The following is a 115343-nucleotide window of genomic DNA, read 5'->3' as shown; positions in this document are numbered from 1 at the left end:
CAAGGCGTTCAATCAGTTTGTAGCCGATGTTACCAACTTCAAGGTTAGGAACAACAAGTACGTTTGCCTTACCTGCGATGTTAGAACTTGGTGCCTTCTTAGCTGCAACGGCTGGAACCAATGCTGCATCAGCTTGCAACTCGCCATCAACCTTCAGTTCAGGGAACTTCTCCTTGGCAATCTTTGTAGCCTCAACTACCTTATCAATGATATAAACACTCTTACCAGTCTCACGGTCCTTAGCATCCTGTGCAGAGCCCTTTGTTGAGAAACTCAGCATAGCTACGTATGGATTCTGGAAGCCTGCAACACTCTTTGCTGTCTCTGCAGTGGTATATGCAATCTGTGCCAATTGGTCAGCAGTTGGGTTTGGAGTAACAGCAACGTCGCCCATAACGACAATACCGTTCTCACCATACTGCTCTTCATGTGTAAGAATCAGCATAGCACCACTCACACAGCTGATACCTGGTGCACACTTAATAATCTGCAAAGCAGGACGAAGCGTGTCACCAGTTGTAGAGAGGGCACCAGAAATCTGTCCGTCAGCACCTCCTGTCTTAATAATCATGCAACCAAGGTAAAGATTGTTCTTGGTAACCAGTTCGCGAGCTTGCTCTAAGGTCATACCTTTCTTCTGGCGTAATTCAGCCAATTTCGCGGCATATTCTTCGCTCTGTGGGTTATTCTCTGGGTCAACAATGGTAGCCTTGTCAATGTTCTTAAGCCCCCATTCTTCGGCAAGCTTATGGATGTTGGCTGGGTTTCCAATGAGGATCAGATTGGCGATGTCATCAGCTAACACTCTGTCAGCTGCCCTAAGGGTACGCTCCTCTTCTGCCTCGGGGAGCACGATACGCTGCTTATCGGCTTTAGCACGTGCAACGATTTGCTCTAATAAGTCCATATATGTCTTTTAAAATGTAATTATTATAAATTCTGTTTTTGCTATGCAAAGATAGCAAAAGAAAGTTGTAATTCCAAACATAATTATCGTTTTCTCCTATAAAACAGGTTTATATAGGTTGGTAATCATTTTCCATCTACTTTCGTCGTGAGTGTCTTCTATATATTATAGGGGAAAAGTTGCCTCTTTCTTCCTGTTTTTTAGCGATGTATTGACGTTCCACACATATGGTGCTGATGCTCCGCACATGTGGTGCTGAGGGTAAACACCAATCGTGCTGAGGACTTAATGGTTTGTAATATATCATTAGTTTGAGGGCAATTTGTTGTTAGGAAAGGCTTGTACTACCCAAATATGCAAATGAAGTGCTATTGGATAGCAACAAAAACAGCCTACTCTTTGGGAGTCTTGAGTTTTCTGTATATCTTTGTATTATAAACAAAGCAGATAATGTTATGATAAAATTTCATGATGTAAAGACAACCGACCGTAAATTAATACAAAGCTATACGCTATGTGGTGATCGCATGAATTGCGATTTAAGCTTTGCGAATATAATTTCATGGCGTTTCTTATATAATACGCAAATAGCTGAGGTTGACGGCTTTTTAGTGTTCCGTTTTTATACGGGACATCATCTTGCCTATATGGCTCCAGTGTGGAAATGTAAGTGGGATGAGGCTATGCGTGAGCGTTTTGCAGCTGTTATCAAACAGATGCGAGATGATGCAATCACCTTGGGTCATCCCTTCTTAATGTTGGGTGTTTGTTCTTATATGGTTAGTGTTTTGGAGGAAACTTTCCCAGACACTTTCTTTATAAAGCCCGATCGCGACCATTTTGATTACATCTACACCCGTGAAAAGTTGGCAACATTGTCTGGTAAGAAACTTCAAGGCAAACGAAATCATTGTAATAAGTTCCGTAAGAGCTATCCTAACTATGAGTATCGTCCGCTTACAAAGGAGATGATACCCGAGTGTATCGCTGTAGAAGAGAACTGGAGGGCTGTCACAAAGGAGGATAACGAAGATACGGAAGAACTCTCTGAAGAACTTCGTTCTATGACACGTGTCTTCGATTTGTGGGATGAGATTGGTGCTATTGGTGGTACGATATGGGTTGATGGGAAGTTGATAGCTTTTACTTTCGGCTGTCCTATCACGGATAAGGTGTTCGATGTTTGTGTGGAAAAGGCTGATACTGCCTATGAAGGGGCCTTTTCTATTATCAATCAGGAGTTTGCACAGCATCTTCCAGAGCAGTATGAATATATGAATCGTGAGGAAGATCTTGGAATAGAAGGACTCCGTTATGCGAAGCTTTCCTATAAACCAGACATTCTTTTAGAAAAGAGTGTTGTCATGGAGAAATATCCTTTGGCGCAGGAGGAAACACAAGAACAGATTAAAGAGGAGACTATTGCTTTGTGGCGTGATACCTTCCATGACGCAGAACCCTTTATTCAACTCTATTTCTCACGTGTCTTTAAACCTGAATATAATATTATCTGTCAGGTCGATCAACATACAGTAGCTGCCCTTCAGGCCCTCCCTTATACAATGAAATATTATAATGAAGAGGTGCATACGGCTTATATTAGTGGTGTGAGTGTACGAGAAGAATACCGTAAGCAGAATATGGGTAACAATCTCATGTCGCAGGCTCACTTCCGTCTTTACCATAAGGATGTTGTCTTTGCATCGTTGATACCTGCTGAGGAATGGCTTTACGATTGGTATAGTCGTTGTGGTTATACACGTAACATTACTTGTACACCGCCTCCTGCTGATGTTGAAAATATGGACTTCTCAACCTTCGATAACTGGCAACGTACAAAGGATTGTGTACTTTTACATGACGAAGAAGGTTTTGATATTATCAAGGAAGATTGTCGAATATCACAGTCTATTGAGCCAGATGCTTGCGTAGAAACGAAGGATATACCTGGAATGATTCGTATTATCAATGCTGAAAAGGCTTTGCAACTCTTTGCAAATCGCCATCCAGAGCATACGGAAAACATTCGTGTGTATAATGATTCGGATATCCCAATGAATAATATCTACTTCGAAATCAAGCATGGACACGTAGTCAGAACTAATCATCCTTTGCCTGATACCCATTCATTAACAATCACTGAATTAGCTGATTACATCTTTAAGAATGATAACCTTGAGATGAATTTAATGCTTAACTAAGGTGTTGGGTGTTAAGTGTTGGGTGTTGATGATATGTTAAAGTTTGGCGCATCTGGGGGAACATGTTGGTTAAATGGGTGTTGGGTGATGGTTGTTGGTTGTTAAGTGTTGGGTGTTGATGAATACTATATTAGGTGTTGGGTGTTAAGTGTTAGGTGTTGATGATGTGTTAAAGTTTGGCGCATCTGAGGGAACATGTTGGTAAATAAATTGGGTGTTAATGAATAGCAAGCTTATGACTATACATTAACACCCAAATTTTATACCCCTTAGTGGTATTCATCAACACTCAACACCTAACCCCCAACACTTATCACCCTTTATAGGTATTCATCAACATCTAACACCCAACACCCATCACCCCTTACGCTGTTACAATCTCTTTCGTCAAGATACTTTCCAATTGTTCGGCAGAAAGGCGGAGTTGGAACTCGCCACGTAGGGCAACGCTGATACGGCCTGTTTCCTCTGACACGATGATAGCCAATGCGTCAGAGTCTTGAGAGATACCCATTGCAGCACGGTGTCGCAAACCAAGTTCCTTTGGAATATCTTGCTTGTGGCTCACTGGAAGAATACAACCAGCAGCCTTGATACGACGTTTAGAGATAACCATCGCACCGTCATGGAGTGGAGAATTCTTAAAGAAGATGTTTTCAATGAGACGTTGATCAATACGAGCATCAATCAAGTCGCCTGTCTCCACAATGTCTTCTAACTTCACACCACGCTCAATAACAATCAGTGCACCTACCTTTCCACGACTCATGCTCATACAAGCCATAACGATAGGCATGATGGTTTCCTTGTCAACTTCTTCTTTACCCCCCCTCTTGGTGAACAACTTCATAAGGTTGTTTATCTTTCTGTGTGCACCAAGACTATAAAGGAAGTGGCGTATGTCTTCTTGGAAGAGGATAATCAGACCGATGACTCCCACCGAAACGAGTTTGTCCATGATACTACCTAAGAGGCGCATCTCCAACACTTGACTCACAATGAGCCACACGATAACGAATACCATAATACCGATAAAGATGTTCAGTGAGCGTGACTCCTTCATCAATCGGTAAATATAGTAGAGCATCAGTGCTACCAGCACGATGTCGATTACATCTTTTATTCCAAATGGGAAAAACATAATAGTAAAGCAACTCCCTGTTTCACAATCGCGACTTCTGATAGTATGTTGAGTCGGTATGCTAATATTGGGTGAAGTGTGGGTTATCTATTGGTTGATAAATAATGTGTTAAATAACGCTTATTGCTCAGCATTTTGGCGCATTGCTTCAACGATTTTCACCGCTTCAACAGCTGGACGAACGTCGTGAACACGGAGGATGTTGGCTCCTTTCATGAGGGCGATAGTGTTCAGGACCGTTGTACCATTAAGACTTTCATTTGCTGTTATGCCCAAAAGCTGATGAATCATACGCTTGCGGCTGATGCCAACGAGCAGGGGAAGTTCCATTACTTGCAGTCGTTCCATCACACTCAACAAAGTGTAATTTCCGTCTACTGCTCCTTTGCCAAAGCCAAAGCCTGGGTCGAGGATAATATCTTTCTGTCCTAAGGCACGCAACTCTTGTACTTCACGTGAGAAATTGATGAGCATATCGTGTAGATTGGCTGCCGTAGACATTAATATATAAGGTGTACCTAATTCGGCGACAGTAGGGAACATCTCTGGGTCTTTACCTTCTTCAACATCGTTAATGATGTCAGCTCCAAACTCTTCAACGGTGCGGCGAGCTATTGAAGCATGAAAGGTATCAATAGAGATGATGGCTTCTGGTTCTGCTTCTCGGATGATAGGGAGGGCAAAAGCTAATCGATTCATCTCCTCTTCGGCACTGACAGGGTCACTGTCGGGACGAGTAGAGCAAGCTCCAACGTCAATAATCTTTGCCCCTTCAGCCACAATCTCATGCGCACGTTGGCAAATAGCCTCCTCTGTCTGTACCCGACTGCTGGCAAAGAAAGAGTCTGGTGTCACGTTCATGATACCCATAACGAGCGGATGACTCAAGTCGAGGAGTTGTCCCCTTACGTTGATAGTATAGTTAACGGGCTTCACGTCTGCCCCAAGGTTCATATTTTCCATATCCGCAAAGGTAATGCAAAAGTAGCATATACGTGAATTTTGAATTAAGAAATTTGATATGGTGGGGGGAGACAGGGTAATCTTAAGACAGGGTAACAGGGGAGTAGGGGATGTGTTGAAACATAGTAACAGAAGAACAAAAGATTAGTAATAACATGGAATGGGACGTTATTTGTATAGAAAATTTAGCCTTATTGTGTTGCAGCTTAGTGGGTATTTCGATATGATTAACAGGTAAGATACGAATTATTTTCATGAAAAAAAATATTTCTTTTCATGAAGAAAAATATTTCTTGTCGTGAAAATAATTCTTTTTGTTCATGAAAATAATACGTGTTCGTTGCTCTCCTGTTATTGAGGAAACAGTTGTTAGGTAGTTAGGATACCATGTTAATAATGTGAATTAACCCTTGATAGAGATTTGCACAGTTCTTTGTTCAATTTGTAAAGATGTCTTGAATAAAAGAGAGTTGGTAAAAGAACTATTTTCTATACATTTTATTTGAAGGGTGTTTTGTTATATTCTCTCTGTTAAATCTTTATTTACCCATATGTCATAACCATTTGATTGGCTATAAAGTTCAAAATCTTTAGCTGCGGATTGTATAAATTCCTTGTTTTCTTTAAAGTTTATGCATTTGTGTGCATCATTATCTTCACAGTATTTTGGAGTATTATATTTTTTATATAGTACGCATAAAGCTTTTCCAAAAGTGTCTTCCTTTTGCCATTTGCAAATGTGGCAGTCTTTTTTTATTAAGCCTGCTTGGTATGCTTTCGTAATGCCAATATTATACAAACCTCCAGAATTTATAAAGTAGGGTACACAGTCGTTGTAGTTAATAGTTATTTCATATACCCCTTTTCTACTATCTTTGTAATTTTGACAATTGCAGTTATCTTTTTGTACATAACTTTTTCTTGATTTGAAAAGTATATATTTTTGAACGGGGACACTAAAGGTGCTTGAGTACTTGCTATCCGTTTTGAAGTTATATAATTTTATCCCATCCCCCTCTTTGAGTTTTGTGTTATTTATGATCTTTGTAATATCTTCTTCTTTCTCTATGGATATTTCTATTATCCGTATACCTGAGTTTATTTTTTCTTCTGTGCATTTATGTGAAACATAGATTTCTATAAATATAGGATTATCTTCTTTTTGATGGTTTCTTTTACAAAGAAGGTCTGCAATGAAATTCCCATACTTGCGTTCAAGAAGGCACTCTGAGTAATAGTCTTTGAGGTTTATTGCTGTACGTTTCTCTTTTTTACAATCATATTCGTTGTATAAAGGACATTCTTTGTTTTTTATACAAGTATCATATTGTATCATATCCAGGATGATTTCTTTCTCTTTATTGAACCATTCTGCTATTTGTATTTCAGCTATAGAATGTAGATATTTATCATAATCACATTCTTTCTTCTTGTGGGCAAAATGCCAACGTCTTTCTTTACCATATTTGCCAATGACCTCTTGTTTACAATGTGGACAGAGAAAAGTTTCGTCTTTTCTTTCTATGGTTTCTTCTATTCTTAGAAGTTTTCCATTGCAATCTAATGCAAGGTGTTGAATTTTGCTTATCTTATTCATTCTGCTGTTTTTGATTGGAGATTATCATTTATCCCTCATATTTTGTGTGCCTTGTTATGTAATAAGTTTAGTTTATCATGCTATATTTCAGAAGACCTCCTTTTGAAAAGTTCTTTGGTAAGATATTTTGCTAAATCTAATCTTGCTGTCACTGCTATCACATGAAATTATCATTTAACTCATTAGTTTACAGTAGGGTTGAGTGAAATGTTAAAAGTGACAGCAAATTAAAACAAAACTATTCTTGTAAGATACTTAATTGCTTTTCTCTCTTTAGAAAGTCTTTAGCACTCTATATATAGGAAGAATAAAAAATAGGATATGCCAGTCACCTGACACATCCTATATTATATAATGTTTAATGATAGTCTGTCTGTTGACAGGCAGGACTTAGGCGTTTACACGACCCAAGTAGCTACCATCGCGAGTGTCAATCTGGATAACCTCACCCTCATTGATGAAGAGAGGAACGCGAACAACAGCACCAGTCTCAAGCGTAGCAGGCTTTGTTGCGTTTGTTGCAGTGTTACCCTTCACACCTGGCTCGCTGTGTGTAATTGTCAAAGTAGTCTTAACAGGCATCTCAGCGAGGAGGATTGTACCGTCAGAAGTATCTGTAACAACTTCTACAACGTCACCTTCCTTCATGTAGTCAGAACCTGTGATTTGGTGCTTAGAGATAGGAATCTGCTCGAAAGTCTCCTGATTCATGAAGATGTAACCAGTTGAATCCTCATAAAGGTACTGATAAGGACGACGCTCAACACGAACATCCTCAAGCTTGAAACCAACCTGGAAGGTACGCTCAAGCACACGCCCGTCAGCAACATTCTTCAACTTTGTGATCATAACGGTGTTACCCTTGCCTGGCTTACGGTGCTGGAAGTCGATGCAAGTCCAAATTTTACCATCAAGACGAATACATGTTCCAATCTTGATTTCCTGTGAATTAATCATAATCTGTTAATATCTAATTTATTATTTTTATACGTTGATATCTCACTAATGCGGTGCAAAGTTACAGAAAATATGGAAAAAAACATAAATAAAGGGCGTAAAAATCATTGTTTTCTTGGTTAATTCAAAAAGATTAAGTAATTTTGCAGCCCATAATGGCAGGTTTTATCCTGTTGCTCTTATAATTTGCATAATAACAATAAAATAGGATAAGAAAATGAAAAGAACATTTCAGCCGCACAACCGTCGTCGTGTAAACAAGCACGGTTTCCGCGAGAGAATGGCAACAAAAAACGGCCGTCGTGTATTGGCTGCTCGTCGTGCCAAGGGTCGTAAGAAGTTAACTGTTTCTGACGAACATCACGGAAAGTAAAAAGTACGCTGTTTCCCTTAGAGGGAATTAGTGCGAAAACGGAAAGAAGTAGAGACTATTCTTTGCTTCTTTCCGTTTTTTTATCTACCTTTGCCAAGTATAATGTTTAGTTGACGAGTTGACTGGTTGACTGGTTGACAAGTTATATGCTAATATTAGGAGTTGACAGGTTAACAGGTTAACAAGTTGACAAGTTAGAAGAAAAGTAAACAAGTTGAATGACAGCAAGAGAATTCTTCCATAAATTTAATAGCACATATATCTGGGGTAATATCCTGGCTATTGTTATTCTTGTGTCGATGCTGTGTATAGGAGTTAGGTTTGGACTTGACTACTACACGCTCCATGGTGAGTCTATCGTTGTGCCAAATGTGATTCATAAGCAGTATGATGAGGCAGTGGATATTATGGGTAAGGTCGGACTGACGATTGAGGTGACGGATACAGGATATGTGAAGGAGCTTCCTCCAGATTGTATTCTTGAGCAGTCACCAGTTGGTGGTAAGCGTATTAAATCTACTCACGTGGTTTATGTAACCATCAATGCGGCAAGTGCTCCATCACTTGTAATCCCTGATATTATTGACAATAACTCACTTCGAGAGGCACAAGCACAGTTGCTCTCTATGGGATTCAAGGTGGGTGAGCCTGAATATATACCAGGAGAGAAAGACTGGATTTATGGTATCTTAGTCAAGGGTAAGCATGTTCAAGCAGGTGACCGTGTTCCATCAGATGCTGTGATTGTGTTGCAGGTGGGTGATGGTACGCGTCAGATTTCTGATACATCAGGTTTGAAGGAGCCTGAATATGAAGAAGTAGAAGTCGTAGAGAAGGTTCCTAAGTATGATGAGGTTGAGGAATATGTGGAAGTACCAGTTGACGAGAATGGCAACGAGATAAAAGATGGACATGGAAAGACGAATGCTGGTAGTTCGGGTTCTTCTTCACAGTCGGGTTTGCCTGCTGATCCATCTTCGGTTAGACCAAAAGAATAAAGTGCAATGATGACAGAAGAAGAGACGATATTTGACGATGACCTTAACGACGACTTCCTTCCCACTGCGTCTAACGAGGGGGGAGAGGGGGAGTTATATGAGCACTTCCGTGTCATTGTTGATAAAGGGCAGGAGCCTGCTCGTATTGATAAGTTCCTCTTTGAACGAATGCAGCACTCCAGTCGTAATCGTATTCAGAAGGCTGCCGATGCGGGCTATATCCATGTGAATAATGCGCCAGTGAAGAGTAATTATAAGGTGCGTCCAGAGGATGTTATTACCTTGATGCTCGACCGCCCGAAGCATGACAATACGATAGAAGCTGAGGATATACCTTTAGATGTTGTCTATGAAGACGACGTTCTGATGGTTGTCAATAAGCCCGCGGGTCTTGTTGTACATCCAGGAGCAGGTAATTTTCATGGTACACTGATTAATGCTATTGCTTGGCACTTGAAAGATATGCCTTCCTTTGACCCTAATGACCCAGAGGTTGGGTTGGTACATAGAATAGATAAGGATACGAGTGGGCTCTTGGTGATTGCAAAAACACCTGATGCTAAAACGGCATTGGGTAAGCAATTCTTCAATAAGACAACCCATCGCAGCTATAATGCTATCGTTTGGGGGAACATGACAGAAGATGAAGGGCGCATCGAAGGGAACATTGCACGTGATCCGAAAGACAGATTGCGCATGACGGTATTCCCTCCAGACTCAGAGGTTGGTAAGCCTGCAGTTACACACTATCGTGTCATTGAACGTTTCGGTTATACAACACTCATCGAATGTATCCTTGAGACAGGGCGTACTCATCAGATTCGTGCACACATGAAACACATTGGACACCCTTTGTTTGGTGATGAGCGTTATGGTGGAACAGAGATTCTGCGTGGTCAGCGGTCAAGTACTTACAAGGCTTTTATCCGTAATTGTCTTGCACTCTGCAACCGTCAAGCACTTCATGCACGAACCTTAGGCTTTGTTCATCCCGTTACAGGTGAGCAGATGGACTTTACCAGTGAACTGCCTGCCGATCTTTCTGCACTGATTGAAAAGTGGAGAGGTTTTGTAAATGGACGAGCTGATGAGGTTGTCAGCTAATAAGTTGGCAAGGGAATGAGCTGACAAGGCACTTGATTATTGGTGCTAAGGTTTGTTGGAAAAGTAGTACATTCAAATAAAAAGAAATAAATAATATCCCGCATAAGCCTCCGAAGACATTTAAAAGATAGCTCTTAGTGAGGGAAATGAGGGAATAAAACATAAAAAAGACACAATGAAAGATTCAAAGCGTACAATCGCTATCGTCTGTGGTGGCGATTCTTCAGAACATGATGTTTCTATGCGTTCAGGACAGGGATTATACTCTTTCTTTGACAAGGAGCGTTACAATATATATATAGTTGATGTAAAGGGTATCGATTGGAATGTAGAATTGCCTGATGGTAGTTTGGCACCAATTGATAAGAATGACTTCTCATTTGTCATGAACGGTGAGCGTGTAGAATTCGATTATGCTTATATTACAATCCATGGTCAGCCTGGTGAGAACGGCGTGATGCAAGGTTACTTTGATCTTATCCAAATACCATACTCAACAGGCGGCGTGTTGGTTGAGGCATTGACCTTTGATAAGTATGTTCTTAATAACTATCTGCGTGGCTTTGGAATCAAGGTTGCCGATAGTATTCTGCTTCGTCGTGGTGAAGAATATGATGAGGCTGAGATTGAGAAACGACTTGGCATGCCTTGCTTTGTGAAGCCAGCGGCTGATGGTAGTAGCTTTGGTGTATCAAAGGTGAAGAATATTGATCAGCTTGCACCAGCTCTTCGTGTTGCTTTTATGCAGAGCGATGAGGTTATGATTGAGGCTTTCATGGACGGTATGGAAATCTCTCAGGGTGTTTATAAGACAAAGGATAAGGCGGTTGTCTTCCCAGCTACCGAGGTTGTTACAAGCAATGAGTTCTTTGACTATAACGCTAAGTACAATGGTCAGGTAGAGGAGATTACACCTGCTCGTATGTCAGATGAGACCGCTAAGCGTGTTGCAGCTGAGACAAGTTGTATCTATGATATTCTGCATGCTAATGGTATCATTCGTATCGACTATATTATCTCAAAGGATAAGGATGGTAAGGATGTTATCAATATGCTTGAAATCAATACCACACCAGGTATGACCGTCACCAGCTTTATTCCACAGCAGGTACGTGCAGCAGGCTTAGATATTAAGAACGTTCTGAGTGATATTGTTGAGAATCAATTTAAGTAAACTGACAGAATAAGTCTTTCGGAAAAGTAAAAGAGGGTATCAGAATTGCCATTGTCTTTATGACAGGCTTCTGATACCCTCTCTTTTTATGTTTGTTCGCTGATTAGTTGCGAACTATTGTTATTATCTTCTGCGAGTAGTTGCTGGACGCTTACCAACTGGACGTTTGCCAACAGGCTTCTTACCAACATTCTTCTTTGCTGCTGGGCGACTACCAACTGTTCTCTTATTAGAAGACTGAGCGTTAGAGGTCTGCTTGGTTGTAACAGGCTCTTCGTGTACAATTCTTTCAGGCATCTTATTCTCTGGACGAGCAAAACCATCCTTCTCAGCACGCTTACTCATAGTCTTGATACGCTTGTCGAGGTCAGGGTGTGATGAGAACATACGCTGCCACTTGCTATCTTTTTGGACACCAGCATCCTCTTCTAACTTCTTGAGACGCTCGAATGCAAGTGCCATAGCCCAAGGGTTCTTACCATTCTTCTTGAGGAACTCATAACCATAGCCATCAGCCTTGCTCTCCTGCTTCTGTGAGTAGGTGGCGTTGAGGAGTGACTCTCCAAGGCTACCGAGCTGTGACTCGCTTAGTGCAGCAGCAGCTCCATTGGTTGATGCGATTCCATCTTTCAAAGCAGAGGTTAGCAATGCGGTACGGAAACCTTTCTTAGAGTCCTTATGTGCAACGTGTCCAAGTTCATGTCCGATAACACCTAATAGCTCTTCATCAGTCATTGCATCCATCAAAGAAGAGAACACACGTACGCTACCATCTGGGCAAGCGAAGGCGTTTACGTCAGTAACATAATATACTTTAAAGTTCAAAGGAATACCTTCAACCGATGTCAGTCCCTGGGTGAGTCTGTTCAGACGTTTTGTGTAAGGACTTTTTGCATCACAAACATGGTTGTGCTCATCCATCCACGCAATATACTCTTTTACGTATTTTGCCATGTCGGCATCTGTTAATGTGGCTGCTTTAAGAACTTTTGTGGCACCTCCTGCAGCTTTACCAATATTGAACTGAGCCTTCATTGGTAAGGTTCCTAAGAGGAGGAAGGCGCTCATACATACGCCGTAGATACTTTTTCTCATAAGAAATTGTTTTATTAATGATAACTTTCACTTGCAAATTTATATATAATTTTTTAAATTTTCAAGACTAATTACGCTTTTCTATTATTAGTAATTAGTATTTTAATGTCCCCTCTTACTATTAATAATAACGGCAATAAGTAATCTGATATACCATCTTTGGTTGTTGTGTTGAGGCTTAACACAGATTGTGTTGGCGCTTAGCACCAATGGTGCGAAGTACTCAATACTATGCTATAGATACTTAGAAAGGCTATTATTTGGGTTAAAAGCAATGTTAACTTCTATGAGGTAATACTATTCTCATAAATCTTACTCGGTAGAAATCTTCATCAATGAATGTAGAAATATTTATCAATAAAAAAGGACAACCCGATTGGATTGTCCTTGTATGTTTGAATCTTCCTTTATTAGTTTCGGTTGTTTCCGAGGAAACGGAGGAGATAAAGGAAGAGGTTGATAAAGTCAAGATAAAGACTCAATGAACCAAGAAGTGCAACCTTCTGTGCTCCCTCGCCGGCATCTGGTGCCATTCGCAAGTTTTGTTTAATCTTCTGTGCATCCCAAGCTGTAAGACCTGTGAAGACAAGCACACCGATACCACTAACGATCAAGTCGAACATTGTACTCTTTAAGAAGATGTTTACCAATCCTGCGATGATAAGACCAATCAGTGCCATAAAGAGTATACCGCCCATCTTGGTTAAATCCTTCTTTGTTGTAGAACCTATCAAAGCCATAGCTCCGAAAGTTCCTGCTGTAATAAAGAAGGTTTTAGCGATGGCTGCTGAAGAAAAGGCAGCGAAAATCCAACCTAATGTCAGTCCGTTGAGGGCAGCAAAGGCAATGAACCATACTGTTGCAGCAACGAGTGACAGTCTATCGATGCGTGAAGAAAGGTACCATACAATACCTACTTCAACCAAACCTGCCACAAGTAATGGACCGCGTCCCATATAGAGGAGTTGGATGAGGGCAGGAGAATTGCCAGCACCATAGGCAATAACGCCAGTGATAGCAAGTGCCATAGCCATCCATACATATACCTTACGCATGAGTGATGGAAATACACGTGACATTTCTAAGTCGCGCTCTTGGCTACTTGTCACGTTTGTGAAATTGTCAAAATTCATATTCATAATCTTTCTTTGTTTGTTATCTGTTCTCTATTGCCACCATACTTTTGGCGCTGTGGCATAACTGTTTTATATTTGTTTGTTATGCAAATGCTATGCCATTCAGTTGCAAATATAAAGGAAAAATTGGACACTGACAAATATGTAGTTGGTTTTTTGTAAGTGTGTCATAAATAAGTTTCTCCCGAAATATGAAATCATAACGTAAGCCTACGACATGTAAGGGACACAGAAAAATGGAATGAACGGAGATGAAACTATAACACGGAGGTTCCGATGGCACAATGAGCGACAGAGACGTAGCATGTAGGTTGCTAGAATAAACGCTATTCGTAGACCTTGCAAACAAAATCTGATAAACCTCGCAAATACTCTCCGTTGCTCCACGCACTGACAGTGCCTCCGTGTCTAACGATTTCTGGTATTTGAAAACCTCCGCTCCTCTGTGTGATAATTCTTCAAAGTTCTAAACTAAAAAGGTAAACCTTATCACTCCAAATTCCAAAAGAGCCTATTATTTTCTTAGCACTAAGATTAGGTGAAATTTCTGACATATCAAAGTGTTTCATAGTCGAATTACGATAAATTTTTCAACGTATAGTCTATTTTTCATTATTTAATCAAATACTTTGCCGAATTCATCTGCAAAAAAAAATATTTCTGTAACTTTGTCCACTGTGAATATTGCACTAATTTATTTGTAATCTTTCAGTATTAAATACATTAAGAGTTACAGTAGCACTCTATTCTTTAAACTTAGACAAATTTAATTTTATCGAATTCACGTTAAGTTAAAGTCACATGTGGTATGAAAATGGTAAACTTGAGAATAGTCAATCCTACACTAACGTATGAGGTAATATGACCGTTGTGACTAATTAGTTGATGTTGAGATATAAAATCATTAGGAAATTATTATTTTAAAAGCTGCATTATGAAAAATATAGATTTCAATAATATTCGACTTGTTAATGGATCATTAAACGATGGGTTTGAGGAATTTGTGTGCCAATTGGCACGCAAAGAGGACATTACAGACATAAAGAAATTTGTGCGGAATGGTAAGCCGGATGGAGGTGTAGAGTGTTATTGGATTCTAGAAGATGGTAGCCTAATAGCCTGGCAGGCTAAATATTTTTGTAATGCTTTTGATAATTCTCAGTATCAGCAGATAGATAATTCTGTGAAGGAGGCTTTAAGTGCGTATCCCAATCTGAAGAAATACATTATTGCTGTCCCTATAGATCCTTCTGATGCTCATATTTCTGGTAGGAAGAGTATGAAAGAGCGTATCAATGGTTATATTGATAGATGGCAGAAGGTAAATGCCAATGTTACTTTCGAGTTTTGGTGGTCATCAGATCTTATAGCAAGACTTCAAATCCCTTCCAATCAAGGACTACTTCGTTTTTGGTTTGGTAATAATGAATTCACAGATGACAATTTTTTATTATTTAACAAGGCGTCCATCCTAGACCTTGGCAATCGCTATACACCCAAGTTAAATATAGAGGTAAGTTCAGCCCAATATTTTGCAGTCCTCTCACGAGGTAAATCCTTTAAAGAATTCCTTAACACTGAACTGAAAAAAGCCGAATCAGCTTGTCAAAAGATAGAAAAGAATGAAAAATGTCAAGAAGCCACAGAGAGGGTTATAGACGTCAGGGAAAGTGTCGAGCGAATTAAAGAAGTTGATATTTTAGGAATTGAAAAAATTCCTATAGATGATTTTTTGTTATCGTTGATGTCCTTAGCGAATACCATACAGGACATTTATTATAATCTTATAGAAAAGGATATTAGCCAAAATATTAATAGGGAAATCCAAAAAATCTATGAATTAAGTGTAGATCTTTTGAATGTCTACAACGGTCTTCATCAAGAAGTCATGAAATTGGTTAATGATCCAGTACTGATTCTAGAAGGTGATGCAGGTGTTGGTAAATCTCATTTGCTAGCTGATATTGTAGAGAAGCGTAAGAATGATAAATTGGATAGTTTGTTATTGTTAGGACAAAAGTTTACAACAGACGAAGAACCTTTTACTCAGATAATGAGAATGCTTAATTTTGACGGATCTTCTGAAGAATTGTTAGAAACGCTTGAAGCTAAGGCAGAGATATCTGGGCATAGGTTAGTTGTATTCATAGATGCTATTAATGAGGGACATGGACTGAATATATGGCCAAACTGTATACGAAGTTTTATTGAGTCTTTCCGTGCGCATCCATGGTTAGGATTAGTCTTAAGTATACGTACATCATATGTACCAGCAATTATTCCTCGGGATGAATTCGGATATGATTATTGTGTAAGGGCAATTCATAGAGGTTTTGGTGCGAATACCCGAAAGGCTGTCTTGACATATTTTAAGGAGTACAATATTTTGTATCCGTCGGTTCCTCTACTAAACCCTGAGTTTCGGAATCCTTTGTTCTTGCATTTGTTTTGTGAAGGCATGCAGAAGAATGGTTACCATAAAATACCTGATGGTATAAGGGGTATCTCTTCAGTAATTAAATTATTTTTTGATGGTGTTGAGAAGTCTATCAGGTCTCATATCCGAAATTCATCATCTATAAGTGTGGTCGAGAAAGCTGTTCACAGGTATATTGAATACTTGACAGAGAATGGTTGTCATGAATTATCAGTAGATGAAGCAAGCGAAATATTATCGGAAATAAGTCCGCGAACTTTCAAAGAGGGGGAACTTGTCGATTTATTGATTTCAGAAGGTGTTTTTAGTAAGAACATCTTCTATGACGAAGATGGTGGAGACGTTGAAGGTATCTATCTTTCATACGAGCGTTTTGAGAATATATTGCAGGCAGAATATATTATTAATAATTTGAAGCTTGATTCGGTGAGCCTTATAAGTTATTTGAAAGATATCAAAAGATTAGATAAGGTTAATGGGTTGTTTGAAGCTCTAGCCATCTTACTGCCAGAACGTAGAGGACAAGAATTGTTCGATGTTCTACCACAATTTAAGGAAAAAGGATATGTATTTAATGCTGTGCTTTCAAGTTTGTTATGGCGGGACGAAAAGACAATAGATTCTCGTCTTGATAGCTACTTCAAACAGTTTTATGGTAATAGTCGATTTATGTACCGATTTGTTATAACAATTATAGAGATAAGCTTTAATCATGGGAATTACTTTAATGCCAACTATCTTCATCATATTCTTGCGCCAATGAAGTTAGCTGATAGAGATGCAGTGTGGATTCCCATACTGTATCAAATTTATAGTGGTCAAGATAATATTATGGAGGAGATCATAAACTGGGCATGGGATGAAAGTGATAAGATTCATATTTCCGATAAATCTGTTGAATTAGGTGTCACCTTACTTGCTTGGTTGTTAGCTAGTACAAATAGAAAGCTACGCGACACAGCTACCAAGGCTCTAATTCAGCTATTGCATAGCCGAATGAATATATTGATATCTCTATTTGAGAAATTCAAGACGGTTGATGATCCTTACATTCAAGAAAGGCTTTACTGCATCGCTTTCGGCTGTGCAGTTCGCACCACGTCAAAAGAAAGTCTTAAAGAAATAAGTCTATATGTATATAGCTCGATATTTGACGTAAAGGGCGAAATCTATCCACACATATTACTACGTGATTATGCCCGAGAGATTATAGAATATGCAATATCAATTGGAGTAGAATTAGATATTGCCCTTGACAAAATAAGACCTCCTTACAACAGTAAGTTTGAGTTCGATGTTGTTACAGAAGAAGATATTATGTCTATATTGGATAAATGTGGTAATTATAAAGATTCGCCCGGTATGTGCGGTATGGTAATGTCTATGCTTCCTGAGCATAGCAGTCTCTCTTATGGAGATTTCGGTAGATACACCTTCCAAAGTGCATTGAGCAATTGGAAGATAGATGCAGAAAGCTTAAACTATGTAGCCATTAAACTCATTATCAATAAATATGGATATAGTGAAGACAAACATGGTGTTTTTGATAAGGTAATTGGTTCAGGAAGAGGACGAACAACGACACCCAATGAGCGAATTGGCAAGAAGTATCAGTGGCTTGCGTTTCATGAATTGTTAGCACGTGTCTCGGATAATTTCCTCAAAATAGAAGGCGCATGGAGCAATAATGTGGTGAAATATGAAGGACCATGGGATCCATTTGTACGTGATATAGACCCAACAACATTAATCCATATTAACGAATTATCCCCAGAAGATGAGTTGAAAGATAACTTCTGGTGGAGTGATGAAAAATATGCCAACTGGGATATGGATATGGTAGACTGGCTTAATGCAGATAATGATCTACCATCGGTTGAGCCCATCATCGAAACTAAAGATTCAGATGGATGTGAATGGCTTGCTTTGGAATGCTACCCTTCATGGGAAGAACCACATTATGATAATGGTGTCTATAAGAGGCTATGGTATCAGGTAAGGAGCTGCATCGTTGACGAAACAGACTTCAATCGTATTTACGAATGGGCTAGCAAACAGGATTTTGGTGGAAGATGGATGCCAGAAAACAGCGAAAGGTATGAAATGTTTTATCGTGAATACTATTGGTCTCCAGCTTATCATATCTATGACTCTGAAGGTATAACTAAAAAGGAACTCTACGATAGAAACTCTGAAGAGTTTATGGGGAATATAGAGATCACAGCTATTTATTATCTATGGGAAGCAGAAGAAGATTATTCCAAGGAAACAGCTTTCTCATGCCTTTTACCTTCAAAACAATTATTCGATGGGGTGGATATGAAGTTTACAGATAAACAAGGCATATTCTCTGATGACAACGGTAAAGTGGTTTGTTTTGACACTAGTGAAGTTGAGCAATCAAAGAAGTATTTACTTATTCGTAAGGATACACTACTTTCCTATCTGAACAATAATCATAAGCATATCATGTGGTATGTGCTAGGTGAAAAAAACATAATTGGGTTTTATAACTTCCCTGCAAATTTCCCTTCGTGGCCAGTTATTAGTGGGGTTTATACATTGTCAGGAGACGGTGAGGTGATAGGGAGTCTTAAGACTCGCCATAAGTAGTCATTTCTTAATTCCGCAGCATTATTTCTTGTGAGAAACTTTATATATTGAGATGTCTTTTTGAAGCTTTATACATTGATATGAGGCTTTCTGGGGTCTTTTGGAGCTTTATCTAAGCATGAAATCTTCCACCCAAACCAGTGGTGAATATGAAAACCACAAAGAAATGCTATTATATTCAAGAAATATCTCAGAGTAGTATGCTTTTTTGTATATAGGTTCAGAACGTTCTGCCTTCCTATTCTCACCCATTTACGCTGCAGAATAAAGGTTATAATTGATATGGCACGATTTTTTATTGCTTTATGCAAATATTGAGGCATAATAATACTTTTTATTGCATTTTTATTTGCAGATTTACAAAAGGTTGCATAAATTTGCAGACAAACCAGGATAAATATACGATTATGAAGGTGAAAAATAGTAGACTTGAAGCATTGAAGATGTTAATTTCAAGTATGGAACTTAGTTCCCAGGAAGAAGTATTAAAGGAATTAGAGAAAGAAGGATTCAAACTGACTCAAGCAACATTGAGTCGTGATCTCAAGCAGTTGAAAGTGGCAAAGGCTGCTTCTATGAACGGAAAGTATGTATATGTTCTGCCAAATGAGACAATGTATCGTCGTGTGACGACTCCTCGTAAAGCAACGGAGATGATGCAGCGAAGTGGGTATATCTCGGTAAATATCTCGGGGCAGTTGGCTATTGTTAAGACACGTCCAGGTTATGCCAGTGCGCTTGCATACGACATTGATAACTCTGATTCACATTATATATTAGGTTCAATTGCGGGCGATGATACTATCTTCATTGCGCTTCGTGAGGGTGCTTCGCGTGGTCAAGTGTTAGAGGCATTGTCGTATGTAATTCCTGAGATTGGATAGGAATCGTGCGTACTTACATCAAGTATCGACTTTTGATATTAATATATAAGGTGTAAGTCTTTTAAAAACTCGTTTTATAAATTCTATAGAAATGGATTTATGAAACGAGTTTTTTGTGTGTTTTATTCCCAATGTTTCCTTTTCTTTGTAGGATAAGTTATTTGTAATTATTGCCATCTAAATTTGATATTTATATGCACAACTCACCTATAGGTGTGTATAATTTTGTTTATTTAATATGCAAATTACTGAAAAGTTATCACTTTTCGATGTGTATTTGATTTTATTTCTTACTTTTGCGAAGAATAAAGTTGTATATAGGATTATGGAAGAAGCGATAAAGTTAATAGGCGAAAGATTAAAAGGCTTACGTGAGTCTTTGGATATCTCAGTAGAAGAAATGGCAGAAACCTGTGGTGTCACGGATGAGAAATATCTAAAAATGGAAGCAGGAGAGAGTGACTTGTCGGTTAGTAGACTATATAAGTTGTCTCAAAAGTATGGTATTGCGTTGGATGCTTTGATGTTTGGTGAGGAGCCACACATGTGTTCTTATTTCCTTACACGTAGGGGGAAGGGTATGAGCGTAGAGCGTAAGTATGCCTATAAATATCAGAGTTTAGCAAGCGGATTCAGTGGTCGTAGGGCGGATCCCTTTCTTGTGACGGTAGAGCCAAAGCCTGAAGATGCCCCTGTAAATATGGATATACACCCTGGACAAGAGTTTAATATGGTTTGGGAAGGGCGTATGGATCTTAGGTTAGGGGATAAACGATTTGTTTTAGAACCAGGTGATTGCATTTATTTTGATGCTAATCAACCTCATTGTATGCGTGCTTTGGATAACGTACCAATGCGCTTTTTGGCTATTATATTTTAGGTTTAGTTTATTCATAACCTCTAAAGGAATAGAGACGATGGTATATCGTGTACTTTAGAGAGGGGTATAGTCTTTTAATATGTTTATTTTGTGTGATATAGGAAAACCTATAAAGCATAATGTTAATTCAAAAGAATAAAATGATAGAAAGATATTTAACACAAACACATTTTACTTCAGAGGAAGATTTTCGTGACAACCTACATTTCGTAGTTCCTGAAACGTTTAACTTTGCTTACGATGTTATGGATGAGTGGGCGAAGGTTGCACCAGATAAGTTAGCTTTGCTGTGGACCAGTGAACGTGGAGAGGAGTTGAGGGCAACGTATGCCGAGTTTAAAGAGCAAACCGACCAGGCAGCAGCTTACTTCCTTAGTCTTGGTATTCGACGTGGAGACAAGGTTATGCTGATATTGAAACGCCATTATCAATGGTGGATTTCGATGATGGCGCTGTGCAAGATAGGTGCTGTGGCAATTCCTGCAACCCATATGTTGACGGCAAGTGATATCGTTTATCGAAATCAGCGTGCGTCTGTAAAAGCTATAATATGTGTCAATGATGAATATGTGACTACGCAGGTTCGAGAGGCTATGTCTGAGAGTCCAACGGTAGAGGTACTTGTTGCTGTTAACTCATTGGCACAGAAAGGTTGCCCTGTAGCAGAGGGATTTCATGATTGGTTTGCTGAATGGGAGAAAGCGCCAGCCTTTGTACGTCCAGAGGAAGTGAATGTAAATGAAGATACGATGTTGATGTATTTCACAAGTGGTACCAGCGGTGAACCGAAGATGGTGGCGCATGATCATCTCTATGCGTTAGGACATTTAGTAACAGGTGTTTTCTGGCATAACCTTGATGAGGATAGTATCCATCTAACTGTGGCTGACACGGGATGGGGAAAGGCTGTGTGGGGTAAACTTTACGGACAATGGTTTGCGGGTGCAACGGTCTTCGTATATGATCATGAGAAATTTTCGGCAGAGAAGATTATGCGTATGATGGAGAAATATCGTATTACTTCGTTCTGCGCACCTCCAACTATCTACCGTTTTATGTTGCAAGAGGATTTCTCGCAGTATGATCTTTCTGCGCTGAAGTATTGCACTACGGCTGGAGAAGCTCTTGAACCAGTTGTCTTCCAGAAGTTTTATGAGCTTGTGGGAGTCAAGATGATGGAAGGTTTTGGACAAACGGAAACGACAATGACTTTGGGCACTTTCCCTTGGGTTAAACCTAAGCCAGGCAGTATGGGTAAACCGAATCCACAGTATGATGTTAAGTTATTGAAGTCGGACGGCTCTCCGTGTGAAGATGGTGAAAAGGGTGAAATCTGTATAGATACCAGTGCTGGGAAGGCGATAGGACTCTTTAAGGGATATTATCGTGACCCTGAATTGACTGAGAAAGTTTGGCATGATAATCTTTATCATACTGGTGATTTGGCATGGCGTGATGAAGAAGGATATTATTGGTTTGTAGGTCGTGCTGATGATGTTATAAAGAGTTCGGGTTATCGTATTGGGCCGTTTGAGGTAGAGAGTGCACTGATGACTCATCCTGCAGTTGTTGAGTGTGCAGTAACGGGTGTGCCAGATGAGATACGTGGTATGATTGTAAAGGCAACTGTTGTCCTTGCTAATGATTGGAAGGGTAAGGCTGATGATGCATTTGTGAAGGAATTGCAAAATCATGTGAAGCGTGTGACAGCTCCCTACAAGTATCCACGTATCATAGAATTTGTTGATGCGTTACCGAAAACAATCTCTGGAAAGATTCGACGTGTGGAAATTCGTGAACGTGATAAGCAGTAGATAGATTTGTTTTCTTTTTAAGCATGTCTTTATATTATATAATGTGTAGTGCATAATTTGGGGCTTTAAAATGTGGTATAAAGAAGAAAAATGCAATTTTTTGAAAGTTTTTTTTCAAAACATTTGGTGGGAACGGAAATTCTGTATACCTTTGCACTCGCTTTACAAAACAAGCCACCTGGCAAGTTGCTTAAAGCATATAAAGAAAGAGTTCTTTGAAAAGATTTACATAAACAGAGAAGTAGTACAAGAAGCGTCTGTTTGATTTTATATCAAATGGATGGGTAAAAGAAACGAACCGATCAATTCGTTGTTCCTACTTTTGAGGCACCGCCTCAAAACTAAAGGAACAAAAGAAAAGGTGCTTTTTACTTGATACTTTTAGGATAAGCGTTCTGAAACAGAGATTACTCGGTGAAGCGTTTGGGTTAACATGGTATCCATTATCATTTATCACCCATCACTTATCACCAAAACATATTTTACAATGGAGAGTTTGATCCTGGCTCAGGATGAACGCTAGCTACAGGCTTAACACATGCAAGTTGAGGGGAAACGGCATTGAGTGCTTGCACTCTTTGGACGTCGACCGGCGCACGGGTGAGTAACGCGTATCCAACCTTCCCATTACTGTGGGATAACCTGCCGAAAGGCAGACTAATACCGCATAGTCTTCGATGACGGCATCAGATTTGAAGTAAAGATTTATCGGTAATGGATGGGGATGCGTCTGATTAGCTTGTTGGCGGGGTAACGGCCCACCAAGGCAACGATCAGTAGGGGTTCTGAGAGGAAGGTCCCCCACATTGGAACTGAGACACGGTCCAAACTCCTACGGGAGGCAGCAGTGAGGAATATTGGTCAATGGACGGAAGTCTGAACCAGCCAAGTAGCGTGCAGGATGACGGCCCTATGGGTTGTAAACTGCTTTTGTATGGGGATAAAGTTAGGGACGTGTCCCTATTTGCAGGTACCATACGAATAAGGACCGGCTAATTCCGTGCCAGCAGCCGCGGTAATACGGAAGGTCCAGGCGTTATCCGGATTTATTGGGTTTAAAGGGAGCGTAGGCTGGAGATTAAGTGTGTTGTGAAATGTAGACGCTCAACGTCTGAATTGCAGCGCATACTGGTTTCCTTGAGTACGCACAACGTTGGCGGAATTCGTCGTGTAGCGGTGAAATGCTTAGATATGACGAAGAACTCCGATTGCGAAGGCAGCTGACGGGAGCGCAACTGACGCTTAAGCTCGAAGGTGCGGGTATCAAACAGGATTAGATACCCTGGTAGTCCGCACAGTAAACGATGGATGCCCGCTGTTGGTACCTGGTATCAGCGGCTAAGCGAAAGCATTAAGCATCCCACCTGGGGAGTACGCCGGCAACGGTGAAACTCAAAGGAATTGACGGGGGCCCGCACAAGCGGAGGAACATGTGGTTTAATTCGATGATACGCGAGGAACCTTACCCGGGCTTGAATTGCAGAGGAAGGATTTAGAGATAATGACGCCCTTCGGGGTCTCTGTGAAGGTGCTGCATGGTTGTCGTCAGCTCGTGCCGTGAGGTGTCGGCTTAAGTGCCATAACGAGCGCAACCCCTCTCTTCAGTTGCCATCAGGTTAAGCTGGGCACTCTGGAGACACTGCCACCGTAAGGTGTGAGGAAGGTGGGGATGACGTCAAATCAGCACGGCCCTTACGTCCGGGGCTACACACGTGTTACAATGGCCGGTACAGAGGGACGGTGTAATGCAAATTGCATCCAATCTTGAAAGCCGGTCCCAGTTCGGACTGGGGTCTGCAACCCGACCCCACGAAGCTGGATTCGCTAGTAATCGCGCATCAGCCATGGCGCGGTGAATACGTTCCCGGGCCTTGTACACACCGCCCGTCAAGCCATGAAAGCCGGGGGTGCCTGAAGTCCGTGACCGCAAGGATCGGCCTAGGGCAAAACTGGTGATTGGGGCTAAGTCGTAACAAGGTAGCCGTACCGGAAGGTGCGGCTGGAACACCTCCTTTCTGGAGAGGATGCTTATTAGTTGATTTAGTTGATAAGTATTTAAGTATACATGTCAAGAAGTTAACGGTAATCAAGGAAATAAAAGAACCTTTGGTTCGTTTTTCTTCTTGTACTCACTGCACTCTGTTTTAAGAATAAGAGAAAGGAAGTCTGGCATGAGAAGCCGCAGTGCTTTCTTCCAACTCAGTCCTATAGCTCAGTTGGTTAGAGCGCCACACTGATAATGTGGAGGTCGGCAGTTCAAGTCTGCCTGGGACTACACATCGGCGTTAAGCCAATGTGTATCAGGCACAAGTCTTTTGGGACTACACATTGGCGCTAAGCCATGTGTGACAGACTTAAAGTCCTTTGATACTTTCTCTATCCCTTGGGGGATTAGCTCAGTTGGCTAGAGCACCTGCTTTGCACGCAGGGGGTCAACGGTTCGAATCCGTTATTCTCCACTTTGCTGTTCTATGTTTCTGAGGCACTGCCTCAGAACACAGAGAGTAACAGCACAAGATCTTTGACATATTGACACAAGCAAGACTGTAATGTAGAACTATTCTTTCTATAATGGGAAGAATTAGAATTCTAATTATTGAAGAAAAAACTTCAAATTCTTTAGAATCACACAACAGCTGAAAGTATGAGCTACATTCTTTGTAAGCAATTACAAAGAAGGCGAAGAAAGTAAGAAAGGGCGCATGGCGGATGCCTTGGCTCACGGAGGCGATGAAGGACGTGATAAGCTGCGATAAGCCTTGGGTAGGTGCAAATAACCTTTGATCCAAGGATTTCCGAATGGGACAACCTAACAGGTTGAAGACCTGTTATCACTACAGTAGTAGTGAGGCGAACGAAGGGAACTGAAACATCTTAGTACCTTTAGGAAGAGAAAATAAATAATGATTCCCCTAGTAGTGGCGAGCGAACGGGGAATAGCCCAAACCTGCTTTGTGGCAACGCTTAGCAGGGGTTGTAGGACCACGCTGTCGTACTTAGATTGTGAGAAGAATGTTCTGGAAAGAACAATCATAGAGGGTGATAATCCCGTATTCGAAGCATGACGAGACGTAGTGGTATCCTGAGTAACGCGGAACACGTGAAATTCTGCGCGAATCTGCCGGGACCATCCGGTAAGGCTAAATACTCCCGTGAGACCGATAGTGAACGAGTACTGTGAAGGAAAGGTGAAAAGCACTCCGATGAGGAGAGTGAAATAGTTCCTGAAACCATGCGCCTACAAGCGGTCGGAGCCGCGTAAGCGGTGACGGCGTGCCTTTTGCATAATGAACCTACGAGTTACCATGTCTGGCAAGGATAAGCGTCATGAGACGCGCATCCGCAGTGAAAGCGAGCCTGAATAGGGCGTCGAGTCAGATGGGGTAGACGCGAAACCAAGTGATCTACACTTGCCCAGGTTGAAGTCCGGGTAACACCGGATGGAGGACCGCACGGATAAGCGTTGAAAAGCTTCCCGATGAGGTGAGTGTAGGAGTGAAAGGCCAATCAAACTTGGAGATAGCTCGTACTCCCCGAAAGGCATTTAGGTGCCGCGTGCGACGATTTCCATAAGAGGTAGAGCGACCGATAGGTCAAGAGGGCTTCACCGCCTATCGAGACCTGACGAACTCCGAATGCTTATGGACTGCAGTCGTGCAGTAAGGGGGCGGGTGCTAAGGTCCGTCCCCGAGAGGAGAAGAATCCAGACCGCCGTCTAAGGTCCCGAAATTCTGTCTAAGTTAGTCTAACGAAGTCTGGTCCCCGTGACAGCTAGGATGTTGGCTTGGAAGCAGCCATTCATTCAAAGAGTGCGTAACAGCTCACTAGTCGAGGGTCCGGGCATGGATAATAATCGGGTATAAGTCAGATACCGAAGGCGCGGGATAGTAATGTATATTAAAAGTATCGGTAGGGGAGCATTCCATCGGCGTTGAATGGTGAGGGTAACCGATCCTGGAGCTTATGGAAAAGCAAATGTAGGTATAAGTAACGATAAAAAGGGTGAGATTCCCTTTCGCCGAAAGACCGAGGTTTCCCGGGCGATGCCAATCAGCCCGGGGTTAGTCGGGTCCTAAGTCTCAGCCGAACGGCGAAGGCGATGGCAGATGCGGTTAATATTCCGCAACTCGCATATACAGTGATGTGGAGACGGAGCAGTGACACTGCTGCGCCCTGACGGAATAGGGCGTTTAAGTGCGTAGGCTATGAGGAAGGCAGGCAAATCCACCTTCCGAGCTGAACCATGAAAGTACAGGTAATCCTTCGGGATAACTTGAGTGCAGGTAATCATACTTCCGAGAAAATCCGCTAAACTTAATGTATATGCGACCCGTACCGCAAACGGACACACGTGGTCGGGTAGAATATACTAAGGCGTTGAGAGATTCATGGTTAAGGAACTAGGCAAATTGACCCCGTAACTTCGGGATAAGGGGTCCTCATAGCAATATGAGGCGCAGAGAATCGGTCCAGGCAACTGTTTAACAAAAACACAGGGCTGTGCAAACTCGAAAGATGAAGTATACAGCCTGACACCTGCCCGGTGCCGGAAGGTTAAGAGGAGATGTCACCAGTAATGGGAAGCATTGAATTGAAGCCCCGGTAAACGGCGGCCGTAACTATAACGGTCCTAAGGTAGCGAAATTCCTTGTCGGGTAAGTTCCGACCTGCACGAATGGTGTAATGATCTGGACGCTGTCTCAACCATGAGCTCAGTGAAATTGTAGTATCGGTGAAGATGCCGATTACCCGCGATGGGACGAAAAGACCCCGTGAACCTTTACTACAGCTTAGCATTGACCTTGGTCATCCGATGTGTAGGATAGGCCGGAGGCTTCGAAGCGGGTGCGCCAGCATTCGTGGAGCCATCCTTGAAATACGGCCCTTTGGCTGTCTGAGGTCTAACGCGCCTGTGGCGCGGACACTGCTTGGTGGGTAGTTTGACTGGGGTGGTCGCCTCCAAAAGCGTAACGGAGGCTTCCAAAGGTGCCCTCGGGCCGATTGGTAACCGGCCTTATAGAGTGCAATGGCATAAGGGCGCTTGACTGGGAGGCAGACATGCCGAGCAGGCAGGAAACTGGGGCATAGTGATCCGGCGGACGTGTATGGAAACTCCGTCGCTCAAAGGATAAAAGGTACTCCGGGGATAACAGGCTGATCCCCCCCAAGAGCTCATATCGACGGGGTGGTTTGGCACCTCGATGTCGGCTCGTCACATCCTGGGGCTGGAGAAGGTCCCAAGGGTTGGGCTGTTCGCCCATTAAAGTGGCACGCGAGCTGGGTTCAGAACGTCGTGAGACAGTTCGGTCTCTATCTATCGTGGGCGTTGGAGTTTTGAGTGGTGCTGACACTAGTACGAGAGGACCGTGTTGGACAGACCTCCGGTTTACCAGTTGTGCCGCCAGGTGCACCGCTGGGTATCTGAGTCTGGATTGGATAAGCGCTGAAAGCATCTAAGTGCGAAGCCAGCCGCAAGATGAGAACTCCTCATAAGGGTCGTCATAGACGATGACGTTGATAGGGTGTAGGTGTAAAGACGGTGACGTCAAAGCCGAGCACTACTAATTGCCCGAAACTTTCTTCGGGTCTCCCGCCTCCAAAGTTTGGAGTGCGGGGACCAGTGACTCAGACTTTGAGCTGTGTATTCTTCTAATGGAAGAAGAAAAGTTCTATATGTTTTGCTTGTGGAAATACGTCACCTTATACGGCTGACAACTATCAGTAGAGAATTTAAATATTGTCTACTTGAGATAAGAGAACTTAAGAGATATACACTAAGTATATGTAACATTAAGTAAAGTCATCCGAAAGAAATATCAGGTGGTTATTGCGGCGGGGTCCCACCTCTTCCCATTCCGAACAGAGAAGTTAAGCCCGTTTGCGCCGATGGTACTGCAATGCAATGCGGGAGAGTAGGTGGCCGCCTCCTTTTACGAGAGCCTTGAAGAGAAATCTTCAAGGCTCTTTTTTTTGTTGGGTGATGGGTGTTGGATGTTAGGTGTTGATGAAGTGTTGGTAGGACAGAAGCTGCAATATTATATTGGGCTAATAAGACTTATTGGGCGAATAGGGCTAATAACGCTCAAAGGCTAATAAGGCTAATAGTATTTTATTGGGCAAATAGGTTTTATTTGGCTAATTAAGTAATATGGGCTGATACTTTACAATATCTTTTTTATAGTTTCGTTATATCTTTATATGCAGTGGACTGATAGAATTCGTCAGGTAAAGATATTTTTAGTGGTTGCAGCAATTCTTATTGCTGTGGCTTCTTTACTTGTTTCTCGCTCTTTGACTCATGATTTGTCAGATCAGGAAAGGAGTAAGATGCAAGTTTGGGCGGAAGCAATGAAATCGCTTAGTGCTGCGGATGAGAACACGGATCTTAGTCTTGTGTTGAAGGTGTTAGATGAAAATCACACTATACCTGTTGTTGTTTTGGATAATGATGGGGTTGTAACAGAATACCGTAATATCGTTATTAAAGCACGTAATGCAAAGGATAGCGTTAATTACGTTACTTCTTTGGGTCAACAGCTGAAAGCCTCAGGTCAGGTTATACGTATCTCTTTGAGTAAGAATCATAATGATTATATAGATGTATGCTATGATGATTCATTGATGTTAAAGCGTATTGCGCTTTATCCCTATGTACAATTAGGTGTTGTTATGCTATTTGTTATTGTAGCTATTTTTGCCTTATTGACATCAAAGCGTGCAGAACAAAACAAAGTATGGGTTGGATTAAGTAAGGAAACGGCACACCAGTTAGGTACTCCTATCTCCTCGCTTATGGCATGGACAACAATTTTGAAGGAAACATATCCCGACGATGAACTTCTACCAGAAATGGATAAAGATGTGAAACGTTTACAGCTTATTGCTGATCGCTTCTCAAAGATTGGTTCCGTTCCAGAGCCAGTCCCATCCAGTCTTAATGATGTTCTCAATCATGTTGTCGATTATATGGACCGTCGTACATCAAAGAAGATAGAGATGAAGACGGAGTTGCCAACAGATGATATAATCATTAATATGAATGCCTCGCTCTTTGAGTGGGTGATTGAGAACCTCTGTAAGAATGCTGTTGATGCGATGGGAGGAAAGATAGGTAGTATTACACTTCGTATAGAAGAAACTGACAAGCGTGCTATTGTTGAGGTCAGCGATACAGGAAAGGGTATTAAGAAGAAAGACATAAGAAACGTATTTCGTCCAGGTTTTACTACTAAGGAGCGAGGCTGGGGATTAGGTTTGAGTCTTGCTAAGCGTATTGTTGAGGAATATCATCATGGTAAGATATATGTGAAAAGCTCGGAAGTAGGGAAGGGGACAACTTTTCGCATAGAACTTCGCAAAGCGTGAAGGATAATATGAAGAATTTCTTTTCATGATAATAATTATTTTTCTTCATGAAAATAAATATTTCCTTTCATGAAAAAAATATTTATTTACGTGCAAATAATTAGACTTTTACAATTACATATTTCTAATTTTATTACTAATAGAGCATTAGATGAGCTGAGAATACAAAGTTGTTTATATACTCGATATATTAAGAAAATGCCTTAATTTTCTAATGATAGTGCAATGTAAGACCCCATTTCATATTATGTAGAAGAAATAGAGCCTAAATCATCTAACAAAGGGTGTCCTTACTTTTTTTACTTATAATTTGCTTATAATCAGAAAAATATTCGTAACTTTGCAACCCAATTATGGACTTAGAAACCCTTAAAATAGATTTGAAGGGTCTGGAAGAAGGTGTAAATCACCTTGAGTTCGACCTGGATGACGCTTACTTTAAGGCAGTTGACGCTCCTGAAGTGAGTCAAGGACGTGTGCATGTATCTCTTGATATTGTGCGCACAGGAGATGATTTCTTTACCCTTGATTTCCATGAGGCAGGTACGGTAATGGTTCCGTGCGATATATGTCTCGACCCAGTAGAGCAGCCAATAGAGACAACACAACGTCTCGAAGTTAAGTTAGGAAAAGAAAACTCAGAAGAGGACGACCTTGTGACGGTGGCCGAGGACGAAGGAATACTCGATGTTGCATGGTACCTCTACGAATTCATAGCTCTCGCAATCCCTATCAAGCATGTGCATGCACCTGGAAAATGCAACCCTGCTATGGTACGAGCTCTTGAGGAGTATTCTGCCGCCCGAAGCGGTGAGGAAGACGAGCAGGCGATGGATCCGCGCTGGGAAGCTCTATTAAAATTGAAAAAATAAAATATTAAACGTTTAAAGAATTATGGCACATCCAAAAAGAAGACAGTCAAAGACTCGTACACTCAAGAGAAGAACTCATGATAAGGCAGTAGCTCCTACATTGGCTTTATGCCCTAACTGTGGTTCTTATTATGTTTATCACACAGTTTGCCCAACTTGTGGTAACTATCGTGGTAAGGTTGCTGTCGTAAAGGAAACAGCTGAGTAAGCATGAGTAAGATTAATGCGATTATAACAGGTGTCGCTGGTTACGTGCCAGACTATGTCCTCAACAATGAGGAATTGTCTCGCATGGTTGATACTAATGATGAGTGGATTACCACTCGTACAGGTATCAAGGAACGCCGAATCCTCACCGAAGAGGGACTCGGTACATCCTATATGGCCCGCAAGGCAGCAAAGCTCCTGATGACAAAGACAGGTGCTGATCCAGACAGTATTGATGCTGTTGTTGTTGCTACATCGACTCCTGACTATCCGCATCCTTCAACAGCTTCTATCGTATTAGGAAAGCTGGGGTTGAAGAATGCCTTCGCATTTGACTTAGCTGCTGCATGTTGTGGCTTCATGTATGCACTCGATGTTGCCTGCAATATGATCCAAAGTGGTCGTCACAAGCGTATCATTGTTATTGGTGCTGATAAGATGTCAGCTATTACTGATTATCGTGATCGCGCAACTTGTCCACTTTTCGGTGATGGTGCAGGTGCTGTGATGTTAGAGGGTACAACCGAGGAAGGCGTTGGTATGATTGATTCTTATCATCGCACAGACGGTAAGGGACTTCCATTCCTCCATATCAAGGCAGGTGGTTCTGTATGTCCTTCTTCAAGCTTTACAATTGATCATCGTTTGCATTACACTTACCAAGAGGGACGCACCGTCTTCCGTTACGCTGTTACAGCGATGGGTGACGACTGTGCTACACTTTTGGAGCGCAATGGCTTGACCCAAGATGATGTTGATTACGTAGTTTGTCATCAGGCAAATCTTCGTATCATCGAGGCTGTTGCAAAACGCATTGGAGTTCCAATGGAGAAGGTATTGGTTAACATTCAGCGTTATGGTAATACCAGTGCTGCTTGTATGCCACTTGTTCTTTGGGATTTTGAGTCACAGCTGAAGAAGGGTGATAATATCATTTTCACTGGCTTTGGTGCAGGTTTCGTTAATGGCGCATCTTACTTTAAGTGGGCTTATGACGGTGACGCTGCTGCGGTTAAGAAATAAAGACTTTAAGTTATCATATAAAAAAGCGCATCTTTCTTTTCTTATAAGATAGGTGCGTTTTTTCGTTAAGGGATTAGGAGAGTGGCATGGTAGGACTTTTCTACCTCCCCTTTCTCCTCTTATAATTATAACAGAACTTTTCAAACATTCCTTCCTGTGGAAGGAAATAGTGGGTGAATAGATTATATGCATAAAGCTGGATTTGTAAATATCGTTGGTAATCCGAATGTCGGAAAGAGTACGCTGATGAATCAACTCGTCGGTGAGAAGCTCAGTATTGCCACGTTTAAGGCACAGACAACGCGCCATCGTATTATGGGAATTGTCAACACAGAGGACACTCAGATAGTATTTTCAGACACACCAGGTGTGCTGAAACCAAACTATAAGATGCAGGAGATGATGCTCCAGTTCTCTGAGTCAGCTTTGGCAGATGCCGATATCTTACTTTATGTAACAGACGTTGTTGAAGATCCAGAGAAGAATATGGACTTCTTGGAGAAGGTTTCTAAGATGTCAATTCCTGTCATCCTTCTTATTAATAAGATTGATGAGAGCGACCAGAAGACACTTGGTAATCTCGTAACAAAGTGGCATGGATTGTTGCCTAATGCAGAGATACTCCCTATTTCTGCTAAGAATAAGTTTGGCGTAGATATTCTTTTGAAGCGTGTTCACGAACTGTTACCAGAGAGTCCGGCATTCTTTGATAAAGACCAGTTGACAGATAAGCCAGCTAAGTTCTTCGTATCAGAGATTATTCGTGAGAAGATTCTGCGCTATTATGATAAGGAAATCCCTTATTCTGTTGAGGTTGTTATTGAACGTTTCAAGGAAGATGACCGCCAGATTCACATCAGTGCTATCATTTATGTGGAACGTAGCAGCCAGAAAGGAATTATTATTGGCCATCAGGGTATGGCACTTAAGAAGGTGTCTACCGAAGCACGTAAGAGCTTGGAACGTTTCTTTGATAAGAAGATATTCCTTGAAACTTTCGTGAAAGTGGATAAGGACTGGCGCAACTCACAGAAAGAATTGAAACACTTTGGCTATAGTCCAGAGTAAGGGGGACCTCCCCCAGCCCCTCCGAAGGAGGGGAGAGCCTAACGGGATAGGCTGGGGAGAGATTTTATTAGCCTTATTGGGCTAATAAGGTTAATAAGGCTCATAGGGCTAATACAAAGCTAATAGCTTCCTTGATAATAAGAAAATAAATCGCCCTGACTGCTTAGTAGGGCACACTCTCGCACAATGCGAGGGCTGGGGAATGGTCATCCTCGGCAAATATTCATCGGATGCCTGACCACATCCGGCGCCTTTTCATAATCTTTCAACAGTGTTAGCACTGAATTATGAGGAGGGAAAAGACCAATATTAATGGCAAATTTAGTAGCTATTGTGGGACGCCCAAACGTAGGTAAGTCCACACTTTTCAATCGATTAACTCAGACACGTCATGCGATTGTGAGCGATACTGCTGGTACAACACGCGACCGTCAGTATGGTAAGTGTCAGTGGAACGGACGCGAATTTTCTATTGTTGACACTGGTGGATGGGTTGTTAAATCAGACGATATTTTTGAAGATGCAATCCGCAAGCAGGTGCTTGTGGCAACGGAAGAAGCTGACCTCGTTCTCTTTGTTGTTGATACTGAAACGGGTATTACCGACTGGGATGAGGATGTAGCATTGATTCTTCGTCGCACTAAGCTCCCTGTACTCCTTGTTGCGAATAAGGTTGACAACAGCGGTGAGTATTATCAGGCAGCAGAGTTCTATAAACTCGGTTTGGGAGAGCCTATCTGTATTAGTGCTGCCACTGGTGGTGGAACAGGTGACTTGCTTGATATTCTGCTTGAGAACTTAAAGGATGTACCAGAGGAAGCAGTTGATCAGGATATCCCTCGTTTTGCTGTCGTAGGTCGTCCTAATGCTGGTAAGTCAAGTATTATCAATGCCTTCATTGGTGAGGATCGTAATATTGTGACCGAGATTGCTGGTACAACGCGTGATAGTATCTATACACGCTATACGAAGTTTGGTTTTGATTTCTATCTTGTTGATACTGCTGGTATCCGTCGTAAGAACAAGGTGAGTGAAGACTTGGAGTTCTATAGCGTTATGCGTTCTATCCGAAGCATTGAGAACTCTGATGTTTGTATTCTGATGTTGGATGCAACACGTGGTATCGAGGCGCAGGATATGAATATCTTCCAGCTCATACAGCGTAATAATAAGAGTCTTGTTGTCGTTGTGAACAAGTGGGATTTGGTTGAAGATAAGAACCAAAAGGTTATTGATACCTTCGAGAATGCTATTCGTAAGCGTATGGCTCCGTTCGTTGACTTCCCAATCATCTTTGCTTCAGCACTAACGAAGCAGCGTATTTTTAAGGTTTTAGAAACAGCGAAAGAGGTATATCAGAACCGCACAATGCATATTGGTACAACGAAGTTAAATGAGGTTATGCTTCCTATTATAGAGGCAACGCCACCACAGTCAGTGAAGGGTAAGTATATCAAGATTAAGTATTGCTCACAACTTCCAAACACACAGATTCCTTCTTTCGTGTTCTATGCGAACCTGCCACAGTATGTTAAGGAGCAGTATCGTCGTTTCTTGGAGAACAAGATACGTGAGAACTGGAACCTGCATGGCTGTCCAATTAATATATTCATTCGTCAGAAGTAGTCGTAGGAGGTGTTGCCTATGAAGAGAATAATGTTTCCTTTTCTTTTTGCTTTGCCATTTTTATTGATGGCTTGCAGCAAGAAAAAAGAGGTAGACCAAGGAGAGTTGGCTGGTCGTGCAGCCAAACTCTACTACGAACAACTGTTGAAAGGTCAGTATGAAGCTTTTTTAGGAGGTGAGAATCGTTCTGAGAAGTTGCCTGATAGTTATCGAAAGCAACTCTTAACAAACCTCCGTCAGTTTATCGAGCAGCAGAAGAAAGAGCATGAAGGGATTGATTCTGTGTCATTGGCTTCATCTGTTTTCTCTGAAAAGGATAGTACAGCCAGTGCCTTTCTGTTGTTTCATTATGGCGACAAGACAATGGAGCAGGTTGTTGTACCAATGCTAAAGAAGCACGGAGTGTGGATGATGCGATAAGACATCGTTACCCATTATTTCTCTATTTACCCTCTTCAATTGTCGTGTTGTTGCTCCGCACGTGTGGTGCTGATGCTTAGCACCAATGGTGCTAAGTACTGATAACATTACAATATGCACTTGAAAAAAGTCCTCCCGCTTATTAGTTTTGTCTTAAAAAAAGGATAAAACCAATAAGCGGGAGGACTTTTCTATTAAGTAAGGTAGTGTTTGGGAAATCCTATTAGCGGCTTTTTCGCACAACTTATAGTGAGAGGTAGCTATTTACAGCGTACCCTTATTCTCTATATCCTTCACCTTCTTAAAGAGGTCAGAAGCAAAGACGAGGTCGTTAAGTTTCTGGTTCTGTGATTTGATGACAGTATCTTTGTCGCCTTGCCATTCTTTTCTACCATCTGCAATGAAAACGATATTCTCACCAATACCCAAGACGGAGTTCATATCATGAGTGTTGATGATGGTAGTCATGTTGAACTCACGCGTGATACTCGTCAAAAGTTCGTCTATGACCAGTGATGTCTTAGGGTCAAGACCAGAATTTGGCTCATCGCAGAAAAGATACTTCGGGTTCATAACGATGGCGCGAGCAATAGCTACACGCTTTTGCATACCACCCGAAATCTCACCAGGAAACTTCTGTTCAGCTCCTGTCAGGTTCACACGATCAAGACATTCCATAGCTCTTTTGTCACGTTCCTGAGCAGTCATGTCTGAAAACATGTCCAATGGGAAACGAACATTCTCCAGTACAGTGAGCGAGTCAAAGAGGGCAGCACCTTGGAAAATCATACCCATCTCACGACGCATGAGAATCTGGTCTTTCTTTGTCATGTTGACAAAGTTACGTCCGTCATAAAGTACTTCACCCTTGGTTGGGTCAAGCAGTCCGGTGAGCGAACGCATGAGAACGGTCTTACCTGCACCACTTTGTCCGATGATGAGGTTTGTTTTTCCGTCTTCAAAAACGATGTTTATATCCTTCAGCACTTCCTTGTCGCCGAAAGATTTGAATAGATGTTTTACTTCAATCATAGAGCCTCCCCCGACCCCTCCGAAGGGAGGGGAGCCCAATCTGCTTACTTGTGGGGGAAGATGGGCTTATTAATTAGTTAGTATTAACTTTCAGGAGTTGATTTGTTCTCTCTAATCTCCCCTCCTTTGGAGGGGTTGGGGGAGGTTTAACTCAACATCTGTGTGAGGAAAACGTCACTGAAGAGAATCAGTACGCTTGAGCAGACTACAGCATCTGTAGATGCCTTACCGACCTCAACACTTCCGCCCTTCACCGTGTAGCCCATATAAGACGATACACTTGAAATGATAAAGGCAAAGAAGAATCCCTTGATGATACTCATCCACATAAACCACGGATTGAAATCATGTTGCAAACCAGCAGTCAAATCTACTGGTGTGATGATATGTGCAAGGTAGGCTGTGGCGTATGCTCCAATGATACCTGTTGCTGCAGAGAAGATAACAAGGAATGGCATGATTGTGATGAGTCCCATAATCTTTGGTAAGATGAGGTAGCTGGCAGAGTTGATACCCATAATCTCTAAGGCATCTATCTGCTGCGTCACACGCATGGTTCCTAACTCTGAAGCAATGTTTGACCCAACCTTACCTGATAGGATCAGACACATGATACTGCTGGAGAACTCCAAAAGCATAATTTCTCTCGTCACATAACCCGACACCCAATGTGGCATCCAAGGGCTCTGCACGTTAAGTTTAATCTGTATACATATAACTGCTCCAATGAAGAAAGAGATGAGTAATACGATACCGATTGAGTCTACACCCAACTGGGACATCTCTTTAACATATCGCTTAAGGAACATTCTCATTCGTTCAGGACGACTGAATGAGCGTCCCATCAATATAAGATAATTACCGAATGTTGTCAGCCATTTGAATAAAAGCATGTTCTTTCTATTTGATGTTCAAAATGCAAATTTAACCAAAATATCACAGAAAGAGAAAAGAAAGACATTATTTAATAGTCATGAAGGCTACTTTCGCTTTTTGTATATAGTATCTTTGGCACTGTTGTGTAGTTCTTTTAGGATTATATTTGTATCTTTGTGCGTGACAAACTATGAGTTGAAAGCTATGAAAAGTAATCCTGCAATATATGTGGAAGGGGTAGGTTGGCGTCGTGAGCGTGTGGCGTCGCTGCTACGGAGGCTTAAAGGGCATGACTATCAAGGGCGGTGTATCTATATGATAACGCTCTGTACGGAAGGAAGGCAGCCATTGTTGGGGAGGCTTATGCGAAGGACAGCAGCTGTAGCATCTGCCTATGTTGAGCCAACAGAGCTGGGGAGTGAGGTTGAGCGTTGTTGGAGAGAGATTCCTAAGCATTATCCAGAGGTGAGTGTGCTTGCCTTTCAGGTTATGCCGGATCATATACACGGCATCCTCTTTGTAACGCATGAGATGGCTGTACACCTGGGGAAGGTTATTAATGGGTTCAAGGTAGGCTGTAATCGGGCGTATCGGCGGTTGGTGTTGGGGAGTTCTGAGGCAATGCCTCAGAAGCAGGAACAGGAGGACAGAATAGGAAGGCAGAGGCTGGCTGGCTGCGGAGAAGGGGCGAAACAGCGAGGCTGTAAGCACCCAGAGCATGGCATGCTCTTTGCGCCGGGCTATCATGACAGCGTGCTAAGGGGGAAGGGACAGCTGGAGAATATGTTCAGATATATTGCTGATAACCCACGACGGCTGGCGATGAAGCGGGATAATCCGCAACTCTTTCGTGTCGTGAATAGTTTGAAGGTGGGTGAAAGAACTTTCTCTGCTATAGGAAATCAGTGGTTACTGGAGCACCCAATAAGACTGCAGGTGCGTTGTCATAATAATAAGACACCAGAGAATCTGCGCCTTATAGCCTTGCAAAAGGAATACTTCTTTGCACGAGGACGAGAGGGAGGAGTACTTGTTAGCCCCTGTATATCGGCTGGAGAAAAAGAAATAGCACGTGCTGCATTGGAGGAGAAACTCCCGCTTATAGTCTTGCTGGAAAACGGTTTTCCGCCTCTCTATAAACCGCCAGGGAAGTACTTTGATGCTTGTTGTGAAGGGCGACTCCTTATGTTGGCTCCATGGGCATATCATCACGAACGCAGGACTATCTCGCGAGAGCAGTGTCAAGCCCTTAATTCAATATCGGCAGCACTTAGTAATGAAGTGTGGACGACGGCATTCGAGCAGGAACTGTTAAGATATACTTCTGGCGAAGAATAGGGAATAGCCACCAAGTAAACAGGGCAGAGAACCTTCGTGAGAATGTCTTTTAATAGAAGCGTACACACGTAGCTATACATTTATCTGTATTGTTCTTTTGTTTCTTTTCACGTCTTTATGATTGCTATCTGCTTTTTATTTCGTAATTTTGCAGCGATAGCTTAAAAGAGAAAACTATGTCAGAATCAGATAATATTGTTGTGCGCCCAGAAGGCGAGGGAAGTATTCTTCGTACAGATAAACTGGTGAAGCGATACGGAAAGCGTACTGTTGCCAATGGTGTGAGCATCAATGTGAAGCAGGGTGAGATTGTGGGATTGCTCGGACCAAATGGTGCGGGAAAAACTACGTCATTTTATATGACAACGGGATTGGTTGTTCCTAATGAGGGACATGTATATATTGACGATCAGGAAATTACCAACTTCCCTGTTTATAAGCGTGCTCGTGCAGGTATTGGCTATCTTCCACAGGAGGCGAGTGTCTTCCGTAAGATGAGTGTGGAAGATAATATTATGAGTGTCTTGGAGATGACAAAGCTGTCAAAGCAGGAGCGCATTGATAAGATGGAGAGTCTGATTCGTGAATTCCGATTGGAGAAGGTACGTAAGAATCTTGGAGACCGACTTTCTGGTGGTGAGCGTCGTCGTTGTGAGATTGCTCGTTGTTTGGCTATTGACCCAAAGTTTATCATGCTTGATGAGCCTTTTGCGGGCGTAGACCCTATTGCTGTAGAGGATATTCAGCACATTGTTTGGCGTTTGAAGTTCCGTAATATTGGTATTCTTATTACCGATCACAATGTACATGAGACGTTGAATATTACCGATCGCGCCTATCTTCTTTTTGAGGGACGCATCCTCTTCAAGGGTACTCCAGAAGAGTTGGCAGCCAATAAGATTGTGAAGGAGAAATATCTCGGTACAGATTTCGTTCTTCAGAAGAAAGACTTCCAGTTGCTCGATCAGCGTAAACGTGCGCAGGAAGAGGCGAATGGTTTATAAGAGGAATATATCCTCTCTTTTAGATAGGCTATATTAGCCGTCAGAAAGGCGCAAAGATAAAGTATTCTTTGCGCCTTTGTTTATGCAAGAGTAAGTAAGTTGCGAATTATTTTCATGAAGAAAAATATTTTTTTTCATGAAAAGAAATATTTTTCTTCACGACCATAAATATTTATTTTCATGAAAATAATTCGAGTAAGGAGCCTTTCAGATATAAAGGGTAAGTGCAAAATAAAAAGCTGCTTACGGTAAAACACTATAAAAGAGTTGGCTGTAAGCAGCTTTGTTGATTGAAAAATAACCCCAATTATAGCCTTCCTTAGCCAATTATCTTGGTTAAAAAAACAAATTTCCACTTATATATTATAAGGTTATGCGATTTTTTAAGTATCTTTGCACTTCAAAGTCTATAAGGGGTAATTGCGCCCTCTTGTGAACTTATACTTTTGATAAATAATAATAAACATAAATATATAACATCAAAGATGAAAATTTCATTTGAGAATCCCGACAAAGTGAATGGCTTGATGACCATCACTGTTGAGGAAGCTGATTACAAGGATGAGGTAGAGAAAACTCTCAAGGATTATCGCAAGCGTGCCAACGTTCCTGGTTTCCGTCAGGGTCAGGTGCCTGTAGGTCTGATTAAGCGTCAGTATGGTCCACAGGTAAAGATGGATGCTATTAATAAGATTCTTGGTGAGAGCCTCCAGAAATATATCGCTGATAACAAGATTCAGATGTTGGGTCAGCCAATGGGTTCTGAGTCTCAAGAGGCAGTAGACTTGGAGAAACCAGCTCCTTACGAGTTCAAGTTTGATATTGCTGTTGCTCCAGAATTCAAGATTGAACTGAATGGCAAGAACAAGATTGACTACTACGAGATTGCTGTTGATGATAAGTTGATTGATCAGCAGGTTGAGATGTTCCAGAGCCGTTCTGGTCACTATGAGCAGGCTGAAACATTCGATCCAGAGCAGCGTGACTTGTTGAAGGGTGACCTCCGTGAGTTGGATGAGAATGGAAATACACTCGAGGGTGGTATCACCGTTGAGGGTGCATCATTGATGCCACAGTATATCAAGGTTGAGGATCAGAAGAAGCTTTTCGATGGTGCTAAGCTTGGTGATATCATTACCTTTAATCCAACAGCAGCTTATCCTGATAATGATATCGAGGTTTCTTCACTCTTGAAGATTAAGAAGGAGGAGGTTGCTGAGCACAAGGGTGACTTCTCTTATCAGATTACAGAGATTTCACGCTTCGTTAAGGCTGAGAACAACGCTGAGCTTTGGAAGAGTGTTTATGGTGAGGATGCTGATATCAAGGATGAGGCAGCTTTCCGTAAGGCTATCGCTGACGGTTTGACAGAGCAGTTGAAGGGCGATTCTAACTACAAGTTCATTCAGGATCTCCGCGCTTACTGCGAGAAGAAGGTAGGCGATTTGACTTATCCAGACGCTATCTTAAAGCGCATCATGTTGGCAAACAACCAAGATAAGGGTGAGGAGTTCGTAGAGAAGAACTATGCACAGAGCATCAAGGAGTTGACATGGCACTTGATTAAGGAGCAGTTGGCTAAGGATCACAACATCAAAGTTGATGACAATGATGTTCGTGAGAGCGCTCGCCAGATGGCACGTGCACAGTTTGCTCAGTATGGTATGACCAACGTACCAGAGGATTACTTGAATGGTTATGCTGATGAGATGCTGAAGAAGCGTGAGAATGTAGATTCATTCGTTGAGGCAGCTCTCGATCGTAAGCTTGCTGAGGCTATCAAGGAGGTTGTTAAATTGAACGTTAAGACAGTAAGTCTTGAGGAATTCAACAAACTTGTAAGCGAGTAATATTTTTAGAAAAATCTTCCTTTATATATAGAGGTTATCGATTTTTTTGCTTATCTTTGCTTTAGATATGCAGGCAAGTGTCGCACTGAGTGGCATGGTGTTTGTATAGATGACAATGATAAGGGAGGTCGATAACCTCTATTTTTTGTCATATATAAATTATAAGAAAGGAAAATAATGAACGATTTTAGAAGGTATGCTACAGGGCATCTTGGGATGAATGGTATGGTGCTTGATGACGTGATGAGAGCACAGGCGCAGTATCTTAACCCATATATCCTTGAGGAGCGTCAGTTGAATGTGACTCAGATGGATGTCTTCTCACGTCTGATGATGGAGAGAATCATCTTCCTCGGGACTCAGGTAGATGACTATTCAGCCAATACAATTCAGGCACAGCTGCTTTACTTGGACTCTGTTGACCCAGGTAAGGATATATCTATTTATATTAACTCTCCTGGTGGAAGCGTTACTGCGGGTTTAGGTATTTATGATACCATGCAATTTATCTCCAGTGACGTTGCTACACTCTGTACAGGTATGGCTGCATCTATGGCTGCCGTATTGCTCGTTGCGGGTAAGGAGGGCAAGCGTTCTGCCTTGAAACATAGTCGTGTGATGATTCACCAGCCATTGGGTGGTGTACAAGGTCAGGCATCTGACATTGAGATTGAGGCACGCGAGATTCAGAAGTTCAAGAAAGAACTCTATAACATCATTAGCGAACATTCTCATCAACCATTCGATAAGGTTTGGAATGATAGTGACCGTAACTACTGGATGACTTCAGAAGAGGCTAAGGAGTACGGTATGATTGATGAGGTTTTGATGAGAAAACCAGTAAATAACGCTTCAGAAGAAGTAAAGTAAAGGATAATAATGCCCCAAAAGAAATGTAGTTTTTGTGGTCGGGGTGAGAAGGAAGTAAAACTCCTTATCACAGGCTTGAACGGCTATATCTGTGAGGAATGTGCACAGCAGGCTTATAATATCGTCATGCAAACTGGTGCATTGGCGCAGGATCAGAGTGGCGATGGTGAGGCTTTCAAACTCAAGAAGGTTCCTAAACCAAAGGAAATCAAACAGTATCTTGACGAATATATCATTGGTCAGGATGAGGCGAAACGCTATCTTGCTGTGGCTGTTTATAACCATTATAAGCGTTTACAACAGCCAAAGGATGATGATGGTGTAGAGATTGAGAAGAGCAATATCATCATGGTTGGTTCTACAGGTACGGGTAAGACATTGCTTGCTCGCACCATAGCAAAACTCCTTGATGTGCCTTTCACGATTGTTGATGCAACCGTATTCACAGAAGCTGGATACGTAGGAGAGGATGTGGAGAGTATTCTCTCACGTCTCTTGCAGGTGGCTAATTATGACGTTGCAGCAGCTGAGCGTGGTATTGTCTTTATCGACGAGATTGATAAGATTGCGCGTAAGAGTGATAATCCAAGCATTACTCGTGATGTAAGCGGTGAGGGTGTACAGCAGGGTTTACTGAAACTCTTGGAGGGAACAATGGTTAACGTACCGCCAAAGGGTGGTCGTAAGCATCCTGATCAAGATTACATTCACGTTGATACTCGTAATATCCTCTTCATTTGTGGTGGTGCATTCGATGGTATTGAGCGTAAGATAGCACAGCGAATGAATACGCACACGGTTGGTTACAACTCTGTGCAGAACGTTGCGAAGATAGATAAGAATGACTTGATGAAGTATGTCCTTCCTCAAGACTTGAAGTCATTTGGTCTTATTCCTGAGATTATTGGACGTTTGCCAGTGCTTACCTATCTTAATCCGCTTGACCGCGAGGCATTGCGTAAGATTCTTGTTGAGCCGAAGAACTCTATCGTGAAGCAGTATATAAAGTTGTTCAAGATGGATGGCATTGAGTTGACTTTCACCGAAGCAGCACTTGATTACATCGTAGACAAGGGTGTAGAGTATAAGCTTGGAGCCCGTGGATTGCGTTCAATCGTTGAGGCTGTGATGATGGATGCTATGTTCGATGTACCTTCACGACGGATAAAGTCATTTGAGGTGACGGAAGAATACGTTCGTCAACAACTTGACAAGGCTCATATTCAGGAATCGAATACAGTCTCATAAAACCTATATATACAGCCTACTGATGTGAGGAATCCTTCGCGTCAGTAGGCTGTGTAATTTCTACAGAAACCGTAAAGAATCGGAAAATACCCAGCTATTAACATGACACAAGAAGTCAATCTTACCGAAAAACTAAAACACTATTTTGGCTTTGATAAATTCAAAGGCGACCAGGAGGCTATTATCCGTAATCTTCTTGACGGACACGATACTTTCGTACTGATGCCTACCGGTGGTGGAAAGAGTCTTTGCTATCAACTTCCTTCATTGATTATGGAGGGAACGGCGATTGTTGTTTCTCCGCTCATTGCATTGATGAAGAACCAAGTGGACGTCATCAATGGAATCAGCGAGGAGGATGGTGTAGCACATTATCTCAACTCTTCTTTGAAGAAAGCTGAAATCGATCAGGTACGTGCAGACATCGTTTCTGGTCGTACAAAACTGCTCTATGTTGCTCCAGAGTCCTTGAACAAGGAAGAGAATATGGAGTTCTTGAAGTCAGTGAAGATTAGTTTCTATGCCATTGATGAGGCACATTGTATCTCGGAGTGGGGACATGATTTCCGACCAGAGTATCGTAAGATTCGTTGTGCTATCGAAACGATTGGCACTGCTCCTGTTATTGCACTCACAGCAACGGCTACCGATAAGGTGCGTACGGACATTGTACGTAGCTTAGGTATTGAGGATTGTGCCGAGTTCAAAAGCTCTTTCAATCGTCCGAACCTTTATTATGAGGTACGTCCAAAGAAGAGTGATGACGATACGAATAAGCAGATTATCAAGTTTATCAAACAGCATACCGGTAAGAGTGGTATTATCTATTGTCTTTCGCGTAAGAAGGTGGAGGAGTTGGCGGCTATCTTGCAAGCTAATGATATCAAGGCAGCTCCTTATCATGCAGGACTCGATTCTGAGACACGCTCTAAGACACAGGACGACTTCCTCATGGAAGAGTTGGATATTATTGTGGCAACCATAGCTTTTGGTATGGGTATTGACAAACCAGACGTACGTTTTGTAATACATTATGATATCCCGAAGAGTCTTGAAGGCTATTATCAAGAAACAGGACGAGCAGGGCGCGATGGCGAGGAAGGTATCTGTGTTGTGTTCTATTCTAAGAAAGACCTTAATAAACTGGAGAAGTTTATGGAGGGGAAGCCTGTTGCAGAACAAGATATCGGTCGTCAGTTGTTACAAGAGACAGAAGCTTACGCAGAGTCATCTGTCTGCCGTAGAAAGATGTTGCTACATTACTTTGGTGAGGATTATCCAAAGTGTAACTGTGCTATGTGCGATAACTGTCTTCATCCAAAGACGAAGATTGAAGCACAGAAGCAACTTCTTATTATTCTCCAAGCAGTGAAAACATTGAAGGAGAATTTCCGCCAAGAGTATGTTATCGACTTCGTACGTGGCAGAGCTACCGATGACCAGAAAGATCATAAGCATGATGAGTTAGACGATTTCGGAGAGGGTGAAGACGAGAATCCAAAGATTTGGAATCCAGTTGTGCGTCAGGCACTCTTGGCAGGTTATCTTAAGAAGGATGTAGAGAACTACGGTTTGTTAAAGCTGACCGCTGCTGGTAAGCGATTCTTGAAGTCGCCAGAGTCATTCATGATAGTCATGGATACCGAATTTAAGGAGGAGGACGAGGATGATGAGCCAATGATGGGTACAGCGGTCCTCGATCCAGAACTCTTCTCCATGCTGAAGAACCTTCGTAAGAAGATAGCACACAAGTTAGAGATTCCTCCTTATGTTATTTTCCAAGATGTTTCTTTGGAGCAGATGGCAATGATGTATCCTATCAATGAACAAGAATTACAAAATATCCAAGGCGTTGGTGCAGGTAAGGCAAAGCGTTATGGTAAAGAGTTTTGTGAGTTGATAAAGCAACATTGCGAAGAGAATAACATTGAGCGACCCGAAGAACTACGCGTTAGAACAGTTGCAAAGAAGTCTATGCAGAAGGTAAAGATAATTCAGAGTATCGATCGAAAGTTACCGCTTGATGATATTGCCACAGCAGAGGGACTTGATTTTGATGACCTACTGACAAAGATCGAAGAGATTGTCTATAGTGGAACAAAGCTTAATATAGACTACTTCCTTGAGGATGTGTATGATGAGGATCAGATAGATGATATCTACGACTACTTTATGGATAGCGAGACAGATAGTCTCGATGCCGCAATGGAAGAATTAGATAGCGACTATAGCGAAGAAGAAATTCGGCTTGTACGCATTAAGTTCTTGTCAGAGATGGCTAACTAATACAATACATCATTATTAATGGGTGTATAACTCTTTATCTGTAGGGATACACAGCTCGTGTGTCCCTATGGCATATAATAGAAATCTTCTTAATCTATGACCTGAATACAAACCTCTGAGCCTTAATCTACTTATTGTTAACCGTAATTCTGTTGTAAATCTTAATAATGTAATTAATTCGTTCCATTTATTTGGATATATGTAATCTATTTGTTACCTTTGCTTATGGAAGTTAATCGTGATATAAGGATGACGGAGACTTTTACTGAGTTTCTAAAAGCCTTAGAGCCGAAAGTTAGAAAAAAGTATCTATATGTGATACAGGTTCTTAAAACAGAATCTGTTGTTAGTGAAAAGTTTATCAAGCATTTAGAGAATACGAACTTATATGAGATGAGAGTTTCTCTTTCATCAAATGAGTATAGAACCATTGTATTTTCAATTGATGCAGTAAATATAATCTCTGCGACTAAGGTGCTTCTGTTGAATTCTTTTCTAAAGAAAGATACGAAGCAATATAGAAGTGAAATCAACAAAGCTGTAAAGCTGTTAGAAGAATGGAGAACTGAGTATGAAGAAGATTAATGAAGAAAAGTGGAAGCGTTTAAAATCATTCGAAGATATTCTTAATGAAGAAGTTGGATGTGAGGATTCTCCGGAGCGTACCGAGTTTGAGGCACGTGCCAAGGCTTACTATTATGCAGAACTGCTAAAGGAACAGCGCAAGCAGCAGAAGATGACCCAGCAACAGTTGGCGGATAAGATAGGTAAGAAGCGAGAGTATATCTCAAATATTGAGCGTGGAAACAGTGATATGCAGCTTTCTACTTTTATGCAGATTGCGAATGCTTTAGGACTTCGTTTTGCCTTGGTGATAGGGTAGTTACGCTGGTGAAAAGTAGCAAGTTGAGTTCGTTTCGGCAATATATTGCAAGGTGTTTAGCACTCAGCACTAATGGTGTTTACCAACAGCACGATGTGTGCGGGGCGTCAGCACGATATGTGCGGAGCAATAATATGTTATCTGAAGATGGGAATATAGAGTGCTAATGGTCAGTATAACGAATATTTTAAGACGATGATGGCAAACTAACATGGGAAGTGTTTACCAGAAAGTTTTTAAAATATCTTTTTGTTTTCCATGTAGCTAAATCAATAAAGAGGCTGAATCAGAAAGTGGTCAGTGGTTAATGAAGAGTGGTACGAGTTTAGTCAATTCTTCGATTAAGCCTTCTGACAAATGCCTATGGTGTGCATTTCTACTTCTGATTCAGCCTCTTGGCTATTTATTCAATGTTTTTGTATTATTCTGCGCAGTTCTGTGAGCTAACAGCAACGAGCATCCAAACAGTCTTTTCCTGCTCCTTGAGGAAGTCGCTTACCAATGAAACTGTTGTGTCATCGTGTGCCTCAGAAGCAACTTCGATAATTCTACGCTCACGAGCAATCAGTGTCTTGTAGTAATCGAGAAGCAAGTCGAGAGCCTCTTTGCTGCAACTAACAACGTCAGCCTCTTTGATTTCAGCAGTTTGCAGATATACACTGAAACGGCTCTCTGGGGTACTACCCAACTGAAGGATACGCTCTGCTACCTCATCAACCTTCTCTGTAGCATCGTTGTAAAGTTCCTCATACTTGCTATGCAATACAAAGAAACCATGTCCTTTTACGTTCCAGTGGAAATTACGGAGGTTGCTGTAGAACACCTGAAAATCTGCCAGCAAAACTGAAAGTTCATTTACTACGTTCTCTACTTTCTTTTCGTTTAACCCTAATACTTCTAATCTTTTCATCTTGAATATGTTTTTAAGTTGTTGTTTCTTGTTTACGAGTGCAAAGTTAGTGGGTTTTTCAATCTACCACAACAGATAAAATCTATGTACTAATTGATATAATCTATGTTTGCTTATTATTGATTGATAATGAGGATATTATTGTCGATGTATAGACTTTTGGCGAGTATGGATTTGTACTTGATGTTTTATAGTTACTGGCGAAAAGCAGGGAGTATGTTAAGGAATAAATATTAAATACTTTTAATAAGGTGTGAGAAAAACTGGAAAAAGCCTGTCTGTTTGATTTTAAATTGCTAAATTTGCATGCAATAAATTTCTAAAATACAATTATGTCATCATTTGTTGCAGACAAAATCACGATGGACGGCTTAACCTACGATGACGTCCTTTTAATTCCGGCTTATTCAGAAGTACTGCCTAAAGAGGTAGTCTTGAAAACCAAGTTTTCACGTAACATTGATCTTAATGTGCCTTTCGTTACGGCAGCTATGGACACCGTTACAGAGAGTTCTATGGCGATTGCGATTGCGCGTGAAGGTGGTATCGGTGTGATTCATAAGAACATGAGCATCGAAGACCAGGCACGTCAGGTGGCTATTGTGAAGCGAGCTGAGAATGGTATGATTTACGATCCTGTTACTATCCTTAAGGGGCGTACAGTGAAGGATGCACTTGAGATGATGGCAGACTACCATATCGGTGGTATTCCTGTAGTAGATGAGGAGAATCATCTCGTGGGTATTGTTACCAATCGTGACCTTCGTTTCGAGCGTCATTTGGATAAACTTATTGATGATGTGATGACCAAGGATAACCTTGTGACAACTCATCAGCAAACTGATCTTACTGCAGCTGCGCATATTTTGCAAGAGAATAAGATTGAGAAATTACCAGTAGTCGACCGTGAGAATCGTCTCGTTGGTTTGATTACTTATAAAGATATTACCAAAGCCAAGGATAAGCCTATGGCATGTAAGGACGAGAAGGGTCGTCTTCGTGTTGCTGCTGGTGTTGGTGTGACTGCTGATACAATGGAGCGCGCACAGGCACTTGTTGCTGCTGGTGTTGATGCTATCGTTATTGATACTGCTCACGGACACTCTGCCGGTGTGATTGGAAAGCTTCATGATGTGAAGACAGCCTTCCCTAACCTTGATGTTGTTGTGGGTAACATTGCAACTGGTGAGGCTGCTAAGTTCTTGGTCGACAATGGTGCTGATGCAGTTAAGGTTGGTATCGGTCCTGGTTCTATCTGTACAACACGTGTTGTTGCAGGTGTTGGCGTACCACAGTTGAGTGCTATCTATGATGTTTGCAAGGCATTGGAAGGTACTGGTGTGCCATTGATTGCTGATGGTGGTTTACGTTACTCAGGCGATGTTGTTAAGGCATTGGCAGCAGGTGGCAGCAGCGTGATGGTAGGCTCATTGGTTGCTGGTACAGAAGAGTCACCTGGTGACACAATTATCTTCAACGGACGTAAGTTCAAGAGCTATCGTGGTATGGGCTCATTGGAGGCTATGGAGCAGAAGAATGGTTCACGTGACCGTTACTTCCAGAATGATGTAGGCGATGTTAAGAAGCTTGTTCCAGAGGGTATCGCTGGTCGTGTTCCTTACAAGGGAACTGTTCAGGAAGTTATCTATCAGCTTGTTGGTGGTCTTCGCTCAGGTATGGGATATTGTGGTGCAGCTTCTATCGAAGACTTGCATAATGCTAAGTTTACTCGTATCACCAATGCTGGTGTATTGGAGAGTCATCCACATGATATTTCAATTACCAGTGAGGCACCAAACTATTCGCGTCCAGAATAATATAAAAGACGATAAATCATTCGCCCTCTTTCCTGTTTTTCAGGGGAGAGGGTCCCTGCGTTAAAAGAATAACAATGAAATTCAAAGTAATTCTGTCAGCCCTCTTGCTTTCAACGACAATGGCATATGGGCAGACTGACCCAACAATAATGACTATTAACGGACAGCCGGTGAGCCGTTCGGAATTTGAGTATTCGTATAATAAGAATAACGCTGAAGGTGTGATTGATAAGAAGAGTGTGGATGAGTATGTTGACCTCTTTATCAATTATAAACTGAAGGTACAGGCTGCACTTGATGCGCATCTTGATACGCTCAGCTCTTTCAAAAAGGAGTTTCTTAGTTATCGCAACCAGCAGGTGCGCCCAACTTTCATCACAGATGCTGACGTTGAGGCGGAAGGACGTAAACTTTATCGTGAAGCACAGCAACAGGTAGAGGCTAATGGTGGTATGTGGAACTGTGCACATATCCTCATCGGTTTGTATCAGAATGCTGATAAGGAAGCTGCAGAAGCAGCAAAGCAGTTGGCAGACTCTCTCTATAACGCTCTTCGTGGTGGTGCAGACTTTGCTGAACTTGCTAAGAAATATTCTACAGATGTTAACTCTGCCATGAATGGTGGGCAGTTGTTACATCTTCAGAAAGGACAGACAGTGCCTGAGTTTGAGAAGGCTCTGTTTGCTTTGAAGCCAGGCGAGATAAGTGCTCCTGTACTTTCTCCTTTTGGTTATCATATCATTAAGATGGGTGGCCGTGAGAGTTTCCCTACTTATGAAACTCTTCGTCCAGAGATTATGCAGTATATCGAGATGCAAGGGTTGCGTGAGCAGATTATTGATCAGAAACTCGATTCTATTGTAGAGAGTGAGGGCAAGACGGTCACACAGGATCAACTGCTCGACAGAAAACTCGCTTCTTTGGAGGAGAAAGATGCAAGCATGAAGAATCTTATCCGTGAGTATCATGATGGTTTGCTGATGATTGAAATGAGTAACCGTGAGGTCTGGGATAAGGCAGCTAAGGATGAAAAGGCACTTGAAGCCTATTTCCGTAAGCATAAAAAACAATATAAGTGGACTGAACCACGTTTTAAGGGTATTGCCTATCACGTGAAAACAAAGGAAGATGTTGAGGCTGTGAAGGCATGTGTGAGGCATGTTCCTTTCAATCAGTGGGCAGAGAAACTGCGTGATAAGTTCAATGCTGACAATACTATCCGTATTCGTGTGGAGAAAGGTATCTTCCGAAAGGGTGATAATGCGCTGGTAGACCGTGATGTTTTCGGTGCGAAGACGACTGTGAAACCAGTTAATGGATATCCTATTGATGCCGTATTCGGTAAGAAGATAAAGGCTCCTGAGGGGATGGAAGATGTACGCGACCTTGTTGTTTCCAACTATCAGGAGGAACTTGAGAAGGCATGGGTAGAAGCATTGCGCAAAAAGTATAAAGTAGTTGTTGATAAGAAGGTTCTTTCAACAGTCAATAAGCATTAAGATAATACAGCATTTCAATGAAAATAAATAAAGGAAAGACAATAGTCCTGCTTGCAGGAACAGTTCTTACAGCAATGGGTTTGCATGCTGGTGCATTCCGTGCAAGCGGTCCTGTTGCTCTGTCAGACTCTGTAAAGACTGAGATAGCTGCCGTAGATAAGCCAAATAGTGTTGTTGATGAGGTTATTTGGGTAGTTGGTGATGAACCTATCTTGAAGTCTGAAGTTGAGATAATGAGACTGCAAAGTGAGGCTGAAGGTATGAAATGGAATGGCGACCCTGAATGTATTCTACCTGAACAGATAGCTGTTCAAAAGCTTTTCCTCCATCAGGCAGCCCTCGACAGTGTTGAGGTGAGCGAGTCGGAGATAGCACGTGGTATAGATGATCAGATTAATTACTGGATTTCTCTTCCACAGATTGGCTCAAAGGAGAAGCTCGAGGCGTTCCAGAATAAGAGTATGACTCAGATTCGCCAAGACCTGCATGACGATTATAAGAATCGTTTGCTTGTACAGAAGGTACAGCAGAATCTGGTTAATGACGTGGCTGTTTCCCCTGCTGAGGTACGCGAATACTTTAAGAAGTTGCCAGTGGATAGTATTCCAATGATTCCAACAACGGTTGAAGTAGAGATACTTACGCAGACTCCAAAGATTGAGACAGAGGAGATAAATCGTATTAAGAACCAACTGCGTGACTATACTGACCGTGTGACGAAGGGCGAGACTTCTTTTGCTACATTGGCACGTCTCTACTCAGAAGACCCAGGTTCTGCTCGTCAAGGTGGCGAGTTAGGTTATATGGGACGTGGTGTACTCGACCCTGCATTTGCTGCTGCAGCCTTTAATCTTACTGACCCAAAGAAGATTTCAAAGGTTGTTGAGAGTGAGTTTGGCTACCATATTATCCAACTTATTGACCGTCGTGGTGATAAGGTTAATGTCCGTCATATCCTCTTGAAGCCAAATGTATCAATAGCTTCTATCGATGCAGCTAAGGAGCGTTTGGATTCTATTGGTAAGGATATCAAGAGTGGTAAGTTTACATTCGAGGATGCAACGGCTTATCTTTCTGATGATAAAGATACGAAGAACAACCATGGATTGATGGTTAACTCTGTAGAGAACACTCGCACTTCACGCTTTAAGATGAAGGAACTGCCAACAGAGGTGGCTCGTGTTGTTGATACGATGAAGGTTGACGAGGTCTCTATGCCATTCCAAATGGTTAATGCTCGTGGTAAGGTTGTTTGTGCTATCGTAAAGTTGAAGGCACGTGTACCAGAACACCGAGCAACGATAACAGAAGACTTCCAGACGATGCGCGATATTGTTACAGCTAAGCGCAGAAAGGAAGTACTGCATGATTGGGTTGTAAAGAAGGTAAAGGAGACCTATGTGAGAATTAATCCTCGTTATAGAAGTTGTAATTTCCAATACGAAGGTTGGCTTAAATGACAATAAACAACAAGTATAAAAACATATTTTGCGGGCATAGAATCTTGATTACTATGATTCTATGCCTGTTTGGGCTATGGCAATCCCAGTCGCTCCGAGCACAGAATGCAACGGAGAAGAAAGGAGATAAGTTCTATATTGACCATGCCGACAATCTACGTCATAATCAATTGGAAATGCCTGATGTGATGATTGCTAAAGGTGATGTTCGTTTCCGATATAAGGGTATGACACTTAAGTGCGATAGTGCTTATTTCAATGAGAAGTCTAATTGGTTCAAAGCTTTCAGCCGTGTGCATATCACTCGCCCTGGCGGAGTGAACCTTGACTGCCAACGCTTACATTATGATGGCTTTGGACAAATGGTTCATGCACGCGGTAAGGTGGTAGTAAGAGAACCTGGTCGCTCTCTCCGTTGTGATAGCTTGGACTATAACACAGCCTCTAAGGTGGCTAACTACTTCGGAGGACGTGGTACATTGGTTTACAATGGTAACACAGTTGTTGCCGATCAGGGTGATTACAATACGGAAACGCATGATGCCAACTTCTTTGGTAACGTTGTGATGTTTACGCCGAAGTATCGCATTACAACGCCAGAGGCGCATGGTAACACTGAAACGGGTCTTGTTCATGTTGTTGGTAAGTCGGTTATCAAGACTGCTAAGGGTGAAGTTGTACATACCAATGATGGTACTTATAATAGCAAGACCGACCAGATGGAGCTTAATGGACGCTCTACTATCACTTCCCCAAAGCAGGATGTTGAAGGCGATAATATTGTCTATAACAGTTCAACAGGAGAAGCAGAAGGTCATGGTAATGTGAAGATTGTCGATAAGGCAAACAACCGCACTATCATCGGTCAGGATGTGTTCTATAACGAGAAGACTGGTCATAGTAACGCACGTGGTAATGTTAAGATAGATGACCGTAAGGCACAGCGTGTTATTACAGGTGATGAAGTAACCTATAATGCTAAGAGTGGTTATAGTGCTGGACGTGGAAATGTGAAGATTGTCGACAAGTTAAAGCAGCGCACCATTACTGGTCGTGATCTCACTTACAACAGTAATACACACGAGGGAACTGGTGAAGGCAACGTTTACTACATTGATTATAAGGGTAAGCACGCTTTCTATGGCGATTATCTTCATTATACTGATTCCGCAGCGATAGCCTTTGGTGGTAATCCTGGTCCTGTGGCAAAGGATTTTTCACAAGGTGATACGCTCTTTGTTCATGCTGATACTATTAGTATGAAGGGATTTCATATGAATACTCCACAGATGTATCGTGAGATATATGGTGTAAATAATGTTCGTGCCTATCGTACAGACGTGCAGGCGGTATGTGGTTTTATGGTAGCTAACACCAAGGATTCTTGTCTAACGATGTATGATTATCCAATCGTATGGAGTGGTACGCGTCAGTTGGTGGGCGATTCTATTAAGGCATATATGAACGACTCAACCATCCGTCAGGCGTTTGTGTATGGCAATGCTTTCTCTATTGAAAAGCTTCCTGAACCCAAATACTACAACCAGATATCCTCTAATGACATGCGTGCTGACTTTGTCAATGGTGCTGTTCGTCGTGTTGATGCGTGGGGAAATGTGGAAGTAGTCTTCTATCATACCGATAAGGATAGTACGCTCATTGGGCATAATTATACAGAAACAGATACGCTTCGGATGTTTATCTCACCTGTTCGAAAGCTACAGAAGATATGGATGTCAAAGTCGAATGGCGTTATCAGTCCGATGACACAGATACCACCAGACAAGTTGACACTGCCTCGCTTTGAGCTTTTCGATGAGGTAAGACCTAAGGATAAGAATGATATATTCCGCCTTGCACCACGTAAGACGATTGCAACCGTACGTAATTCACGAGTGTCTTTACCACCTCGTCAGCAAATAGAATGACGTCTTTGGGTCTTATATACAGACCCATTTGACGTTTTATTAAGTAATACTCCACAATAAATAATGCTATTCTTCCAATCATCACGCCCCCGTCGTTTCCATCATGAATATATGTATGTGGACGAACGCAAGGAACTGCTCAATGATATAGAGCAGCGTGCTCGGCGTGAATTGAATGGTGAAGAGGTGCCTGAGGGTAAGTATCGGGAGGAACTACAGCGCAAAATCAGTGGTTCGCTGAAGCCTGAGGTGCTGCGCCATAGAGGTAATCGTTTTACGGCAATGTGGGTGTCGCTGATTCTTTCAGCAGGTGTCATAGCCCTTCTTACCTTATTTTTATTTTTTGCTTTATAGAATCATTCATGAGTGATATCATACAACTTTTACCAGATAGTGTAGCCAACCAGATTGCAGCTGGTGAGGTTATTCAACGTCCTGCCTCTGTTATTAAGGAGTTGGTGGAGAATGCCATTGATGCTGGAGCAACGCATATTGATGTGTTGGTGGTAGATGCCGGTCGCACTTCTATTCAGGTAATCGATGATGGAAAGGGTATGTCAGAGACGGATGCACGCCTTTCATTCGAACGTCATGCCACTTCTAAGATTCGTAAGGCTGACGACCTCTTCTCTCTTCGTACGATGGGTTTCCGTGGAGAGGCACTGGCTTCTATTGCTGCGGTGGCTCAGATAGAGTTAAAGACTCGTATGGAGAGCGAGGATTTGGGTACACACCTGTCTATTGCTGGCAGTCGTTTTACGGGTCAGGAGCCTTGCTCTTGTCCTGTGGGAAGTAATTTCTTGGTAGAGAATCTTTTCTTCAATGTACCTGCTCGCCGCAAGTTTTTAAAGTCGAATACTACCGAACTCAATAATATCATTACTGCTTTTGAGCGCATCGTGTTGGTCTATCCACAGATATCCTTCACACTGCACAGCAATGGTACAGAACTTTTCAATTTGCGTGCTTGTAGCTATCGTCAGCGAATTGTGGAGGTTTTTGGTAAGCGTCTCAATCAGGATCTTCTGCCGATAGATGTCGACACGAGTCTTTGTCATATCCATGGCTTTGTTGGTAAGCCAGAGTCTGCACGTAAGAAAGCACCTCATCAGTATTTCTTTGTCAACGATCGCTATATGAAACATCCTTATTTTCATAAGGCAGTCATCACGGCTTTTGACCGACTTATCCCACAAGGAGAGCAAGTTCCTTACTTTCTTTATTTCGATGTACCAGCAGAGAATATCGATGTGAATATTCATCCGACAAAGACTGAGATAAAGTTTGAGAACGAACAGGCTATTTGGCAGATTCTACTTGCAGCTGTAAAGGAGGCTGTAGGACGCTTTAATGATATTCCTGCTATTGACTTTGATACGGAGGGGAAACCTGATATTCCTGTGTTCAATCCCAATGTCGGAATGTCCGCACCAAAGGTAGACTTCAATCCTGCCTATAACCCTTTCAAACAGACATCTCAACCTGCTAAGTCTTCAGTTCCAGATGGATGGGAAGAACTCTATGCTGACTTAGGGTCTGGTGGTGAAATCCGTCAGTCAAAACTTTTTAAACAGCGTGAGGATGAGATGATAAGCAGTAGTTTGGGTACTGTAAGCGATACTGTTGAGGAAGGAACAATTATCCCTTCGGCAGCTACACAGTCCGCAGCAGAGTCGTTGATAGAAGACAAGGCACCCTCTCATTATCAGTATAAGGGCTGTTATATCATGACAGCTGTGAAGTCTGGACTTATGATTATTGACCAGCATCGTGCGCATATTCGTATTCTCTATGAGGAGTATTTGCACCAGTTGTCTGAACATAAAGTACATTCTCAGAAAGTACTCTTCCCAGAGATGGTTCAGTTCTCCGTCTCTGACCAAGTGGTTCTCGATCAGATTCTGCCTGAAATGGCTGAGATGGGTTTCCAACTTGATAGTCTTGGTGGTGGTAGTTATGCTGTTAATGGAGTTCCTGCAGGTATAGAAGGACTGAATGTCGTTGCGCTTATCAATGACATGGTAGCTTCGGCAATGGAGAGCGGAACGAGTGCGAAGGAAGAAATCGACCAAGCACTGGCATTGAGTCTTGCACGTAATGCAGCCATACCGCAAGGTCAGGTACTAAGTAGTATGGAGATGGATAATATTGTCAACGAACTCTTTGCTTGTAGTAATGTCAATTACACTCCTTCTGGCGAACCAGTAATTGCGATAATGAAGCAGCAGGATATTGAACATCTTTTTGATAGTTGATAGTCTTTTTTATGACTGTTTGTCTTATAAAGCCCTATTAGCCCAATCAGCTTAATAGGGCTTATTGTTTGTGTTAATAGCTAAACAATTTAGATATTAGTATTTTACTCTCTTCATCATGATGAGTATAATACCCCTTTCTTCCTATCTTTAGCCTGCTTGTTGATGCCCCGCACATGTCGTGCTGGTGCTTAGCACATGTCGTGTTGTTGGTAAACACCAATGGTGTTGTTGATAATTACTTTTCAAAATGTAGCTGAAAAGGAGTCAATTTGTTGGTAGTTTTTATAAGTCAATACGATATTCTTTCTTTTTAAAAAACGACTGAGTAAGAAGAATGTGCTACCTTATCTTTATAATGCAGCAGTAACTTACATTAATGTTCAACGTTAAATAAATAGTATTTTTTAGAAAAAACCGACCCTGATAGATTTTAATTACTATCTTTGTGAACAGACTTAGTATTGCTGGGAATCATTGTCAGCAATAAAGGAGCAGAATAGGTTAAGATCGTTAAATAATAAGATTATGAAAAAGTTATTGATAGTTTTGGCATTGGCTGGTGTGTCTATGACCGGTTTTGCCCAAGATGAGGTGCTCACTGAGAAGTATAGCGTTGCTACCAACTCGTTTTGGAGCAACTGGTTCGTACAACTTGGTGCAGACTGGAACGCATGGTATTCTAACCAAGAGCATGGGCGTGATGCAGCAATCAGTCCGTTGAAGGATTTCCGTTCAAAGCCGGGTGCAGCTTTCGCCATTGGTAAGTGGTTCACACCGGGTATCGGTCTTCGTACAAAGATACAAGGTATCTGGGGCAAGCGTGTCGGTGCTGACAGTAATCCTGCTTCTCAGCTTGATAACAGCAACAAGTATTGGATTGCGCAGGAGCAGGTAATGTTCAATCTGAGCAACCTCCTTTGCGGTTACAATGAGAACCGTGTTTGGAATCTGATTCCTTTTGCTGGTGCAGGTGTTGGTCGTTCTATGTCGGCTAACCGTTATGCAATGGGACTGAGCGCAGGTCTTCAATCTTCTTGGAGGGTGAGCAAGGGAATGCGTGTCTATCTTGAAGCTGGTTGGAACCGTTATGAAAGCGACCTTGATGGTGCTGCATATGCTAATAATGAGCGTCGTGGATGGGAGTCACATGACAATAACCTTTATGCAGAAATTGGTTTGAATTTCAATATTGGTAAGGGTACTTGGAAGAAGAGTCCAGATATGGAAGCTATCAATACACAGCATCAGGCAGCTCTCGATGCACTGAATGCACGCCTTCAGGATGCAGAGGAAGAGAATACACGTCTTCGTAATGAATTGGCAAATCAGAAGCCTGTTGAGACTGTTTCAGAGTCTGTGAAACAGTTGGTAACAACTCCTGTTTCAGTCTTCTTCGAAATCAACCAGTCTACGATTGCTTCTCAGAAAGATCTCGTAAACGTACAGGCATTGGCGAAGTATGCTAAGGATAATAATAACAATCTCCTTGTGACTGGTTATGCTGACAGCGCAACGGGTTCTGCTGATTACAACCAAAAACTGTCTGAGCGTCGTGCAACAGTAGTTGCCAACGAACTTGTTAAGATGGGTATTGAGAATAATAAGATTACGACTGTTGGTAAGGGTGGAGTAGAGACCTTGTCTCCTATCTCTTTCAACCGTCGTGCAACGGTTCAGATTACGGAATAAAATAAGTTCAATCAAGATATTTCTTAAATGCAAGTAGGGATACACGAGCGTGTATCCCTACTTTTTGTTATGATGATAGGAGTAATTGGGCTTATTAGGCTTATGGGACTAATAAGCCCAATACCAGTTCTTTTATCGATGTCCCTTTGTGTCCCTCATCGTGAAAGCAATGGCTTAAACCCCTTCTGCAGCGTGATAAGACGAACGAACAAGCGGACCACTAACCACGTGCTTAAAACCTTTCTCTAAGGCTATCCGTTTATATTCAGCAAACATTTCGGGTGTGATATAGGCTTTGACGGGCAGGTGTTCGGCAGTAGGCTGGAGATATTGTCCGAGTGTGAGGCGTTGACAACCTGTTGAAAGAATATCGTCCATTGTCTCTAAGATTTCGTCGTGGGTTTCACCTAAGCCGAGCATGAAGCCAGTCTTGGCAGTGATACCACAGTTGGCTATCTCTCTCAGCACTTCTAAACTGCGTTCATAGCGTGCCACTGAGCGTACGGATGGCGTGAGGCGACGCACTGTCTCCATGTTGTGTCCTGCTACGTGGGGGTGTGTTGCCATGACTTGTCGTATGAGGTCAGCCTTTCCCATGAAATCAGGAATGAGCAGTTCAATCTTTGTGTCAGGGTTTAATCGGCGTATCTCTTCGATGGTCTTTATCCAATGGGCTGCACCATAATCGGGTAGGTCGTCACGGTCAACAGAGGTGATAACGGCATAACGTAGCTTAAGAGCTTTCACTGACTCAGCCACACGACGTGGCTCGTCAGGGTTGAGCAGTCTGGGTCTGCCACTTAACGTGTTACAGAAACGGCACTTTCGTGTACAGATATCACCGCCAATCATCAAAGTTGCCGTACGTGCCATCCAACATTCCGAGCGATTTGGGCAGAGTCCACTCGTACAGATAGTGTTCATATGATGCTTGGCAAGGATACCAGCCGTCTCACCAGTCGACTTCTTCGATGTGAGGTCAATCTTAAGCCACTTTGGTTTCATCACGTGTGGCTCACGTCCAAAGAGCAGACGGAGGAACTGTCGCAGCTTCAAACCACGGATAATAGTGGATAGATCTATGTTTTCCAATCTCTCTTCTACCGCCTCTCTCGTGAACTCACAACCTTTAAGTAGGCTGAGGAAATCATGATCGATATCGCCAAGAAGGAAGTAATCACCCACCATATTGATACTTCCAATGATGTTATTCTTTAGTTCAATATGGGCTTCAAGTGTTCCGACACCTTCAAAACGATGCTTTCGAACGAGGGAGTATTTTGGATTTTTACCATAAACAAAGTCGTCAGAAGATAGTTCTTTCTCTATCTCTGCAACTCCTTTCATGTCTTCTTCCGTTAGTTCGAGGACCTCAGTACCGCACATTTCCTGTCGTACATAGTCCATAAAAGCCAAGATATCTAACTGTATATAGGTCGCAACATTCGTCACTCGTTGTCTGACAGACGCTACACCTTTGCTTTGTAGTTTCTCTTTTGCAGGTGTGAGTGCATTAGACAGATGGTCAAGTTGGGTGTCAAAGAGTAGGGAGTTGTGCAGAACACTACGGTTAGACAGTTGATAGAAAGCACATCCCGATACTTTTGTACCGTTAATGAGAATATCATTTCGACCCGATAACTGTGCGTCAATCTTCAGTCCTTTTAGTAAGTCTGCCATTCGTTGCATATAATCAGCAAAGGCTTCGTTGGCATTGACGGCACATGAAATATAAGAAAATTGTATGCAACCCTTGTCGGCATAGATACATCCGCCACCACTTTTCCGTCTGAAAATATCAATCTTGTGTTCTTTGCAGTAGTCGGTATTAACCTCATTGTCAATCAACTGATTGCGTCCTAACATAACTGTAGGGTTCACACGCCAGCCCATAAAGTAGTCGTCATCGGTATAATGCCGTGCTACATATTCTTCTACTGCAAAGTAGAAGGGGAGTTGATGAATAGTATCTGGTTTAGGTAGTAGTATATATTTCATCGTTGGTATTGATTGTTTATGGGAACAAATGTACAAATAAAATAATTAAAGAGAGAAGAAAGTTGGGAAAATAGTGAGGAGGGCACTATTAGTCTTATTAGCCTTATTGACCCAATAAGGCTAATAAGCAACTCTTAAAAAATGCAAAAAGCAATCATCGCTCTTATACTTTTTCGTACATTTGTAGTCGAATTTATCAGTTAAAATAAAGGTAATAGGTTATGTTAAAAAAACAATTCGTATCAGTAGCAGCCGTAGCAGTACTAACTACAGGAGTTGCTTTTGCTGCAGTGCAGCAGGATAAGGTAATGTATAAGCAGGCAGATGGCACCTACGTTGTCAATACGACCAGCCTCTGTTCAAATGTAAAGGGATTTAAGGGTGCAACACCAGTAGAGGTTTATATTAAGAATAATAAGGTTATCAAGGTTGAGGCTTTGCCTAATCGTGAAGGTCCTAAGTTTTATGATAAGGTGAAGCAGGGGTTATTTCCAAAGTTTAATGGCATGAAACTGTCAAAAGCAGCTAAGGCTGAGAGTCTTGATGGTGTGACCGGAGCTACCTATACATCACGTGCTGTGAAGGAGAATATAGCTGCTGCTGTAGCTTACTATAAGAAGAATAAGTAAGAGTTAGTTAACTATTAACATAGAAGATATGATTAGATTAAATGCTTTTTTCAAGGTAAAGGCTGGTGTAACAACTGCCCAAGTGAAAGCTCTTACAGATGAATTAGTAGAACTTTCACGTAAAGATGAAGGAAATAAGGGTTACGATTTGTTTGAGAGCACAACCCAACCAGGTGTCTTCCTTTTCTGTGAAACATGGGCGGACAAGGCTTGTTTGACTCGTCATGCTCGTTCAGAACATTTCACTCGTATTGTTCCTGAATTAGAAAAGTTGACAGATGGTGGCTTAAGCATTGAGCAGTTTGAGCGCTAATCACAAATAATCTTCTCTCTTCATTATTCTTTAGTCGTTGACTATTTAGTCGAAGAGTGGGGTAAAGAAACTAAATTAAAAGAGCGTATCAAGGAGTCTTTAATCTTCTTGATACGCTCTTTCTTTATGTTTAGCAAACCCTTATCCTTTTTCGGTAATCACTCCCCTCCCTATGGGGGAGGGGTTGGGGGAGGGGCCAGCCCTTACTTTACATCCCCAACCTTAATCAAATACTCCGCAATCTGTACTGCATTCAATGCAGCACCCTTACGGATTTGGTCGCCAGTGAGCCAGAGTGTATTACCATTGTCATCGGCAAGGTCCTTACGGATACGACCCACATAGATGTCATCGTGACCAGCACTCTCGAGTGGCATAGGGTAGACATAGTTCTGTGGATCATCAACAACCGTAACACCAGGAGCAGCCTTCAAAGCCTCACGAATCTCCTCAACAGAGAGTGGACGCTCGGTCTCGAACCATACTGCCTCTGAATGACTACGGAGAGAAGACACACGAACGCAGGTAGCAGAAGTGCGAACATCAGAGTGCATAATCTTACGTGTCTCGTTAAACATCTTCACCTCTTCCTTTGTATAGTCGTTCTCTGTCATCTTATCAATCTGTGGAATGACATTGTATGCCAACTGATGTGGGAACTTCTCGATGGTCTTCACTTCGCCAGTCTCAACAAGTTCCTTGTACTGTTGTTGCAACTCTGCCATAGCAGCAGCACCTGCACCAGAAGCACTCTGATAACTGCTGACATGTATTTTCTTGATATGGCTGAGCTTATCGATAGGATTTAATACGACAACCATCATAATGGTAGTACAGTTAGGGTTGGCAATGATGCCACGTGGACGGTTCAAAGCATCCTCAGCATTGATTTCTGGAACAACCAATGGCACGTCATTATCCTGACGGAACTGGCTTGAGTTGTCAATCATCACAGCACCATATTTTGTGATGGTCTCGGCAAACTCGGCTGATGTACCACCACCCGCACTTGTGAAGGCGATGTCTACATCCTTGAAATCATCGTTATGCTGGAGCAGTTTTACTTCGTATTCCTTACCCTTGAATGTGTATTTCTTACCCGCTGAACGCTCTGAACCAAAGAGAACGAGGTCGTCCATTGGGAAATTTCTCTCAGCTAAGATGCGCAGGAACTCCTGACCTACGGCACCACTGGCACCAACAATTGCTACTTTCATATCTTTTATCTTTAATTGTTTACGAACCTATTCGTAGTTGCAAATATACTATTTTTCCCTAAGACAAACAACGGTATGTTAGTCTTTTTTCTGTTTCGATAGATATAATCTGTTGTGTATCGTTGTTTTCTGTCATTTTGTGAGGATTATATAGGTTTATTAGGATTCTTCCATTAAAGGCATAGATAGGAATAGGATAAAGGTTTATACACTTTTTAAAGACAATACCACTTGTTTTCACATCTTTGGTGTTTGTAAACTATTTTCGCGTAACTTAAAACCAATACATGCTCTTTTGGCTTCTTAAAGACGCCTAATTGACTTGCAAGAGGTGCCCTTTAAGACCCTTACTAACGTCCTTTTGAAGTCCAATTAAGCACCTTTTACTTTGCTGCTTTATAACTATTTGATTCTCTGTTGGTTGTAAAGTCGCTTTCTATGTGGCTTTTTACTTGATTTTGAAGGAAGTCTAATTGAGTTAATGTAATGATTTTTCAGAGTCTTTTCTGTGTTTTTGACGGATTTAGATGAAAAGGTTTTCTGTGACGGAGGACGATAATATAGAAGGAAGTTGAGAGTCTTAGCTATGTTCTTGTTAAATGAGTAACCTCGGTTCTTTCGTTGAAACTATAGGAAAAGCATCTGTACATTTAACGGAAGAACCCTTATTAGAGAGGTATTATTAGTCGGTTGCCAAAGTTTTTTCGTAACTTTGCAGACAGTAATTTATAGATACGCATGCTGAATTTATCTCAATATTTCCCGATAACCGACCCGACATTGATTTTCTTTGTTGTTTTGCTGATGATATTGCTCTCGCCTATCATCATGGGACGACTGCGTATTCCACATATCATTGGTATGGTGTTGGCAGGTGTCCTTGTTGGAAAATATGGACTGAATATTCTTGGGCGTGATGCCTCGTTTGAACTTTTTGGACGTGTAGGACTGTACTATATCATGTTCCTTGCAGGTCTGGAAATGGATATGGAGGGACTGAAGAAAAACCGTAATAGGGTGATGATTTTCGGTATGTTGACCTTCCTTATCCCCTTTGCAATGACCTATTTTATGGGTGTCAGTCTTTTGGGCTATATCCCTCTGGCATCGCTTCTGCTTGCGGCAATCATGGCTTCTAATACGTTGATAGCCTATCCGATAGTGGGACGATACGGATTGACACGACATACGAGTTCGACGCTGAGCGTGGGTTCGTCTATGATGGCGCTCTTTATGGCTTTGATAGTCATGGCTTCCATCGTCAATTCGTTTCATGGCAATGGTGGTATACTCTTTTGGCTACTATTCATTCTGAAATTTGTGGCTTATTGTGTGGGCTTGATTATGGTGATACCACGTGTGACACGTTGGTTCCTTCGTCGATATTCAGACGCTGTGATGCAGTTTATCTTTATCCTTGCAGTGGTGTTTCTCTCGGCAGCATTGTCGGATGCAGTGGGGTTAGAAGGAATCTTTGGAGCGTTCATGTCAGGTTTGATATTGAACAGATTTGTGCCAAAGGTATCTCCATTGATGAACCGTATAGAGTTTACAGGTAATGCACTCTTCATTCCTTACTTCCTTATCGGAGTTGGTATGCTGATTAATGTACGCTTGCTTTTTGCAGGAAGTAAGATACTTTGGGTTGTATTCTGTATCGTCTTCTTCGGTACTTTGGGTAAGGCTGTAGCAGCTTATGTGGCAGCTCGTATCTTCCGTATGTCTTGGTTGGCTGGTCACATGATGTTTGGTTTGACCAGCGCCCATGCAGCTGGTGCTATTGCGATGGTGATGGTAGGGCGTAGATTAGAGGTGGCACCAGGTCAATATCTCTTTGGTGACGAGGTGCTGAATGGAATAGTAATCATGATACTCTTTACCTGTGTCATCTCAACTGTAATTACAGAACGTGCTGCACAACGCCTCCGTTTGCAGGAAAAGGAAGATCAGAATATGATGAAGAACCTCGATGATGAGAAGATTCTTATTCCAGTGAAGTATCCAGAGTATTCTGATAACCTCATAACCATGGCTACATTGATGCGTAATCCACGTTTGAAACGAGAGTTGGTGGCATTGAATGTGGTATATGATGATGTGAATATGCGCCATAATCAGGCGGAGGGACAGCGTTTGTTGGACCATCTTTGCCATTTGGCGAGTGCGTCAGATGTACCGATGGTGACGCAGGTACGTGTTGCAGCAAATATTGCCAATGGTATAAAACATGCTTTTAAAGAGTTTCAAGCGTCAGAGATTCTGATGGGATTACACTTCCATAAGGAGATTAATCGTAGCTTTTGGGGAGAATTTACGCGAAGTCTATACAATGGTTTGAGCCGTCAGATTATCGTGACACGTATCTTACAACCACTGAATACAATTCGCAGAATACAGGTGGCAATCCCTTCTCGGGCTGAGTTTGAACCGGGTTTTTATCGTTGGTTGGAACGATTGGCACGTATGGCAGGCAACTTGGAGTGTCGTATAGCATTCCATGGACGTAACGAAACGTTGCAACTTGTCAATGAATTTATTCGTAATCGCTTCCCAAGTGTTAGGGCTGAATATGAAGAGATGGCGCATTGGAAGGAATTGCCAACGCTTGGTTCGCAGGTTCGAGAGGACCACCTCTTTGTCATAGTGACAGCACGTAAGGGTACGATATCTTATAAGACGGCAATGGAAAGACTTCCTGAAGAACTGAATAAGTTTATTAAAGGTAAGACAATCATGATTATCTTCCCAGATCAGTATGGTAGTGAGATGGATGACATGACCTTTGCTCAGCCACAACACACGGAGGAACGCAGTGCTTATGAGGCTGTAAGAGAGTGGATTCATAATAAGGTGTAAGAGGATATTAGGCTAATTAGGCTAATTAGGCTAATTAGGCTAATTAGGGCAATAAGCCTAATAGCCCCAATAAAAGAATAGAATATGATAGATATTAAGAACATAACTAAAAGCTTTGGCTCGCTTCAAGTGTTGAAGGGTATTGACCTTCGTATTGAAAAGGGAGAGGTTGTCAGTATTGTTGGTCCATCTGGAGCTGGTAAAACCACCTTGTTACAGATACTTGGAACGCTGGACAAGCCAGATAGTGGCTCTGTTGTTGTGGATGGTATTGACGTGGGCAGCCTGTCAGCCGGTAAGTTGAGTGATTTCCGCAACCAGCACTTAGGCTTTGTCTTCCAATTTCATCAGCTTCTTCCTGAGTTTACAGCTCTTGAGAATATTATGATTCCTGCTTATATTGCTGGCAAGAAGAATAAGGATGCACGTCAGCGTGCCGAAGAACTGTTGGAATTTATGGGCTTGAGCGATCGTGCTAATCATAAGCCTAACGAACTTTCTGGTGGTGAGAAGCAGCGTGTGGCAGTAGCTCGTGCGTTGGTGAACAACCCTGCTGTCATCCTTGCTGATGAGCCTTCGGGTAGTTTGGATTCGAAAAACAAGCAGGAGTTACATCAGCTCTTCTTCGATCTCCGTGATAAGTTCGGTCAGACTTTCGTTATCGTTACACACGATGAGGGTCTTGCACAGATAACAGATAGAACGATACATCTTAAAGATGGCTTGATAGAAAGCCTCCCCCAGCCCCTCCGAAAGGAGGGGAGTGCTACTATCAAGATAGAGAATGAGTAGATTCTTAGAATGATAAGTCAGTTACTTAAAGAATGTTGTTCTTATGTTACTTTGTCTTATAAGAAATTATCTTGTCTTCAACTATAAAGGGTTATTATGTCTAAAATAAAGCTTGGAGCATACAATACGCTCACAGTACTGAAGATTGCCTTACGTGAAGGCAATGGTGATCCATTCGGAATCTACCTTGATGGTGGACCGGCTGGTGAGATACTCATGCCTCAAAAATATGTGCCAGAGGGAACTGAGATTGGGGATGAACTGGAAGTATTCGTTTATCTTGATCAGGATGAACGCCCGATTGCTACTACTGAAGAACCTTTGGCGCAGGTAGGCGACTTCGCTTACTTGGAGTGTTCATGGGTAAATGAGTATGGTGCATTCCTCTCTTGGGGTGTGATGAAAGACCTCTTCTGTCCTTTCCGTGAACAGAAGAAGCGTATGACTATTGGCAATAGCTATATTGTTTATATTCATCTTGATGAAGAGAGCTATCGCCTTGTGGCATCTGCAAAGGTTGAGCATTATCTTGATGAACAGCCGCGAGGTTATAAGCATGGACAGGAAGTTGACTTGTTGATATGGCAGAAGACCGACCTTGGCTTCAAAGTTATTGTCGATAATAAGTATCCAGGCCTTATCTATGAGGATCAGGTGTTCCAATATGTTCATACTGGTGATCGCTTAAAGGGTTATATCTCAACGGTTCGTCGTGATGGTAAGATTGATTGTACACTTCAACCAACAGGTCAACAGCATGCGGAAGGCTTTGCAGAGGTCCTGCTTCAATATCTGAAAGATAACGATGGAGTATGTGATCTTGGTGATAAGAGTGAAGCAGAGGATATTAAACGCCGTTTTCAGGTATCAAAGAAGGTGTATAAACGAGCTGTTGGAGACCTCTATAAACGCCATTTGATTACGGTTGACCCCCTGTCAATACGTTTAGTAAAGTAGAATTGACTCTTTTTCTCAATTTTTTTCGTACTTTTGTAGAAGATAGGCTGCACTCAACAAAATGAGAACAAGCTCTCTTTTGTTTTCATTTGCACTATCTTTGCATAAGATAGGCTGCACTCAACAAAGTGAATGTAAGCTTTCTTTTGTTCTCATTTGCACTATCTTTGCACTCTAAATAAAGGATAATAATAAAACAATGCAGAATCAATTTTCAAGAACCCAACTTCTTCTTGGTAAGCCCGCTATCGACACGCTTAATGGTAGTCGTGTCGCTGTCTTCGGTGTTGGAGGTGTTGGTGGATATGCAGTAGAAGTATTGGCACGTAGTGGCGTGGGAGCTATTGATGTTATTGATGACGACCGTGTCTGTCTAACGAATGTCAATCGACAACTCCTTGCTACCACTCGAACAGTGGGAAAGCATAAAGTAGATGTCGCTGAAGAGCGCATTCACTCAATCAATCCACGATGTATCGTGCGGAAATATCAGACATTCTATTTGCCTGATAATGCTGATCAGTTCGACTTCTCTCATTATGATTATGTCATTGATTGTATTGATACTGTAACAGCTAAGCTTGATCTTATCTATCGTTGTCATGAAATGAATATCCCATTGCTTTCTTGTATGGGTGCTGCTTATAAACTTGATGCCACACAGTTCCGTGTGACTGACATCTTCAAGACTATCAACGATCCATTGGCAAAGGTGATTCGTAAGAAACTTCGTAAGACGAAGATAAAGCATCTTAAGGTAGTATACAGTCCTGAAGAACCGCTTGAGAGTATCGAACAACCAGAAATATCTTGTCGTTTTCATTGTATCTGTCCCGATAAGGATATGCGTAAGTGTACTGACCGTCATACTATTCCAAGTTCTAATGCGTGGGTACCAGCTGCGGCTGGACTTATTGCAGGTGGAGAAGCTGTGAAAGATCTTGTTAATCTTGCCAACACTATGCGTATCCGTCCTGAAGATGAGGCTACAAGCGAGCCTGCTCGTATCGCCCATGAGCGTGCTGCAAAGATGCTGGAAGAGCATAAACGCCTTAAGGCTGAGAAGGCTGCAGCAGATAAGTAATGTTTTATGAAATTGGCGTAGAAAATAGCTCCATAAGTTAGAGTTTTTTTAATTTAGTTTGCTGTCATTTTTAACACTCTTGGTACTGTGTTTATTATCAGTACTTTATATCTAATAATAGAGTGATAGAAATGACAGCAAACTTTTATTTTATAATGTTGTCTTTTTAAAATCTAACTTCATTTATAATCATGCTATGTTAATGAACTCCTGAACACCTATGAGTGAGAGTTATCGTTATGTTTTATAAGTTTGCTATTTTAGTAGTTAAGAACTGATTTGAATTCAAGAACCTGTTTTGTAAACTCACAACTTTGTTTTACCACCTAAATTGATAATAGTGTTGTCTATAAAATTGTTATTTTATCAATCTTGTTGTTAAATAACATGAAAAAAGCAATGATAACTTGAAGATTATTACAATGTTACCGTTGGGTAACTTATCTTTGCGGTTACCAATTGGTAACATAAACAAATAATAGAATGAAGAATCGAGAACAAACAGAAAGTAGAATACTCGAAGCTGTCGCAAGTATCGTAGAAAGCGAAGGATTCGAGAAGCTTGGTATCAATACAATAGCTTCAAAAGCTAATGTTTCGAAGATGCTGATATATAGGTATTTTGGTGGACTTGAAGAGTTAATTGCACAGTTTATAATGCAGAAGGATTATTGGGCTAATACAGGTACTGTTATTATCAATCCTCAATCTGTAGGAGACAGTATAAAGAATATGTTCCGTAAGCAGATCGAGCAATTACGAAACGATGTAACTCTACGACGTTTGTGTAGGTGGGAACTGTCCTGTAACAACACAAGCATTGAGCAGCTTAGAGATAAACGTGAAGAAAATGGATGTAGTCTAATCAAACTGGTAAGTACATTAACAGGTTGTTCTAATACAGAGGTTGCCTCTTTAGCCAGTATACTCTCGGCTGCTATCAGCTATTTAGCTTTGATTGAAGACCAATGTTTGTCATATAACGGTATTTCTTTGCAAACTGATAAGGGCTGGAATGAGATAATGAAAGGGGTAGGAATGATAGTTGACTTATGGATAAAAAGTATTCAAGAATGAGAAAAGTAATTATTGTATTTGTTATTTTTATGGGATTTATGGATAATATAATGGCACAGAATCCAGACTATCTGTTTATGATTGAGAATGCTTGCAAGGCTCCTTCTGGGCATAACACACAGCCTTGGTTGTTTAAAATCAGAGAGTCAGAAATTGATATATACCCTGATTTGTCAAAAGAGTTACCTGTCGTCGACCCAAGTCATCGAGAGTTATTTGTTAGCTTAGGCTGCGCGACAGAGAATCTTTGTATTGCTGCTCAGGAAAAGGAATATCAGACCGAAGTTAAAGTTATTAAGGACTCCTTTATTCGAGTTCTACTTACAAAAGATAAGAAAAAGCAATTTGAATCTTCATTGTTCTCTCAAATCGCAGTAAGACAAACAAATAGAAGTGTTTATGATGGAAAAGAAATTCCTAAAGATAGCATTAATCTACTTAAAGCCACTTCTAATGACCCCTCTATTTCTATTTATTTTTACAAAAGGGGAACTGTTGATTATGAAAAGGTTGCTAATATGGTTTATGCTGGTAATAGCTTACAAATGAATAATGAAGCTTTTAAATCAGAGCTGACAAAGTGGATGCGTTATAATAAGAAATATCAGAATAATACAAGAGATGGATTGAGTTATGCTACTTTTGGTGCACCAAATGTTCCTCTATTCTTGGCAAAATTTATCATGTCAAAGGCTATCAACGCGAAAACGCAGAATAAAGGTGATCGGAAAAAGATAGCTTCAGCATCTCATTTTGTACTTTTTACAACAAAAGATAATACAGTTGAACAGTGGGTTGCACTTGGCAGAACCTTGGAACGGATATTACTGCGTTCAACGCAGATGGGTATTGCAAATGCTTATCTCAATCAGCCTAATGAGGAAAATGATATTACAAAAGAAATGGTAAAGCAACTTCAAATCTCTAACGAATACCCGACTATTCTTATAAGGTTAGGCTATGGAAAGAAAATGCCTTATTCGCTAAGACGCGATTATAGGTCATGTATTCTTCCTGCAGATTAAAGTCGAGAAGCATGAAGTAAGTTTTTGATATAGGTGAATCATCAAAATCTTTGGCGTGGTGGATATTTAGTAGGTTAGAATTGTCTGCCTAATATTTGTCCATCACGTTTGTATTTATAATTGAGCTAATCCCCAATTATCTTTTTGTTTTAGTTTGCTGTCATTTTTAACACTCTTGGTACTGTGTTTATTATCAGTACTTTATATCTAATAATAGAGTGATAGGAATGACAGCAAACTTTTATTTTATAATGTTGTCTTGTTAACCCCCACTTTCATATCTCTAATTTGTAGAACAGTACAATGTTAATAAAAACGCTGTATGCCAATGACAGAGAGCTATAATACGAAGTTATAAGTTACGTGTTAATGCTCAGCACTTGTGGTGTTAATGCTTAGCACATATTGTGCGGATGCTTAGCACCAATGGTGCGGAGGGTAAACTCCCTATGCACATGGCTCTTTGTGATAGGGAGTAACTTATAGAATAACCTGTGTTTTCAGTGAAACTGCAGGGAAGTTATAAGGGATATTATTACCAGTTAATTCCAAATCCTATACTTACAAAGACGACAGTTCGGTCTTTGTAGAGATTTGTTCGTGAGTTGTAATGGCGGATGCCCAATCCGAATCTTGGCTTGATTTTACAAGTTCCTAAGTCGGTGAATGCCATTGCCTCATAGTAGTCATATTTCCAATCACTATTTTTTCGTTTCATATTACTGCCATATCCGATTTGTGCACCAATATTACAATTCTCTGTGTGATAGACTATGTAGCCAAGATTTAAGCCAACAATATGACTATGAGCATAGTCTTTAACTCCATTTTCTTTAAAGAGAGCGATAGCGTTCTCATATCTAAGGTCTGCATATAGGTTATCGGTAATATTGTAACCTAAGTCGCAACAGAGTTCGTAAGGCTTAAATTCTTTAGAAAGTCCTGTTCCTTGAATCTGCATTAAGGTCCTAAATGTCCCTTTCTGTGAGAATGCTGCTATTGGAATTAGTAATAGGAAAAGAAGGACAAGTCTTTGTTTCGCTTTCGAAACAAGGAAGTCTACGTAAGATAGTTTTCTCATTGTAACTGGATTTAATTAAATATTTAATATTCGTTACAAATATAGAAATTGTAGTGTCTCATGTCAAGTCTTTTAGGTGACATTACTTGAAAGTTTATTAATTTTAACTAAGTTCGAAAGTCACAAGTTGATCGTTCTGTGATAGTGGCTTTTTATTCATTGATTTTCTTTAAATCTGCTGATATCGGAATCCACCATGCTGTACCATCATTAAGTCTAATTCTATCTGCTGACACAGTGCGCTTTATTACCTTCCCTTGTTCGCCTGCGGGAATTTGTCTACCTTTTCCTGTTATTATTAATTGGTCTACTCCTGTTGCGTCACCAGCAACAGCAGCATTTCCAAACTCATCCACACTTGCTTCATCAATGAGACCTATGGTTGTTTTTATTACTTCTACATTATCACCAATGCTAATAGAACTTTCATATTGGTTGTCTACGCTGTTTTTTGAACTCCTAGGTTGGCTGTCTATACAGGCTTTTACCCCCCATAAAGTTAGGAAAATAGCAAAAGTAATTAAAAACTTATCAACTTTTGACTGCTGTTTTTTCTTTTTAATCATGTAGTTATTAAAAATCTCGCCACAATGGCTACATTGCAATTGTTTGTCTTTCCGATATTCATCTGGGATAGATAACATTGATTTACAGTGGGGGCATCTTATATGATTCATATGCTTAATTTAATTTACTGAACTAAGATCGCTAAAAAGCTCATAATAGCGATTATCGATGTCATTTGAATATATCTTGGCAGATCCGTCTTGTGTTGGGACAAGAATGGCATCTGAATTATTGTCGAAGCCTGAAATATAGTAGATTGTAGTTCCTTTTCTCATGCTAAATAATCCATTATTTCCACTGACGTTAGGGTCATGAAAAATATAACTATTATTGCCTTTAATTCTTCTTTTTGTACAGTTGTATGATTGTATAATGTCACCAAGTCTTGAAGTTAACAAGAGTCTACCTGTACTAGCCTCTTTTTCTAAAAGCCATGTTGCTCCATTATTACCATAACTTGTTTCTATCCATTTCCCTATAACTTGGTTTTGTTCAGGTTCTGAAGCAGTTTCTTGAGTCGAAATAGAAGTTTCGCTATTAGAACTTACTACTCCAAATGGGGCTGTGCTTGCAGAATCTACGTATAGGGTTGTATCTTGTGTTGCCGCTCTAATGTCATCTGTTGTTGGGGTTTCTTTCTGAGTCATGTTTACAATGAATACTATAAGAATCAAGATAATTATAGAAATTGCACCAAATAAAAGTCTATTATAAGTCTTATCACTTATTTCTGGAAGAGGTGTTTCATTGCTGAGAGTATCCTCTTTTTGTTCTTTCACTCTTGTAGCAATACCCGTGATTTTGTATGGAACGGTTAAAGACTCTTTACAGATTTTAGCACTTTCTATATTATTAAAATCACTTGTTTCTATTGTAATTGTACTTCCCTCGGATACATTATAAACTTTTTCAAGAATTATATTAACGTAGGTGGCAGCCTTGTTATAGTCTTTCCCACAGTCAATAGCATATGCTCTTATTCCAAAGTCTTTTATTTCTTTGAAATATTTTCTTATATCTAGCTCTTGAAATAGTTGAAGTTCTTTCTTATCTGCTTTCATCGAGAATGTGAAATAGATTGCAATTGCTTCTTCAAACTCTTTGTCTATATCCCATTCTCGGTCGGGGAAAATTAGGTCTTCGGTTCTTAAGTCTAAAACTTGAGAAGGATGCATGAGTTGTATCACATTTGCATTTGCATTATATCCTATTCTTATCTCGGTGACAATAGATTTGTAATAGTCTTGAGCTTCTATATTCTTTCTAAGCTGTTTGGTTAGTTCATCAAAGACGTTTTGTATCATAGGAAAGTTGTTTTTTTCTCCCAGTTTCGCTGGAAACATATTTATAAATAAAGGTAGAAGCGCAGAACTGAGTATGTTAATATCTCCCCATCCATAGTCCTGAAAAAGACAAATCGAACAGATATATACAAAATAACTCATGCTATACGTGAGAACTATCATACAAGTTTTCGTCCGTTGTCGGAATTTCTCAGATTTTGGACTGAAGAGATATAAGCATAACGCCTCTTTTCTGCAACGTGTTTAGAATTTTTATCCCACCCAATTGCAAAAATAACAAAAAAAAACGAAATAAATACTTTTTAACGGTAAAATCTCTATTTTATTTTTCTAATTTGTAATTAACCTTTACGGCTTTGTCACGAGACAGTTGTCCTGGGTTGGTTCCGGGTTCTCCTTCTGGTACTTCATGATGATAGAAGGCATAGAATTGAGTCCACGCATCTAAGATTTTTCCGTTGTTATCGTGGAAAGACATTGGGATTGTTGAAAAAATAGGAAGACCATGGTGGTCGACAAATGATTTCTGAATCAATTCGCTACAATAGATTTCTTTGTCATCAGGCATGTAGAAACGATCGTATGGTCGACCGAGGTAGCTTAATGCTCGCTTCATAGAAGTATTCATGTCACAGTCGACGATGACTCTACCTACTGCAATGAGTGGCTTTCCTTCTTTTCCTTTGGTACGATTGAGGAAGTTGGTAAGAGGCGTAAGTGACACCGCTTTGCCGTAAGCTTCTAAAGCATAATCGGCACTATCTGTATGATGGAAGATTGCCACGTGGTCAATCTTTAGTCCATTAATACCTTGCGTCGCATCTGTGATAGGGTTGCTTGTCTCCTTCACAACGAACATGAGGTCGCCTTCGTGCAAGTTACGTAACGATATGTCCTCATCTTGGAAGGAGTCTGTAGAGCAGCTGACTAAGAGAATAAGGAGTAATAAGATGAGGTTTGATAGGATTTTATTAAGTTTCATGATAATTTACTTTTATGTATGTGTTATGTTTTAAGTTTCGTCGAGAGTGTTCTTATTGGTAAATAAAAAAGCGACTATCTTTTGGGGGATAGTCGCCTTTTGTGTTTTATGTTAGAACTCTGCGTTCTTAGGAGTACGTGCGAATGGGATTACGTCACGGATGTTTTGCATACCAGTAACGAAGAGGATGAGACGCTCGAAACCGAGACCGAAACCACCATGTGGGCAGGTTCCGTACTTACGGGTATCAAGGTACCAGTCGTAAATGTCACGCTTCATACCGCGGCTTTCAATCTCTTCAACCAGCTTCTCGTAGCTTTCCTCACGAACTGAACCACCGATAATCTCACCGATACGTGGGAAGAGTACGTCAGTTCCCTGCATTGTCTTGCCGTCCTCATTCTTCTTCATATAGAATGACTTGATTTCACTTGGATAATCGGTCATGATTACAGGACGCTTGAAGTGTTCCTCAACGAGGTAACGCTCGTGCTCACTGCTGAGGTCCATACCCCAGTGAGTGATAGGGAACTCAAACTTCACACCGTCAGCAGCAGCTTTCTGAAGAATCTCGAAACCTTCTGTGTAAGTAAGACGAGCGAAGTCTTCCTTCAATACACCCTCCAAGCGAGCGATAAGCTCCTTATCAATCATCTTATTGAGGAACTCAAGGTCGTCCTTACAGTTCTCCAAAGCCCAACGAACACAGTACTTGATGAAGTCTTCCTCAAGATCCATCAGTTCGTCCTTGTCGATGAAGGCAACTTCAGGCTCAACCATCCAGAACTCAGCCAAGTGGCGTGGAGTATTTGAATTCTCAGCACGGAAGGTAGGACCGAAGGTGTAGATAGCACCGAGTGCAGTAGCACCTAACTCACCTTCTAACTGTCCTGACACAGTAAGGTTAGTACGCTTACCGAAGAAGTCAGCACTATAATCAACCTCGCCACCCTTTGCAACGCGGTCAAGGTCGAGTGTAGTCACCTGGAACATATTACCAGCACCCTCAGCATCACTACCTGTAATCAGTGGAGTATGGAAATAATAGAAACCATGCTCATGGAAATACTGATGGATAGCGATTGCCATGTTGTGACGAATACGGAACACAGCACCGAAGGTGTTGGTACGAAGACGCATGTGACCATACTTGCGCATGTACTCAAAACTCTGTCCCTTCTTCTGCATAGGGTAGTCGCTTGGGCAGAGACCGTAGATTTCAATCTCCTTGCACTGAATCTCTGAGGTCTGACCAGCACCCTGACTCTCTACGAGCGTACCAATAACGCTGATACAAGCACCCGTTGTGATGCTCTTCAGCTTGTCTTCGTCGATAGTCGAAGGGTCAACTACAACCTGGATGTTCTTAATCGTAGAACCATCATTCAAGGCGATGAAGTCAACAGCCTTGCTGCTTCTATGAGAACGAACCCAACCCTTTACGTTGATATCCTTACCAAAATCGGTGCAAGCAAGTGCATCGACGATTTTTGTTCTTTTCATTTGCTATATTATAATTAGGTACTCCCCAAGTCTCTCAAAAGGAGAGGAATGTTGTTTACCAATCAGTTTAATGCCTCAATAATAGCATTGCTTGGGCTCTCACATCCACTTCTTTTGAGAGGTTTGGGGAGATTTCTATTTTATTCAAAAGCACCCATACGCAGCATGTCAACTTCCTTCTCAGTGAGGAAGCGCCAATCACCACGACGTACGTTCTTCTTTGTCAAACCAGCAAACTGTACACGGTCGAGTTTTACGACGCGATAGCCGAGGCTCTCGAAGATACGACGTACGATACGGTTCTTACCGCTATGAATCTCAATACCAACCTGAGTCTGATCCTGTGGGTCAGCATATTCGATTGCGTCAGCCTTGATCTCGCCATCTTCCAACTCAATACCGTCAGAAATCTTCTGCAAGTCATTAGCTGTAATAGCCTTGTCGAGGAATACGTGATATACCTTCTTCTTCAAGAACTTAGGGTGAGTAAGCTTTGAAGCAAGGTCGCCATCGTTAGTAAGGAGCAGTACACCAGTTGTGTTACGGTCAAGACGACCAACTGGATAGATACGCTCTGGACAAGCACCCTTCACGAGGTCCATAACAGTCTTACGCTGCTGTGGGTCGTCGCTTGTAGTAACATAATCCTTTGGTTTGTTCAAAAGAACGTAAACCTTCTTCTCCAATGAAACCAACTTGTCCTGGAAGTACACCTCATCAGTACGCATAACCTTGCTACCGAGCTCTTTTACAACCTCGCCATTTACGGTTACTGCACCTGAAAGGATGAATTCATCAGCCTCACGACGTGAGCAAACACCAGCATTAGCAAGGTACTTGTTCAAGCGGATTGGCTCATTTGGATCGTAGTTCTCCTCCTTGTATTCAATACGCTTCTTGAGTGAATACTTTGCATTTGGATCATAATCAGTACTATGCTGACGGTAACCACCCTGGTTGTATCCGCCACGGTTGTTATAACCACCGCGGTTATTGTTGTATCCACCACGGCTCTGGTATCCACCACGATTGTTGTTATAACCACCACGGTTATTGTTGTATCCGCCACGACTCTGATAACCACCCTGCTGACGAGGCTGGTATCCACCCTGACGTGGCTGGTAACCGCCCTGATTTGCCTGATAGTTGTTGTTCTCCTCGCCCTCAGCACCATTGTTGGCGTTGTAACGTGGACGATAAGCCTGTGGCTGATAGCCATTCTCATCATTGTTGTAACGTGGACGATAGCCACCCTGCTGTGGACGACTTTGGTATCCACCACGGTTGTATCCACCCTGCTGGCGTGGCTGGTAACCGCCTTCCTCACCATTACTGTTGTAACGTGGACGATAGCCACCCTGCTGTGGACGGCTCTGATAACCACCACGGTTGTTGTTATATCCGCCACCATAGCTGTTCTGACGTGGACGATAGCCACCCTGCTGTGGACGACCTGCACTCTGTAAGCCAGAGCCGAAGCCCTCTGGACGGAATCCGCCTTCGTCATTACTGCTATTAGCCTTGTCGCTGCTGTAAGCGCGTTGGCTGTGAATACGTGGACGTTGTGTACGTCCTGTGCCACGGTACTCTCTTTGATAGCCGCCTTGTTCGGCTGCTGAATAGCCGTCGCGGCTGTTCTCATTCTGCTCAGACTGAACTTCTTTGTTCTCGAATTCTTCTGCCATAATTGTTTTACTTTTAATTTGATACTACTGGCCTCACGGCCAATTTGTTATTACTTTTTTGTTGTTTTATTAAAATATCGAACTCCGTTTAAAGGAGATACTCAGTTTAATTTCTTCTTCTTTGACTCTATAGGAATTGTTAAATTCCTGTATAGTTATATGGAGTGATTGCCATTAGTTCGGCTTTCACGCTGTCGCTGACGTTGAGTGTCTGCACGAATGCGTGTATTGTCTCCTCTGTCATCTTCTCGTTTGTGCGAGTGAGTGCCTTCAATGCCTCGTAAGGATGTGGATAGGCTTCACGGCGTAAGATGGTCTGAATGGCTTCTGCCACAACTGCCCATGTGTTTTCAAGGTCCTCTCTCAACTTCTCTTCGTTGAGGATGAGTTTGCGAAGACCCTTCAATGTGCTCTGTATTGCAATAACGCTATGTCCAACAGGAACGCCAACATTACGCAAGACTGTTGAGTCTGTAAGGTCACGCTGCAGACGACTTACTGGCAACTTCTGTGCCAAGAACTGTAAGATTGCATTTGCTACACCGAGGTTACCCTCACTATTCTCGAAGTCGATTGGGTTTACCTTGTGTGGCATTGCACTTGAACCAACTTCTCCTGCCTTAATCTTCTGCTTGAAATACTCCATTGAGATGTACATCCAGAAGTCGCGGTCAAGGTCGATGATGATGGTATTGATTCGACGAATGGCATCAAACACGCTACCTAAGTGGTCGTAGTTGCTAATCTGTGTAGTCCACTGCTCACGTTCTAATCCTAATTTCTCACTGACAAAGCGATTGCCAAAGGCACGCCAATCATGCTGTGGATAAGCTACGTGATGCGCATTAAAGTTACCTGTAGCACCACCAAACTTAGCTGTCATCTTGCAGTTGCGTAAGGTTGCGAGCTGTTCACTGAGACGATAAACATAAACCTCAACTTCCTTGCCCAATCGAGTAGGAGAGGCTGGCTGACCATGTGTCTTTGCCAACATTGGTACGTCTTCCCATGCTTCAGCGTATTCCTTCAGTTGCGCAATCAGCTCCTCAACCTGTGGATAGAATACTTCTTCGAGAGCTTCCTTTACAGACAATGGCACACTTGTATTGTTGATGTCCTGTGAAGTCAGTCCGAAGTGGATGAACTCCTTGTAGTCATCGAGTCCGCCAATCTTGTCAAACTCCTCTTTGATGAAATATTCAACCGCCTTTACATCGTGATTGGTGATGCTCTCAATTTCCTTTACACGTGCTGCCGAAGCCTCATCAAAGTTGCGATAGATGTCGCGCAACTGTTCAAAGAGGGCGCTGTTAAAGCTTTCCAATTGTGGTAATGGTAACTCGCAAAGCGTGATGAAATACTCAATTTCTACGCGAACACGATAACGGATAAGTGCGTACTCTGAGAAATAGTCAGCAAGACTTTCCGTTTTACTTCTATAGCGTCCGTCAATAGGCGATACGGCTGTTAATGCGTCAAGGGTCATAATTTTATTTATTAATATGGTGCAAATTTAACAATAAATTCAGTAATAGCGCAAATAATAATAATAATAATATCAAAAAGGTGGCAGATTAAAGCTGAATAAAACAAAAAAGACTTTACAACAATGTTGCAAAGTCATCAATTTTAAGTTTTAAAGGTGGGCGTTGACGGATTCGAACCGCCGACCCTCTGCTTGTAAGGCAGATGCTCTAAACCAGCTGAGCTAAACGCCCTTTAAAATACCCTGCAACCCCAAGAGATTACAGGGATACACCCCTTGGTGGGCGTTGACGGATTCGAACCGCCGACCCTCTGCTTGTAAGGCAGATGCTCTAAACCAGCTGAGCTAAACGCCCCTTACTTTTGTAAGGCGGGTGCAAAGGTAAGGAAAGTTTTTTATTCTCGCAAACAAATGGCAAATAATTTAGTTGAAAATCTCATTTTAGCTTGCTGTTAAGAGACTTTCTTCTTCAATTCATTTATATCTAATGAATTATTTTCTCGAAAATAATATGAGGGTGATGGCTTGTTGTGTCGGTAATGTACTTTATAAATTGGTAGATTCTCTTATGAATGGGTAGACTCTTGATTGCTTTTTCGGTTCTTCCTTTAAATATATAGCTAGCGTGTTAGGTGGATAAAGACTTATACACTTGTATGGTATTACTATACCAAATTATACAGGCTTTCAAAGGAGGATAAAGTTGGCGATAAATACAAATTGATACTATTTTATTCGTCTTCTACGAACAGCTTATTCCCTTATTGTTTGCTATTTGTAAACTCTTTTCATACAATTCAAAATCTATACATGCTCTTTTGGCTTCTTAAAGACGCCTATTAGACTTGCAAAAGGTGCCCTTTTGAAGTCTTACTAACGCCCTTTTGAAGTCCAATTGAGCATCTTTAGCTTTGTTGCTTTATAACTAATTGATTTCCTTTTGGTTGCAGACTTGCTTTTTATATGCGTTTTTATCCTTATTTATAGATGTTTTATTTGATGTTATGTAATGATTTTTCAAAGTCATGTCTACGTAATTGAGGTGTTAAATAGAAAGGGTTTTCTATGTCAGAAGGCGATTAATAAAATAAGTAATTTGATAGTCTTAGCTATGACTTTTATTAATGAGTAACTCCGATTTTTTTGTTAAGAAACCACGAAAGTCATCCACACATTTAACGGAAGAACCTATTTCTACTTATAATATAATTGTTTGCTTTGTTGGTAGAAGGCATGGATAGTTTTCGTAAAATAGTTTATTTTGTTTTGCGTGAATTGTTTATTTTGATTATATTTGCATTGTGTTATATAATAAGGAATGAAAAGTAGAAGATTATGTCAGTAGAAATAAGACTGGAACAGAGTAAGTTCAAGGATAAGAAAGGAGCTGGTAAATGGTATGCTCGTACTGTTAGCACTGGAGTTGTAACGACCGATGACCTTGCTGATTCTATTCAGGAGAATACCTCGTTCTCACGTGGTGACGTGCGAGGACTTGTTATAGCTTTGATTGACGAAATCTCTTATCGTCTTCGTCAGGGCGAAACGGTAGCACTTGAGGGGTTAGGGAGGTTTCATCTGACAGTAGAGAGTGACCCCGTTGACAATCCTGACGACTTCGATATCAAGAAACATATTAAGAATGTAAAGTGTCGCTTCGTTCCTACCAGTACACGAAATGCTCGTACAGGAAAGAAAAATCAGACCCTTGCTTATGGTGCACGTGTGGAGTGGGCAGAGCCTGAGTATGATGATGAAGACGATGATTAATCCCCTTCTATAAAATGTGTTGGGGTTAACTCGCATTTTTATAAGATTACTCTTGGCTTTATGTATAAAGTCAAGAGTTTTTGTTTTCTCCAGTGATAAAGGAATTAGGCAGAAGCTTGTTATACTTTTGGATATTCGTCTTTCGTTTATGTAGATAATAAGCAAACTGAAAGATGATATCTATCATTTAGTCTCCAAAATATTTAACATTTCCTCTTTATTGTTCTTGTTTTCGTAAGATTTGTGCTATTTTTCTTTGGTGTTAAAAGTATTTTGTATATATTTGCACTCGGAAATAAAGTACTTCCTCTATATATACAGATTGAATAGATTGTGTATGAGGTTAGAATTCGTTTATCGCGGATATAATAAGAAATTTAAAACTATTAGGGATAATACTCTAAAAATCGTTTTATAAAAGGACATTTTTTCAATTTTAGTTATTCTGTTAATCAGAAATAATAAGCTGATAGGTTTTTATAACCATTCTTTTTGTAAGATGTCCTCACTCTAAATAAACTTATTTTTTTAACATAACAATAATTAGAAATGAAAAAACTTTTACTTTTAGTATGTGCTGCAGTTATGAGTCTTTCAGCTTCAGCGCAGGCAGGCGATAAGGCAGTAGGTGCACAGCTCGTATTTGGTTCAAAGACAAACAGCATCGGTCTTGGTGTTAAGGGTCAGTACTACTTCACAGATCAGATTAGAGGTGAGGCTTCTTTTGACTACTTCTTCAAGAATCAGGGTATCTCAATGTGGGATATCAATGCAAATGTTCACTACCTCTTTGATGTAGCAGACAAATTTAAGGTATATCCAGTTGCTGGTCTTGGCTATACAAACTGGTCATACAAGTATGAAATTCCAAATGTTGCTGTAAGTGAGGGTTCAGATGGTCGTATCGCTGTAAACCTCGGTGGTGGTGCAGAGTATGAGCTTACTAAGGACTTGAGCGTAAACGCTGAGTTGAAGTATCAGATTATTAGCAACTACAACCAGTTGCTACTTGGTGTAGGTGTAGCTTACAAGTTCTAAAGATATAAGGCAGGTCCTAAAAGCTCCGTGTTAGGCTATAGCCTCTTGGCTAAGGTCAACGGATGGGCTTTTAGGACCTGTTTGTTTTGTTTAAGATAAACTACGGTGGTGGTTTTTCTTACTCATAGAGGGGTAAGTTTTTATGCTTTTGGTTCTTCTATCGCAATATAGACATTTGAAAGATACAGTCCTTTTTCTTTATATTGCCAATAGAATACTTTTCTTTGTAGACTTTTGCTGAGTATGTCGGAGGTAGTATAGCTTTCTTCATTTTCCATTCTCGTCTTGGAAAGGATGATGAAAGGAGGTGTCCATTTGTCCATTGTTCCTAAACTTAATGTGTCTGGAATAAAAGGCTTACGTCTGTTTTTCAGATCAAAACCAATGTAAACGAATATGCGATAGTCCGTATTCTTGATATATTCAATACAGCTTTCTGCTATAAGAAAGCTCTTCTTTATCCATTCTTTCTTGGATATCTCCTGTTTTGAGAAGTCTGTAATGTGGCGGTCGGTAGTGTGAACATCAGCTGTCTGAAAACTGTCTATCCACTCCTGAAGGCTTTGCTTATATACCATCTCGGGTTGAATAAGGTTTTATAAAAGAAAAAACCGGATAATTGATTACTAATTATCCGGTTCTTATTTCAGTGCGCCTAACAGGACTCGAACCTGCACAACGTAAGTTACTAGATCCTAAGTCTAGCGCGTCTACCAATTCCGCCACAGGCGCATAACGACTGCAAAGATACGCAATGTTTTGGATATAGCCAAATGTTTGGGAATTTCTTTTCTCTTATACACCTTTTCTGCCTATATGATTTTTGTTAGTAAATAATCTTATACTATTTGTTTATGAGTGAAAATAAATATATATCTTTGCGAAGAAGGTTTGGTTGCTGAGTAAAATATCTCCTTGAGTTCTAATGTTATCACGATACCTTATGAGCATGAAAGGGCTGGTTTTGCGAATAACCGACTATGCGTTTAACAATATTATTTCTTTAACTAACTAACGATTGACAATGAGAAAGACATTATTAACTGTTTTATGCCTGGGAACTTTGTATGCGTCAGCTTCTATGGTTTACAATGGTACTGGTGAGACTGGCGTAATGATGAATCAGAATGCAGTCTCTGTTAAGGCTACTCCTACCAAGAATGCTTTGAGTAAAGATGAGCGTGCAGCTATCTCACTTATTACGTCTATGTATAACACAAAAGGCTTTGATAATACTGCATACCTGAAGAGGCACTGTACAAAGAAGTTACTGAAGGTGTTGAAGGCTGCGTATGATTATGAATATGATCCACAACCAAATGCTTATGCAGGCTGGTTGTTCCGCTCTGGTGCTCAAGATGGACCATCTAATGCACATAAGGTTCTGCGTGTTGTGAGCCTTGGTAACAACTGGTATCAGTATACTTTCTTGGATATGGGCATAAAATGTACCAATAAGGTAAAGGTTATCAAGGTTGGTAACAAACTGTTATTTGACGAGATTAAACAAGGTAAAATATAAAACTTAGAGTTTCTTCAGAACTTCCCAGTCCCTCCTTTTAGAGGGATTGGGGCTTGGGAAAGGTCTTTATCAACTTCCTTGCAAACTCAATAATAGTATCTTTGCCTCGTGCGAAGTCGTCGGAAGTGAGGGAAACTTTATAGTCTGGGTCAATACCGAACTCCGTCATTTGTTTGTCACGGTCGTACATTGGGCAAGCAGAGAAGCGGACTGACCATCCATTAGGTAGCTCGGAAGAGAAGGGCATACCAGCTCCGCCACCCGTACGGTCGCCTACTACAATAACATTTGGGCAGCACTTCATATATTTAACAAACTCATTTGCTGCCGAGAAGACGCTACGATTGGTCAATACGATAACTGGTTTCTGCCATCGGATACCCTTTCCAGGCTTGAGATATTCAGTTTGTAACGCAGAGAAGTCGTTATGACCTTTTCCCGTTTTATGCTGTATGTAGCCAACGAGTAGTTCCTTGTTTGTGAAGCGTGCAGCAAATGCTTCGGCATTTGTTAGATTACCACCTCCGTTGTTGCGCACGTCGATAATCAATCCGTTACAAGGTTGAAGATGAATGAATATATCGTCAAGGTTACCAGCACCAATCGCATTTTGGAAGGTTTCACAGCGTACATAGCCGATGTTATCATCAAGGACAGTATAGTCTAAGCCGCTTGCAATGAGGTAATCAGTCTTGAGATAAAGACGTTGAAGCGAATCAGAGTAGTTCTTGGGATAGTCTTCATGCCATGACCAATAGCGACCTACGTTGAAAGAGGTATATAAATTGACGTGTCCGTCCTTTAGTTCTGAGAGCATATTGGTCATTACTTCGAACTGTTGTTTGGCCGTCATAGAGTTGTCAAACTGGCGTGCATAACGGCTGTGTACCTCCTGCCAGTCTATCCCTTTCTGTGAGAAGAAACAGTAATGCTCGTCGATAATTCGCCACAAAGCTTCAAAGTTGCCTTGAGGACTATCTGATTGCTGGTCGTTGGTGACGCAACTTGTCACAGTACTGAGTAGGGTCAGTGCCGGAATAAGTAAGTATAGGAAGAAGTGATATAGCTTTCTCATGGGATGAACTTATTGATAGAAAACTTACGAACAATACCTAATACAAGGAGATTACTCCATACATGCTGGCGCAGTTGGTTAATCTTTGCCTGCTGATAATCGCCAAGATAGCCAACACGGAAGGTTGTATGACGAACCGTGAAATCAAGAGTAAGCTGCTGGCGGAGCGATGGAGCAGATATAGGAGATGTGACAACAAGGTTATGATCATAGTTGTCACGAGTGAAAATCTCGTAATAACTCTGTCCGTAATTGGGCGAGAAGGCCAGTCCAAGAAGCGGTACTTGCACTTCATATCGCAGTTGGAAAGGAAGATTTCGAAGACGGAAATGGTAGGCAGCAACAGCATTCGGAGCGATATTCACTTGTCCGTAAGCCTGTGCAGGATTGTTAGAATTACGCATATTGTAAAGGAAACCGAGTCGTGTATCAACTCCTCCACCCACTTTTAAGCGTAGTTCTCCCTCTCCAACGTTCCATTGTCCTAAGGCATATTGCCAGTTGTATTGGAAGTTGTAGAAGCCACCCAACTCGTTGTTATTCTCCCTTCGATTACGTACTGATAGTATTTGTGCCTGATGTACGAGTTCTCTTGATAGCTTGGTTCCGTTCTCACGCACAGAATGAGAGATATAACGAAACTCTGTTCCTGTATATTCTTCGGGTGAAAGATAGGTGTCGAGAGTGTTTACAGCACCTATTCCCAACATCTGTGTATTGGTAATTACCTTGTTACTACGCAGTGTGTCCTGTGCAAGTGTTGGTGATGATAAAGCGAAAAGAATTATTGCTGAAAGGGAGAAACAGCGAAATAAGGACTTTTTTAGGTTCATAGGCGTAATGGAAAAGTGTCAATAAAAGTGTAAGTCAAATAGATGTTTGGTGTTAACTTTTGGGTGATAAGGTCCCAAGCGTTTATAAATAGTCTTTGAAGGAGGGGACATACGGGAGGTATGTCCCCTTTTTCAATTCGTTATTTATCGTGTTGTTTATTCATTGTCGAAGAGGTTTAGCTGACCAGTAATCTCATCGATGACCTGCTGTTGAGACTTACCTGCATCCGGATCGAGGTTCTCTTCCTTTTCAGTAGCTGCAGAATTCTCTTCTTGTACATCATCTTCATTGCTCTCGTCATCAGTTTTTTCCTCTTCAGGTAAGCGTGTTGGCTCCAGCTCTTCAATCTTGTCAACTGTCCAAGTTGTCAATCGTTTACCCTTTGCCTTGAATCCCTTCACGCCAACAAACTGCTCTGCATCAATCTCCTCAGTGCCACGTGCCGCATCAGCACCACCATAAGTAATCTGTATGCGAGGGAAGGCAACATCAGTCAGCAGTACCATCTGCGAATCAGGATTGTCACCAATAAAGTTCTGATGACGCTTACTTGCTTCCATCTGGAATCGCTTCAGGTATGGATAGCCCTGATTGTCGGCATCGAAGATGACAGCAGTCCAAGGCTTATCAGCATCAAACTTCTCTATACGGAGAATGTTATCTTCGTAGTGGTTGGATGCGTCAAAGTTGGTAATATAGAACTCTCCGTTCTTAAGTATCACAAGGATGCTGTCTTGATCAGAGAACTCTCCAAGGTAACGACCATGGTCTTCGTAGTTGATACGGTTGACATCTGGGTCGAACCACACCTTTCGTCCACCCAATGTAGAGTGTCCGTGGCTCTTGAGTGAGATGCGATGAATACTCTCTTTGGTCAGCAGATTACCCTTTGCAGCACGTCCCTTAATGAGAATACTTGCAAAGTCACGCTCCATGAAGATGTTTTGCTTCTTCTTATCTGGGTTCGGATCGAGTGTAATCTTTATCAACTCAGCCTCACCATTAGGGTTGGCTGTGAAGTAGTTAATCTTTGAACCAGGCGTACCGAGGGTTACGTCGTATTCCTTATCACGTGTGATAGAAGTCACGTTGAAGCGTTTGATATAGTAAGGTCCTGTCTTTCCGTCACGATAAACAACGTTATAAATCGTACGCTTGTCGTTCTTCTTAAACACTTGTACGTGAAGAACTCCCTTACCCACAAACACTTTGTCGGCAATTCGGATAACCTTATACTTACCATCACGGTAGAAGATAATCACGTCATCGAGGTCAGAGCAGTTCTGAACGAACTCTGCCTTCTTAAGACCTGTACCAATGAAACCTTCCTGACGATCAATATATAATTTCTCGTTGGCATCTACCACCTTAGCAGCAACAATCGTATCGAAACTCTTAATCTCTGTACGACGTGGATGGTCGCTTCCGTACTTCTCTTTCAAGTGTGTGAACCACTCGATAGTGACGCGAACCATCTCACTAAGGTCCTTGTCAATCTCGGCAATCTCTGCCTTAATCTTCTGAATCAGTTCGTCAGCCTTATCCTTATTGAACTTCAGAATACGTTGCATCTTGATTTCCAAAAGGCGGATGATGTCGTCACGTGTCACCTCACGGATAAACGTCTTCTTATATGGCTCGAGTTTTGAGTCAACGAAGCTCACAACTTCATCAATATCCTTAGCTGTTTCGAACTTACGCTCCTTATAGATACGGTCCTCGATGAAGATACGTTCAAGCGAGTTGTAGAACAACTGTTCTTCTAATTCATGCTTGCGAATCTCTAACTCTAACTTCAATAAAGCCTTCGTATGTTCGGCAGAATTGCGCAATACATCAGACACCGTGAGGAACTCTGGCTTGTTATCTCGGATGACACAGCAGTTTGGTGAAATGTTTATCTCGCAATCAGTGAAAGCATAGAGGGCATCAATAGTCTTGTCGCTTGACGTACCCGGTGTAAGATGAAGTTGAATCTCCACTTCCGAAGCAGTCATGTCCTCTACTCTTCGAATCTTTAGTTTGCCTTTCTCAACAGCCTTCGTAATAGACTCTTGAAGCGTGTTAGCGGTCTTTGTAAAAGGAACCTCACGGATGACGAGGGTTTTATTATCGAGCTTCTCAACCTTTGCGCGCACCTTCAGAACACCACCCCGCTGACCATCATTATACTTCGATACATCAATGCTACCACCTGTTGGGAAGTCTGGATAGAGGTTAAACTCCTCACCACGCAGATAGCTGATAGCTGCATCGCAGATGTCGTTGAGGTTATGTGGAAGAATCTTGGATGACAAGCCTACAGCGATACCTTCAGCACCCTGTGCTAAAAGCAGTGGGAACTTTACAGGAAGCGTAATCGGCTCTTTGTTTCTTCCGTCATAAGAAAGTTGCCATTCGGTTGTCTTCGGATTGAATACAGTCTCTAAGGCAAACTTTGATAGGCGCGCCTCAATGTATCGTGGCGCAGCAGCACGGTCACCAGTGAGAATGTTTCCCCAGTTACCCTGCATGTCGATGAGTAGGTCTTTCTGTCCTAACTGCACCAAGGCGTCACCAATAGAGGCATCACCATGTGGGTGAAACTGCATCGTATGACCTACGATGTTTGCTACCTTATTGTATCGTCCATCATCCATTCGTTTCATAGAATGGAGAATACGGCGTTGTACAGGCTTCAAGCCGTCCTCGATATGAGGTACGGCACGTTCCAAGATTACGTAGCTGGCGTAATCTAAGAACCAGTTTTTGTACATGCCAGAGAGATGATGTACGGCAGAGGCATCAAACCTATCGGCAGGTTTATAATCGGAATGGGAATCCTGTTCCTGAGTCTCTTCCTCAGGAGTCTGTCCATCCAAGTCTTTTATTTCGTCATCCATATAGTTCTTGTTTTATCACTTAAAGAAGCAAGCTTCATAAGACTGCAAATGTACGAAAAAAAAAGTAAATAGGCAAATTATAGCTTATTCAAGTGTTGGATTTGGTTTTCTGTTTGTAGCCTGCTCTTGTTTCACTCGTCTTATAGCCCTTTTTCAAGCCAAATGGGTTGTTAACATACGGATAGAGAACCCCTCTCAATGATTGGACTGAGCCTCCGCACCAATGGTGCGGGGCGTCAACACAAGTGGTGCGGAGGCTTAACACTATTCGTTTTGAGCATCAATATGCCTGTTAAAAATGTAAGAAAAGTTCATGATTGTCGGCACATTACTATATCGTGAAGTGTTATTTACGAGATAGCATAACCTCAAGTAAATCAAAGGACAGACTCATGAATAATCGATTTAGGATAAAGTTTCGTGGTAAACCTGTTCTTATTCGGCTAAAAAAGCGTAACTTTGCGGTAAAAATTAAGGTATAAATAGATAATTATGGCACAAGAGGATGTTTTCAAGAAGATTGTAAGCCACTGTAAAGAGTATGGTTTCGTCTTCCCAAGTAGTGATATTTATGATGGTTTAGCAGCTGTTTATGACTACGGTCAGAATGGTGTTGAGCTGAAAAATAATATCAAGCAATATTGGTGGCAGTCAATGGTATTGCTACATAGCAATATTGTTGGTATCGATGCCTCTATCTTTATGCACCCTACAGTATGGAAAGCAAGTGGCCACGTTGATGCTTTCAACGATCCATTGATTGACAACCGCGATTCAAAGAAGCGTTATCGTGCTGATAACCTTATCGAGGATCAGATTGGTAAATACGAGGAGAAGATAGAGAAGGAAGTAGCTAAGGCTGCAAGGAAGTTCGGTGAGTCTTTCGATGAGGCTAAGTTCCGTGAGACTAACCCACGCGTTCTTGAAAATCAGAAGAAGCGTGACGACCTTCATGCACGCTATACCGAGGCTATGCAAGGACCAGACTTGGAGGCTTTGAAGCAGATTATTCTTGACGAGGGTATAGTAGACCCAATCAGTGGTACAACTAACTGGACAGACGTTCGTCAGTTCAACCTTATGTTCTCTACTGAGATGGGTGCATCTGCCGATGCTACTAACAAGATTTATCTGCGTCCAGAGACAGCACAGGGTATCTTCGTAAACTTCCTCAACGTACAGAAGACTGGTCGTATGAAGTTGCCTTTCGGTATCTGTCAGATTGGTAAGGCCTTCCGTAACGAGATTGTTGCACGTCAGTTTGTCTTCCGTATGCGTGAGTTCGAACAGATGGAGATGCAGTTCTTCTGCCAGCCAGGAACCGAGATGAAGTGGTTTGAATATTGGAAGAAGCATCGTTTGGCATGGCATGAGGGTCTTGGTATGGGTGATGACAACTATCGTTTCCACGATCACGAGAAGTTGGCTCACTATGCTAATGCAGCAACAGATATTGAGTTCCATATGCCATTCGGCTTCAAGGAGGTTGAGGGTATTCACTCACGTACTAACTTTGACCTCTCTCAGCATGAGAAGTACTCTGGCCGTCAGGTAAAGTACTTCGACCCAGAACGCAATGAGAACTACACTCCATACGTAGTAGAAACATCTATTGGTGTTGACCGTATGTTCCTTTCTGTTATGTGTCACAGCTATACAGAGGAGGCATTGGAGAACGGTTCAAGTCGTGTTGTCTTGAAGTTGCCAGAGCCATTGGCACCTGTTAAGTGTGCAGTTCTTCCTTTGGTTAACAAGGATGGTCTGCCAGAGAAGGCGCAGGAGATTGTGAACAGTCTGAAGTTCCATTTTAATACACACATGGAGGCTAAGGATTCTATTGGTAAGCGTTACCGTCGTCAGGATGCTATCGGTACTCCTTTCTGTGTGACAGTAGATGGCGATACTTTGACAGATAATACTGTTACATTGCGTTATCGTGACTCTATGAAGCAGGAGCGTGTACCAGTTGAGAAATTGCGTGAGATTATTGAAGACCGCGTATCTATCACTTCTCTGCTGAAGAAGATTGATATTGACTAATTAAAAGAAGGATAGCAGAGTCGGCTTTTTAGAATCTAATAGAGTATCAAGGTTCTCTATCGTTTCTAATAATCCTACTCCGCTATCCCTTTCTGATTTAAATAAAAGACTATGACAAAGAATATAAAGATGCTTATTCGTCGTGCTGCAAGTGCCTTCTGCTTGGGCGGGATGATGCTTTCTGCAGGTCTCTTTACCTCTTGTACAGAGAACGATAACACTGTAGAGGAATTTGCTAATTGGCAGTCGAAGAACGAAACTTATTGGAATAAGCTTTATACTGCAACACAGCAGAAAATTAAGAGTGGGGACACTTCTTGGAAGATAATACTTAATTATACTTTCCAAAATCAGAAACAGACTTCTGGTTCTGCACTGACTTATAGTCCTGAGGATTATATCATTGCACATGTAGAGCAGGCTGGAGCAGGCACAGCAAGTCCGTTGTATTCTGATTCTGTGTCTATGCACTATATGGGTCGTCTGATTCCATCTACGACTTATACGTCAGGGCTTATCTTTGATAAGTCATGGTCGAATAATACTTTCAATGCAACAACATCACGTCCAGCACATAGCAACCTTGGTCTGACCTATAATTCAGAGGGTAAGGCGGTAAGTCTTGTCGATGGATTTACAACAGCTTTGATGTCAATGCATCGTGGTGATCATTGGACAGTGTATATCCCTTATCAGTTGGGTTATGGTGCGAGTGCTTCGGGTATGGTGCCAGCTTACTCAACGCTTATCTTTGACTTGCGATTGGTTGACTTCTCTCACCCTGGTACAAAGTTGAAGGATTCATAATATAAGGTGTATAGTCATAGCCTTTTTGAAAGGTCTGAATGACCTTTAGTCTTATAGGTAGGGACACAAGTTCCCGTGTGTTCGACTCAATAATAGCAGTGAACAGACGGGAGCAAGGTCCCTATTTTACTTTTAATAATTCGATATTCTTAGCGAGGGGCTTTTGTTTACTATCTCTCTTTAAGCTCTCATTATTTATTATTCAGTTTCTCATTTATTCCAAATTATAGTTTCCCGTGCGTATATCCTTTAGTAAGTCTGTTACTGAAAGTCTTCTTGCCAAGATTCGTAGTGGTGAGATGATGAGCAGGAATGAGAAGTTTAATCTCATTATCCAACTCAGTATCCCATCTATCTTAGCGCAGGTGACGACAGTTCTAATGTTCTATATTGATGCGGGAATGGTGGGGTCGTTGGGTGCTGAACCATCAGCAGCTATTGGACTTGTCGAACCGGCGACATGGCTTTTCTTCTCTTTAGTGAGTGCAGTGACAATGGGTTTTTCAGTTCAGGTAGCTCACTTTATTGGCGCTAACGACTTTGCAAAGGCGCGTGCAGTGATGCGTCATGGTTATATTTTCGGACTATGCTTTGCGTTGTTTTTATTGCTGATAACTTTTCTTATCGGTTATCGCCTTCCTGTATGGTTGGGTGGTGGTGCTGATATCCAGCATGATGCAACTGTTTACTTCCTTATCTTCTCTCTAATTATTCCCTTCCACCTTATTGAATATATGTCAGCAGCTATGCTGAAGGTGTCGGGTGATATGCGTCGTCCGAGTTTTATGGCGATATTAATGTGTGCGTTGGATGTGATTTTCAATTACTTCTTTATTTTTCCTACACGCACAGTTTCTCTTTTTGGAGTAGAGGTGACGATGCCAGGTTTGGGTGAAGGTGTGGCTGGTGCAGCTCTTGGAAGTCTTTTATCCTTCATTTGTGTAGCACTTCCATTGGCTTATTATGCAATCTTTCGCAGTCCTATCTTAGCTTGGAAACAGGATGTCGAACGTTTTGTTTGGCGTTGGCAATATATATGGAATGCAATGAAGATTGGTGCACCGATGGCGTTACAATATCTTCTGATGAATGGTGCGCAACTTGTTTCGACAATGATTGTAGCTCCTTTGGGTAATATCGCTATTGCTGCTCATTCGTTTGCGATTACCGCAGAGAGTCTCTGCTATATGCCAGGATATGGTATTAGCGAGGCTGCCACAACATTGGTGGGGCAGAGTGTTGGGGCAGATAGGCGTGACCTTCATCGTAGTTTTGCGTGGATGACTGTGTCGCTTGGTATGGTAGTCATGGCATTTATGGGTATTGTGATGTATATCTTTGCTCCAGAAATGATTGGCTTATTGTCTCCTGTGGCTGACATCCAGATTTTGGGAACTTCTGTTCTTCGTATTGAAGCCTTTGCCGAACCATTCTTTGCTGCAGCTATTGTTGCTTATAGTGTCTGTATAGGAGCAGGCGATACGCTGAAGCCATCCTTAATAAACTTGGGTAGTATGTGGCTTATCCGTCTGACCTTGGCTTATGCACTGGCAACACAGTACGGTCTTCGTGGTGTCTGGTTTGCTATGGCTGTTGAACTCTCTCTCCGTGGAATGATGTTTATCTTCTATCTTTTCAAGCGTCTTCGACGAGCATAACTATCATAGGGTGAGGGATAAAAATGGGTAGTAGTCTTTCTTATAAAGCCTTTTTCTTTTTAGAAAAATGAAGCTTTGCGATTCTTCCTCATGACTGTAATTTACTTCTCATGGTAAAAATAAAGGTTGCATACCCCATACTTCATAGAAACTCTTGGTAAAAACCTACAGATTTTACCCCTAATTTGTGTGGAATATGCGGATTGTTGTATGTTAGTTTCTCCTATATATATAATAAGGTGAAGTAATCCAGCTATGACCGACATTTCAAAATAGCAATAAAATATGGTGTAGAATATGTGTTTTTAATGCTATTTTTAAAGGGAAGTGTTAAAACGCAAATTTACCTCTTTAGGGATATTTTATTGCCCAAAACAGTTAAAAAGATGTTGAAAAACCACTTTTTTGCCTAAAAATTAGTTTTTTTTCTATGAAATAATGTAGTCTATTCAAAAAAAGTGCTATCTTTGCAAACCGAATATAATTAAGTCGCTAAAATTAACAGAATTAATATTAAGCATTTATGAAAAAGTTTTTGATTGCACTTTCGATGCTCGCTATGGGTATCACAAGTACACAGGCTCAGGTAGCTTACGAGAAGGCTAAGGCATTTGACAACGTTTACCTCGGTGTAGAGGGTGGTGTTACTGGTCCTCTTAATTTCAAACATTTTGCTCCAGTTAACCCTGCAGCAGGTCTTAAGCTCGGTAAGCAGTTCAGCCCAGTTTATGGTGCAAACCTCGAGGGTCTCGCATTCTTCGGTGATAACCGTTGGCAGACAGGTTCTTTAGGTTTCTCTAACAGTCACACAATTGTTCGTGCCATCAACCTCGGTTTGAACGGTACTATCAACTTCACAAACCTTTTCTGCGAGTACAACCCAGATCGTCGTTTCGAGGTAGGTGCTGAGGCAGGTATCGGTTACTGGATCACTTATGGTGATAAGCACATCATTCAGACTAATAATGTTGGTGATGATACAGAGTTGACAGCTAAGACTGGTCTTACTTTCGCTTACAACCTCGGTGAGAAGAGAGCATGGCAGCTTTATGTAGAGCCAGCTGTTCTCTGGAACCTTACACATGGTCCTGGCGATGCTGTACAGTTCGGTAAGCAGGCTGCTCAGCTTGGTCTCTTCGTAGGTCTTAACTACAAGTTCAAGACTTCTAACGGTACACACAACTTCAAGGTTTGGAATGTTGGTCAGTTGAACGATGAGATTAACTCTCTCCGTGATCAGCTTAACGCTAAGCCAAAGGAGGTTGTTAAGGAGGTTGAGGTTGTTAAGGAAGTTATTAAGGAGGTTCCTGCACAGACAACTCAGACTCTCTGCATTGACAACTTGGTATTCGTAACATTCGCTCAGGGTAAGTACTTCCTCACAAACGAGGCTAAGAAGGCTCTTGATGATGTTAAGGCAGGCCGTCACGTACAGATCGTAGGTACAGCTTCTCCAGAGGGTCCAAAGGCACTCAACGATCGCCTCTCTCAGAACCGTGCAGACGTTGTTGCTAAGTATCTCCAGAACCGTGGTGTCATCGTTGACGAGGCTAAGGGTCAGGGCGTACAGGGCGTAACTTCTAACCGTTTGGCTGTTGTTTACGTTAAGTAATTAAGCTATCAATTAGCTAACCTTAATAAGGTTGGTTGACTGAAATAATAAACAGGGATGAATCTTTAAGGTTTGTCCCTGTTTTTTTATGTCTTGTTTATTCGTTTATTACCTGTAATGCTTTATTTATCTGTGTAAGAAAAAATATATCGAGCTGTGAAACTGGGTGTCATTTGTAAATTAGACCATAAATAATAGAATACCTCTCTGTTTTATTTTGCCCTTTAATCAATTTAGCGTACCTTTGCATTGATTTCATGTTATTTGATAATGTCAAAGGAAAATAGATTCGACCTTTTAAATAAAATACAATCGCCTGCAGACTTGCGTAAGCTTTCTTTGGATGATTTGCCAAAGTTATGTCAGCAGTTGCGGAAGGATATCATAGAAGAGGTTGCCGTTAATCCAGGTCATCTTGGCTCCAGCTTAGGTGCAACTGAAATAACGGTGGCGTGCCACTATGTTTTTAATACTCCAGAAGATCGTATCGTATGGGATGTCGGTCATCAAGCATACGGCCATAAGATTTTGACGGGTCGTCGTGAGAACTTCTGTAATAACCGTAAGTTAAATGGTTTGATGCCATTCCCTTCTCCTTTTGAGAGCGAGTATGATACCTTTACTTGTGGACATGCCTCTAACTCTATTTCGGCTGCCTTGGGCATGGCTGTTGCTTCTAACCTTACGAAGCAGCATCGTCATGTCGTTGCTATTATTGGCGATGGAGCCATGAGTGGTGGTTTGGCTTTCGAGGGTCTGAACAATGTTTCCAGCCAACCTAATGACTTACTTATCATTCTAAATGACAATGATATGTCTATTGATAGGGCAGTGGGTGGTATGGAACAGTACTTGTTGAAGCTTGACACCAACGAGACATACAATCGTTTACGCTTCAAGGCGTCACAATGGCTGCATGATAAAGGCTTATTGAATGATGAACGTCGAAAGGGTTTACTGCGTTTTAATAATGCTCTTAAGTCAGCCTTAGCACATCAGCAGAATATGTTCGAAGGTATGAATATTCGTTACTTCGGACCTTTTGATGGGAATAATGTTGAAGAGTTGGTTCGTATTCTTCGTCAGTTGAAAGATATGAAGGGACCAAAACTACTCCATTTACACACCAAGAAGGGTAAGGGATATGAACCTGCTGAGAAGAGTGCGACGGTATGGCATGCTCCTGGTAAGTTTGACCCAGAGACAGGTGAGCGTATTGTGCAAGACTGTAGCAATGAACCACCTAAGTTTCAAGATGTATTTGGAAAGACGCTATTAGAACTTGCAAAGAAGAATCCTCGTATTGTTGGTGTTACACCTGCTATGCCGACGGGTTGTTCTATGAACATAATGATGAAGGCTATGCCTGACCGTGCCTTCGATGTGGGTATTGCGGAGGCACATGCAGTCACTTTCTCAGCTGGTATGGCAAAGGATGGTTTACAGCCTTTCTGTAATATCTATAGTGCCTTCTCACAGCGTGCATATGATAGTATTATCCACGATGCAGCTATACTTAACCTTCCTGTAGTCCTTTGTTTGGACCGTGCTGGATTGGTAGGTGAAGATGGTGCGACGCATCATGGTGCTTTTGATATGGCTTTCTTGCGTCCAATTCCTAATCTTACCATCGCCTCTCCGATGGACGAACGTGAACTTCGTAGATTGATGTACACGGCACAGTTGCCTGATAAGGGAACTTTTGTGATTCGTTATCCACGTGGTAATGGTGTTTTAACTGATTGGGAGTGTCCGCTGAAAGAGATAGAGGTAGGAACAGGACGTCGTCTTCATGATGGCTGGGATGTTGCTGTATTGAGTATCGGACCTATTGGTAATGATGTTGAAAAGGCTATAAAACTGATAGAGAGTGCTGAATCTCCAAAAACAGAAGGTCATTGTCCATCAATCGCACACTATGATATGCGTTTCTTGAAACCATTAGACGATAAACTTCTTGAAGAGGTTGCAAGTCGTTTCTCACGCATCATAACGATAGAAGATGGTGTACGCAATGGTGGATTGGGTTCTGCTGTTACAGAGTGGATGAGCGATCATGGCTATACACCACAGATAACTCGTATGGGTATGCCTGACCATTTTGTAGAGCAGGGAACGGTACAACAGCTACGTGAAATCTGTGGAATAGATCTTGAAAGTATCAAGAAAGAGTTAATTAAGGCTAACTGATAATTTATCACTTACGCCTCATCATCGTTTAAACGAAAAAGAAAAAGAAATGAAAATCATCATAGCAGGAGCATACGCCATAGGAACTTACTTGGCAAAACTGCTTTCTCGTAATATGCAGGATATCGTACTCATGGATGAGAACCCAGAGAATCTGGAGAAAATCAGTAGTGAGTATGACTTGCTAACTATGGAATGTTCACCTACGAATATCAAGGGATTGAAAGAGGCTGGTGTTGAACATGCTGACCTCTTTATCGCTGTTACTCCAAGTGAATCGGGTAATATCGCAGCTTGTGTTATGGCGCATCAGTTGGGTGCAAAGAAGACTGTTGCACGTGTGGACAATCCAGAGTATGTTGAAGAACAGAATAAGGAGTTGTTCCGTCAGATGGGTGTCAGTGATATTATCTATCCAGAAATCCTTGCAGCAAGGGATATTATCAATGGCTTGAAGATGTCATGGGTTCGTCAACGATGGGATGTACATGATGGAGCATTGGTAATGTTGGGTATCAAATTGCGTGAAACTTGTGAGATACTCAACCGTCCTTTGAAAGATATTAGTGGTCCTGATGATCCTTATCATGTAGTCGCTATAAAGCGCAATGACGAAACGATTATTCCTGGAGGTAATGATACTTTGCAGTTATATGACTTGGTTTATTTCATGACCACAAAGCAGTATATTCCGTATGTTCGTAAGATTGTTGGTAAGGAACATTATGTCGATGTACAGAATGTTATCTTTATGGGCGGTGGTAAGACTGCTGCACGTGCCGTAAAGATGCTGCCTGAATATATGAATGCGAAGATTATCGAACAGAATCCTACTCGTTGCGAGATTCTTAATGATATCTTCAGTGAAGACAGACTGGTTATCAATGGCGATGGTCGTGATATTGGTTTGTTGCAGGAGGAGGGAATTCGTCATACACAAGCTTTCGTGGCATTGACTTCAAATGCAGAAACGAATATTCTTGCCTGTCTTACGGCTAAACGACTTGGTGTTCGCAAAACTGTTGCATCAGTAGAGAACTTTGATTACGTGAATACAGCTGATGGACTTGACATTGGTACGATTATCAATAAGAAAGCACTTGCAGCCAGTCATATCTATCAGATGATGCTTGATGCAAATGTAGCAAATGTGAAGTTCCTTATGTCTATCAATGCTGATGTGGCAGAGTTTGTGCCAAGCCCTGAGTCAAAAATCACTCGAAAGGCAGTAAGAGAATTAAATCTTCCGAAGGGGGTAACGATCGGTGGACTCGTAAGAAGCGGAGAGGGAATGCTTGTTTCTGGTAATACACAGATTGAAGCAGGCGACTCTGTTGTGGTCTTCTGTTATAATGTTGATATGAAAAAGGTGGAGAAATTATTTATTTAACCATGCTTAATCTGAAACTTATTTCCAAAATTCTTGGATCCTTGTTATGGATAGAAGGCGTACTGATGCCCAGTTGTCTATTCGTGTCCTTGTTTTATAATGGCAGTGACGTTATACCATTCGTGTGGAGTATTCTCATAACAGTAGGTGCTGGTTTTATCTTCCGACTGTTAGGTCGTCATGCTGACAATCTTCTTGGACGTCGTGATGCTTATTTTGTTGTAACGATATCTTGGATTTTTTTTACTATATTCGGTACACTCCCCTTTATGATTAGCGGAGGTATTGGGAGTTTCACAGATGCTTTCTTTGAGGCTATGTCAGGCTTCACAACAACTGGTGCAACGATTATAGACTATCCTGAATATCTACCAAAAGGACTCCTTTTCTGGCGTTCATTGACACAATGGATTGGTGGATTGGGAATAGTATTCTTTACTATAGCCATTCTCCCTTCTATGGTGGGCGGTTCAGTAAAGGTGTTTGCGGCTGAAGCGACTGGTCCTATTAAAAGTAAACTACACCCACGTCTGAGCACAAGTGCTAAGTGGATATGGGTAGTTTATTTGGTTCTGACTACTGCCTGCATTCTATCATATAAGGTATGTGGTATGGGATGGTTTGATGCTTTCAACTATTCAATGACCAGTACTGCGACGGGTGGATTCTCTCCGGAGAGCGGTTCTATCACAACCTTTCATTCTCCAGCAGAGGAGTATGTCTCTGCATTATTCTGTTTCCTATCTGGTGTCAACTTCACATTGCTATATGCCTCGGCAGCAGGATTAGATATTAAGAAGCTCATAAAGAATAGCGAGTTCCGTTTCTATACCACCATGGTACTCTCGTTTGCTATCTTTATTGCTTTTGAGCTTGTTTATCGTAATCATTATGATATAGAGCATGCCTTCCGTAGTGCGCTCTTCCAAGTTGTTTCCTTTATAACAACGACAGGACTTTTCAGTGATGATGCTGCTAAATGGCCTCATGTCACATGGGTTGTCTTGGCTGCTTGTATGTTCTTTGGCGGCTGTTCTGGTTCTACCAGTGGTGGTATCAAGAGTATTCGTGGTGTGATGTTATTAAAGGTGGTGCGCAATGAGTTCCGTCAGATACTACACCCTAATGCTGTCTTACCAATGAAGGTTGATGGAGTGAATATACCACAGTCAAAGCGTGTAACACTTTTAGGTTTCATCGGACTTTATCTTATTCTGACGCTCTTCTGTGCTTTTACGATGATTGCCTTTGGTATTGATAACACGAATGCTATCACAATTACATTGAGTTGTTTGGGTAATGTTGGACCTACATTGGGTATGGAAATCGGTCCTACAATGTCGTGGGCACAGTTGCCAGACTTTGCAAAGTGGATTTGTTCATTCCTCATGCTTGTAGGTCGTTTGGAACTATTTACTGTCTTGGTACTTTTCTCTCCTGCTTTCTGGAAGGAAAACTAAAGGTAAACAAAGGCTATCTTCCTGTCTGACTCGTACGGGAATCACAACTTTTATGGGCTTTTATTACTCCTGTCTTACCAACGATAGTGAATTATTTTCATGAAAAGAAATATTTATTTTCACGAGAGAAAATATTTCTTTTCATGAAGAAAAAGATTTATGATCGTGAAAGTAAATTGTTGATAACTGTAAATGCTTTCTCTATTTACTCTCCTTTGGATGTTATATAGTGTGTTATACGATGTCAAGAGTGCCTTGTTTTTATTTGCTAAAAGGAAACAAAACGATAATAAGAACTATAAGAATTAGGTTATAATACCACGATTTGGGTATAATGTGGACTCTAAAAACTATCATACAAACTTCTTATCAGTATTTTAACAGTAATTGTGTTGGGAATAAGTTGATAATGTGTAAATTTGTAACCGATAAACTTAAATATCATAACCAAAACGCACTATAATGAAAAAGAACAAATTATTGATTTTAGTTGTTGCACTTATGGCAACACTATCACTTACTGCTTGTCTGAATGATGATTATGAAGAGCAGGCAAAACGAAACCTCCCAACTGCGGCTGAACTGAAGGCTGCAAGCCATACTATTCAAGGTCTTTATCATGGTAAACTTTCCAGATATGGTCTAAACGAACGGGAACAGATAGAAAAGCAGGATTCTGTCAGTACCACTTGGGAAATCAAGGATGATACAACACTCATCATCAAAAATATCCCAACTAAGATGTTGACAGCAAGTATCATTGATACTAACTTAAAGCAGGCGGTTGAGGCTTTGCCAAATCAGGAAATCAAATGTGCTATTAGCGTGTTCAGCGTGAAACCAATCCTCTTTTATATTGCTCCTTATCGTTTGGATTTAGGTAAGGTTACTTATGGGGGTAAAACTCATGATGTAGCTATAGCTTTCCTTTTCAAGGCTGATTATACCTATGGCGGTTATGATGCAGATCGTAAGGTGCTTGGTGCTCGCCTTTTAGAGGCAGGAATGGTTGTTGATGGTGTCTTCGACAAGTCTGTTAGTAAGGGTGCAGATAGCTTCTATCTTGCTTCTGAACCAAGAGTATAAGTTTTTAAAAACAGTATAAGCAAAAGTCCGGGATTTTCTTTTCAGAGATTCTCGGACTTTTGTTTTCTATAATGGTTTAATCTTTAATGTTAAATAATGATAATTTATAGGGTTTGTAACTTTGTTGTACAATTTTATTTTATATTTTTGAAAAATAAATCTGATTTTTAACTAAAAACAAAACTTTTATGAAGAAGAAAACTATTTTTACTATTTTGTTTGCGTTGTTAAGTATGACAACTTCTTTTGCACAGAAGGTCTCTATCCCAGAACCTGAGTTTGCTGACCAAACATTTTTGCTTACTTCTAACACAGAGTATGTGAAATTGCCACGCGAATCTGGTGTTGTCAAGACAAAAGCGGGTGCTTCGTTGTATCTTGTTGGTATTGGAAAGATAAAGACACGTATTACTTTGAGTGGTCCTACTTCATCTGTAACAGTACCTGCTGGTAAGGATGTTCGCCTTATTATTAAGGCTGCGAATAATTCAACCGACCCAGAGTCTTTTATCAATATCTTCCCATTTGAGGTAAAGGGAAAGGAGCGTAGAGCGCAGTTGGCTGAAGCTGGAACGTTGTCTGCAACTAAAACAAACTCTCTTGGACAAATATCTTTTCAGGCTAAGAAGTATGGACAGAGTTCTTATTATATTGTTATTGAAAATCTTAAACCAGGTGAGTATGGTATCTCTTTAGGCGACCCTGACAAACGAAATGAAAAAAATGATATGAAAATAACGACTTTCAGTGTAAAATAAGGTTGTTTTTTTAGATGTAATGTAGCTGTGCCATCATTCTTAATAATGAGTGTTGGTGCAGTTTTTTATTAAGTAGGATTTATCATACTATAAGGATATAGTTTTGAACGAATAGTTATATATGTTGTTTATGATTCTGCCATTTTGTCAGTCTTCCTCTATTGGCATATCATTTGTCTAATTATAGGCGAACGACGCTGAAAGCGATAGCGACAGATAGTTATATCTGATAAAGCTACAGCGATAAGCGTCAATAACTGAATACGAATAATAATAAAATAAAGATATACAATTATGGGAAAGATTATTGGAATTGACTTAGGAACAACAAACTCTTGTGTTGCTGTATTTGAAGGTAACGAGCCAGTGGTTATTGCTAACAGCGAAGGTAAGCGTACAACTCCTTCTGTTGTAGGTTTCGTTGAAGGCGGCGAGCGTAAGGTGGGTGACCCTGCTAAGCGTCAGGCTATCACAAACCCAGAGAAGACCGTTTACTCTATTAAGCGTTTCATGGGTGAGACTTACGAGCAGTGTCAGAAAGAGGCTGAGCGTGTTCCATTCAAGGTTGTTAACGATGGTGGTTATCCACGTGTACAGATTGACGACCGTAAATATACTCCACAGGAGATTTCTGCAATGATATTGCAGAAGATGAAGAAGACCGCTGAGGACTATCTCGGTCAGGAGGTGACTGATGCAGTTATCACCGTACCAGCATACTTCTCTGACTCACAGCGTCAAGCAACTAAGGAGGCTGGTCAGATTGCTGGTCTTAACGTACAGCGTATCGTGAATGAGCCTACTGCCGCAGCACTTGCTTATGGTGTTGATAAGGCTAATAAGGATATGAAGATTGCCGTATTTGACCTTGGTGGTGGTACGTTCGATATCTCTATCCTTGAGTTCGGTGGCGGTGTGTTCGAGGTACTTTCTACTAATGGTGATACTCACCTTGGTGGTGACGACTTTGATCAGGTAATTATCGATTGGCTCGCTGACGGCTTTAAGTCTGAGGAGGGTATCGACTTGAGAAAGGACCCAATGGCAATGCAGCGTTTGAAGGAGGCTGCTGAGAAGGCTAAGATTGAGTTATCAAGCTCTTCTTCTACAGAGATTAACTTGCCATACATCACAGCTGAGGGTGGCGTTCCAAAGCACTTGGTTAAGACCTTAACTCGTTCACAGTTCGAGCAGTTGGCACACAGCCTTATTCAGGCTTGTCTCGTTCCTTGCCAGAATGCTATCCGTGACGCTAAGTTGCAGACATCAGATATCGATGAGGTTATCCTCGTAGGTGGTTCAAGCCGTATTCCTGCAGTGCAGACATTGGTTAAGAACTACTTCGGCAAGGAGCCTTCAAAGGGTGTTAACCCTGATGAGGTGGTTGCTGTTGGTGCAGCTATCCAGGGTGCTATCCTTAATAAGGAGAGCGGTGTGGGCGACATCGTATTGCTCGACGTAACTCCTCTTACCCTCGGTATTGAGACAATGGGTGGTGTAATGACAAAGCTCATCGATGCTAACTCTACTATCCCTTGCAAGAAGAGCGAGGTGTTCTCAACCGCAGCTGATAACCAGACAGAGGTTACTATCCACGTTCTGCAGGGTGAGCGTCCAATGGCAGCACAGAACAAGTCTATCGGTCAGTTCAACTTGACAGGTATTGCTCCAGCTCGTCGTGGTGTTCCACAGATTGAGGTAACATTCGATATCGATGCCAACGGTATCCTTAACGTATCAGCTAAGGACAAGGCAACAGGTAAGGAGCAGAGCATCCGCATCGAGGCTTCAAGTGGTTTGAGTGAGGAGGAAATCAACCGTATGAAGGCTGAGGCTGAGCAAAACGCTGCAGCCGACAAGGCAGAGCGTGAGAAGATTGACAAGCTGAACCAAGCTGACTCAATGATCTTCACCACCGAAAACTTCTTGAAGGACAACGGTGATAAGATTCCAGCCGACCAGAAGTCAGGTATCGAGTCTGCTCTCCAGCAGCTCCGTGACGCTCACAAGTCAGCTGACGTTGCAGCAATCGACACTGCTATCAACAACCTCAACACCGTTATGCAGGCAGCATCACAGCAGATGTATAGTCAGGCAGGTGCACAGGGTGGTCCTCAGCCAGGCGCAGACGCTGGTCAGCAGGAACAGCCAAAGCAGGATGACACCATCCAAGATGCAGACTTTGAGGAAGTGAAGTAAAAGTGCTAATAAACGCTAATCAAAAATAAGTAAATCCCAGTAACATAATAAGTTGCTGGGATTTTTATTTCTTAATAATAATTAAATCTTATCGTTTTTAATCGTTTTTGTGCTTATATTTGTACCATATTTGTGCCGCGACTTAATGGGAGATAACGTGCGACTTAATTTAAAAGATAAATTGATAATCAAATAGATACAAATAGTATGGCGAGTGCAAAATTTCAAATAGAGCGGAAATGCGAAATTTGTGGTAAATCTTTTATTGCAAAGACGCTAACCTCCAAATACTGTTCTAAGAACTGTTCTCAAGCAGCATATAAGCAAAGGAAAAAGGAAGAACAGTTGGATGCTTTGAAAAGAGAAAAGGCAGCGAGAGTTCCGAAGAACCAGCTTTATCTCTCAATAGCTGATGCAACTGCATTATTTGATATTGGACGAGATTCCCTTTATCGCTTAATCAGGAATAAACAAGTCCGTTATTATAACCTCGGACTAAGGATGATACGTATTTGCAAAGCTGATTTACAAGAACGCTTCAATCTACGTCCTTACGATGAAAGAAGAAAAGAAAAACAATCGGAAGTAAAGACTTATCGGCTTGAGCCTGAAGATTGTTATACAATTGGAGAAATAGCTAAGAAGTTTGGTATCCATGATAGTACTGTATATCTGCATATTCGCAAATATTCTATTCCAACAAGACAGATTGGTAATTACGTCTATGCGCCAAAATCAGAGATAGACAATTTGTATAAACACTAACCCACGACATACAATGAGAAAGGAACTTGATAATACAAAAGCAACAGTACGATTGCGAAAGAGTGCCTATCGAAAAGAATGGTACCTGTATATAGAAAGCTATCCTGTGAGGGTAGCTGGCAAAGATTCTCCACAAAGAGTTCGAGAGTATCTAAACCGCACTATTACAACTCCTATTTGGGATAAAAGCAGAACTGCTCGTACAACCGAAGCAACTCAAACTTTCAAACCTAAACGAGATTTGAATGGAATTATCTTGTGCAAAAGTGAGATAGATCAAGAGGCCTGTATTTATGCAGATAGTGTTAGAAAACTAAGGCAGCGTGAATATGATAATGCAAGTTTGTATAGTGACACAGAAACAGCACAAGCAGAACAGAAAGAACGATTGCAACAAAATTTCATCAAATACTTTGATAAAGTGGCAGACAAGCGACACCGTAATAGTTCCCTTTCAATTCAAACAAACTGGGAACGAGTACATGTTTTGTTGAAAATGTTTGCTGGAGACACGCTACTCTTTTCACAGATAGATAATAGATTGGCAGAAGATTTCAAGTTTTTCTTGTTATCCGCTCCTTGTGGTGGAAGTAAAAAAGGGACAATATCACGAAATACAGCTTCCACGTATTTTTCTATTTTTAAGGCTGCACTCAAACAAGCATTCATAGACGGATATTTGACTATAGATTTATCTGCAAAAATCAAAGGCATACAGGAACAAGAATCCCGAAGGGAATACTTAACTCTTGATGAACTGAATAAGTTAGCTAATACCCCTTGTGAACGTGATGTACTTAAACGTGCAGCACTATTCTCAGCTCTGACAGGACTAAGACATTGCGATATTCAAAAACTAAAATGGGATGAAATAGCCATAGAAGGAAACCAAGCTAAACTTCTCTTTACTCAGAAAAAGACAAAAGGGGTAGAGTATATGCCTATCTCGGAACAGGCGTTTAAGCTTTGCGGAGAGCCAAGACAACCAGAACAACTTGTTTTTGAAGGGTTACCAAATCCTTCTTGGATTTCTCGTCCATTAAGGGCATGGATTGAAAAAGCTGGTATTCAGAAACACCTCAGCTTTCATTGCTTTAGGCACACATTTGCTACCCTTCAACTTGCAAACGGAACAGACATTTATACTGTAAGCAAGATGCTTGGGCATACAAATGTCAAAACAACTCAAGTATATGCAAAGGTTGTCGATGAAAAGAAAAATAAAGCAGCCAATGCTATTCAAATAGATATTGAAAATGATAAAACTTAATTCGACAACATAATATGAATACCAAATATTTTGAACATATTGTAGTATATCTGTCCGTTCTTGTTGTTTGTGTCATCATTGCGTTGTTTGCAAGAGTGGTTGCCTTACGTTTAGGGGTTGATGAATTTACTGCACAAATAGTCTTTTGGAGTGTTGTTGCCATAGGCATCATCATTTATTCTATATTGTCTATTTTGGTAGAGGGACTATTTACAGCATTAGTCAAGTTTTTCTTTCCAAAGAAACAAGAAGATAAAACAAATGATAATGCATCCGACATTGAGGCAGAACAAGTAGTAGATAGTGTTGGCGGTCCATCTTCCGAACAACACCAACAATCAATGAACTTTGACTCAATTCGGCAACAGCAACAAAGGTTAATGGACCAGAAAGTACAAGATAAACGTGCTATAGCTATTAAATATACTCAACAGCAATTCGCACCTTATGTTTCAGATAAAGATTTGCTCAAGCTTTGTGAATATATAGAGTTGTACTCCGCTAAGCTTCCCTTATCACACGTTGAACCAATTAATATTAAAGGTTTAGTTGCCTTAGACCTGTTTCATTTTGGTTGGAATATATGGAACCATTTTAGAGTTGGCAAACAAGATGAAATTTCGCAGTTCCTTAAGCAGGTTTTTGCCATCACATTCAAAGATGTGGAAGTTGGAAGTATAAAAAGCCATCTCCGTGATGATGAGAAGAAAGGCACTATACCTATTGTACAAAGCCTTTCAGACCACCAAATAACAGAATAACACACAAACCTATTGTGTTTTTATAGTGTTTCCTCTGTGTCTTAGGACACAGAGGAAACACTTTTTTCATTTGCACCGTAAAAACTAATAACAAGTATTATGGTACAAAATGAAATCACTTTTGAGAACTTGCCAAAGGCAGTTGCTCACTTAGTCAGCGAAGTTGCTGAAATCAAGAATTTAGTATGTAAAGGACAAAAACCTATTGTCCCTCCCAAACGTATTCCTATTGGAATAGATGATGCGTGTAAACTAATAGGGAAAGCCAAGCCAACAGTTTACACCTTAGTACGAAAACGCTTACTACCTTGTTATAAGAATGGTAAGCATCTCTATTTTTTTGAAGATGAGTTGTTGGCATGGATTGAAGGAGGTAAGAAAAAGACTGTTGCCGAAATCAACGAGGAGGCAAAAACTTTTATCTCTGAGAAACATTCTGATTCTTCCCTTTTATAAATTAAATATATGTATTATGGAAAAGGAAAGAGCTGAAGGGCGAGCCAAGCAATCTAAGAATGAACGCATAGAGCAATTCTTGAAAGAGCATTATGCTTTTCGTTTTAATACTGTTAAAAGTAGAACAGAGTTTCGAGAACAAGATTCTAATACTTCATTCCGTCCTCTTACTAAGTATGATATTAATTCTATGCGTCGGCTGGTAGATGGGACTTTGGGAATATATACTCCAGCAGATAATATTCGAGCAATATTGGAGAGCGACTTTTGCAATAAAGTTAACCCAATTCGTGAGTATTTGTTGAATCTTCCCAAGCCTAAAGGTGAAGATGAATCTGAAATCATAAGGTTGGCAAATTGTGTTGTGGTGAGAAATCCTGATAAATGGAAACACTACTTTGTAAAATGGCTTGTTGCTGTTGTTGCCAATGCTATGGATGATTTACAGTGTCGTAATCATACATGTTTAGTTCTTACAGGTGAACAAGGAAAATTCAAAACAACTTTCCTTGATTTACTCTGTCCAGAAGAACTGAAGAGTTATCTTTTCACAGGAAAGATTGACCCACAAGGAAAAGATGTACAAACACTGATCGCAGAATATCTTTTTATCAATATTGACGACCAGCTAAAGGCACTCAATAAGAGAGATGAAAATGAATTGAAGAATCTGATAACGACACCAAGAGTAAAATATCGTAGACCATACGACACTTACATAGAAGAGTATCCTCACTTAGCAAGCTTTATGGCATCTGTTAATGGTAATGATTTTCTGACGGATCCGACAGGCAGTCGTCGCTTTCTACCTTTTGAGGTTGAGCACATTGATATTGATGCTGCTAAAGAGGTTAATATCAATAAGGTGTACTCCGAAGCAGTTGAATTGTGGAGAGTTGATTATCATTACTGGTTCAATGAAGAGGAAATAGCCGAACTACATCAAGAGAGCGAAGGGTTTCAAGTGCAGACTGTTGAGTATGAAATGCTTCTTAAAGGCATGGAAAAGCCTGCAGCAACTGAAGAGAGTTATATGACCACTTCTGAAATCTTAAACTATTTGCGTGGATATACGACGCTTAACCTAAGTGAAAGGAGAATGGGAGAAGCCTTGAAAAAGGCTGGTTTCTTGCGGAAATCCAAAAGGATAGGCGGCAATCCAATGTATGTCTATCATATACGCAAGATTGTTCCCAATCCCTTTATTCAAAGTTACAATACTAATTATTAATACTACTTTACTACAAAGAGATATAAAGCATTGAAAGAAAAAAGGTTAGACCGTAGTAAATAATGATATAAGGTATTACTACCTCATTACTACCAACCTACCATATACATTTGCAATGATTACTACAAAGATAGTTAGTACTACATATTTTTCTTTCATTGCCAATGACTTACAAGAATATCACATTGTAGTAAGTACTAAACTTAAAAGTTACAAGTATGACAATAGATGAAATTAAAGCAATATCTATTAAAGATTACTTAGGTAGTATGTCTATATACCCTAAAAAAAATTATGGCTATTACGGAATGTATAAAAGTCCATTCCGAAATGAACATACTCCAAGTTTCAAAGTTGATTATAACCAAAATCTATGGTATGACTTTGCACTTGATGAAGGTGGGAGTCTTATAGATTTAGTTATGAAATTACATAATTTCAGTTTAATACAAGCTATAGAGTTGTTTAATGGCAAACAAAATATCCTGCCAAAATTATCCATAGCTAATAGCGAAACAAATTCTCCAAGCCAATCACGTATAGAGATTATCGGCTCTATCTTCTTATGTCATCCGAATCTCATAGAATATTTCACACATAGAGGAATCAATCTGAACATTGCGAAAAAATATTGCAAGGAAATTCATTATAGAGTTGGTGATAAGAAGTATTACGCAATTGGCTTTTCAAACAATTCTTATGGGTATGTGTTGCGCAATCCATACTTCAAAGGGTGTTTGCCACCTTCCGATGTGTCGTATGTTCCCAATCCTTCAGAACAAATCAATCTATTTGAAGGTTTTATGGATTATCTTAGTCTGCTTACGATGAGTCCAGATGAAGAGAAGAAAGCTGCACTGATACTTAACTCGATTAATAATATCAAAAAGTCAAGATTTTTCCTTTCAAAGCACAAGCTCATCTGTTCATATTTAGATAATGATGAAGGAGGAAAGCGAACTTTAGAACAACTTAAAAGAGATGGTTTTACTGTCCAAGACTGCTCTTCTGTCTTCCAGAATTATAAAGACCTAAATGAGTATTTATGTGCTGAATTCAAGCATTCAGAGAAAGCAGAAAACAAAAAAATCAAAGGGATTAAGCTATGATTACAGGAATATGCTCCGCATGATCTGTTTTCGTGGAGCAAGTTTATGTTTTGGGCATACCAAAACCACTTGCTCCACCTCCTGACAGTCGTTGCAGAGGATTATCCCGCTGGTCTCCATCAAATCAAATTAAAGAAACAAGTATGATAAAAACAGAATATAAAAAAGGTGGTCGTCCAACCAAGGGCGTAACCGAAAAGAAGAAATACCGTATCACGGTGAAACTGAATACGCAGGATTACTATACGCTCAAAGGCAAAGCCAAAAGCGCAGGAGTAACCATGAGTGAGTTTGTAAGGAAAGTTCTTGAGAAAGGAAATGTCATTGAACGGCTGACCATAGAACAAGCAGACTTCATCCGTAAGCTATGTGGCATGGCAAACAATCTCAACCAGTTGGCACATTGTGCCAACGCGGAAGGGTTTCATGCCGTTGCTCCTTTTTACAAAATCATCATAGGAAAGATTGACGAAATCCTAAATCTGATACGAAGATGATAGCCAAGATAATGAAAGGTTCGGGCTTCAAGAGTGTCATCAATTACATCCTTGACCCGAAGAAAGGAACGGAGCTTATAGACAGTTTAGGTGTGCGAACAGATGGTATCAACCATATTGTCCAAAGTTTCATCGACCAGACGGAATTGAATCCACGAGTAAGTAAGGTTGTCGGACATATCTCCCTGAGTTTCTCCGTACAGGACTCTCCCAAACTCAACAATGAGTGGATGGCACAGATAGCTCGTGAATACATGGAGAAGATGGGAATAAAAGATACTCAGTACATCATCGGTCGTCATTTCGACAAGGAACATCCGCATATCCATATCGCCTTCAATCGGATAGACAATAACGGTAAAACCATTTCTGACCGTAACGACAGATTCAGAAGCGAGAAGATTTGTAAGGAACTGACCGTGAAACACGGTTTGTACTTCGCTGATGGCAAGGAGAAAGTCAAGGAGCATCGCCTGAAAGAACCTGATAAAACCAAATATGAAATCTATCAGGCGTTGAAAGTAGAGATTGCTCAGTGCAGGAATTGGAAAGACCTTCTTGCTCACTTGAAAAAGCAAGATATTGATGTCCGTTTCAAGTACAAAGGCAACTCACAAGCAGTGCAGGGTATCATCTTTGAAAAGAACGGTTATCTTTTCAACGGTTCAAAGGTGGACAGGAGTTTCAGCTATTCCAAGATAGACTTTGCCCTGCAACAGAATAACAGAGAACACGGACAGCAGATGCAAGGAACGATAAATCTTATATCTAATGTTGCAGATGTTACAAGCGAAATAGCCAACGACCTCATCGAAGGAGGATTGGGATTGTTCCAGACTCATGGCACTGTCCCAGCGGAAGTTTACAACACACTCGATAAAAAGAAGAAAAAGAAAAAACGTAAAATACATTTATAACTATGGCAGATAATAATACATTTATTCTCTTTGAGGAAATCAAAAACAAGCTGGAGACAATTTACAGGGAACTAAAAGAGTTGAAAGAAAAGGAGAACGGTTCTGTTTCCCTCCCTGTTCAATCTACACTAGCACAAAGTGATGAGCAGAAAGAACAGGAAATGCTCAATCAGTATGAACAGCGAACAAAAGAAGTGATTAACAAGTATATTGGTGTGCAAGTGCGCATCAAGGACGAGGAGGCTAAATCCATAGACAAATTGGTAGCAAGCGTCTTAACCATGTTGCACGAATGGCAGGAGAAGAAAGAACATCCAATACCGCAGGAACATATTCACAGGCACAGTTTTGACCTCAAGTCCTCGAAAGTCTTTACTTATATGGTAGCAGTATCTGTCCTTTATTTTGTTTCTTTGGTCGGCAATTACTTCTTGTGGCAAAGTAAACAGCAATACAAAGACGATGCCTTGAAATTTCGTATCATTAGAGTATGGAGAGGTTGTAGTCCTAAGGAAATCCTATGGCTTAACGATGTATTTGACATTCATCGCAATGAAAAGATTATCAACCTAATCAAGGAAAAAGCAGATGATTACGACATGGAATTGAAGCAAAAGGCAGATAGTTTGATGCAGAATAACCTGCAAAATAAGAAAAACAAATAGTGTTGAACACATAAACTTTAATAAGAGGGGAAATTTCCCCTCTTATTAAGTATTTTATACAAGAAAATTTACTATATTTGCAAACAATCATATAATATTTATGAAAAGTCCAACTAATAGAATTAAAGAGGTGCTTATCGAGAAAGGGATTAAGCAAACATGGCTTGCAGAGAAACTCGGTAAGAGTTTCACTATAGTCAACTCATATGTTTGCAATCGTCGACAGCCAAGCCTAGAATTGCTATTTCAGATAGCAGAGATTTTGCAAGTTAATCCAAAGGAATTGATTAACACCCCAGATGACTAATAAGAAGTTTTTCGATTTACATCAAGAATAAAGTTCAGACATAATAGAAAAGGATCATGGCAAAACAAAATACAGCTGATATTGGATTTGAAAAGGAAATATGGAAAGCAGCAGATTTGCTTCGTGGCAATCTTGATGCTTCCGAATACAAATCGGTAGTATTGGGATTGATTTTTCTAAAATACATCTCCGATAAGTTTGAGACCAAATATCAAGAATTAGTCAATAATGGTGAAGGATTCGAGGAAGACCGCGATGAATATATGGCGGATAATATTTTCTTTGTCCCACAAGAAGCACGGTGGAGTGTGGTAGCAAAAGCAGCCCATACACCAGAAATCGGTACGATAATCGACAATGCCATGCGTCTTATTGAAAAGGAGAATCTCCGTTTGAAAGGCATTCTGCCCAAAAATTTCGCCCGACCAGAATTAGACAAAAGGCGTTTGGGCGATGTGGTAGATTTATTTACCAATATTCAAATGAAAGAACATGGAGATTCCAAAGATATATTGGGACGTACATATGAATATTGTCTTTCTAAATTTGCAGAAGCAGAAGGGAAATTAGCAGGAGAATTTTATACACCTGCTTGTATTGTTCAAACACTTGTCGAAGTTCTGAAACCTTATCACGGACGAGTATATGACCCTGCTTGCGGATCTGGTGGAATGTTCGTACAGTCTGCCAAATTCATAGAAAGGCATCAAGGCAATATCAAAGATATTTCTGTCTATGGTCAAGACAGCAATCCTACGACATGGAAGATGGCTCAGATGAATCTTGCCATTCGAGGTATTGAGGCTGATCTGGGTAAGTTTAATGCAGATACATTCTTTGATGATCAACACCCCACATTAAAAGCAGATTTCATCATGGCTAATCCGCCTTTCAATCTCAGTGATTGGGGAGCAGACAAGTTGCAAGATGATGTGCGTTGGAAATTTGGCATTCCACCATCTGGCAATGCCAACTTTGCATGGTTGCAACACATGATTCATCATTTATCTCCCAAAGGGAAAATAGGTATGGTATTGGCAAATGGTTCTTTATCTTCACAGACAGGAGGGGAAGGAACGATTCGTGAAAATATCATTAAAGCCGATTTAATAGAAGGTATCGTTGCCCTACCCTCACAGTTGTTTTATACCACAGGTATTCCTGTTTCTCTATGGTTCCTCAATCGAGAGAAGAAACAGAAAGATAAAATTCTGTTTGTAGATGCAAGAAACATGGGAACAATGGTTACTCGCAAACTTCGTGAGCTCCAAGAAGCAGATATTAGAAAGATTGCGGACACTTTTGATAAATATAGTGATGGTACACTTGAGAATGAAAAAGGCTTCTGTGCAGTTGTAGCCCTTGGTGATGTGGCAAAACAAGACTATATTCTTACCCCTGGACGTTATGTCGGCATTGCAGAACAGGAAGACGACGGTATTCCTTTCCAAGAGAAGATGGACAAACTCACAACCGAATTGTCCGATTTATTTGCCCAATCTCATGATTTGGAGGATGAGATACGAAAACAGTTGGCAAGCATAGGTTTCACTATCAAGTAAAAGACTGCATGTTCTTCCATATTATCAATTTATTAATATAGAAGAACATGAAAGAAAATTTGATTTTAGAAATTAGCAATGCAATGGCAGGTATATTAAGTGTAGAACAAATGGCACAACTCAATGGAGTATTACTGCAAGTAATTAGTAACTACTCCATTACGGCAGACTACGAGCTGATGCAGGAGAACAATGTATCTAACGAACGTCTGTTAGAGATATTCTTGTCAGCTAAGCAAGTAGAAGGTTGCACCACACCTACCATAAAATACTATGGCTCGACCATCAATCAGCTTTTCAAGAAAATGCCTAAAAAAGTTACGAACTATACAACAGAGGATATTCGTGCTTATTTGGCTGTATTTCAACGGAAACACAAATCGAGTAAAGTTACAATAGACAATATCCGTCGTATCTTTTCATCTTTCTTTTCATGGTTAGAGGATGAGGATTACATCATTAAAAGTCCTGTACGTAGAATACACAAGGTTAAGACAGGAACACAGATTAAGGAAGTCCTTACTGACGAAAATTTGGAACAACTTCGCGATAACTGTACAAGGGTACGAGATTTAGCAATGATAGACCTATTGGCTTCTACTGGTATGCGTGTTGGAGAACTTGTAAAGCTCAATCGTGAAGATATAAACTTCAATGAGCGTGAGTGTATCGTTTTCGGTAAAGGCAACAAGGAACGTATCGTGTATTTCAATGCTCGTGCAAAGATTCATTTGCAGCAATATCTCGCAGAGCGGAAAGACAGAAACAAAGCATTGTTTGTGTCTCTTGCCAAGCCACACAATCGATTACAAATATCAGGAGTTGAGACAAGACTAAGAAAGATTGGGAGGCTTTCAAAGATTGTCCGTGTCCATCCACACAAGTTTCGTCGAACACTTGCGACTATGGCTATAGATAAAGGTATGCCCGTGGAGCAAGTACAAAAACTCCTTGGGCATGTTAAAATTGATACAACCATGCACTATGCAATGGTCAATCAAACAAACGTCAAACTCTCTCATCGCAAATTCATCAGTTAAATCAAAATGCAAACAGCATATCACACATATAGCTCATATCAACCGCTATTTCATAAAAATAGGCGGATAAATGATAATTTAGAGCAGCAAGCACAAGTGTTGTTCAACCATTACTTTGTAGATACTCCTGAAATTTTAGGAGATTGTACAGTGGGCAATCTTACAGATATAGCCTCTTATCTCAATGGATTAGCTATGCAGAAATATCGTCCAACAACAAATGATGCTGGAATACCTGTATTGAAAATAAAAGAGTTAGGTCAAGGAAAAGTTGATGAACATTCTGACCAATGCTCTGAAAATATTGATAGTCAATATAAGGTGGATAATGGAGACGTTATTTTTTCATGGTCAGGCACACTTATGGTTAAGATATGGTGTGGAGGTGAATGTGGATTAAATCAGCATTTATTTAAGGTGACATCCGAGAAATATCCAAAATGGTTTTATTATTTTTGGACATTGCATCATCTAAAGAAGTTTATTCATATAGCTCAAGATAAAGCTGTAACAATGGGACATATAAAAAGGAGTGAACTTGAAAAGTCTGAAGTATTAATTCCAAGCAACAAAAAGTTGATAGAGATAGATAAAATAATTAGCCCTTTGCTTGCAAAAATAATTGCTTTACAGACCGAATGTCTGAATTTAACAGCATTACGTGATACCCTTCTCCCTAAACTGATGTCTGGTGAGGTAGAAATTAACAAAATAAACAACTAAATTCCCATTTATGGAAGAGAAGAAAGAACAACACAAGAAATCAATTCGTTTCTTCAACGACCGTGAAGTACGTGCCGTATGGGATGAAGAAAGTAATTGTTGGTGGTTTTCTGCAACAGACATTGTACGTGCCATTAACGATGAGCCAGACTACACCAAAGCTGGTAACTATTGGCGTTGGTTAAAACGTAAGTTAAAACAAGAAGGCATTGAACCCGTGAGTACTACTCACAACTTTAAATTTGAAGCACCAGATGGCAAAATGCGTATTGCAGATGTCCTTGATAGTGAAGGAGTGACTTTATTAGCAAAGCACTATCCTAACAATCGAGCAAATGAGTTCCTTGATTGGTTTACATATAGTGATAATACATTAGATGGTCAAAGTCGAAAGAAAGCATATCAGTTATATGAAAGTGGTTTGCTGAAAAGTCTTGAGCCAGGCAGCATACAATGTTTACAACAGATTCATGCTTATCTCTTTGGAGGTTTGTATGACTTTGCTGGACAAATCCGCACGAAGAATATCTCCAAAGGTGGCTTTACCTTTGCTAACTGTATGCACTTCCCTGCTACGCTACAAACGATTGAAAGAATGCCAGAAAACACCTTCGACGAAATATTGGACAAGTATGTCGAAATGAATATTGCCCATCCTTTTATGGAAGGCAGTGGTCGCAGTACTCGCATTTGGTTTGATCTCATGCTGAGGCGTTCTCTCAAGCGGTGTGTGGATTGAAGCCAAATTGACAAGAACTAGTATTTGTCAGCCATGCGTGAAAATGTTTCTGATAACACACACATCAAGGCTCTAGTAAGGCCAGCACTCACAACCAAAATTGATGACCGAGAAATGTTTATGAAGAATATTGACTATTCATATTATTACGAATAAAACGATTGACTCTCATTATGGAAGAATGGAAAGAATATAAATATACAGACCTAGCAACAATTATAGGCGGCGGAACACCCAAAACGTCTGTTCCTGAATATTGGAATGGAGAAATTCCTTGGTTGTCGGTGAAAGATTTTGTGTCTGTCGCCAAGTATGTTTATAGTTCTGAAAAACATATTTCAGAGTTAGGATTATTAAATAGTTCTACAAAGTTATTAGAAAAAAACGATATTATTATTTCTGCAAGAGGTACAGTTGGAGCTGTGGCGATGATTCCATGTCCTATGTGCTTCAATCAATCATGCTTTGGTTTACGAGGAAACGGTATTGTAGATAAGAACTTCTTGTACTACCTAACTCGAACTAAGATTGATGAACTCAAACAGTCAGCCCACGGTAGCGTATTTGATACTATCACAAAAGAGACTTTCGATAATTTACTATGCTTAGTTCCTCCTTTGC

General features: G+C 41.1%; 89 protein-coding genes, 5 tRNA genes, 3 rRNA genes and 1 pseudogene (2 of these 98 only partly in view). 72 read left to right on the top strand and 26 right to left on the bottom strand.

What is annotated here, in order from left to right; translation table 11 throughout:
* Positions 1 to 907: the 5' portion of a phosphate acetyltransferase gene (pta, locus tag HMPREF0659_RS06115; RefSeq protein ID WP_013264628.1), read on the bottom strand. Its footprint begins 137 nt before the window's first position; 907 of the gene's 1044 nt are visible here — the first part of the coding sequence; the start codon lies at positions 905 to 907; its stop codon lies beyond the left edge, outside the window.
* 455 nt (positions 908 to 1362) lie between these two features.
* Between pta and HMPREF0659_RS06110 the strand changes: the two genes are divergently transcribed.
* A complete protein-coding gene (locus tag HMPREF0659_RS06110; protein ID WP_013264973.1) occupies positions 1363 to 3108 on the top strand; it encodes a GNAT family N-acetyltransferase in 1746 nt (581 codons plus the stop codon).
* Between the two features lie 364 nt (positions 3109 to 3472).
* Here the strand turns inward: HMPREF0659_RS06110 and cdaA are convergent, their stop codons facing one another.
* The 4 genes from cdaA to efp form a co-directional block, all read right to left on the bottom strand.
* On the bottom strand, positions 3473 to 4249 hold the full coding sequence (cdaA, locus tag HMPREF0659_RS06105) for a diadenylate cyclase CdaA (protein ID WP_013264442.1): 777 nt from the start codon (positions 4247 to 4249) through the stop codon (positions 3473 to 3475).
* A 120-nt stretch (positions 4250 to 4369) separates the two neighbouring features.
* Complete coding sequence (gene folP / locus HMPREF0659_RS06100; protein ID WP_044045914.1) at positions 4370 to 5212, bottom strand: dihydropteroate synthase; 843 nt, start codon at positions 5210 to 5212, stop codon at positions 4370 to 4372.
* A gap of 517 nt (positions 5213 to 5729) precedes the next feature.
* A complete protein-coding gene (locus HMPREF0659_RS06095; protein ID WP_013264179.1) occupies positions 5730 to 6809 on the bottom strand; it encodes a competence protein CoiA family protein in 1080 nt (359 codons plus the stop codon).
* 390 nt (positions 6810 to 7199) lie between these two features.
* The gene (efp, locus tag HMPREF0659_RS06090) at positions 7200 to 7766 is read right to left on the bottom strand and encodes an elongation factor P (RefSeq protein ID WP_004361650.1); all 567 of its coding nucleotides are present in this window, start codon (positions 7764 to 7766) and stop codon (positions 7200 to 7202) included.
* Between the two features lie 217 nt (positions 7767 to 7983).
* Here efp and rpmH point away from each other — a divergent pair, with 217 nt between their 5' ends.
* From rpmH to HMPREF0659_RS06070, 4 genes are all read left to right on the top strand, one after another.
* Entirely contained in the window at positions 7984 to 8139 is a 156-nt protein-coding gene (gene rpmH / locus HMPREF0659_RS06085) for a 50S ribosomal protein L34 (protein WP_004361653.1), read from the top strand.
* 218 nt (positions 8140 to 8357) lie between these two features.
* Positions 8358 to 9137: a PASTA domain-containing protein gene (locus tag HMPREF0659_RS06080; protein WP_013264474.1), complete on the top strand. Its 780-nt coding sequence runs from the start codon at positions 8358 to 8360 to the stop codon at positions 9135 to 9137.
* Positions 9138 to 9143: 6 nt separating this feature from the next.
* On the top strand, positions 9144 to 10241 hold the full coding sequence (locus tag HMPREF0659_RS06075) for an RluA family pseudouridine synthase (RefSeq protein ID WP_013264886.1): 1098 nt from the start codon (positions 9144 to 9146) through the stop codon (positions 10239 to 10241).
* Positions 10242 to 10416: 175 nt separating this feature from the next.
* Entirely contained in the window at positions 10417 to 11415 is a 999-nt protein-coding gene (locus HMPREF0659_RS06070; protein WP_013263917.1) for a D-alanine--D-alanine ligase, read from the top strand.
* Between the two features lie 123 nt (positions 11416 to 11538).
* Here HMPREF0659_RS06070 and HMPREF0659_RS06065 read toward each other — a convergent pair whose 3' ends face one another.
* Positions 11539 to 12510 carry a M48 family metallopeptidase gene (locus HMPREF0659_RS06065; protein ID WP_013264507.1) on the bottom strand — a complete coding sequence of 324 codons (972 nt, stop codon included), beginning with the start codon at positions 12508 to 12510 and terminating at the stop codon, positions 11539 to 11541.
* 410 nt (positions 12511 to 12920) lie between these two features.
* A complete protein-coding gene (locus tag HMPREF0659_RS06060) occupies positions 12921 to 13649 on the bottom strand; it encodes a Bax inhibitor-1/YccA family protein (protein ID WP_081439545.1) in 729 nt (242 codons plus the stop codon).
* A gap of 931 nt (positions 13650 to 14580) precedes the next feature.
* On the opposite strand from HMPREF0659_RS06060, the gene HMPREF0659_RS06055 reads away from it, so the two are divergent.
* From HMPREF0659_RS06055 to HMPREF0659_RS05975, 16 genes are all read left to right on the top strand, one after another.
* Positions 14581 to 18696 (top strand): NACHT domain-containing protein, encoded by a 4116-nt coding sequence (locus HMPREF0659_RS06055; protein WP_013264603.1) that lies wholly within the window; start codon positions 14581 to 14583, stop codon positions 18694 to 18696.
* 407 nt (positions 18697 to 19103) lie between these two features.
* Positions 19104 to 19580, top strand: coding sequence for an arginine repressor (locus HMPREF0659_RS06045; protein WP_036924371.1), 477 nt, complete (start codon positions 19104 to 19106; stop codon positions 19578 to 19580).
* A 325-nt stretch (positions 19581 to 19905) separates the two neighbouring features.
* Positions 19906 to 20460, top strand: a complete 555-nt coding sequence (locus HMPREF0659_RS06040) for a helix-turn-helix domain-containing protein (protein ID WP_013264432.1) — start codon at positions 19906 to 19908, stop codon at positions 20458 to 20460.
* A 140-nt stretch (positions 20461 to 20600) separates the two neighbouring features.
* On the top strand, positions 20601 to 22274 hold the full coding sequence (locus tag HMPREF0659_RS06035) for an AMP-binding protein (protein WP_013264438.1): 1674 nt from the start codon (positions 20601 to 20603) through the stop codon (positions 22272 to 22274).
* A gap of 484 nt (positions 22275 to 22758) precedes the next feature.
* Positions 22759 to 24289 (top strand): 16S ribosomal RNA (locus HMPREF0659_RS06030).
* A 186-nt stretch (positions 24290 to 24475) separates the two neighbouring features.
* A tRNA-Ile gene (locus tag HMPREF0659_RS06025) sits at positions 24476 to 24549 on the top strand.
* Positions 24550 to 24659: 110 nt separating this feature from the next.
* Positions 24660 to 24733: transfer RNA gene (locus HMPREF0659_RS06020), tRNA-Ala, on the top strand.
* Positions 24734 to 24956: 223 nt separating this feature from the next.
* Positions 24957 to 27858 (top strand): 23S ribosomal RNA (locus tag HMPREF0659_RS06015).
* Between the two features lie 232 nt (positions 27859 to 28090).
* Positions 28091 to 28203: ribosomal RNA gene (gene rrf, locus HMPREF0659_RS06010) — 5S ribosomal RNA — on the top strand.
* Together the 16S, 23S and 5S rRNA genes with 2 tRNA genes alongside form the textbook arrangement of a ribosomal RNA operon.
* Positions 28204 to 28472: 269 nt before the next feature.
* Entirely contained in the window at positions 28473 to 29639 is a 1167-nt protein-coding gene (locus HMPREF0659_RS06005) for a sensor histidine kinase (protein ID WP_044045912.1), read from the top strand.
* A 353-nt stretch (positions 29640 to 29992) separates the two neighbouring features.
* Positions 29993 to 30511: a YceD family protein gene (locus HMPREF0659_RS06000; protein WP_013264881.1), complete on the top strand. Its 519-nt coding sequence runs from the start codon at positions 29993 to 29995 to the stop codon at positions 30509 to 30511.
* A gap of 22 nt (positions 30512 to 30533) precedes the next feature.
* Positions 30534 to 30719, top strand: a complete 186-nt coding sequence (gene rpmF / locus HMPREF0659_RS05995; protein ID WP_013264203.1) for a 50S ribosomal protein L32 — start codon at positions 30534 to 30536, stop codon at positions 30717 to 30719.
* Between the two features lie 2 nt (positions 30720 to 30721).
* On the top strand, positions 30722 to 31741 hold the full coding sequence (locus HMPREF0659_RS05990) for a beta-ketoacyl-ACP synthase III (RefSeq protein ID WP_013264989.1): 1020 nt from the start codon (positions 30722 to 30724) through the stop codon (positions 31739 to 31741).
* Positions 31742 to 31927: 186 nt separating this feature from the next.
* Positions 31928 to 32809, top strand: coding sequence for a GTPase Era (gene era, locus HMPREF0659_RS05985; protein ID WP_013264192.1), 882 nt, complete (start codon positions 31928 to 31930; stop codon positions 32807 to 32809).
* A gap of 312 nt (positions 32810 to 33121) precedes the next feature.
* On the top strand, positions 33122 to 34435 hold the full coding sequence (gene der, locus HMPREF0659_RS05980) for a ribosome biogenesis GTPase Der (protein WP_013264696.1): 1314 nt from the start codon (positions 33122 to 33124) through the stop codon (positions 34433 to 34435).
* Between the two features lie 30 nt (positions 34436 to 34465).
* A complete protein-coding gene (locus HMPREF0659_RS05975; RefSeq protein ID WP_013264056.1) occupies positions 34466 to 34855 on the top strand; it encodes a hypothetical protein in 390 nt (129 codons plus the stop codon).
* A gap of 264 nt (positions 34856 to 35119) precedes the next feature.
* Here the strand turns inward: HMPREF0659_RS05975 and HMPREF0659_RS05970 are convergent, their stop codons facing one another.
* Together HMPREF0659_RS05970 and HMPREF0659_RS05965 are read right to left on the bottom strand one after the other, a co-directional pair.
* Positions 35120 to 35887 carry an ABC transporter ATP-binding protein gene (locus HMPREF0659_RS05970; protein WP_013264618.1) on the bottom strand — a complete coding sequence of 256 codons (768 nt, stop codon included), beginning with the start codon at positions 35885 to 35887 and terminating at the stop codon, positions 35120 to 35122.
* Between the two features lie 146 nt (positions 35888 to 36033).
* Positions 36034 to 36780 (bottom strand): MlaE family ABC transporter permease, encoded by a 747-nt coding sequence (locus HMPREF0659_RS05965; protein WP_004361547.1) that lies wholly within the window; start codon positions 36778 to 36780, stop codon positions 36034 to 36036.
* Between the two features lie 187 nt (positions 36781 to 36967).
* Here HMPREF0659_RS05965 and HMPREF0659_RS05960 point away from each other — a divergent pair, with 187 nt between their 5' ends.
* From HMPREF0659_RS05960 to HMPREF0659_RS05925, 8 genes are all read left to right on the top strand, one after another.
* On the top strand, positions 36968 to 38101 hold the full coding sequence (locus HMPREF0659_RS05960; RefSeq protein ID WP_044046002.1) for a transposase: 1134 nt from the start codon (positions 36968 to 36970) through the stop codon (positions 38099 to 38101).
* 176 nt (positions 38102 to 38277) lie between these two features.
* A complete protein-coding gene (lptB, locus tag HMPREF0659_RS05955; RefSeq protein ID WP_013264765.1) occupies positions 38278 to 39105 on the top strand; it encodes an LPS export ABC transporter ATP-binding protein in 828 nt (275 codons plus the stop codon).
* A 485-nt stretch (positions 39106 to 39590) separates the two neighbouring features.
* The gene (gene tig / locus HMPREF0659_RS05950) at positions 39591 to 40955 is read left to right on the top strand and encodes a trigger factor (RefSeq protein ID WP_013264209.1); all 1365 of its coding nucleotides are present in this window, start codon (positions 39591 to 39593) and stop codon (positions 40953 to 40955) included.
* Between the two features lie 177 nt (positions 40956 to 41132).
* Complete coding sequence (gene clpP, locus HMPREF0659_RS05945; RefSeq protein WP_013264462.1) at positions 41133 to 41825, top strand: ATP-dependent Clp endopeptidase proteolytic subunit ClpP; 693 nt, start codon at positions 41133 to 41135, stop codon at positions 41823 to 41825.
* A gap of 9 nt (positions 41826 to 41834) precedes the next feature.
* A complete protein-coding gene (gene clpX / locus HMPREF0659_RS05940; protein WP_013264944.1) occupies positions 41835 to 43073 on the top strand; it encodes an ATP-dependent Clp protease ATP-binding subunit ClpX in 1239 nt (412 codons plus the stop codon).
* 102 nt (positions 43074 to 43175) lie between these two features.
* Complete coding sequence (gene recQ, locus HMPREF0659_RS05935) at positions 43176 to 45359, top strand: DNA helicase RecQ (protein WP_013263828.1); 2184 nt, start codon at positions 43176 to 43178, stop codon at positions 45357 to 45359.
* Between the two features lie 225 nt (positions 45360 to 45584).
* On the top strand, positions 45585 to 45944 hold the full coding sequence (locus HMPREF0659_RS05930) for a type II toxin-antitoxin system RelE/ParE family toxin (RefSeq protein ID WP_044045910.1): 360 nt from the start codon (positions 45585 to 45587) through the stop codon (positions 45942 to 45944).
* Complete coding sequence (locus tag HMPREF0659_RS05925) at positions 45931 to 46242, top strand: helix-turn-helix domain-containing protein (RefSeq protein ID WP_013264206.1); 312 nt, start codon at positions 45931 to 45933, stop codon at positions 46240 to 46242. The genes HMPREF0659_RS05930 and HMPREF0659_RS05925 overlap by 14 nt, the downstream gene beginning before the upstream one ends.
* Positions 46243 to 46663: 421 nt before the next feature.
* Here the strand turns inward: HMPREF0659_RS05925 and HMPREF0659_RS05920 are convergent, their stop codons facing one another.
* Positions 46664 to 47152, bottom strand: a complete 489-nt coding sequence (locus tag HMPREF0659_RS05920; RefSeq protein WP_013264796.1) for a Dps family protein — start codon at positions 47150 to 47152, stop codon at positions 46664 to 46666.
* 332 nt (positions 47153 to 47484) lie between these two features.
* Between HMPREF0659_RS05920 and guaB the strand changes: the two genes are divergently transcribed.
* The 7 genes from guaB (at position 47485) to HMPREF0659_RS05885 (ending at position 57803) form a co-directional block, all read left to right on the top strand.
* A complete protein-coding gene (gene guaB / locus HMPREF0659_RS05915) occupies positions 47485 to 48969 on the top strand; it encodes an IMP dehydrogenase (RefSeq protein WP_013265013.1) in 1485 nt (494 codons plus the stop codon).
* A 74-nt stretch (positions 48970 to 49043) separates the two neighbouring features.
* Positions 49044 to 50468 carry a peptidylprolyl isomerase gene (locus HMPREF0659_RS05910; RefSeq protein ID WP_013264390.1) on the top strand — a complete coding sequence of 475 codons (1425 nt, stop codon included), beginning with the start codon at positions 49044 to 49046 and terminating at the stop codon, positions 50466 to 50468.
* A 17-nt stretch (positions 50469 to 50485) separates the two neighbouring features.
* On the top strand, positions 50486 to 51928 hold the full coding sequence (locus tag HMPREF0659_RS05905) for a peptidylprolyl isomerase (protein ID WP_013264646.1): 1443 nt from the start codon (positions 50486 to 50488) through the stop codon (positions 51926 to 51928).
* 53 nt (positions 51929 to 51981) lie between these two features.
* Positions 51982 to 53856: an OstA-like protein gene (locus HMPREF0659_RS05900; protein ID WP_013264762.1), complete on the top strand. Its 1875-nt coding sequence runs from the start codon at positions 51982 to 51984 to the stop codon at positions 53854 to 53856.
* Positions 53857 to 53919: 63 nt separating this feature from the next.
* The gene (locus HMPREF0659_RS05895) at positions 53920 to 54210 is read left to right on the top strand and encodes a hypothetical protein (protein WP_044045909.1); all 291 of its coding nucleotides are present in this window, start codon (positions 53920 to 53922) and stop codon (positions 54208 to 54210) included.
* An 8-nt stretch (positions 54211 to 54218) separates the two neighbouring features.
* Positions 54219 to 56111, top strand: coding sequence for a DNA mismatch repair endonuclease MutL (gene mutL / locus HMPREF0659_RS05890; RefSeq protein ID WP_013263947.1), 1893 nt, complete (start codon positions 54219 to 54221; stop codon positions 56109 to 56111).
* A gap of 528 nt (positions 56112 to 56639) precedes the next feature.
* A complete protein-coding gene (locus tag HMPREF0659_RS05885; protein ID WP_013264334.1) occupies positions 56640 to 57803 on the top strand; it encodes an OmpA family protein in 1164 nt (387 codons plus the stop codon).
* A gap of 174 nt (positions 57804 to 57977) precedes the next feature.
* On the opposite strand, the gene lipA is transcribed toward HMPREF0659_RS05885, so the two are convergent.
* Entirely contained in the window at positions 57978 to 59801 is a 1824-nt protein-coding gene (gene lipA / locus HMPREF0659_RS12415) for a lipoyl synthase (protein ID WP_013264810.1), read from the bottom strand.
* A 221-nt stretch (positions 59802 to 60022) separates the two neighbouring features.
* On the opposite strand from lipA, the gene HMPREF0659_RS05875 reads away from it, so the two are divergent.
* A complete protein-coding gene (locus HMPREF0659_RS05875) occupies positions 60023 to 60430 on the top strand; it encodes an FMN-binding protein (RefSeq protein WP_013264265.1) in 408 nt (135 codons plus the stop codon).
* Positions 60431 to 60458: 28 nt separating this feature from the next.
* A complete protein-coding gene (locus tag HMPREF0659_RS05870; protein ID WP_013264071.1) occupies positions 60459 to 60743 on the top strand; it encodes a putative quinol monooxygenase in 285 nt (94 codons plus the stop codon).
* Between the two features lie 203 nt (positions 60744 to 60946).
* Here HMPREF0659_RS05870 and HMPREF0659_RS05865 read toward each other — a convergent pair whose 3' ends face one another.
* Entirely contained in the window at positions 60947 to 61960 is a 1014-nt protein-coding gene (locus HMPREF0659_RS05865; protein ID WP_013264068.1) for an aspartate-semialdehyde dehydrogenase, read from the bottom strand.
* Positions 61961 to 62698: 738 nt separating this feature from the next.
* On the opposite strand from HMPREF0659_RS05865, the gene HMPREF0659_RS05860 reads away from it, so the two are divergent.
* From HMPREF0659_RS05860 to HMPREF0659_RS05835, 6 genes are all read left to right on the top strand, one after another.
* Positions 62699 to 64816 (top strand): cation:proton antiporter, encoded by a 2118-nt coding sequence (locus HMPREF0659_RS05860; RefSeq protein WP_044045908.1) that lies wholly within the window; start codon positions 62699 to 62701, stop codon positions 64814 to 64816.
* Positions 64817 to 64900: 84 nt separating this feature from the next.
* Positions 64901 to 65608 (top strand): ABC transporter ATP-binding protein, encoded by a 708-nt coding sequence (locus tag HMPREF0659_RS05855; protein ID WP_013263964.1) that lies wholly within the window; start codon positions 64901 to 64903, stop codon positions 65606 to 65608.
* Between the two features lie 96 nt (positions 65609 to 65704).
* On the top strand, positions 65705 to 66565 hold the full coding sequence (locus HMPREF0659_RS05850; protein WP_013264422.1) for a CvfB family protein: 861 nt from the start codon (positions 65705 to 65707) through the stop codon (positions 66563 to 66565).
* Positions 66566 to 66764: 199 nt separating this feature from the next.
* Complete coding sequence (locus HMPREF0659_RS05845; RefSeq protein ID WP_013264210.1) at positions 66765 to 67649, top strand: tRNA threonylcarbamoyladenosine dehydratase; 885 nt, start codon at positions 66765 to 66767, stop codon at positions 67647 to 67649.
* 483 nt (positions 67650 to 68132) lie between these two features.
* Positions 68133 to 68726 carry a TetR/AcrR family transcriptional regulator gene (locus HMPREF0659_RS05840; RefSeq protein WP_013264870.1) on the top strand — a complete coding sequence of 198 codons (594 nt, stop codon included), beginning with the start codon at positions 68133 to 68135 and terminating at the stop codon, positions 68724 to 68726.
* Complete coding sequence (locus HMPREF0659_RS05835) at positions 68723 to 69751, top strand: Acg family FMN-binding oxidoreductase (RefSeq protein ID WP_013264162.1); 1029 nt, start codon at positions 68723 to 68725, stop codon at positions 69749 to 69751. The genes HMPREF0659_RS05840 and HMPREF0659_RS05835 overlap by 4 nt, the downstream gene beginning before the upstream one ends.
* 535 nt (positions 69752 to 70286) lie before the next feature.
* Here the strand turns inward: HMPREF0659_RS05835 and HMPREF0659_RS05830 are convergent.
* The 9 genes from HMPREF0659_RS05830 to HMPREF0659_RS05790 all read right to left on the bottom strand — a co-directional run bounded on the left by HMPREF0659_RS05830 (position 70287) and on the right by HMPREF0659_RS05790 (position 78714).
* Positions 70287 to 70832 carry a hypothetical protein gene (locus HMPREF0659_RS05830; RefSeq protein WP_226893174.1) on the bottom strand — a complete coding sequence of 182 codons (546 nt, stop codon included), beginning with the start codon at positions 70830 to 70832 and terminating at the stop codon, positions 70287 to 70289.
* 152 nt (positions 70833 to 70984) lie between these two features.
* On the bottom strand, positions 70985 to 71398 hold the full coding sequence (locus HMPREF0659_RS05825) for a hypothetical protein (protein WP_146160285.1): 414 nt from the start codon (positions 71396 to 71398) through the stop codon (positions 70985 to 70987).
* A 120-nt stretch (positions 71399 to 71518) separates the two neighbouring features.
* Positions 71519 to 72703, bottom strand: coding sequence for a hypothetical protein (locus HMPREF0659_RS05820; RefSeq protein WP_044046000.1), 1185 nt, complete (start codon positions 72701 to 72703; stop codon positions 71519 to 71521).
* A gap of 322 nt (positions 72704 to 73025) precedes the next feature.
* Positions 73026 to 73685, bottom strand: coding sequence for a YiiX/YebB-like N1pC/P60 family cysteine hydrolase (locus HMPREF0659_RS05815; protein WP_013264918.1), 660 nt, complete (start codon positions 73683 to 73685; stop codon positions 73026 to 73028).
* A gap of 111 nt (positions 73686 to 73796) precedes the next feature.
* Positions 73797 to 75188: an asparagine--tRNA ligase gene (gene asnS, locus HMPREF0659_RS05810; RefSeq protein ID WP_013264359.1), complete on the bottom strand. Its 1392-nt coding sequence runs from the start codon at positions 75186 to 75188 to the stop codon at positions 73797 to 73799.
* 140 nt (positions 75189 to 75328) lie between these two features.
* On the bottom strand, positions 75329 to 76873 hold the full coding sequence (locus tag HMPREF0659_RS05805; protein ID WP_013264977.1) for a pseudouridine synthase: 1545 nt from the start codon (positions 76871 to 76873) through the stop codon (positions 75329 to 75331).
* A 139-nt stretch (positions 76874 to 77012) separates the two neighbouring features.
* On the bottom strand, positions 77013 to 78359 hold the full coding sequence (gene purB, locus HMPREF0659_RS05800; RefSeq protein ID WP_013264650.1) for an adenylosuccinate lyase: 1347 nt from the start codon (positions 78357 to 78359) through the stop codon (positions 77013 to 77015).
* A 157-nt stretch (positions 78360 to 78516) separates the two neighbouring features.
* A tRNA-Val gene (locus tag HMPREF0659_RS05795) sits at positions 78517 to 78591 on the bottom strand.
* A gap of 45 nt (positions 78592 to 78636) precedes the next feature.
* Positions 78637 to 78714 (bottom strand) — tRNA-Val (locus HMPREF0659_RS05790).
* Between the two features lie 980 nt (positions 78715 to 79694).
* Between HMPREF0659_RS05790 and HMPREF0659_RS05785 the strand changes: the two genes are divergently transcribed.
* Together HMPREF0659_RS05785 and HMPREF0659_RS05780 are read left to right on the top strand one after the other, a co-directional pair.
* Positions 79695 to 80129: an HU family DNA-binding protein gene (locus HMPREF0659_RS05785; protein WP_013264047.1), complete on the top strand. Its 435-nt coding sequence runs from the start codon at positions 79695 to 79697 to the stop codon at positions 80127 to 80129.
* A 549-nt stretch (positions 80130 to 80678) separates the two neighbouring features.
* Complete coding sequence (locus tag HMPREF0659_RS05780; protein ID WP_013264563.1) at positions 80679 to 81167, top strand: porin family protein; 489 nt, start codon at positions 80679 to 80681, stop codon at positions 81165 to 81167.
* A gap of 140 nt (positions 81168 to 81307) precedes the next feature.
* Here the strand turns inward: HMPREF0659_RS05780 and HMPREF0659_RS05775 are convergent, their stop codons facing one another.
* A complete protein-coding gene (locus tag HMPREF0659_RS05775; RefSeq protein WP_044045906.1) occupies positions 81308 to 81745 on the bottom strand; it encodes a hypothetical protein in 438 nt (145 codons plus the stop codon).
* Positions 81746 to 81817: 72 nt separating this feature from the next.
* A tRNA-Leu gene (locus HMPREF0659_RS05770) sits at positions 81818 to 81899 on the bottom strand.
* 292 nt (positions 81900 to 82191) lie between these two features.
* Between HMPREF0659_RS05770 and HMPREF0659_RS05765 the strand changes: the two genes are divergently transcribed.
* Positions 82192 to 82689, top strand: coding sequence for a hypothetical protein (locus tag HMPREF0659_RS05765; RefSeq protein ID WP_226893172.1), 498 nt, complete (start codon positions 82192 to 82194; stop codon positions 82687 to 82689).
* Between the two features lie 37 nt (positions 82690 to 82726).
* Here the strand turns inward: HMPREF0659_RS05765 and HMPREF0659_RS05760 are convergent, their stop codons facing one another.
* The 3 genes from HMPREF0659_RS05760 to HMPREF0659_RS05750 form a co-directional block, all read right to left on the bottom strand.
* Positions 82727 to 83764 carry a S41 family peptidase gene (locus tag HMPREF0659_RS05760; protein WP_013264163.1) on the bottom strand — a complete coding sequence of 346 codons (1038 nt, stop codon included), beginning with the start codon at positions 83762 to 83764 and terminating at the stop codon, positions 82727 to 82729.
* Positions 83761 to 84597: a DUF3316 domain-containing protein gene (locus HMPREF0659_RS05755; RefSeq protein WP_013264917.1), complete on the bottom strand. Its 837-nt coding sequence runs from the start codon at positions 84595 to 84597 to the stop codon at positions 83761 to 83763. The genes HMPREF0659_RS05760 and HMPREF0659_RS05755 overlap by 4 nt, the downstream gene beginning before the upstream one ends.
* Before the next feature lie 156 nt (positions 84598 to 84753).
* Complete coding sequence (locus HMPREF0659_RS05750) at positions 84754 to 87480, bottom strand: DNA gyrase/topoisomerase IV subunit A (RefSeq protein ID WP_013263937.1); 2727 nt, start codon at positions 87478 to 87480, stop codon at positions 84754 to 84756.
* A gap of 492 nt (positions 87481 to 87972) precedes the next feature.
* Here HMPREF0659_RS05750 and HMPREF0659_RS05745 point away from each other — a divergent pair, with 492 nt between their 5' ends.
* The 25 genes and pseudogenes from HMPREF0659_RS05745 to HMPREF0659_RS05625 all read left to right on the top strand — a co-directional run.
* Positions 87973 to 89520: a glycine--tRNA ligase gene (locus HMPREF0659_RS05745; protein WP_013264556.1), complete on the top strand. Its 1548-nt coding sequence runs from the start codon at positions 87973 to 87975 to the stop codon at positions 89518 to 89520.
* Between the two features lie 111 nt (positions 89521 to 89631).
* A complete protein-coding gene (locus HMPREF0659_RS05740; RefSeq protein WP_013264736.1) occupies positions 89632 to 90327 on the top strand; it encodes an FKBP-type peptidyl-prolyl cis-trans isomerase in 696 nt (231 codons plus the stop codon).
* Positions 90328 to 90563: 236 nt separating this feature from the next.
* Entirely contained in the window at positions 90564 to 91985 is a 1422-nt protein-coding gene (locus HMPREF0659_RS05735; protein ID WP_013264186.1) for an MATE family efflux transporter, read from the top strand.
* Positions 91986 to 92508: 523 nt separating this feature from the next.
* The gene (locus HMPREF0659_RS05730; protein ID WP_013264190.1) at positions 92509 to 93597 is read left to right on the top strand and encodes an OmpA family protein; all 1089 of its coding nucleotides are present in this window, start codon (positions 92509 to 92511) and stop codon (positions 93595 to 93597) included.
* Positions 93598 to 93867: 270 nt separating this feature from the next.
* Complete coding sequence (gene dxs / locus HMPREF0659_RS05725; RefSeq protein ID WP_013264912.1) at positions 93868 to 95787, top strand: 1-deoxy-D-xylulose-5-phosphate synthase; 1920 nt, start codon at positions 93868 to 93870, stop codon at positions 95785 to 95787.
* Between the two features lie 49 nt (positions 95788 to 95836).
* Entirely contained in the window at positions 95837 to 97177 is a 1341-nt protein-coding gene (trkA, locus tag HMPREF0659_RS05720; RefSeq protein WP_013263942.1) for a Trk system potassium transporter TrkA, read from the top strand.
* 2 nt (positions 97178 to 97179) lie between these two features.
* Positions 97180 to 98637 carry a TrkH family potassium uptake protein gene (locus HMPREF0659_RS05715; protein WP_013263904.1) on the top strand — a complete coding sequence of 486 codons (1458 nt, stop codon included), beginning with the start codon at positions 97180 to 97182 and terminating at the stop codon, positions 98635 to 98637.
* A 462-nt stretch (positions 98638 to 99099) separates the two neighbouring features.
* On the top strand, positions 99100 to 99723 hold the full coding sequence (locus tag HMPREF0659_RS05710; RefSeq protein ID WP_013263859.1) for a DUF4840 domain-containing protein: 624 nt from the start codon (positions 99100 to 99102) through the stop codon (positions 99721 to 99723).
* A gap of 188 nt (positions 99724 to 99911) precedes the next feature.
* Positions 99912 to 100481, top strand: a complete 570-nt coding sequence (locus HMPREF0659_RS05705; protein WP_013264101.1) for a hypothetical protein — start codon at positions 99912 to 99914, stop codon at positions 100479 to 100481.
* 294 nt (positions 100482 to 100775) lie between these two features.
* Entirely contained in the window at positions 100776 to 102680 is a 1905-nt protein-coding gene (gene dnaK, locus HMPREF0659_RS05700; RefSeq protein ID WP_013264074.1) for a molecular chaperone DnaK, read from the top strand.
* Between the two features lie 207 nt (positions 102681 to 102887).
* On the top strand, positions 102888 to 103445 hold the full coding sequence (locus tag HMPREF0659_RS05695) for a helix-turn-helix domain-containing protein (protein ID WP_013264617.1): 558 nt from the start codon (positions 102888 to 102890) through the stop codon (positions 103443 to 103445).
* 13 nt (positions 103446 to 103458) lie between these two features.
* Positions 103459 to 104715 (top strand): site-specific integrase, encoded by a 1257-nt coding sequence (locus HMPREF0659_RS05690; protein WP_013264746.1) that lies wholly within the window; start codon positions 103459 to 103461, stop codon positions 104713 to 104715.
* Positions 104716 to 104729: 14 nt separating this feature from the next.
* Positions 104730 to 105476: a hypothetical protein gene (locus HMPREF0659_RS05685; RefSeq protein WP_013263995.1), complete on the top strand. Its 747-nt coding sequence runs from the start codon at positions 104730 to 104732 to the stop codon at positions 105474 to 105476.
* A gap of 99 nt (positions 105477 to 105575) precedes the next feature.
* Positions 105576 to 105932: a helix-turn-helix domain-containing protein gene (locus HMPREF0659_RS05680; RefSeq protein ID WP_004368398.1), complete on the top strand. Its 357-nt coding sequence runs from the start codon at positions 105576 to 105578 to the stop codon at positions 105930 to 105932.
* A 16-nt stretch (positions 105933 to 105948) separates the two neighbouring features.
* Entirely contained in the window at positions 105949 to 107163 is a 1215-nt protein-coding gene (locus tag HMPREF0659_RS05675) for a virulence-associated E family protein (protein WP_013264167.1), read from the top strand.
* Positions 107164 to 107381: 218 nt separating this feature from the next.
* On the top strand, positions 107382 to 108272 hold the full coding sequence (locus HMPREF0659_RS05670) for a toprim domain-containing protein (RefSeq protein WP_013264338.1): 891 nt from the start codon (positions 107382 to 107384) through the stop codon (positions 108270 to 108272).
* 143 nt (positions 108273 to 108415) lie between these two features.
* A complete protein-coding gene (locus HMPREF0659_RS05665; protein ID WP_013263862.1) occupies positions 108416 to 108769 on the top strand; it encodes a plasmid mobilization protein in 354 nt (117 codons plus the stop codon).
* Complete coding sequence (locus tag HMPREF0659_RS05660; RefSeq protein ID WP_013264794.1) at positions 108766 to 109686, top strand: relaxase/mobilization nuclease domain-containing protein; 921 nt, start codon at positions 108766 to 108768, stop codon at positions 109684 to 109686. The genes HMPREF0659_RS05665 and HMPREF0659_RS05660 overlap by 4 nt, the downstream gene beginning before the upstream one ends.
* A gap of 2 nt (positions 109687 to 109688) precedes the next feature.
* Complete coding sequence (locus HMPREF0659_RS05655) at positions 109689 to 110351, top strand: hypothetical protein (protein WP_013264869.1); 663 nt, start codon at positions 109689 to 109691, stop codon at positions 110349 to 110351.
* Between the two features lie 100 nt (positions 110352 to 110451).
* Positions 110452 to 110658, top strand: a complete 207-nt coding sequence (locus HMPREF0659_RS05650) for a helix-turn-helix domain-containing protein (protein WP_013264292.1) — start codon at positions 110452 to 110454, stop codon at positions 110656 to 110658.
* A 56-nt stretch (positions 110659 to 110714) separates the two neighbouring features.
* Positions 110715 to 112220 (top strand): type I restriction-modification system subunit M, encoded by a 1506-nt coding sequence (locus HMPREF0659_RS05645; protein ID WP_013264720.1) that lies wholly within the window; start codon positions 110715 to 110717, stop codon positions 112218 to 112220.
* Between the two features lie 47 nt (positions 112221 to 112267).
* The gene (gene xerA, locus HMPREF0659_RS05640; protein WP_013264016.1) at positions 112268 to 113260 is read left to right on the top strand and encodes a site-specific tyrosine recombinase/integron integrase; all 993 of its coding nucleotides are present in this window, start codon (positions 112268 to 112270) and stop codon (positions 113258 to 113260) included.
* A gap of 6 nt (positions 113261 to 113266) precedes the next feature.
* The gene (locus HMPREF0659_RS05635) at positions 113267 to 113983 is read left to right on the top strand and encodes a restriction endonuclease subunit S (protein WP_013264610.1); all 717 of its coding nucleotides are present in this window, start codon (positions 113267 to 113269) and stop codon (positions 113981 to 113983) included.
* 10 nt (positions 113984 to 113993) lie between these two features.
* Positions 113994 to 114878, top strand: a pseudogene (fic, locus tag HMPREF0659_RS05630) (protein adenylyltransferase Fic).
* A gap of 17 nt (positions 114879 to 114895) precedes the next feature.
* Positions 114896 to 115343, top strand: partial view of a restriction endonuclease subunit S gene (locus HMPREF0659_RS05625; protein WP_013264649.1) — the start only. 803 nt of this gene lie beyond the right edge of the window; the window shows 448 of its 1251 coding nt (coding positions 1-448); it begins with the start codon at positions 114896 to 114898; its stop codon lies beyond the right edge, outside the window.

Source organism: Prevotella melaninogenica ATCC 25845 (assembly GCF_000144405.1).
Classification (GTDB): domain Bacteria; phylum Bacteroidota; class Bacteroidia; order Bacteroidales; family Bacteroidaceae; genus Prevotella; species Prevotella melaninogenica.
This window is presented reverse-complemented; position numbering and strand designations above follow the sequence as displayed.

Coding starts and splice junctions, on each gene's coding strand:
- HMPREF0659_RS05975 (WP_013264056.1), top strand. CDS start 34,466: ATGTTTCCTTTTCTTTTTGCTTTGCCATTTTTATTGATGGCTTGCAGC.
- HMPREF0659_RS05660 (WP_013264794.1), top strand. CDS start 108,766: ATGATAGCCAAGATAATGAAAGGTTCGGGCTTCAAGAGTGTCATCAAT.
- HMPREF0659_RS06000 (WP_013264881.1), top strand. CDS start 29,993: ATGGACTTAGAAACCCTTAAAATAGATTTGAAGGGTCTGGAAGAAGGT.
- HMPREF0659_RS05875 (WP_013264265.1), top strand. CDS start 60,023: ATGTTAAAAAAACAATTCGTATCAGTAGCAGCCGTAGCAGTACTAACT.
- HMPREF0659_RS05710 (WP_013263859.1), top strand. CDS start 99,100: ATGAAAAAGAACAAATTATTGATTTTAGTTGTTGCACTTATGGCAACA.
- rpmH (WP_004361653.1), top strand. CDS start 7,984: ATGAAAAGAACATTTCAGCCGCACAACCGTCGTCGTGTAAACAAGCAC.
- HMPREF0659_RS05835 (WP_013264162.1), top strand. CDS start 68,723: ATGAGAAAAGTAATTATTGTATTTGTTATTTTTATGGGATTTATGGAT.
- HMPREF0659_RS05730 (WP_013264190.1), top strand. CDS start 92,509: ATGAAAAAGTTTTTGATTGCACTTTCGATGCTCGCTATGGGTATCACA.
- dxs (WP_013264912.1), top strand. CDS start 93,868: ATGTCAAAGGAAAATAGATTCGACCTTTTAAATAAAATACAATCGCCT.
- HMPREF0659_RS05990 (WP_013264989.1), top strand. CDS start 30,722: ATGAGTAAGATTAATGCGATTATAACAGGTGTCGCTGGTTACGTGCCA.
- clpP (WP_013264462.1), top strand. CDS start 41,133: ATGAACGATTTTAGAAGGTATGCTACAGGGCATCTTGGGATGAATGGT.
- HMPREF0659_RS06080 (WP_013264474.1), top strand. CDS start 8,358: ATGACAGCAAGAGAATTCTTCCATAAATTTAATAGCACATATATCTGG.
- HMPREF0659_RS05745 (WP_013264556.1), top strand. CDS start 87,973: ATGGCACAAGAGGATGTTTTCAAGAAGATTGTAAGCCACTGTAAAGAG.
- HMPREF0659_RS06040 (WP_013264432.1), top strand. CDS start 19,906: ATGGAAGAAGCGATAAAGTTAATAGGCGAAAGATTAAAAGGCTTACGT.
- HMPREF0659_RS05695 (WP_013264617.1), top strand. CDS start 102,888: ATGGCGAGTGCAAAATTTCAAATAGAGCGGAAATGCGAAATTTGTGGT.
- HMPREF0659_RS05715 (WP_013263904.1), top strand. CDS start 97,180: ATGCTTAATCTGAAACTTATTTCCAAAATTCTTGGATCCTTGTTATGG.
- HMPREF0659_RS05635 (WP_013264610.1), top strand. CDS start 113,267: ATGCAAACAGCATATCACACATATAGCTCATATCAACCGCTATTTCAT.
- HMPREF0659_RS05740 (WP_013264736.1), top strand. CDS start 89,632: ATGACAAAGAATATAAAGATGCTTATTCGTCGTGCTGCAAGTGCCTTC.
- HMPREF0659_RS05675 (WP_013264167.1), top strand. CDS start 105,949: ATGGAAAAGGAAAGAGCTGAAGGGCGAGCCAAGCAATCTAAGAATGAA.
- HMPREF0659_RS05900 (WP_013264762.1), top strand. CDS start 51,982: ATGATTCTATGCCTGTTTGGGCTATGGCAATCCCAGTCGCTCCGAGCA.
- mutL (WP_013263947.1), top strand. CDS start 54,219: ATGAGTGATATCATACAACTTTTACCAGATAGTGTAGCCAACCAGATT.
- HMPREF0659_RS05970 (WP_013264618.1), bottom strand. CDS start 35,887: ATGATTGAAGTAAAACATCTATTCAAATCTTTCGGCGACAAGGAAGTG.
- HMPREF0659_RS05910 (WP_013264390.1), top strand. CDS start 49,044: ATGAAATTCAAAGTAATTCTGTCAGCCCTCTTGCTTTCAACGACAATG.
- HMPREF0659_RS06075 (WP_013264886.1), top strand. CDS start 9,144: ATGATGACAGAAGAAGAGACGATATTTGACGATGACCTTAACGACGAC.
- HMPREF0659_RS05895 (WP_044045909.1), top strand. CDS start 53,920: ATGCTATTCTTCCAATCATCACGCCCCCGTCGTTTCCATCATGAATAT.
- HMPREF0659_RS05705 (WP_013264101.1), top strand. CDS start 99,912: ATGAAGAAGAAAACTATTTTTACTATTTTGTTTGCGTTGTTAAGTATG.
- HMPREF0659_RS05750 (WP_013263937.1), bottom strand. CDS start 87,480: ATGGATGACGAAATAAAAGACTTGGATGGACAGACTCCTGAGGAAGAG.
- der (WP_013264696.1), top strand. CDS start 33,122: ATGGCAAATTTAGTAGCTATTGTGGGACGCCCAAACGTAGGTAAGTCC.
- purB (WP_013264650.1), bottom strand. CDS start 78,359: ATGACCCTTGACGCATTAACAGCCGTATCGCCTATTGACGGACGCTAT.
- xerA (WP_013264016.1), top strand. CDS start 112,268: ATGAAAGAAAATTTGATTTTAGAAATTAGCAATGCAATGGCAGGTATA.
- HMPREF0659_RS05925 (WP_013264206.1), top strand. CDS start 45,931: ATGAAGAAGATTAATGAAGAAAAGTGGAAGCGTTTAAAATCATTCGAA.
- HMPREF0659_RS05685 (WP_013263995.1), top strand. CDS start 104,730: ATGAATACCAAATATTTTGAACATATTGTAGTATATCTGTCCGTTCTT.
- HMPREF0659_RS05815 (WP_013264918.1), bottom strand. CDS start 73,685: ATGAAACTTAATAAAATCCTATCAAACCTCATCTTATTACTCCTTATT.
- HMPREF0659_RS06095 (WP_013264179.1), bottom strand. CDS start 6,809: ATGAATAAGATAAGCAAAATTCAACACCTTGCATTAGATTGCAATGGA.
- HMPREF0659_RS05840 (WP_013264870.1), top strand. CDS start 68,133: ATGAAGAATCGAGAACAAACAGAAAGTAGAATACTCGAAGCTGTCGCA.
- era (WP_013264192.1), top strand. CDS start 31,928: ATGCATAAAGCTGGATTTGTAAATATCGTTGGTAATCCGAATGTCGGA.
- HMPREF0659_RS05775 (WP_044045906.1), bottom strand. CDS start 81,745: ATGGTATATAAGCAAAGCCTTCAGGAGTGGATAGACAGTTTTCAGACA.
- HMPREF0659_RS05670 (WP_013264338.1), top strand. CDS start 107,382: ATGACAATAGATGAAATTAAAGCAATATCTATTAAAGATTACTTAGGT.
- HMPREF0659_RS05785 (WP_013264047.1), top strand. CDS start 79,695: ATGTCAGTAGAAATAAGACTGGAACAGAGTAAGTTCAAGGATAAGAAA.
- HMPREF0659_RS06060 (WP_081439545.1), bottom strand. CDS start 13,649: ATGAATATGAATTTTGACAATTTCACAAACGTGACAAGTAGCCAAGAG.
- HMPREF0659_RS05855 (WP_013263964.1), top strand. CDS start 64,901: ATGATAGATATTAAGAACATAACTAAAAGCTTTGGCTCGCTTCAAGTG.
- HMPREF0659_RS06110 (WP_013264973.1), top strand. CDS start 1,363: ATGATAAAATTTCATGATGTAAAGACAACCGACCGTAAATTAATACAA.
- HMPREF0659_RS05830 (WP_226893174.1), bottom strand. CDS start 70,832: ATGAGAAAACTATCTTACGTAGACTTCCTTGTTTCGAAAGCGAAACAA.
- HMPREF0659_RS05965 (WP_004361547.1), bottom strand. CDS start 36,780: ATGCTTTTATTCAAATGGCTGACAACATTCGGTAATTATCTTATATTG.
- HMPREF0659_RS05665 (WP_013263862.1), top strand. CDS start 108,416: ATGATAAAAACAGAATATAAAAAAGGTGGTCGTCCAACCAAGGGCGTA.
- HMPREF0659_RS05845 (WP_013264210.1), top strand. CDS start 66,765: ATGCAGAATCAATTTTCAAGAACCCAACTTCTTCTTGGTAAGCCCGCT.
- HMPREF0659_RS05805 (WP_013264977.1), bottom strand. CDS start 76,873: ATGGCAGAAGAATTCGAGAACAAAGAAGTTCAGTCTGAGCAGAATGAG.
- HMPREF0659_RS05780 (WP_013264563.1), top strand. CDS start 80,679: ATGAAAAAACTTTTACTTTTAGTATGTGCTGCAGTTATGAGTCTTTCA.
- efp (WP_004361650.1), bottom strand. CDS start 7,766: ATGATTAATTCACAGGAAATCAAGATTGGAACATGTATTCGTCTTGAT.
- HMPREF0659_RS05870 (WP_013264071.1), top strand. CDS start 60,459: ATGATTAGATTAAATGCTTTTTTCAAGGTAAAGGCTGGTGTAACAACT.
- HMPREF0659_RS05960 (WP_044046002.1), top strand. CDS start 36,968: ATGAAAAGTAATCCTGCAATATATGTGGAAGGGGTAGGTTGGCGTCGT.
- HMPREF0659_RS05860 (WP_044045908.1), top strand. CDS start 62,699: ATGCTGAATTTATCTCAATATTTCCCGATAACCGACCCGACATTGATT.
- rpmF (WP_013264203.1), top strand. CDS start 30,534: ATGGCACATCCAAAAAGAAGACAGTCAAAGACTCGTACACTCAAGAGA.
- lipA (WP_013264810.1), bottom strand. CDS start 59,801: ATGAAATATATACTACTACCTAAACCAGATACTATTCATCAACTCCCC.
- HMPREF0659_RS06055 (WP_013264603.1), top strand. CDS start 14,581: ATGAAAAATATAGATTTCAATAATATTCGACTTGTTAATGGATCATTA.
- HMPREF0659_RS06035 (WP_013264438.1), top strand. CDS start 20,601: ATGATAGAAAGATATTTAACACAAACACATTTTACTTCAGAGGAAGAT.
- HMPREF0659_RS05865 (WP_013264068.1), bottom strand. CDS start 61,960: ATGAAAGTAGCAATTGTTGGTGCCAGTGGTGCCGTAGGTCAGGAGTTC.
- guaB (WP_013265013.1), top strand. CDS start 47,485: ATGTCATCATTTGTTGCAGACAAAATCACGATGGACGGCTTAACCTAC.
- HMPREF0659_RS06045 (WP_036924371.1), top strand. CDS start 19,104: ATGAAGGTGAAAAATAGTAGACTTGAAGCATTGAAGATGTTAATTTCA.
- HMPREF0659_RS05645 (WP_013264720.1), top strand. CDS start 110,715: ATGGCAAAACAAAATACAGCTGATATTGGATTTGAAAAGGAAATATGG.
- HMPREF0659_RS05820 (WP_044046000.1), bottom strand. CDS start 72,703: ATGATACAAAACGTCTTTGATGAACTAACCAAACAGCTTAGAAAGAAT.
- HMPREF0659_RS05650 (WP_013264292.1), top strand. CDS start 110,452: ATGAAAAGTCCAACTAATAGAATTAAAGAGGTGCTTATCGAGAAAGGG.
- HMPREF0659_RS05850 (WP_013264422.1), top strand. CDS start 65,705: ATGTCTAAAATAAAGCTTGGAGCATACAATACGCTCACAGTACTGAAG.
- trkA (WP_013263942.1), top strand. CDS start 95,837: ATGAAAATCATCATAGCAGGAGCATACGCCATAGGAACTTACTTGGCA.
- HMPREF0659_RS05905 (WP_013264646.1), top strand. CDS start 50,486: ATGAAAATAAATAAAGGAAAGACAATAGTCCTGCTTGCAGGAACAGTT.
- HMPREF0659_RS05755 (WP_013264917.1), bottom strand. CDS start 84,597: ATGAACCTAAAAAAGTCCTTATTTCGCTGTTTCTCCCTTTCAGCAATA.
- HMPREF0659_RS05885 (WP_013264334.1), top strand. CDS start 56,640: ATGAAAAAGTTATTGATAGTTTTGGCATTGGCTGGTGTGTCTATGACC.
- HMPREF0659_RS05655 (WP_013264869.1), top strand. CDS start 109,689: ATGGCAGATAATAATACATTTATTCTCTTTGAGGAAATCAAAAACAAG.
- HMPREF0659_RS05825 (WP_146160285.1), bottom strand. CDS start 71,398: ATGATTAAAAAGAAAAAACAGCAGTCAAAAGTTGATAAGTTTTTAATT.
- recQ (WP_013263828.1), top strand. CDS start 43,176: ATGACACAAGAAGTCAATCTTACCGAAAAACTAAAACACTATTTTGGC.
- dnaK (WP_013264074.1), top strand. CDS start 100,776: ATGGGAAAGATTATTGGAATTGACTTAGGAACAACAAACTCTTGTGTT.
- HMPREF0659_RS05690 (WP_013264746.1), top strand. CDS start 103,459: ATGAGAAAGGAACTTGATAATACAAAAGCAACAGTACGATTGCGAAAG.
- HMPREF0659_RS06005 (WP_044045912.1), top strand. CDS start 28,473: ATGCAGTGGACTGATAGAATTCGTCAGGTAAAGATATTTTTAGTGGTT.
- HMPREF0659_RS06070 (WP_013263917.1), top strand. CDS start 10,417: ATGAAAGATTCAAAGCGTACAATCGCTATCGTCTGTGGTGGCGATTCT.
- HMPREF0659_RS05760 (WP_013264163.1), bottom strand. CDS start 83,764: ATGAGAAAGCTATATCACTTCTTCCTATACTTACTTATTCCGGCACTG.
- folP (WP_044045914.1), bottom strand. CDS start 5,212: ATGGAAAATATGAACCTTGGGGCAGACGTGAAGCCCGTTAACTATACT.
- HMPREF0659_RS05920 (WP_013264796.1), bottom strand. CDS start 47,152: ATGAAAAGATTAGAAGTATTAGGGTTAAACGAAAAGAAAGTAGAGAAC.
- tig (WP_013264209.1), top strand. CDS start 39,591: ATGAAAATTTCATTTGAGAATCCCGACAAAGTGAATGGCTTGATGACC.
- HMPREF0659_RS05680 (WP_004368398.1), top strand. CDS start 105,576: ATGGTACAAAATGAAATCACTTTTGAGAACTTGCCAAAGGCAGTTGCT.
- HMPREF0659_RS05765 (WP_226893172.1), top strand. CDS start 82,192: ATGAGAAAGACATTATTAACTGTTTTATGCCTGGGAACTTTGTATGCG.
- HMPREF0659_RS05930 (WP_044045910.1), top strand. CDS start 45,585: ATGGAAGTTAATCGTGATATAAGGATGACGGAGACTTTTACTGAGTTT.
- clpX (WP_013264944.1), top strand. CDS start 41,835: ATGCCCCAAAAGAAATGTAGTTTTTGTGGTCGGGGTGAGAAGGAAGTA.
- HMPREF0659_RS06065 (WP_013264507.1), bottom strand. CDS start 12,510: ATGAGAAAAAGTATCTACGGCGTATGTATGAGCGCCTTCCTCCTCTTA.
- lptB (WP_013264765.1), top strand. CDS start 38,278: ATGTCAGAATCAGATAATATTGTTGTGCGCCCAGAAGGCGAGGGAAGT.
- asnS (WP_013264359.1), bottom strand. CDS start 75,188: ATGAAAAGAACAAAAATCGTCGATGCACTTGCTTGCACCGATTTTGGT.
- cdaA (WP_013264442.1), bottom strand. CDS start 4,249: ATGTTTTTCCCATTTGGAATAAAAGATGTAATCGACATCGTGCTGGTA.